The 113568-nt window shown below is 62.2% G+C and carries 105 protein-coding genes, 2 tRNA genes and 1 rRNA gene (1 of these 108 only partly in view); 58 read left to right on the top strand and 50 right to left on the bottom strand.

Annotation, left to right across the window (positions count from 1 at the left end; genetic code table 11):
* Positions 1 to 261 carry the final stretch of a dihydrolipoyl dehydrogenase gene (gene lpdA, locus E7T06_RS04040; protein WP_136364587.1) on the top strand. The gene continues 1131 nt to the left of window position 1, outside the view, so only the last 261 of its 1392 coding nucleotides appear in the window; its start codon lies off the left edge, out of view; it ends in the stop codon at positions 259 to 261.
* A gap of 104 nt (positions 262 to 365) precedes the next feature.
* A tRNA-Arg gene (locus E7T06_RS04035) sits at positions 366 to 442 on the top strand.
* A 126-nt stretch (positions 443 to 568) separates the two neighbouring features.
* Here E7T06_RS04035 and E7T06_RS04030 read toward each other — a convergent pair.
* Together E7T06_RS04030 and mgsA are read right to left on the bottom strand one after the other, a co-directional pair.
* Positions 569 to 1636: a PP2C family serine/threonine-protein phosphatase gene (locus E7T06_RS04030; protein ID WP_240740833.1), complete on the bottom strand. Its 1068-nt coding sequence runs from the start codon at positions 1634 to 1636 to the stop codon at positions 569 to 571.
* 92 nt (positions 1637 to 1728) lie between these two features.
* Positions 1729 to 2103 carry a methylglyoxal synthase gene (gene mgsA, locus E7T06_RS04025; RefSeq protein ID WP_136364585.1) on the bottom strand — a complete coding sequence of 125 codons (375 nt, stop codon included), beginning with the start codon at positions 2101 to 2103 and terminating at the stop codon, positions 1729 to 1731.
* A 240-nt stretch (positions 2104 to 2343) separates the two neighbouring features.
* On the opposite strand from mgsA, the gene E7T06_RS04020 reads away from it, so the two are divergent.
* Positions 2344 to 3828: an aldehyde dehydrogenase family protein gene (locus tag E7T06_RS04020; protein ID WP_136364559.1), complete on the top strand. Its 1485-nt coding sequence runs from the start codon at positions 2344 to 2346 to the stop codon at positions 3826 to 3828.
* A complete protein-coding gene (locus tag E7T06_RS04015) occupies positions 3821 to 4411 on the top strand; it encodes a molybdenum cofactor guanylyltransferase (RefSeq protein WP_240740832.1) in 591 nt (196 codons plus the stop codon). The genes E7T06_RS04020 and E7T06_RS04015 overlap by 8 nt, the downstream gene beginning before the upstream one ends.
* Positions 4412 to 4558: 147 nt before the next feature.
* On the opposite strand, the gene E7T06_RS04010 is transcribed toward E7T06_RS04015, so the two are convergent.
* The 3 genes from E7T06_RS04010 to E7T06_RS04000 form a co-directional block, all read right to left on the bottom strand.
* Positions 4559 to 5053: a DUF4385 domain-containing protein gene (locus E7T06_RS04010; RefSeq protein ID WP_168733361.1), complete on the bottom strand. Its 495-nt coding sequence runs from the start codon at positions 5051 to 5053 to the stop codon at positions 4559 to 4561.
* A 276-nt stretch (positions 5054 to 5329) separates the two neighbouring features.
* Positions 5330 to 5956, bottom strand: coding sequence for a Dps family protein (locus E7T06_RS04005; protein WP_136364557.1), 627 nt, complete (start codon positions 5954 to 5956; stop codon positions 5330 to 5332).
* A gap of 47 nt (positions 5957 to 6003) precedes the next feature.
* On the bottom strand, positions 6004 to 6912 hold the full coding sequence (locus E7T06_RS04000) for an MBL fold metallo-hydrolase (protein WP_136364556.1): 909 nt from the start codon (positions 6910 to 6912) through the stop codon (positions 6004 to 6006).
* A gap of 131 nt (positions 6913 to 7043) precedes the next feature.
* On the opposite strand from E7T06_RS04000, the gene E7T06_RS03995 reads away from it, so the two are divergent.
* Positions 7044 to 7622 carry an NAD(P)H-dependent oxidoreductase gene (locus E7T06_RS03995; RefSeq protein WP_136364555.1) on the top strand — a complete coding sequence of 193 codons (579 nt, stop codon included), beginning with the start codon at positions 7044 to 7046 and terminating at the stop codon, positions 7620 to 7622.
* 361 nt (positions 7623 to 7983) lie between these two features.
* A complete protein-coding gene (locus E7T06_RS03990; protein ID WP_240740831.1) occupies positions 7984 to 9183 on the top strand; it encodes an MFS transporter in 1200 nt (399 codons plus the stop codon).
* 8 nt (positions 9184 to 9191) lie between these two features.
* On the opposite strand, the gene E7T06_RS21115 is transcribed toward E7T06_RS03990, so the two are convergent.
* The 5 genes from E7T06_RS21115 to E7T06_RS03970 all read right to left on the bottom strand — a co-directional run bounded on the left by E7T06_RS21115 (position 9192) and on the right by E7T06_RS03970 (position 14347).
* Positions 9192 to 9344, bottom strand: a complete 153-nt coding sequence (locus E7T06_RS21115; RefSeq protein ID WP_168733360.1) for a hypothetical protein — start codon at positions 9342 to 9344, stop codon at positions 9192 to 9194.
* A gap of 9 nt (positions 9345 to 9353) precedes the next feature.
* Positions 9354 to 9815 (bottom strand): transposase, encoded by a 462-nt coding sequence (locus tag E7T06_RS03985; RefSeq protein ID WP_346763185.1) that lies wholly within the window; start codon positions 9813 to 9815, stop codon positions 9354 to 9356.
* A 44-nt stretch (positions 9816 to 9859) separates the two neighbouring features.
* Entirely contained in the window at positions 9860 to 10381 is a 522-nt protein-coding gene (locus tag E7T06_RS03980; RefSeq protein ID WP_136364553.1) for a helix-turn-helix domain-containing protein, read from the bottom strand.
* A gap of 170 nt (positions 10382 to 10551) precedes the next feature.
* A complete protein-coding gene (locus E7T06_RS03975; RefSeq protein WP_136364552.1) occupies positions 10552 to 12393 on the bottom strand; it encodes an ABC transporter ATP-binding protein in 1842 nt (613 codons plus the stop codon).
* A gap of 148 nt (positions 12394 to 12541) precedes the next feature.
* Positions 12542 to 14347 (bottom strand): ABC transporter ATP-binding protein, encoded by a 1806-nt coding sequence (locus tag E7T06_RS03970; protein ID WP_240740830.1) that lies wholly within the window; start codon positions 14345 to 14347, stop codon positions 12542 to 12544.
* A 111-nt stretch (positions 14348 to 14458) separates the two neighbouring features.
* On the opposite strand from E7T06_RS03970, the gene E7T06_RS03965 reads away from it, so the two are divergent.
* Both E7T06_RS03965 and E7T06_RS03960 read left to right on the top strand, forming a co-directional pair.
* On the top strand, positions 14459 to 14836 hold the full coding sequence (locus tag E7T06_RS03965) for a DUF3006 domain-containing protein (protein WP_240740829.1): 378 nt from the start codon (positions 14459 to 14461) through the stop codon (positions 14834 to 14836).
* A gap of 10 nt (positions 14837 to 14846) precedes the next feature.
* Positions 14847 to 15878 carry a ComEC/Rec2 family competence protein gene (locus tag E7T06_RS03960; protein ID WP_136364550.1) on the top strand — a complete coding sequence of 344 codons (1032 nt, stop codon included), beginning with the start codon at positions 14847 to 14849 and terminating at the stop codon, positions 15876 to 15878.
* 472 nt (positions 15879 to 16350) lie between these two features.
* Here E7T06_RS03960 and E7T06_RS21630 read toward each other — a convergent pair whose 3' ends face one another.
* The 3 genes from E7T06_RS21630 to E7T06_RS03950 are packed head-to-tail and all read right to left on the bottom strand — an operon-like array spanning position 16351 to position 18528.
* A complete protein-coding gene (locus tag E7T06_RS21630) occupies positions 16351 to 16968 on the bottom strand; it encodes an IS630 family transposase (RefSeq protein WP_240740837.1) in 618 nt (205 codons plus the stop codon).
* Positions 16856 to 17239, bottom strand: coding sequence for an IS630 transposase-related protein (locus E7T06_RS21625; protein WP_240740828.1), 384 nt, complete (start codon positions 17237 to 17239; stop codon positions 16856 to 16858). The genes E7T06_RS21630 and E7T06_RS21625 overlap by 113 nt, the downstream gene beginning before the upstream one ends.
* Positions 17240 to 17286: 47 nt before the next feature.
* A complete protein-coding gene (locus tag E7T06_RS03950) occupies positions 17287 to 18528 on the bottom strand; it encodes a cytochrome P450 (protein WP_136364549.1) in 1242 nt (413 codons plus the stop codon).
* Positions 18529 to 18569: 41 nt separating this feature from the next.
* On the opposite strand from E7T06_RS03950, the gene E7T06_RS03945 reads away from it, so the two are divergent.
* Positions 18570 to 19124: a UbiX family flavin prenyltransferase gene (locus E7T06_RS03945; RefSeq protein WP_136364548.1), complete on the top strand. Its 555-nt coding sequence runs from the start codon at positions 18570 to 18572 to the stop codon at positions 19122 to 19124.
* The gene (ispD, locus tag E7T06_RS03940; RefSeq protein WP_136364547.1) at positions 19112 to 19822 is read left to right on the top strand and encodes a 2-C-methyl-D-erythritol 4-phosphate cytidylyltransferase; all 711 of its coding nucleotides are present in this window, start codon (positions 19112 to 19114) and stop codon (positions 19820 to 19822) included. Before E7T06_RS03945 ends, ispD begins: the two co-directional genes overlap by 13 nt.
* Before the next feature lie 271 nt (positions 19823 to 20093).
* Here the strand turns inward: ispD and E7T06_RS03935 are convergent, their stop codons facing one another.
* From E7T06_RS03935 to cobA, 3 genes are all read right to left on the bottom strand, one after another.
* Positions 20094 to 21251, bottom strand: a complete 1158-nt coding sequence (locus E7T06_RS03935) for a tetratricopeptide repeat protein (RefSeq protein ID WP_136364546.1) — start codon at positions 21249 to 21251, stop codon at positions 20094 to 20096.
* 509 nt (positions 21252 to 21760) lie between these two features.
* A complete protein-coding gene (locus tag E7T06_RS03930) occupies positions 21761 to 22999 on the bottom strand; it encodes an HD domain-containing phosphohydrolase (RefSeq protein ID WP_136364545.1) in 1239 nt (412 codons plus the stop codon).
* Positions 23000 to 23209: 210 nt separating this feature from the next.
* The gene (gene cobA / locus E7T06_RS03925) at positions 23210 to 24733 is read right to left on the bottom strand and encodes a uroporphyrinogen-III C-methyltransferase (protein WP_136364544.1); all 1524 of its coding nucleotides are present in this window, start codon (positions 24731 to 24733) and stop codon (positions 23210 to 23212) included.
* A 398-nt stretch (positions 24734 to 25131) separates the two neighbouring features.
* On the opposite strand from cobA, the gene cobT reads away from it, so the two are divergent.
* The 3 genes from cobT to E7T06_RS03910 all read left to right on the top strand — a co-directional run bounded on the left by cobT (position 25132) and on the right by E7T06_RS03910 (position 27399).
* Positions 25132 to 26229: a nicotinate-nucleotide--dimethylbenzimidazole phosphoribosyltransferase gene (gene cobT / locus E7T06_RS03920; protein WP_136364543.1), complete on the top strand. Its 1098-nt coding sequence runs from the start codon at positions 25132 to 25134 to the stop codon at positions 26227 to 26229.
* 268 nt (positions 26230 to 26497) lie between these two features.
* On the top strand, positions 26498 to 26752 hold the full coding sequence (locus tag E7T06_RS03915; RefSeq protein ID WP_136364542.1) for a hypothetical protein: 255 nt from the start codon (positions 26498 to 26500) through the stop codon (positions 26750 to 26752).
* Positions 26749 to 27399: a phosphoribosylanthranilate isomerase gene (locus tag E7T06_RS03910; protein WP_136364541.1), complete on the top strand. Its 651-nt coding sequence runs from the start codon at positions 26749 to 26751 to the stop codon at positions 27397 to 27399. The genes E7T06_RS03915 and E7T06_RS03910 overlap by 4 nt, the downstream gene beginning before the upstream one ends.
* Positions 27400 to 27571: 172 nt before the next feature.
* On the opposite strand, the gene E7T06_RS03905 is transcribed toward E7T06_RS03910, so the two are convergent.
* Positions 27572 to 28459: a metalloenzyme domain protein gene (locus E7T06_RS03905; protein WP_136364540.1), complete on the bottom strand. Its 888-nt coding sequence runs from the start codon at positions 28457 to 28459 to the stop codon at positions 27572 to 27574.
* 148 nt (positions 28460 to 28607) lie between these two features.
* On the opposite strand from E7T06_RS03905, the gene E7T06_RS03900 reads away from it, so the two are divergent.
* From E7T06_RS03900 to E7T06_RS03890, 3 genes are all read left to right on the top strand, one after another.
* On the top strand, positions 28608 to 29522 hold the full coding sequence (locus E7T06_RS03900; RefSeq protein WP_136364539.1) for a carbon-nitrogen hydrolase family protein: 915 nt from the start codon (positions 28608 to 28610) through the stop codon (positions 29520 to 29522).
* On the top strand, positions 29519 to 30034 hold the full coding sequence (locus tag E7T06_RS03895) for a GNAT family N-acetyltransferase (protein ID WP_136364538.1): 516 nt from the start codon (positions 29519 to 29521) through the stop codon (positions 30032 to 30034). The genes E7T06_RS03900 and E7T06_RS03895 overlap by 4 nt, the downstream gene beginning before the upstream one ends.
* A gap of 447 nt (positions 30035 to 30481) precedes the next feature.
* On the top strand, positions 30482 to 31534 hold the full coding sequence (locus E7T06_RS03890) for a S66 peptidase family protein (RefSeq protein ID WP_168733359.1): 1053 nt from the start codon (positions 30482 to 30484) through the stop codon (positions 31532 to 31534).
* A 357-nt stretch (positions 31535 to 31891) separates the two neighbouring features.
* Here E7T06_RS03890 and E7T06_RS03885 read toward each other — a convergent pair whose 3' ends face one another.
* The 5 genes from E7T06_RS03885 to E7T06_RS03865 all read right to left on the bottom strand — a co-directional run bounded on the left by E7T06_RS03885 (position 31892) and on the right by E7T06_RS03865 (position 37055).
* Positions 31892 to 33268, bottom strand: coding sequence for a HAMP domain-containing sensor histidine kinase (locus E7T06_RS03885; protein ID WP_136364580.1), 1377 nt, complete (start codon positions 33266 to 33268; stop codon positions 31892 to 31894).
* A 74-nt stretch (positions 33269 to 33342) separates the two neighbouring features.
* Complete coding sequence (locus tag E7T06_RS03880) at positions 33343 to 34002, bottom strand: response regulator transcription factor (protein ID WP_019009767.1); 660 nt, start codon at positions 34000 to 34002, stop codon at positions 33343 to 33345.
* Between the two features lie 165 nt (positions 34003 to 34167).
* The gene (locus E7T06_RS03875) at positions 34168 to 34608 is read right to left on the bottom strand and encodes a hypothetical protein (protein ID WP_136364537.1); all 441 of its coding nucleotides are present in this window, start codon (positions 34606 to 34608) and stop codon (positions 34168 to 34170) included.
* 153 nt (positions 34609 to 34761) lie between these two features.
* Positions 34762 to 36453 (bottom strand): deaminase, encoded by a 1692-nt coding sequence (locus E7T06_RS03870; protein WP_240740827.1) that lies wholly within the window; start codon positions 36451 to 36453, stop codon positions 34762 to 34764.
* Positions 36450 to 37055 (bottom strand): GGDEF domain-containing protein, encoded by a 606-nt coding sequence (locus E7T06_RS03865; RefSeq protein ID WP_136364536.1) that lies wholly within the window; start codon positions 37053 to 37055, stop codon positions 36450 to 36452. The genes E7T06_RS03870 and E7T06_RS03865 overlap by 4 nt, the downstream gene beginning before the upstream one ends.
* Before the next feature lie 287 nt (positions 37056 to 37342).
* Between E7T06_RS03865 and groES the strand changes: the two genes are divergently transcribed.
* The 7 genes from groES (at position 37343) to E7T06_RS03830 (ending at position 44444) form a co-directional block, all read left to right on the top strand.
* Positions 37343 to 37630, top strand: a complete 288-nt coding sequence (gene groES, locus E7T06_RS03860; protein ID WP_064015734.1) for a co-chaperone GroES — start codon at positions 37343 to 37345, stop codon at positions 37628 to 37630.
* A gap of 91 nt (positions 37631 to 37721) precedes the next feature.
* Positions 37722 to 39359: a chaperonin GroEL gene (gene groL, locus E7T06_RS03855; protein WP_136364535.1), complete on the top strand. Its 1638-nt coding sequence runs from the start codon at positions 37722 to 37724 to the stop codon at positions 39357 to 39359.
* A gap of 119 nt (positions 39360 to 39478) precedes the next feature.
* On the top strand, positions 39479 to 40279 hold the full coding sequence (locus E7T06_RS03850; RefSeq protein WP_136364534.1) for a hypothetical protein: 801 nt from the start codon (positions 39479 to 39481) through the stop codon (positions 40277 to 40279).
* Between the two features lie 4 nt (positions 40280 to 40283).
* Positions 40284 to 40805 carry an AAA family ATPase gene (locus E7T06_RS03845; protein WP_205750800.1) on the top strand — a complete coding sequence of 174 codons (522 nt, stop codon included), beginning with the start codon at positions 40284 to 40286 and terminating at the stop codon, positions 40803 to 40805.
* 261 nt (positions 40806 to 41066) lie between these two features.
* Entirely contained in the window at positions 41067 to 42887 is a 1821-nt protein-coding gene (locus E7T06_RS03840; protein ID WP_136364533.1) for an SdrD B-like domain-containing protein, read from the top strand.
* 40 nt (positions 42888 to 42927) lie between these two features.
* Positions 42928 to 43461 carry an AAA family ATPase gene (locus E7T06_RS03835; protein WP_136364532.1) on the top strand — a complete coding sequence of 178 codons (534 nt, stop codon included), beginning with the start codon at positions 42928 to 42930 and terminating at the stop codon, positions 43459 to 43461.
* 23 nt (positions 43462 to 43484) lie between these two features.
* A complete protein-coding gene (locus E7T06_RS03830; RefSeq protein WP_136364531.1) occupies positions 43485 to 44444 on the top strand; it encodes a leucine-rich repeat domain-containing protein in 960 nt (319 codons plus the stop codon).
* Between the two features lie 2 nt (positions 44445 to 44446).
* Here the strand turns inward: E7T06_RS03830 and E7T06_RS03825 are convergent, their stop codons facing one another.
* The gene (locus tag E7T06_RS03825) at positions 44447 to 45718 is read right to left on the bottom strand and encodes a benzoate/H(+) symporter BenE family transporter (RefSeq protein WP_136364530.1); all 1272 of its coding nucleotides are present in this window, start codon (positions 45716 to 45718) and stop codon (positions 44447 to 44449) included.
* A 130-nt stretch (positions 45719 to 45848) separates the two neighbouring features.
* Between E7T06_RS03825 and E7T06_RS03820 the strand changes: the two genes are divergently transcribed.
* The 9 genes from E7T06_RS03820 (at position 45849) to E7T06_RS21110 (ending at position 55291) form a co-directional block, all read left to right on the top strand.
* On the top strand, positions 45849 to 47324 hold the full coding sequence (locus E7T06_RS03820; RefSeq protein WP_136364529.1) for a PLP-dependent aminotransferase family protein: 1476 nt from the start codon (positions 45849 to 45851) through the stop codon (positions 47322 to 47324).
* A 301-nt stretch (positions 47325 to 47625) separates the two neighbouring features.
* Positions 47626 to 48408, top strand: a complete 783-nt coding sequence (gene pgeF / locus E7T06_RS03815; RefSeq protein ID WP_136364528.1) for a peptidoglycan editing factor PgeF — start codon at positions 47626 to 47628, stop codon at positions 48406 to 48408.
* Positions 48405 to 48950, top strand: a complete 546-nt coding sequence (locus tag E7T06_RS03810) for a YqeG family HAD IIIA-type phosphatase (RefSeq protein ID WP_136364527.1) — start codon at positions 48405 to 48407, stop codon at positions 48948 to 48950. Before pgeF ends, E7T06_RS03810 begins: the two co-directional genes overlap by 4 nt.
* Before the next feature lie 171 nt (positions 48951 to 49121).
* Complete coding sequence (locus E7T06_RS03805; RefSeq protein ID WP_168733358.1) at positions 49122 to 51791, top strand: type II/IV secretion system protein; 2670 nt, start codon at positions 49122 to 49124, stop codon at positions 51789 to 51791.
* Between the two features lie 55 nt (positions 51792 to 51846).
* Positions 51847 to 53130 (top strand): type IV pilus twitching motility protein PilT, encoded by a 1284-nt coding sequence (locus E7T06_RS03800; protein ID WP_136364526.1) that lies wholly within the window; start codon positions 51847 to 51849, stop codon positions 53128 to 53130.
* 248 nt (positions 53131 to 53378) lie between these two features.
* Positions 53379 to 53822, top strand: coding sequence for an ATP-binding cassette domain-containing protein (locus E7T06_RS03795; protein ID WP_168733357.1), 444 nt, complete (start codon positions 53379 to 53381; stop codon positions 53820 to 53822).
* Positions 53776 to 54003 (top strand): hypothetical protein, encoded by a 228-nt coding sequence (locus E7T06_RS03790; RefSeq protein ID WP_136364524.1) that lies wholly within the window; start codon positions 53776 to 53778, stop codon positions 54001 to 54003. The genes E7T06_RS03795 and E7T06_RS03790 overlap by 47 nt, the downstream gene beginning before the upstream one ends.
* Positions 54000 to 55106 (top strand): hypothetical protein, encoded by a 1107-nt coding sequence (locus tag E7T06_RS03785; protein ID WP_136364523.1) that lies wholly within the window; start codon positions 54000 to 54002, stop codon positions 55104 to 55106. The genes E7T06_RS03790 and E7T06_RS03785 overlap by 4 nt, the downstream gene beginning before the upstream one ends.
* A gap of 38 nt (positions 55107 to 55144) precedes the next feature.
* A complete protein-coding gene (locus E7T06_RS21110) occupies positions 55145 to 55291 on the top strand; it encodes a hypothetical protein (protein ID WP_168733356.1) in 147 nt (48 codons plus the stop codon).
* A gap of 338 nt (positions 55292 to 55629) precedes the next feature.
* Here the strand turns inward: E7T06_RS21110 and lon are convergent, their stop codons facing one another.
* The 4 genes from lon to E7T06_RS03765 form a co-directional block, all read right to left on the bottom strand.
* The gene (gene lon, locus E7T06_RS03780; protein WP_136364522.1) at positions 55630 to 58062 is read right to left on the bottom strand and encodes an endopeptidase La; all 2433 of its coding nucleotides are present in this window, start codon (positions 58060 to 58062) and stop codon (positions 55630 to 55632) included.
* A 204-nt stretch (positions 58063 to 58266) separates the two neighbouring features.
* On the bottom strand, positions 58267 to 59511 hold the full coding sequence (gene clpX / locus E7T06_RS03775; RefSeq protein WP_136364521.1) for an ATP-dependent Clp protease ATP-binding subunit ClpX: 1245 nt from the start codon (positions 59509 to 59511) through the stop codon (positions 58267 to 58269).
* Positions 59508 to 60119, bottom strand: coding sequence for an ATP-dependent Clp protease proteolytic subunit (gene clpP / locus E7T06_RS03770; protein WP_136364520.1), 612 nt, complete (start codon positions 60117 to 60119; stop codon positions 59508 to 59510). The genes clpX and clpP overlap by 4 nt, the downstream gene beginning before the upstream one ends.
* A gap of 364 nt (positions 60120 to 60483) precedes the next feature.
* Positions 60484 to 62178, bottom strand: coding sequence for a ribonuclease J (locus tag E7T06_RS03765; RefSeq protein ID WP_136364519.1), 1695 nt, complete (start codon positions 62176 to 62178; stop codon positions 60484 to 60486).
* Positions 62179 to 62675: 497 nt separating this feature from the next.
* On the opposite strand from E7T06_RS03765, the gene E7T06_RS03760 reads away from it, so the two are divergent.
* The 3 genes from E7T06_RS03760 to E7T06_RS03750 are packed head-to-tail and all read left to right on the top strand — an operon-like array spanning position 62676 to position 66288.
* Positions 62676 to 63341: a response regulator transcription factor gene (locus E7T06_RS03760; RefSeq protein ID WP_136364518.1), complete on the top strand. Its 666-nt coding sequence runs from the start codon at positions 62676 to 62678 to the stop codon at positions 63339 to 63341.
* A 38-nt stretch (positions 63342 to 63379) separates the two neighbouring features.
* Positions 63380 to 65821 carry a PAS domain-containing sensor histidine kinase gene (locus E7T06_RS03755; RefSeq protein WP_136364517.1) on the top strand — a complete coding sequence of 814 codons (2442 nt, stop codon included), beginning with the start codon at positions 63380 to 63382 and terminating at the stop codon, positions 65819 to 65821.
* Positions 65822 to 65829: 8 nt separating this feature from the next.
* Positions 65830 to 66288, top strand: coding sequence for a response regulator (locus tag E7T06_RS03750; RefSeq protein ID WP_168733354.1), 459 nt, complete (start codon positions 65830 to 65832; stop codon positions 66286 to 66288).
* A gap of 98 nt (positions 66289 to 66386) precedes the next feature.
* Here E7T06_RS03750 and E7T06_RS03745 read toward each other — a convergent pair whose 3' ends face one another.
* Both E7T06_RS03745 and E7T06_RS03740 read right to left on the bottom strand, forming a co-directional pair.
* The gene (locus E7T06_RS03745) at positions 66387 to 66788 is read right to left on the bottom strand and encodes a hypothetical protein (protein WP_136364516.1); all 402 of its coding nucleotides are present in this window, start codon (positions 66786 to 66788) and stop codon (positions 66387 to 66389) included.
* 439 nt (positions 66789 to 67227) lie between these two features.
* Complete coding sequence (locus tag E7T06_RS03740) at positions 67228 to 67785, bottom strand: HD domain-containing protein (protein WP_136364515.1); 558 nt, start codon at positions 67783 to 67785, stop codon at positions 67228 to 67230.
* Positions 67786 to 68159: 374 nt separating this feature from the next.
* On the opposite strand from E7T06_RS03740, the gene E7T06_RS03735 reads away from it, so the two are divergent.
* Complete coding sequence (locus tag E7T06_RS03735; RefSeq protein WP_136364514.1) at positions 68160 to 69359, top strand: DUF418 domain-containing protein; 1200 nt, start codon at positions 68160 to 68162, stop codon at positions 69357 to 69359.
* 275 nt (positions 69360 to 69634) lie between these two features.
* The gene (locus E7T06_RS03730) at positions 69635 to 70369 is read left to right on the top strand and encodes a YebC/PmpR family DNA-binding transcriptional regulator (RefSeq protein WP_136364513.1); all 735 of its coding nucleotides are present in this window, start codon (positions 69635 to 69637) and stop codon (positions 70367 to 70369) included.
* 92 nt (positions 70370 to 70461) lie between these two features.
* Here E7T06_RS03730 and E7T06_RS03725 read toward each other — a convergent pair whose 3' ends face one another.
* A complete protein-coding gene (locus E7T06_RS03725) occupies positions 70462 to 71961 on the bottom strand; it encodes an amidohydrolase (RefSeq protein WP_136364512.1) in 1500 nt (499 codons plus the stop codon).
* 153 nt (positions 71962 to 72114) lie between these two features.
* Here E7T06_RS03725 and E7T06_RS03720 point away from each other — a divergent pair, with 153 nt between their 5' ends.
* Entirely contained in the window at positions 72115 to 73149 is a 1035-nt protein-coding gene (locus E7T06_RS03720) for a response regulator (protein ID WP_136364511.1), read from the top strand.
* Positions 73150 to 73279: 130 nt separating this feature from the next.
* A complete protein-coding gene (gene alaS / locus E7T06_RS03715; RefSeq protein WP_136364510.1) occupies positions 73280 to 75994 on the top strand; it encodes an alanine--tRNA ligase in 2715 nt (904 codons plus the stop codon).
* Positions 75995 to 76048: 54 nt separating this feature from the next.
* Here alaS and E7T06_RS03710 read toward each other — a convergent pair whose 3' ends face one another.
* The 3 genes from E7T06_RS03710 to E7T06_RS03700 are packed head-to-tail and all read right to left on the bottom strand — an operon-like array spanning position 76049 to position 77250.
* Entirely contained in the window at positions 76049 to 76588 is a 540-nt protein-coding gene (locus E7T06_RS03710) for a hypothetical protein (RefSeq protein WP_136364509.1), read from the bottom strand.
* Complete coding sequence (locus E7T06_RS03705; protein ID WP_136364508.1) at positions 76585 to 76953, bottom strand: MmcQ/YjbR family DNA-binding protein; 369 nt, start codon at positions 76951 to 76953, stop codon at positions 76585 to 76587. The genes E7T06_RS03710 and E7T06_RS03705 overlap by 4 nt, the downstream gene beginning before the upstream one ends.
* A 27-nt stretch (positions 76954 to 76980) precedes the next feature.
* Positions 76981 to 77250, bottom strand: a complete 270-nt coding sequence (locus E7T06_RS03700) for a hypothetical protein (protein ID WP_136364507.1) — start codon at positions 77248 to 77250, stop codon at positions 76981 to 76983.
* Between the two features lie 71 nt (positions 77251 to 77321).
* On the opposite strand from E7T06_RS03700, the gene E7T06_RS03695 reads away from it, so the two are divergent.
* Positions 77322 to 78287: a metallophosphoesterase gene (locus E7T06_RS03695; protein ID WP_136364506.1), complete on the top strand. Its 966-nt coding sequence runs from the start codon at positions 77322 to 77324 to the stop codon at positions 78285 to 78287.
* Between the two features lie 122 nt (positions 78288 to 78409).
* Here the strand turns inward: E7T06_RS03695 and E7T06_RS03690 are convergent, their stop codons facing one another.
* Positions 78410 to 79801 (bottom strand): dienelactone hydrolase, encoded by a 1392-nt coding sequence (locus E7T06_RS03690; RefSeq protein ID WP_136364505.1) that lies wholly within the window; start codon positions 79799 to 79801, stop codon positions 78410 to 78412.
* Between the two features lie 438 nt (positions 79802 to 80239).
* Positions 80240 to 81112 carry a sulfurtransferase gene (locus E7T06_RS03685; RefSeq protein ID WP_136364504.1) on the bottom strand — a complete coding sequence of 291 codons (873 nt, stop codon included), beginning with the start codon at positions 81110 to 81112 and terminating at the stop codon, positions 80240 to 80242.
* Positions 81113 to 81272: 160 nt separating this feature from the next.
* On the opposite strand from E7T06_RS03685, the gene E7T06_RS03680 reads away from it, so the two are divergent.
* Positions 81273 to 81731 (top strand): SufE family protein, encoded by a 459-nt coding sequence (locus E7T06_RS03680; protein WP_136364503.1) that lies wholly within the window; start codon positions 81273 to 81275, stop codon positions 81729 to 81731.
* A gap of 161 nt (positions 81732 to 81892) precedes the next feature.
* Here the strand turns inward: E7T06_RS03680 and E7T06_RS03675 are convergent, their stop codons facing one another.
* The 3 genes from E7T06_RS03675 to E7T06_RS03665 all read right to left on the bottom strand — a co-directional run bounded on the left by E7T06_RS03675 (position 81893) and on the right by E7T06_RS03665 (position 83847).
* The gene (locus tag E7T06_RS03675) at positions 81893 to 82249 is read right to left on the bottom strand and encodes a DUF2089 domain-containing protein (RefSeq protein WP_064013474.1); all 357 of its coding nucleotides are present in this window, start codon (positions 82247 to 82249) and stop codon (positions 81893 to 81895) included.
* Positions 82250 to 82318: 69 nt separating this feature from the next.
* Positions 82319 to 82957, bottom strand: a complete 639-nt coding sequence (locus tag E7T06_RS03670; protein ID WP_136364502.1) for a hypothetical protein — start codon at positions 82955 to 82957, stop codon at positions 82319 to 82321.
* On the bottom strand, positions 82954 to 83847 hold the full coding sequence (locus E7T06_RS03665) for a hypothetical protein (protein ID WP_136364501.1): 894 nt from the start codon (positions 83845 to 83847) through the stop codon (positions 82954 to 82956). The genes E7T06_RS03670 and E7T06_RS03665 overlap by 4 nt, the downstream gene beginning before the upstream one ends.
* 207 nt (positions 83848 to 84054) lie before the next feature.
* On the opposite strand from E7T06_RS03665, the gene E7T06_RS03660 reads away from it, so the two are divergent.
* The 4 genes from E7T06_RS03660 to E7T06_RS03645 all read left to right on the top strand — a co-directional run bounded on the left by E7T06_RS03660 (position 84055) and on the right by E7T06_RS03645 (position 87957).
* Positions 84055 to 85461 carry an RNB domain-containing ribonuclease gene (locus E7T06_RS03660; RefSeq protein ID WP_136364500.1) on the top strand — a complete coding sequence of 469 codons (1407 nt, stop codon included), beginning with the start codon at positions 84055 to 84057 and terminating at the stop codon, positions 85459 to 85461.
* Between the two features lie 174 nt (positions 85462 to 85635).
* Entirely contained in the window at positions 85636 to 85956 is a 321-nt protein-coding gene (locus E7T06_RS03655; RefSeq protein ID WP_240740826.1) for a hypothetical protein, read from the top strand.
* 368 nt (positions 85957 to 86324) lie between these two features.
* The gene (locus tag E7T06_RS03650) at positions 86325 to 87341 is read left to right on the top strand and encodes an agmatine deiminase family protein (protein ID WP_136364574.1); all 1017 of its coding nucleotides are present in this window, start codon (positions 86325 to 86327) and stop codon (positions 87339 to 87341) included.
* Positions 87331 to 87957, top strand: a complete 627-nt coding sequence (locus E7T06_RS03645) for a GNAT family N-acetyltransferase (RefSeq protein ID WP_136364499.1) — start codon at positions 87331 to 87333, stop codon at positions 87955 to 87957. Before E7T06_RS03650 ends, E7T06_RS03645 begins: the two co-directional genes overlap by 11 nt.
* On the opposite strand, the gene E7T06_RS03640 is transcribed toward E7T06_RS03645, so the two are convergent.
* Positions 87920 to 88564, bottom strand: a complete 645-nt coding sequence (locus E7T06_RS03640) for a DsbA family protein (protein WP_136364498.1) — start codon at positions 88562 to 88564, stop codon at positions 87920 to 87922. The genes E7T06_RS03645 and E7T06_RS03640 overlap by 38 nt on opposite strands.
* A 64-nt stretch (positions 88565 to 88628) precedes the next feature.
* On the opposite strand from E7T06_RS03640, the gene aguB reads away from it, so the two are divergent.
* The 4 genes from aguB (at position 88629) to E7T06_RS03620 (ending at position 93260) form a co-directional block, all read left to right on the top strand.
* Positions 88629 to 89522 (top strand): N-carbamoylputrescine amidase, encoded by an 894-nt coding sequence (gene aguB / locus E7T06_RS03635; RefSeq protein WP_136364497.1) that lies wholly within the window; start codon positions 88629 to 88631, stop codon positions 89520 to 89522.
* Between the two features lie 140 nt (positions 89523 to 89662).
* Positions 89663 to 90655 carry a UDP-glucose 4-epimerase GalE gene (gene galE / locus E7T06_RS03630; RefSeq protein ID WP_136364496.1) on the top strand — a complete coding sequence of 331 codons (993 nt, stop codon included), beginning with the start codon at positions 89663 to 89665 and terminating at the stop codon, positions 90653 to 90655.
* A gap of 251 nt (positions 90656 to 90906) precedes the next feature.
* Positions 90907 to 92256: a M20/M25/M40 family metallo-hydrolase gene (locus E7T06_RS03625; RefSeq protein WP_136364495.1), complete on the top strand. Its 1350-nt coding sequence runs from the start codon at positions 90907 to 90909 to the stop codon at positions 92254 to 92256.
* Between the two features lie 572 nt (positions 92257 to 92828).
* Positions 92829 to 93260, top strand: coding sequence for a hypothetical protein (locus tag E7T06_RS03620; RefSeq protein ID WP_136364494.1), 432 nt, complete (start codon positions 92829 to 92831; stop codon positions 93258 to 93260).
* 82 nt (positions 93261 to 93342) lie between these two features.
* Here E7T06_RS03620 and E7T06_RS03615 read toward each other — a convergent pair whose 3' ends face one another.
* Positions 93343 to 94749 (bottom strand): RtcB family protein, encoded by a 1407-nt coding sequence (locus E7T06_RS03615; RefSeq protein ID WP_136364493.1) that lies wholly within the window; start codon positions 94747 to 94749, stop codon positions 93343 to 93345.
* 290 nt (positions 94750 to 95039) lie between these two features.
* Here E7T06_RS03615 and E7T06_RS03610 point away from each other — a divergent pair, with 290 nt between their 5' ends.
* Positions 95040 to 95558, top strand: coding sequence for a hypothetical protein (locus tag E7T06_RS03610; protein ID WP_136364492.1), 519 nt, complete (start codon positions 95040 to 95042; stop codon positions 95556 to 95558).
* 23 nt (positions 95559 to 95581) lie between these two features.
* Entirely contained in the window at positions 95582 to 96385 is an 804-nt protein-coding gene (locus E7T06_RS03605) for a class I SAM-dependent methyltransferase (protein WP_136364491.1), read from the top strand.
* Between the two features lie 6 nt (positions 96386 to 96391).
* Here the strand turns inward: E7T06_RS03605 and E7T06_RS03600 are convergent, their stop codons facing one another.
* The 4 genes from E7T06_RS03600 to E7T06_RS03585 form a co-directional block, all read right to left on the bottom strand.
* Entirely contained in the window at positions 96392 to 97108 is a 717-nt protein-coding gene (locus tag E7T06_RS03600; RefSeq protein WP_136364490.1) for an SDR family oxidoreductase, read from the bottom strand.
* Between the two features lie 31 nt (positions 97109 to 97139).
* Positions 97140 to 98183, bottom strand: a complete 1044-nt coding sequence (locus E7T06_RS03595) for an alpha/beta fold hydrolase (RefSeq protein WP_136364489.1) — start codon at positions 98181 to 98183, stop codon at positions 97140 to 97142.
* A gap of 5 nt (positions 98184 to 98188) precedes the next feature.
* On the bottom strand, positions 98189 to 99172 hold the full coding sequence (locus E7T06_RS03590) for an alpha/beta fold hydrolase (protein WP_168733353.1): 984 nt from the start codon (positions 99170 to 99172) through the stop codon (positions 98189 to 98191).
* Positions 99173 to 99281: 109 nt separating this feature from the next.
* A complete protein-coding gene (locus E7T06_RS03585) occupies positions 99282 to 100673 on the bottom strand; it encodes a D-alanyl-D-alanine carboxypeptidase (protein WP_136364488.1) in 1392 nt (463 codons plus the stop codon).
* A 236-nt stretch (positions 100674 to 100909) separates the two neighbouring features.
* On the opposite strand from E7T06_RS03585, the gene E7T06_RS03580 reads away from it, so the two are divergent.
* Entirely contained in the window at positions 100910 to 101695 is a 786-nt protein-coding gene (locus tag E7T06_RS03580; protein WP_136364487.1) for an enoyl-ACP reductase, read from the top strand.
* A 220-nt stretch (positions 101696 to 101915) separates the two neighbouring features.
* On the top strand, positions 101916 to 102950 hold the full coding sequence (locus E7T06_RS03575) for a M42 family metallopeptidase (protein WP_136364486.1): 1035 nt from the start codon (positions 101916 to 101918) through the stop codon (positions 102948 to 102950).
* Between the two features lie 230 nt (positions 102951 to 103180).
* Here the strand turns inward: E7T06_RS03575 and E7T06_RS03570 are convergent, their stop codons facing one another.
* Together E7T06_RS03570 and glpK are read right to left on the bottom strand one after the other, a co-directional pair.
* Positions 103181 to 104764 (bottom strand): glycerol-3-phosphate dehydrogenase/oxidase, encoded by a 1584-nt coding sequence (locus E7T06_RS03570; RefSeq protein WP_136364485.1) that lies wholly within the window; start codon positions 104762 to 104764, stop codon positions 103181 to 103183.
* Between the two features lie 5 nt (positions 104765 to 104769).
* Positions 104770 to 106305, bottom strand: coding sequence for a glycerol kinase GlpK (glpK, locus tag E7T06_RS03565; RefSeq protein ID WP_136364484.1), 1536 nt, complete (start codon positions 106303 to 106305; stop codon positions 104770 to 104772).
* 196 nt (positions 106306 to 106501) lie between these two features.
* Between glpK and E7T06_RS03560 the strand changes: the two genes are divergently transcribed.
* A complete protein-coding gene (locus E7T06_RS03560) occupies positions 106502 to 106714 on the top strand; it encodes a hypothetical protein (protein WP_136364483.1) in 213 nt (70 codons plus the stop codon).
* Positions 106715 to 106820: 106 nt separating this feature from the next.
* Here the strand turns inward: E7T06_RS03560 and E7T06_RS03555 are convergent, their stop codons facing one another.
* Entirely contained in the window at positions 106821 to 107525 is a 705-nt protein-coding gene (locus E7T06_RS03555; protein ID WP_136364482.1) for a SprT family zinc-dependent metalloprotease, read from the bottom strand.
* Between the two features lie 135 nt (positions 107526 to 107660).
* Here E7T06_RS03555 and E7T06_RS03550 point away from each other — a divergent pair, with 135 nt between their 5' ends.
* Together E7T06_RS03550 and E7T06_RS03545 are read left to right on the top strand one after the other, a co-directional pair.
* Positions 107661 to 108440: an enoyl-CoA hydratase/isomerase family protein gene (locus E7T06_RS03550; RefSeq protein WP_136364481.1), complete on the top strand. Its 780-nt coding sequence runs from the start codon at positions 107661 to 107663 to the stop codon at positions 108438 to 108440.
* 222 nt (positions 108441 to 108662) lie between these two features.
* Positions 108663 to 109487: an SDR family oxidoreductase gene (locus E7T06_RS03545; RefSeq protein ID WP_136364480.1), complete on the top strand. Its 825-nt coding sequence runs from the start codon at positions 108663 to 108665 to the stop codon at positions 109485 to 109487.
* Between the two features lie 143 nt (positions 109488 to 109630).
* Here E7T06_RS03545 and E7T06_RS03540 read toward each other — a convergent pair whose 3' ends face one another.
* Positions 109631 to 110821, bottom strand: a complete 1191-nt coding sequence (locus tag E7T06_RS03540; RefSeq protein WP_136364479.1) for a LacI family DNA-binding transcriptional regulator — start codon at positions 110819 to 110821, stop codon at positions 109631 to 109633.
* A 94-nt stretch (positions 110822 to 110915) separates the two neighbouring features.
* Between E7T06_RS03540 and E7T06_RS03535 the strand changes: the two genes are divergently transcribed.
* Together E7T06_RS03535 and E7T06_RS03530 are read left to right on the top strand one after the other, a co-directional pair.
* On the top strand, positions 110916 to 112136 hold the full coding sequence (locus E7T06_RS03535; RefSeq protein WP_136364478.1) for an MFS transporter: 1221 nt from the start codon (positions 110916 to 110918) through the stop codon (positions 112134 to 112136).
* Positions 112137 to 112247: 111 nt separating this feature from the next.
* Positions 112248 to 113063 carry a polyphosphate kinase 2 family protein gene (locus E7T06_RS03530; RefSeq protein WP_136364477.1) on the top strand — a complete coding sequence of 272 codons (816 nt, stop codon included), beginning with the start codon at positions 112248 to 112250 and terminating at the stop codon, positions 113061 to 113063.
* Positions 113064 to 113239: 176 nt separating this feature from the next.
* On the opposite strand, the gene E7T06_RS03525 is transcribed toward E7T06_RS03530, so the two are convergent.
* Positions 113240 to 113315: transfer RNA gene (locus E7T06_RS03525), tRNA-Gly, on the bottom strand.
* Positions 113316 to 113342: 27 nt separating this feature from the next.
* Positions 113343 to 113459 (bottom strand): 5S ribosomal RNA (rrf, locus tag E7T06_RS03520).
* Between the last annotated feature and the right edge of the window lie 109 nt (positions 113460 to 113568).

Here is a 113568-nt window from a genome sequence, read left to right as displayed (position 1 = left end):
TCGGGCCGCGCCATGACGCTCCAGCAGACCGACGGCTTCGTGAAAATGGTGGTGGAAGCCGACACTGACTTGTTGCTGGGCGTGCATATCGTGGGGCCGCACGCCTCCGATTTGCTGGGCGAGGCAGGCTTGGCCCTAGAAATGGCCGCCACCGCCACCGACATCGCCCTGACCATTCACGCGCACCCCACCTTGGGCGAAAGCGTGCTGGAAGCGGCGGAAGCGGTACACAAGCAGGCCATTCACATCATGAACCGCTGAAAATAGTTTGTTCGGGGCAAAAGTGTCAGAGTGCATCTGGCGCTTTTGCCCATCTGCACCGGCTTGCTATACTCTGCGGCGCTGCACGGCTGTGCTGCACCCCTGCACTCGTAGCTCAGATGGATAGAGCGGCCCCCTCCTAAGGGGCAGGCCACTGGTTCGACTCCAGTCGAGTGCGCCACGTCCAGCACGCGAAAACCCCTGACCGAACGTCGGGGTTTTCGCGTGTTTGGTGCAATAGCGGTGTAATGGGGCAGCCGTGAGGGAGGCGTAGCAATAAGGGCACAGGGAGCTGCCGACGATTCCCCTAGTGATTCGGGTCTTGCATGGGCCGGGTTTTGGAAGACACCGCCGAGACGGAGGCCGTGAGGATAGGCCGGGCGGCGTCGCGGGCCAGTTGGCGGCCGTGCAGTACCCGGCGCGAAATCAGGATGCCCAGCAGCACCACCGCGCCCACCAAGCCCAGCAGCACGCGGTGTTCGGGCACCAGAATGACGCCCAGCAAAGTGAAATAGACCACCGTGAGCAGCAAGTACGTGAGCAGGCTGTTGCCGCGCCGCGCACTCAGCAGCACGTCGGCGTAAGTGGGGCCATCGGGCTGGCGGGGAGGCAGGGCGTAGCGCGGGGGGCGCAGGCTGCGGCCAATATCCACGATGACGGCGGTGATGTTGTCGGGGCCGCCTGCATCGTTGGCGGCATTGACGAGGGTGCGGGCCACTTGGTCAGGCGTATTTTGGCGGGCCAACAACTCCAGCAGATGCGTTTCTTCTACAACTCCACTCAGGCCGTCACTGCAAATCAGCAGTCGGTCGCCGGACTTGAGGGGAAAGCCGAACAATTCCAGCCGCACCCGTTCTTCTCCGCCTAGCGCGTTGCTGACCACGCTACGCCACTGATGATCGCGGGCCTCGGCTTCGGTCAGGTTGCCCAGCCGCACCTGCTCGGCCACCCAAGAATGATCGTCGGTCAGGCGGTGCAGTTCTCCGCCGCGCAGCATGTAGGCCCGCGAATCTCCGACATGCGCCACGATGGCCGCGCCCCGGTCTATCAGGACGGCCAGCAGCGTGGTGCCCATGCCTACGTATTCGCCTACAGCATGCCGCAGCACCGACAAATTGGCCGCCTGAACCGCTTCCGCGAGCCGTTCGGGCGGCACGCCGCGTCCATCCAAATACGCCTGACTGAGGGTATCCAGCGCCAGATTCGCGGCCAATTCGCCAGCAGCGTGGCCGCCCATTCCGTCGGCAACGGCATAGAGGCCACCTTGCGGTAAATCGAGCGCCAGCGCAGCGTCCTGATTGACACCGCCCTGACGTTGACGCCCCACGTCTGTGAGCAGCCCAGAGGACATGGAGGGCGTCGCTGGGGAGCGCATGAGGTCAATATAAGCCAACCGTTAGGGAAACGGGTGAAGTTGGAGACGTTTGGCCCCAGATGTGACTAACCTCTCACTTATCTTTCTCTTGCTTAAGAGTTCTGGCCCTGTTCGCGCAGCCACATCATCAGGGCTTCGGCGCTGGCGGGATTGGTCGCCAAAGGAATATCGTGAACGTCGCACAGGCGCACGAGGGCCGATACATCGGGTTCATGGGGCTGGGCCGTCAGGGGATCGCGGAAGAAAAACACCGCCAACACGCGCTCCTCGGCCAGCCGCGCCCCGATTTGTTGATCGCCGCCCAGTGGCCCCGACAGCACGCGCTCTACGGTCAGGCCCGTTTGCTTGGCCAGAATGCTGCCTGTGGTGCCCGTCGCCACCAGATGAAAGCGGGCCAGAATATCGCGGTAAGAGAGGGCGAACAGCGCCAGCTCCAGCTTCTTCTTGTCGTGCGCGATCAGGGCCACTTGCCGCCGCTGCCCCGCGCCCTGACTTCCTACACCCTGTCTATTTGAACCCTGTCCATCTGAACCGTGATTCTCGCCACCGTGAGCCGTCATGCGGGCCATTGTTTCACGCGGCGCTTTGGTGATGAATTCCCCCTCTGGATGTCTGCGCCACTTATACTGGGTTCAAGTTTTCCAGTTCAGAGTTCCCAGTTCAGAGCTGCACTATGACTCACGCCGATTTCCCCGGAGGTTTTGCCCATGACCACCGCCCCCCGACCCCAGTCCGAACCCGCTTCCCCACCTCTTTCCGGGGCCAACTCGCCTGAGCTGCACGCCCTGTTTGCGCTTCAGCAGGCGCATAGGCCTAGGGCGGCGGGGGCCAGCGTTGCCGAGCGTCAGGCGCTCTTGCGGCGGCTGCACGACGCCCTCAAAGCGGGCCGGGTGGCCTTGGCCGATGCGCTGGCCGCCGATTTGGGCAAAAGCCGCGCCGAATCCGAAATCACCGAAATTCATCCGGTGTTGGAAGAACTTCAGCACGCCATCCGCGCCCTCCCCCGCTGGGCTGCTCCCCGGCGCGTGGCGACGACTGCCATGCTGGGCACGGCCCACAGCGAAATCCGCCCACAGGCACGCGGCATCACCCTGATCCTGAGTCCCTGGAATTATCCGGTGAATCTGGCGTTGGCCCCGCTAGTCGCCAGCCTCGCAGCGGGCAACACGGTGATTCTGAAGCCCAGCGAAAAGGCTCCGGCCACGGCCCGCGCCCTGCAACGACTGCTTGAACAGACCTTTCAGCCGCAATTGGTGGCGGTGGTCCTGGGCGGCCCGGACGTGGCGCAGACCCTGACTACCCTGCCGTTCGATCACATCTTTTTTACGGGCAGCGGCGCGGTGGGGCGGCAAGTCTTGCGGGCCGCCGCCGAGAACCTGACGAGTGTGACGCTGGAACTGGGCGGCAAAAGTCCGGCGCTAATAGACGCCAGCGCCAACCTCGCCCTCAGCGCCGAGCGGATCGCGTGGGGCAAACTGCTGAACGCGGGGCAAACCTGCGTGGCCCCCGATTACGTGCTGATTCCCGAACATTTGCGGGACACCTTCGTGCAGCACCTTGACGCCATAATTGCCCGCCGGTACGGGAACCGGGCGTGGCTGCGGGTGGGGCCAGATTACGGGCGAATGATAGACAGCCGCAGCGTAGAGCGCCTGTCTCGCCTGACGGGGGACAGCGTGACACAGGGCGCACGCACCGTTCTAGGGGGCGAATTCGATGCCGGAGCCAAGTTCATCTCGCCCACCGTAGTTGTAGACGTGACGCCCGACATGCCGCTGATGGCTGAGGAATTGTTTGGCCCCGTGCTGCCCGTGCTGACCTACCGCACGCTGGAAGAAGCGTTGGCGCTGATCAATAGGCTCGATCCACCGCTGGCCCTCTACGCCTTCGCAGAAGATAAAGCCGCGCTGGAACGCATTAAAGACAGCACCCAAAGCGGGGGCATGGTGGTCAACGGCACCGTGATGCACCTGACCAATCCGCACTTGCCCTTTGGCGGCGTGGGAGCCAGCGGCATGGGCAATTATCACGGCGTACACGGCTTCCGCACCTTTACCCATCAGCGGGCCATTCTGAGCGAACCAAAACAGAGTGCCACTCGTTTCGTGTATCCGCCGTATGGCCGCCCCGTTCTGCGCCTCGTGGCGTGGATGCTGCGCCAACTGGAGAGGCAAACCGGGCCGCGTGAGTGACATTTTTGCCGAGTTGACCGGGGCGATTACGGCGGGTGGAAAGTCCAGCCGATTTGGAAGTGACAAGGCGCTGGCATTGTTGGAAGGCCGCCCCTTGTTGGATCACGTCGCGCACAGTTTGGAAAGCTGCGGCCTACGCGTGTTGGTGGCCCTCCCCGGCAAATACGCGCTGGAAGGCTGGCAAACTGTGCCCGACACCCGCCCCGGCGAAGGCCCGCTGGCTGGGCTGGAAGCGGCACTGGGAGCGGCAATTCGGCTGCGCGGCACGGGCTGGATCGCTTTTACGGGCGTAGACCTGCCCCGCCTGACCCCCGACTTTTGGCGCACCCTCGCCGCCGCCCGCACACCAGACGCGCTGAGTGTGCAACCGCTGGACAGCGAAGGACGCCCGCAACCGCTAGCCGCGCTATATCACACAGATTTACTGCCCCGTGTCACCGCCCTGCTGGACGCTAGAGAACGCCGACTGCGGGCCGCCGCTCCGGCTGAGGCGGTGTGTACCGTCGCAGGCATTGCGCTGGGAGTGTTACGGAATGTGAATACGCCTGCCGATCTTTCGACTCTGCAAGATGAACAGCAATAAAAAATCCGCCCTTCGGCGGCTGTGGTTTAACTTGATTGACAACAGTATAGCGCGGTATGCAGGCAGGGTCAAGCTATGCACTCGCCTCGTTTCAAGCCGTCCAAGCCGTTGGGCCAACCATGAGCAAGACGCCCGAAAGCGTTTTGGCTATCCATACGCCGCTTTGTGCGCCTTTTTCATCCGTGCATAGTCCGCGTTGGCTTCGGCTTCTTCCCATTTGGCCTTGAAAATGCGGGCGGATTCGGCCTTCACCGGGTCTTCGGGCGTGCGGGGCAACTCGGCTCGGCCATGCGCTCCACTTTGGCCCTTTTTGTCGTCTGGTACGGGGCCGTCGTACTTTTTGCCGCCCTTATGGTTGGCATACCGCCGCGAGCGCGTAAAGCCCATCTGCAAAAACTTGCGGGCCATGTCTGCGCCCACAAAATCGCCCGCTTTCAGGTAGTCCAGAAAGAGGGCATAAATGGTTTCGCTGCTCTCGCGGGCAGCGTCGGGCGTGGCAAAGCGCCAATGCGGAAGAATTTCGGATTTGTAGGGCTGCACCAGCAAGACGCCTTGCTCTCCCACGCCCACCCGGTACAACTCTGGCTGGGCGCGGAGATCAAGTTCGGCGTAATGCAGGCTGTAATCGAATTTGGGGGACATGAGTTGTGGAACTCCGCTAAATTCGAATCTGCGACTTATTGACTCGTACCTAGCTCAGAAACATCTTAGGGAGATCAATCTGGAAGGTGAACCCCCCCGTTGCTGACGCAACGCCCCCCCTTGAGGGGAGGACTCAACATCTTGTGCGCTCCCCTTAAGGGGGGCTGGCTGCGAAGCAGACTGGGGGGTTGCCCATAATCGTCAACTCCGAATATTTGTTGAGCCTGCCAATCTTTTGATGTTCTTAAACTGTATAGAGATCAGCAAACGGAGTCTTTAGTTCATCCGGTCATCGTCCAGCATGGCGTTCAGCATCCAGCGGATTTTGTCTACCGTCGCGGCGTAACCGTTGTACAGGTCGGCGGTAGCAGGATCGTTGGCGTCGTCTACGGCCTGAGAATCGTCGCGGTAGCCCCGGCCCACGCGGGTCAGGTCTTCTACCAGATCGGACACCTGGGCGCGGGCGTCGCGCACGGTATCGGTGGGCACCTTCACGACGCTAAAGCGGTCAACGTCGGCGGGCGCGGCAATCGGGCTGCCGCCGAGGGCCACCAAGCGTTCGGCCTGCTCGTCGATGCTGGGAAAGATTTCTTCGATAAATTCATCGTAAGCAAGGTGTAGGTCGCGGAAAAAGCGCCCCCGAATATCCCAGTGATACTTCTTAAATTTCAGATACAGGCTGATGGACGTGGCGAGGTTGCGCTGCAACGTTTCGGCCACCACGCCAAATTCCTCTTCGCTGAGATAGCTATGATCCACGAGGCGGTTGTGAACCGTGCGCAGGTGCGCGGCGTCGGCTTTGGCTCCACCCTGCGCTTCCACCCCTTCGGTGCTGAGATTCTGATCTGTGTCTTTGACCTTGCCTGCGGCTTTGTTGCCCTTCTTGCCAGCTTTCTGCGTCATGGCCTTAACCTACCTTCCCGCCCGTGCCGCGCCCATAGGCGGATTCTTTAGGCTTGGCCTATGCGGTAGATCAGGCGGTTATCTTCCACCACCATTTCAACCTTTCCCAGTTCCTGCAACTCGGTGAGGTGGGCGGCCACCACAGCGCGGTTCAGCACCACCGCCGAAGGGGTGGTCATAGTGACATTCAGCGCGGCGCACACGCGGGCCAGCAGTTCGTCGGTGGTGGCAACCCCGGCCTGTACCGCGTGTTGCACGGCGTCGGTGATGCGCCCGTAAGCGGCAAGGTTGGCGGCCACCAACCCGGCCAAATCGGAGGTGGGATCGCCGTGACCGGGCAACACCACGCGCACGCCTTCCAGTTTGCCTAGCCGCGCCGCCGCTTCCTTCTGCAATCCCGAATCGGCGCAAAACGTCAGTGGGTGCTTCAGCAGGGCTTCTGGCCCAAACAGGGCGTCGGCAGCGTACAGCACGTCTCCGACACGCACCGCGTACATCATGGAAGCGTGGCCTGCCACTTCCAGCAACTCCACATCTGCGCCGCCGATGCGCGTCAGGCCGGGTTCGGGGGCGAGGCGGGCGGGGCTGGGCTGGGCCAGCAAGAATTTGCTCTGCAATTCGGCGGGAGGCCGCGCCCCGAACAAAATAATCGGTTCCAAAATCGGGTGCGTAATCACGGCGTCTTCCAGCGGCGGCGCAAAGATTTTAAGTTCTGGATAACGTTTCAGCACAAAGCTGTTGCCGCCATGATGATCGGCGTGGCTGTGCGTGTTCAGAATGCCGGTGGGCTGCAACCCCGCGTCGGTCATGGCCCGCAGCAACTTTCGGGCGTGAGACTCGTCCAGCCCGGTGTCGATGACCAATGCGCCGCCGCGTCCATCTTCGACCAGCACGCTGTTGACGGCAGCGGGAAAGTAATGCACACCGGGGGCGAGGGGGATGAGAGCAGAAGCCATAGCCCGCAGATTACAGGCCAAGTGCAGCCAAAGATTACTGTTGCCTGACAGACCGCATGACCCGTTGATGTAGGGTGAATCTCAAGAAGGCCGAACGCTTCGGCTCTGTTCAGAGTCCCCAAAGGAGACCCATGACCCGTTTGCCCAAACTTGCCATTATCGTCGGCAGCACCCGCGCCACCCGCTTTGCCGACAAGCCCACCGCGTGGTTTTCGGGCATCGCCTCGCAGCGTACCGACGCCGAATTTGAAGTCGTCGATCTGCGCGATTTCCCCATGCCCTTCTTCGATGAAGTGGCCTCGAACGCCTACGCACCTTCTCAGAATGAAGTGGCGCAGCGTTGGCAAAAGAAATTGACCGAGTTTGACGGCTACATTTTTGTGACCGCCGAGTACAACCACGCACCTACAGCCGTGCTGAAAAACGCAATGGATTACGCCTACCCCGAATGGAGCAAAAAGCCTGCCGCCTTCGTGGGCTACGGCTCGGTGGGCGCGGCGCGGGCCATCGAACAGCTCCGGATGATTGCCGTGGAACTCCAGATGGCCCCCACCCGTACCAGCGTGAACATTCAGGGCGGAGACTTTTTTGCTGTGTTGCAGAACAAAAAAGAGCTGTCGGAGCTGACTTATTTGCTGCCGAGTGTGAAGACTCTGCTGGATGAAGTGATCTGGTGGGCCAACGCCCTGAACGCGGCGCGGGAGGCGTAAGCGGCAGCAACTGGGATGGGGCGGTCTAAGGGTCTAGGGTCTGAGAAAGGGCAACGGCTCTAGCGCTTGATACTTAACCTGCTGAGGCTTTTGCAGAACAACCCCCCCCGTTGCTGACGCAACGCCCCCCCCTTAAGGGGAGGACAAAGGCTTTTGCGCTCCCCTTGAGGGGGGCTGGCTGCGAAGCAGACTGGGGGGTTCGCCCAAATCGTCAGCTCTAGTGCCGTGCCAACATCAGTAGAGATTCATGACGCAGAGGCGGCTCCGTGCTTCCTCTGCGTTTGCTTTTGTAGCCACTGTTGTCCCTTCACCCGGAACGCCTGACCCGTCCACCTTGCCGTGCGGGTGTAGCCTCTCCCCCGTGACCTCTGCCCCCGCTCCCGCCTTCCGCCCCTCTCCCGCACAACTCGGACTCGTGGGCGTCACGTTTCTGATGTGGGGCGGGTTTTTTTTGGTCATTCCCCTCATTACGGTGCATTTTGTAGAGGGGCTGGGGTGGGCGGCGGCCAGCGTGGGCATCGTGCTGGGCGTGCGGCAACTGACGCAGCAAGGGCTGACCGTGTTTGGCGGCGCGTGGGCAGACCGCATCGGGCCAAAGCCGCTGATTCTGGCGGGCTGCCTGATTCGTACCCTCGGCTTTGGCTGGATGGGATTTGCCGAATCGTTTGGCGTGCTGCTGGCCGCGTCGGTGCTGGCGGGCATCGGGGGCGGCCTGTTCGATGCGCCCAAGAGCGCCGCTATTACCGCTGTGACGCGGCCAGAACATCGGGGCCGCATGTTCAGCCTGATCAGCATGGCCGGAAACTTGGGCATGGTGGTAGGGCCGCTGTTGGGCGCGTGGCTGTCGGGCGTGGGCTTCCGCACGGCGGCGCTGTGGGCGGGCAGCGTGTACTTGGTGGCCTTCGCAGTGCTGGCCCTGACCTTGCCCCGCATGACTCCACCCAAGCGGGCCGAGGGTGCAAGCAGCCTAGACGGCCTGAGAATTGCGCTGCAAGACCGAGTATTCCGGCGCTTTACGCTGGTGCTGTGCGGCTACTTTCTGCTGAGTACCCAACTGAATGTGGCCGTGACCCTGAAAGCGGTGGCGCTGGCTGGCCCCGCCGCCACTGGCCCGCTGTACGGCCTGAGCGCGGGCCTTGCCGTGCTGCTGCAATACCCGCTGCTGAGGTTGGTGGAGCGCCATATTCCCACCCGCCCCGCCCTCGTGACCGCCGTGATTCTGGTGGCCACCGCGCTGGGCCTGATGGGCTTTGCCGCCACTTTTCCACAACTGCTGGCCTGCGTGGTGCTGTACTCGCTGGGCACGATGTTGGTGTATCCCACCCAGCAAACCCTCACTGCCCGCCTTGCACCTGAAGGCCGAGTCGGAAGTTATTTCGGCTTCAGCGCCATCAGCCTCGGCGTGGGCGGCGCACTGGGCAACTTTTTGGGCGGTCTACTCGTGGATGCAGGCGCAAGGCTGAACCTGCCCACGCTGCCTTGGCTAACGCTGATGGCGGTGGGCTTGGTCACGGCGGCGGGGCTGCAGTGGGCGCTCAGGGGGATGGGGGAAGTTGAATAACGCCGCTCTTATTTACTCGCATCTTCGGCTTTCATCTCAGCCAAGGCTTCTTGCAGCATCGGCAAAAGCACCTCTCCTTGGTACTGTTCCAGACTCATTCCAGTGTAAATCCACGTGACCAATGACTTTGCTTCAAGAAAACTTAGATCTAAATACAGCAAGATAATTTTTTAGATAAACTTTGCACCAATGGCGCTGAGGGCGAGATGTAGTGCAGCCTCGAGTTCAGCCAGAGTGTTGTAGGAGCGGCGGGGCATCAACACCCCTTTGATCTGCTTCCAAATCCCCTCAATCAGGTTCAGGAACGGTGCATAGGGCGGAAGATACCGGAGATACAGGCCCTGGGCTTCCCAACCGATTTGTTTTTCCCGAATGGCTTTGCCCCGATGAACTGCAGCATTGTCGAGGACGATCACAGTGAGCCGGGACGGCTCACTGTGCTGAGCAAGGGTATCCAGATAGGCGATCACCTGTTCTTGATTGCACCTGCCCTGCAACGTACGCAGCTCCAATGCTGGCGTTGTGCCGTGCAGCGTGTACGTACCGATCAACTTGAGGCGACCGTGGGATCCCCAGCGGGTCGGCATGCGGAACTGTTGTCCAGAGCCACGCCTAAACCACGTTGACGCCACGGATCACATCAGCGAGAACCCCGACTGATCAAGATATTTGAGCGTTAATGTGCCGTCCAGCGCCCCTTGTTTAGCGTGTCGAGCGCGGCCCGATGCTGGGCTTCCACCTGAGGGTCAAGGGGTTTGCCGGGCGCGTACCGCGCCCGTTTCCAGCTGTACCCCAACGCCAGCAGGTGTTGGCGAACGGTCTGCGCGGTGATCTGGAGAGCGAATTCGTCATTCAGCACCTCGGCCAATTGGGCGGCGGTCCACAGCCGGTCTTCGCCAAGCTGACTCACGAGCACAGCCGCATGGGCAGGCAACATCTTGATCGGGCGGCCTGGCCGTGGGGCATCAATGATGCCCCGCATACCGTGCTGTTCACAGCGGGTCAGGTCAGTGTGAATGCGTTGCTCAGCTCGTGCGAAATGAACAGCCAAGCGTGGCGCAGACCACCCTTCTCGGTGCAATCGGAGCAGGCTGGCCCGCAGACGTACCTTGGAATGAACCCCGGCACTCAATTCCAGCTGTTGGAGTTGTGCCGCATCTTCTGCGCTGATTACGATCTGCCGACTTGGTCGTCCCATTTCTCAAAAATATAATCTTGCTGTACTTAAATGCCGCCGCAGCAAAACAATTGTCCTTACTGGCCCGACACGCTCAATGACGGCCCGCAAGACATCTTCAGTGGTGGTGTGTTGGTCAATTAAACTTGTGATCTCCCGATCCAGCTGAGTTTCCTCATCTAGCGACAACTTCACCCCTCTCCCCCATCCTCTGCCCACAGCGCCCGCATTTCTTCGCTGCGTTCCAACAACTCGGCCAGCGTGCCTTCGTCGGTAATGCGCCCGCCTTCCATCAGCAAGATTCGGTCAGCGCGGGTCAGGGCAGTGCGGCGGTGAGACACCACCAGACAAGTCGCGTCGGTTTCGGCAAACAGGCCGTCCCACAGCACGGCTTCGGTGCGGGCGTCCAGCGCACTGCTCACGTCGTCGAAGACCAATAGATCGGCGTCGCGGGCCAGCATCCGGGCCACTGCCGCTCGTTGCACCTGCCCGCCGCTGAGCTTGACGCCGCGTGCGCCTACGGGCGTATCCAGCCCGCTGCCCAACTGCGCCATATCGGGTTCCAGCACAGCCAAGCGCACGGCGCGGTCTAGGCGGTCTGGGGCGCTGCCGCTCAGCACGTTTTCGCGCAGGCTGTCGCTGAACAGGTTGGGGATCTGGGCGGTATAGGCGCTGCGGGGCGGTACGAGGAACGACGCGGGGTCTTCTACAGGTTGTCCGTTCCAAGACACCGTGCCGGAATCTGTGGGAATGAGGCCCAGCAGCGCACGCAACAGCGTTGTTTTGCCGCTGCCGATGCGCCCTGTGACTACCACGAATTCTCCCCGGCGCACGCTGAAGCTGGCGTCGTGCAGGCCCATGCCGCTGGGGTGCAAAGCGGTCAGGCCGTTTACGCGCAGTTCTTCTAAGGGCTGAGCCTCGGCAGTTCCGGCGGCGGGCATAAGGGTCAATTCCGGCGGGTCGGCGTGCAGGTACACCGGATGATGCTGCACGGTCTGGTCACGCGGGGCGTCTTGCAGCAGGCGGTTCATGCGGTCATAGCTGACCCCGGTGCGGCGGTGGCGGGCAATCGCGTCGCCAAAAAAGCCCATGCTTCCGGTCAGGCGCGGCAGCAGCCCGATAAACAGCACGAAGTCGGCCACATCCAGCGCCCCGCCGCGAATCTTGTTGGCTCCCAGCAGCAGCACCAGCCCCACGGCAATGTTCACCATATTGGTGTTCACGCCCCGGATCAGTTCGGTCAGCAGCACGTCGCGCAGGGCGGCAGAGCGGCGAACCTCACCCAATTTGACGAGATGAGACACCATCTGCCCCTCACGGGCGGCCAGTTTCACGGCGCTCACGGCCCCGAAGGTTTCCCCGATAAAGTCGGTCACACGGCCTGTGGCCTCGCGCATGCGGCGGCGGTAGCTGCGAATAATGGGCGAAAGCCGCTGCACGAACACCACCATCAGCAGCAGCGGGGCGCACACCAGCAGCGTAATCGTGGGGTCTATGCGGGCCATTAGGGTAATGGCGATGACCGAGAAGGCTACGAAGCCCCAGCCGTCCACCCAGACTTCGGTGTATCCGGCCACATCGTCTACATCGTCGCGGAAGCGGGTCACGGCCTCGGCAGGGGTATCGGGCAGGCGGCGGGCGCGGCGGGCCGTAAGCAGGTAGGCCAGCATATTGCGCCGCACGAGGGCGTCCAGCGTGTACCACAGTTCTATCCACGCCCGGAATGCCCCATAAAAGATCCCGAATCGGCTGACCCGCACGAGGGCGAACCACGCCACCGCCACCCACGCCGCCGCAACCAGCGGTTCTATGTTGCCTGCCGTAGACGTGCCTGCCAGCCGCAACTTATCGGCGGCTTCCAGTTGCCGGAACACCCCACTGACCGCCAACGTCAGCAGCGCGGGCGAGGCGTGAACCATGCCCCACATCAGCAAATTGAAGGCAAACAGGCCGGGTTTGTACACGAACAGGCGCTTGGAAAGGGCAAAGGTTTTGTCGGAAGTGGGGAGGGTGGGTTGGGGGGCGGTGGTCATGGGTGGCAACTCCATTGCGTCAGTGGTGAGTGGTCAGTCGTGAGTGAGAACAGATGAAGGCGAGAATTGAAAGTGACGAAGGAGGTGTGCAAGACAGAGCGCAGGGGCTTTTTCCACTGACCACTCACCACTACCCACTCACCGTTCCTCACGCCAACACCCCTTCCCCTTCCGCCCCGACTCCGGCCCGCAACAGCCCTGCGTAATGGCTGCGTGGATTGGCGGCCAGTACGTCGCGGGGGCCGTCTTCCAACACTTTGCCGTCGCCTAGCACCAAAATCCGGTCGGCGCGGGCTACGGTATCGAGTCGGTGGGCAATCACGATGGCGGTGCGGCCACTCAGCAGGCGGCTCATGGCGGCGGTCAGCAGGCCTTCGGTGGCCGGATCAAGGCGGCTGCTGGGTTCATCCAAAATAATCAGGGCGGGGTCTTGCAGCATCACGCGGGCAAAGGCCAGCAGTTGCGCCTCGCCTGCCGATAAGCTTCCGGCGGGCAGCGGCGTGCGGATGCCGTGTTCCAGCCGCGCCAACCACGCGCCGAGGCCGACTTCGTGCAGGGCGGCTTCCACGCGCTCGTCGGGCAGGGTGTCGTCGAAAAAAGTGAGGTTGTCGCGCACACTGGCCTGAAACAACTGCACGTCCTGCGTCACCACCGCCACGCGGGAGCGCAGGCTGCTCAGTTTCAGGGCGCGGGTATCGAGGCCGCCAAGCTGCACGCTGCCGCCAGTCGGATCGTACAGGCGCGAGACGAGGCGCGTGAGGGTCGTTTTGCCGCTGCCCGTGCGCCCCAACAAGCCCAAGGTTTGTCCGGCGGGCAGCGAGAAAGAAACGCCGTGCAGCACGCCGCGCACCGTAGCGTCGGCAGGATCGTAGCTGAAATCCACGTTTTGGAAGGCCAGCGGCAAGGCTCCTGCTGGAAGCTGCTGCACGCCTTCCGGCAAGCTGGAGCGCAGGGCCAAGAGTTCGCCCACGCGGAACAAACTGGCCCCCGCTTTTTGCAAGTCCTGAAGCTGCTGCGTCAGTTGATCTATCGGTTCTTCGATCATATTCATGTACTGGTACAGCAAAAAAGCCGTGCCCAGCGAAATTGCGCCCGCCGAGTACAGCCCCACCGCCGAAACCAAAATGGCTACGTATCCGGCGGCAAACAGCCCCATGCTGAGCTGCCACACCACGCTTCGCCGCTGCCAAGACAGGGTGCTGCGGCCAAAATATTCGCGCTGCACCTTCAAATACCTGTTCAGATGGTGCGGCCCTGCGCCGAGCGAGCGCACGTCGTCCAACCCCGCCAGCCGTTCTTCGATAAAGCCGAACAGTTTGGCGCTGCTTTCGCGTTCCAGCCGGGTCGGTTCTACGCCCGCCTTGCGAACCCGGTTCATGGCGATCAGCGTAATCACCACAAAACTGGTGATGCCCAGCCCAATCCACACGTTCTCGCGGTAGAACATGACGATTGCGCCGATGAGCAGCAGGGCGGCCCCGAACACGCGCACCGCGAACTGCGAGAAAAAGTTGCTGAGTGCCGTTACGTCGCCGTCGATGCGCTCGATCATTTCGCCGGGGGTGCGTTCCTTGTGCTCGTGCATATCCAGCGACAGCAGGTGCGCCATCAGGTCGGCCCGCAGGCGGTTGGTGGCCCGCCAGCCTACCCGCGCCCCCACATAGGTTGCGCTGGCGGTCAGCAGTTGCACGCCCACCGCCACGCCGATATACACGCCCGCCAGCCACGCCAACTGCGCCACCGGAGCCGCCGCGCCCAGTTTCGCGCCGTCTACGAATTGGCGCAGGAGTTGAGGCAAGATCAGGTTCAGACCCGTGGCCGTAAACAGCAGTACCGCCAGCAGCAAGACGCGCCACCACAGCGGCCCCAAGTAAGTTCGCAGCACCGCCAATGCTCCCGACTTAGGCGGCGGCGAGGAAGATCGGGTATCGGAAGGGGGCGCGGCGGCGGTCATACGGTCAGGGTAGGGCGTGGGCAGGGGCGGGCGCATACGCCGAGTGGCGCAGAGAGGGCGCTGTTGGGGGCAAACCGCCTTAATCGTTGCTCCACGCGGTACGCTGTGAGCGTGAAGGATGAGCCGCAAGCCCCGCAGGAACAGAATCCGGCCCCTACCCCCAGTGCAGCCGCCAATGTCGTCGTCAGCGCCACCGTCTGGACAGGCGAACGCTGGACGGTAGACGGCATAGAAGACACGCCGACTGGCCGCATGGCCCGCGTAGAACTGCCTTCGGGCCGCACCGTAGACATCTTGCTGTCATCACTGCCGGACGGCGTGCAGGAGGGCGATATTCTGGGGATTCAGGATGGGCCGGACGGTGCAGTGGCGCATATTTTGAGAGAAGAAACGCAGGCGCGGCACCTAGAAGCAGGGGCCGAACTAGAAACCCTGAACGCTCGCGGCGCGGCCCTAGCGGTAGATGTCGAGGGAGAAATTACCCTATGAGGATGACACTGTGAGTACCCCTAAAGAATCTGGGAAGAAGCCAGCAGCCAAAAAAACGCCCACCCCTAAGAAGACGGCTGCTAAAGCCTCTGCTGCCAAAACCGCCTCGGCGGGAAAAAAGACGCGCAGCACGGCGGGCAAGGGCCGGGGCCGCCCCAGTTCCTCTGACCTGCTAGGTCTGCTGGTATTGGGCCTCACCGCCAGCCTCGCGGCGTGTGCGGGCGGCGGCCTGTTCGGGGGCGGCACCACCGATACGGGCAAAACAGACACCGCCACCACGCCCACCGGACAGGTCACGATCCGCTTTTTGGACGTAGGGCAGGGCGACGCCGTCCTTATTCGCAGTCCCGAAGGCAAAACCATGCTGTACGACGGGGGCCGCAGCGCTGACCGTATGCGCGAACATATGGACACTTACGGCATTACCAAAGTAGACCTGATGGTAGCCAGTCACGGCGACGCCGACCATGTTGCGGGGCTGGTAGCCGCTGCCGAGGCCAAACCCACCTTGTTTATCAACAACGGGATCGCGCCCACCACCCAAACTTGGAAGCGCCTCGTAGACGGTTTGGAGGCCGCCGGAACCAAGTTTCAGAAGGCCAACAATCAGGTGATCAATTTGGGCAGCGTGAAAGTGCGCGTGATCGACCCGCCCGCCGGAATGGGCAAAGACCAGAACGAAAACAGCATCGGCATCCGCCTTGATTTCGGCAACTTTCACGCCCTGATGACGGGCGACAGCGAGAAGCCCGAAACGCAGGCTTGGCTGGAAGAAGACCGCCCGGAAATCAAGGGGCCGTTCCAGCTCTATAAGAGCGTTCATCACGGGGCGGCCAACGGCGACCATGCCGCGTGGCTGGCGTCGGTGCGGCCCGAAAACGTCGTAATCGGCGTGGGGCCGAACAATTACGGCCACCCCACCAAAACGGCGCTGGACTTGTACAAGCAAAACGGAATCCGTATCTACCGCACCGACCAGAACGGCACGGTGACCTTCGCGGGCAACAGTGATGGGACGTATACGTTGACGGCAGATCGGTGAAACGGGGCGTGAGGGACGGAGTTTAAGGGGGCTTGGTCTAAGGGTCTAGGGTCTGAGGGTCTAAGAGCAGGTCAAGGGCAATCGCTGGCGCTCACTCCCCTCACCCCGCTGATGCTCAGCGCCCCTCTCCCGCAAGGGGCGAGGGCAACAACAACGCCGACACCGCCACTTCAAAGCGTCCCCGCCCAACTGCGTGTGAGGCCGTCGTGCGTGCAACGCGCGGGCCAATTCCATCTTCAAGACGACTGGCAATTCAGCTTCAGATGAAGGAACAAACCAAGTCTGAACGCGACAAGATCAATCCTCCTCAGCGGAGCGACCACTCCCCTGCACCCTTTGGGGGCGGGGGCTGGGGGGTGGGGGAAGAAGGCGTAGGAGAAACCCCAAATCCCGCCTTAGAGCATTTGTCACAAGAGATCTTTCAGAAGGGCGCGGGTGAACCAGTGCCCCACCTGTTGTCCAGAAATTGCCTTCAGGGCGTCACAATGCCTTCAATCAAGCGATCCACACTCCGCCGTGCATCACCACGCAGGACGCCCTTGACCTGCGAGAACAACCACTCAATGGGATCGAAATCCGGACTGTAGGACGGCAAAAACAGCAGCGTGCACCCTCGATCTTCAATGAGCGTCCGAATGGACGCTCGATGGTGTGAGGAGAGGTTGTCCATGATGACCACCTGATCCCGCGTCAATGCAGGGCACAGTTCGTGTTGGACGTAGTATTCGAAGCTCACAGCGGTCACCGGCCCATCCAGAATCAGTGGGGCCAGTGGCCCCGCTGATCCCAGTGCACAGATCAGGGTGTCGTTTTTGCCGTGATTGCGAGGCACCACACTGACCGCCCGCTGGTTGCTGGGCGCGCGGGCATAGCCGCGCGTCATGGACGTGTTGAAGCCGCTCTCGTCCACGAAGATCAGGCGTTCAGGGTGATCAAGGTAGGGCTGGAGGTCGTTCAGGAATACCATGCGGCGTTCCTCACTGCGTTCTCTGGCGACCAGCGTTTTTTTTGTGGGTGATGTGATGGCGGCGGAAGACCCGATCCACTGTCTTGAAACTGACCTTGAGTCCAGTGGCTGCTTCAAGCAGATCCGCGTGCTCCTGTAACGTTGCGTCCCCATGGCTCTCCAAGTGCGCCAGCAGCTGCTCTTCGTGGGTGGGCGTCACCGTGCGGTGACGCCCCGTCGGTTTTGGGACGACGTGGAGGGTGTGGTCACGCTGGCGGGCTAGGTACCGCTGGACAGTCGTGACATGCACGGAGAAGTGCTGTGCCGCTTCTGCAGGCGAGGCTCCACCCTCAACCAGCGCAACGATGCGCGTCCGCAACTCCAACCCGTAGCCTCGCACTCCAGCAGTGTTCATACGTCTATTCTGACAAATGCTCTAAATAAACCGCAGAAGCCGAAGCCCTACAACACCACCCGCAACCGCTCCAGCCCTTGCAGCGCAAAGTTAGGCCGGTAGAAAAGCGTCTGCTGGGGCACCGTGTATTCAGGAAAACGCGTCATCAGGCGGGTCAGGAAGGTGGTGGATTCTAGCCGCGCCAGCGTTGCGCCTAGGCAGTAGTGCGGGCCGCCCGCGAAAGCCAGATGCGTGCGGGCATTGGCCCGGCTCAGGTCTAGCGCGTGTGGATCGGCGTATAGGCGGGGGTCTCGGTTTCCACTGGCGTAGCTGAGACTCAGGTGGGTTCCGGCGGGCAGGGGCACATCGCCCAGAGTCAGGGGCGCGGAGGTGAAACGGCCACTGCCCCGCACAGGCGACAGGAAGCGCAACAATTCCTCGGTGGCGTTGGCGGCGCGGCCCACAGGATCGGCGGCCAACCATGCCCGCTGCTCCGGATTCTCGGCTAACGCGTGAAAGGTTCCGGCGATCAGGTTGCTAGTGGTTTCGTGGCCTGCCACCAACAGCAGCACGGCGTTTGCCAGCAGTTCGGCGCTGCTCAGGCGGCCCCCGCCTTCCCCCTCGGTTTCGGCGGCGGCCAGCGCACTCAGCAGGCCCGGTTGCGGCTCGGCCCGCAGGTCGTCGGCCAGCGTCCGGAAATACTCGCGCATCTGCTGGGCGTCGGCTTCTATTTGTGCCCAACGTTCCGGGGAGATATTCACGCCGCCCAACAAGTCGGCCACACTTTCAGACCACGCCCGGAAGCGTTCGGCGTCGGTTCCGGTGAGGCCCAGCATCCTCACGATGACCGTGACGGGGAGCGGATAAGCGACGGCCTGCACGATATCCACACCCTCAGGATCAGTGTTGGCGGCAGCTTGGGTCAACAGATCATCGGTCAGGGCGGCGATAAACTCGCGGCTTTCTTCCAGCACACGCGGCGTAAAGGCCCGCTGGGCCAGCGAACGCAGGCGCGTATGGCTGCCGCCGTCATGGAAGAGCATCATGGGATTCATGACCGCGTAACTGGCGGTGTGGCTAAAGCCTTCGCCGACTTCAAATTTGCCCGTGCGAACGTCGGGATGCCGCAGCGCCGCCGTGATTTCGGCGTGTCCAGTCAGCACAGCCAGCCCGTGAGCAGGCGACACCAGCACCGGGTTCACGGCCCGCATTTTCTCTAAAAACAGAGGGTCTTGCAGGTGTGCGCCCTGCCAATACGCGCCGATCAGTTGCTCTGCACCGTTTTCTGCACTGTCAGGAGTTGCAGTCATGCCTACAGGCTACCCCCACGCCCGCCTGCTAGCCTGACTGCATGCGTTTGGTGGTGGGAGTCAGTGGTGGCAGCGGCATTCCGTATGCGGTGGGCGTGTTGCGTGCCCTGCATGAACTGGGCGTAGAAACGCATTTGGTGGTGTCCAGCGGGGCAAAACGGGTAATGAGTGCCGAGGGCGGGCCGCAACTGCCTGACTTGACCGCGCTGGCTACCCACGTCCATGAAGACCGCGATCTAGCCGCCAGCGTCGCCAGCGGCAGCTACCGTACCGATGGCATGCTGATCGTGCCGTGCAGCGCGGGCACTCTTGCCAAAGTCGCGCACGGTTTTGCCGACAATCTGGTGTCTCGGGCGGCCCACGTGACCCTCAAGGAGCGCCGCCCGCTGGTGCTGGTGGTGCGCGAAGACCCGTTGCCGCGCCCGATGCTGCAAAACCTGTTGGCCGTCCACGACGCTGGAGCCACCGTAATGACCGCCAGCCCCGGCTTCTATCACGCGCCGGAAAGTGTAGAAGAGTTGCTGCATTTTGTGACGGCCCGCGTGCTGGATCAGTTCCGGCTGGATGTGCCGGGATTCAAGCGGTGGAGGGAGTGACTGGGCAAGAAGTGGCCGAACAGAACTCCAAGCCGAAAATAGCTGCGCTGATTCCGGCGGCAGGGTCAGGGACACGGCTGGGGCGGGGGCCAAAGGCTTTTGTAGAAGTCGGCGGTCTGAGTTTGCTGGCCCGCAGCGTGGCTTGCTTACGCCCGTATGTAGATGAAGTGCTGGTGGCCTTGCCCGCCGGGTTATTTCTCCCAGACGGAGTGCAGGTGCGGGCTGTAGAAGGCGGCGACACCCGCCAAGCCAGCGTCTTGGCGCTGCTGCGTGCCACCGACGCTGACGTAGTGCTGATCCACGACGCCGCCCGCCCCTTTCTGCCCGCCCGCGTGATCCGCGAAGTGGCCGACGCCGCATGGGACGTGGGAGCCGCCACCGCTGCCCTGCCTGTGGCCGATACCTTGGTGCAAGCAAAGGAGAACACCGATTGGGGAACGCTGACGCCCCGCGAAGGTCTCTGGGCCGTGCAAACGCCGCAAGGCTTTCGCCGCGCCTCGCTGTTGGCCGCCCACGAATCGGCCAACAGCGAGGGCCACGCCGCCACCGACGACGCCGGACTCATTGCCCGTTTGGGGCAACGTGTAGCCCTGATTCCCGGCGACGCCCGCCTGTTTAAGGTGACGACACCGGGAGATCTGGCGCTGGCGGAAGCGGTAGCGGCGGTGTGGGACTTAACAGCAGTGAGTGGTGAGTAACCCCGTTTAGGGCTTGAAACGCCGTCTTAGTCGGTGTTCGCACTACATGACGTTGTTGAACAAGATGGGTAGAGTTCATGGGCAACGCGGTCTGGGTGGCAGAAAAGCAGAAAAATGGCGTTTGAGGCGAATTTTAGAGATTTTGCGTTCAGCACGAAAAAAATAAGCCCTAAACGGGGTGAGTAGTCAGTGGTGAGTGGGAAAAGACGGGAAAGAAACTAACCTACATCGGCCCTTTTGCCTTTCCCACTGACTAATTACCACTCACCACTCACTTCCCCTGTTGTGCCAGCCGCAAAAAATACGCGCTGCTCTTGTCGTTGGGATCAAGCTGCACCGCTTGTGCATAAGCTTCCGCCGCGCCGCCAAAGTTGCGGGCTTCGTAGCGGGTGCGGCCCAGCCATGCCCACGCTTTGGCATACTTGGGGCTGAGGGTAGCAGCTTCCAGAAATCCCGTCTCAGCCGCCGTTTTATCGCCTGCGGTGTAGCGGGTGTAGGCAGCGCGGAAGGCTTGCACGGCTTTCAGGCCCACTGTCGCGCCTTCCTGCGCCACCGACAGGTTGAAGCGGTCTGCGGCGCTGGCACTGGGGAGGGCTGCCGCGCCCGTGTAGGCCGTCAACGCCGCCGGTGCGTCCCCAAGTTCGAGGGCCAGTTTGCCCGCCTCGCGCCACGCCTCGGCAAAGTTGGGGGCGGCGGCGGCGGCCTGCTGGAATCCGGCCAACGCTTGGGCTTTGCGGCCCGCATCCAACTCACCGTAAGCACGGCTAAAAGCGCGTGTGGCAGCGGGGCCGTAGCGTCCAGCACTCTGCGCCAACGAGCGGAAGTAGGTCAGCGTTTTGTCGGCGGGTTGCAGCACCAGCGCCCGGTCATAGAAGGTCTGGGCTTGTGCATAATTACCCGCTTCCAATGCAGTGCGTGCCGACCACGTGGTGCACGGCACGCTGGCCGGGTCAAACTTGAGGCAACTGGCAAAAAAGGCCGCCGCCTGACTCGGCTGATTGCGCGTATAGGCCGAGTACCCAAGGTTGTACTGCACGTTGGCGGCGCTGGCCGTTTCTGCTGCCGACGCGCCAGTTGGCACGGCCCGGAAGTAGGCTTCCCAGCTCAATTCGGCCTGACGCCAAAAGCCTACCTCTGTATAAATTTGAGCACGCAGGCGCAAATAATCGGGGTTGCTGGGTGCGGCGGCCACCGCACGTTCGGCGGCAGCAGCAGCCCGTTTCCACAGGTCTTGATCAATGCTGGCGCTGCCCTTCGGATAGGTGGCCCTTGCTTTGGCCGCCAAATCGCCCGCTTCGGCTGCCGCCTGTGCCGCAGTTTGGGGCGTGCTGGTTGGCGTTGCGCTGGATTGAGTGGGCGGAGCGGTTTGGGCTTGTGCGCTGCCGAGCAGGAGGGCCGTCAGGATCAGGGTGGTTCGGATGGGGGTCATAGGGTCTCCTGTAGAAAGGTGCGGTGGTGAGATTGGCGGGACGGGAGCCGGTTAAGCACTCTTTCGGTCAGCACTGTTTTGGTCAGCATAGGCAGTGCAGATGAGGCCGCCCATGCTTCAGCTTTAGGCGGCGTTGTGGGTTTGGTGGGATTGTGGTCAGAAAGGGGTTGAGGTTTGGCTTATTGGCCTGCCCCCACATTCTCCCCCACCCCCCAGCCCCCGCCCCCAAAGGGTGCAGGGGAGTGGTCGCTCCGCTGAGGAGGATCGATCTTGTCGCGTTTTCAGTCGGCTTGTTCCTTCATCTGAAGCGGAATCGTCAGTTCATTCGGAGATGGAATTGGCCCGCGCGTTGCACGCACGACGGCCTCACACGGATGGGGCGGGGACGGTGTGGGTTTGCTTTTTGCTCCTCACCCTTGAGGGGGGAGGCTAGGAGGGGGTGAGTGAGCAACGCGATTGCCCTGCCTTAGACCCTCAGACCCTAGGCCCTTAGACCAGCCCCAGCCCGCTCAAGCGCCGTCCAGTAAACCCAAAAACTCACTCAGCACTTCCGGGTCAAAATGCGTGCCAGCCCCGTCTTCCAACATGGCTTTGGCCTGAATCAGAGAAAAAGCGGGGCGGTAGGGACGGTCATGGGTCAGGGCGTCGTACACGTCTACTACGGCAAAGATTCGGGCCAGCAGTGGAATCTGCGTGCCGTGCAAGCGGTCTGGGTAGCCGCCGCCGTCCCAGCGCTCGTGGTGAGAGCGCACAATTGCCAGCGCCCCGGCAGGCAGGGTGGGCAGACGGCGGGCCAGCGCTTCGCCCAACACGGTGTGGGTGCAGATCAGGGCGCGTTCTTCGGGCGACAGGGGGCCGGGTTTGAGGAGTACGCCGTCGGGCACGCTCAGTTTGCCTAAGTCGTGCAGATACGCACCTTGGCGCAGGGCGTCCTGATCGGCGGCGCTCAGGTTCAGGGCCGCGCCGAGGGCTTCAGCCAACGCCACCGTGCGCTCCGTGTGGCCCTGAGTCTCGAAGTCGCGGGCTTCCAGCGCCATGCCCAGCGCCATCATCGCGCCCTCGCGGGATTCGGCGGCGCGGCGTTCCTCGTGGGCACGCTCCAGCGCCAATGTTCCCGCGTTGGCAAAGGCGGCCAAGAGTGCGCGGTCTTGGGCGGTAAACCCCGGCGAGATGCGGCCCAGCGTCAGCACGCCCAGCACTTGGCGATCTTGGGTCAGCAGCGGCGCGAACATCACGTCCTGATCGGGGGCGTTGCCCACCCGCACGGCGTGAGAGGGCAAATCGTGCGCGGGGATGTGCAGCACGGCGCGGCCCAAGCACCCGGTTTTTGCGCCAGAAGCATCGGCGTCCGCCGCCATCTGCTCGGCCTGCAACTGCTCGGCCCGCATCTGTTCAGCCTGCTCGATGGCCTGCCAAGACAGCCCCTCACCGCGCCGCAGCACCCAGCCCAGCGCCTTTGCGCCCGGATCGGTAAATTGTTCTCTGGACACGGTAGAAATGGTCAGGGTATCGGCCTGAGGATCGAAGCGCAGAAAGTAGGCGTAGCGGGCGGCCATCAGTTCCACCACACCCAGCGTCAGCGCCTCTTCTACTTGCGGCGGCGTGCGGGCCACCAGCAACGCGGCGTTCAGGTCAAGGAGTGCAGTAAGGGCGGCGTGTTCGGCAGCATGGTCGGCGGCAGGAGATGGCGGCAGCTCATACGGCTCCTGCGGGGGAAAGGAGCGCCCAGAAGGAAAGTTGGAAGTCACCGGAGGCCGCCCTTGCCCCAACGGTACGGGTAGGACGCACTTGGCCCCAGATGCCTACCGGTGAACATAGGCAAAACAGACCGCTGCATAAACATGAGCTTGGCAGAAATGCTACAAACAGCATGCGAGAAATTTGGTGTACAGCACGGATTACCCCCCAATTCATGATGGAGCGTCCAGACATGGTGGCCGAACGATGAAGCCTGAAGATCAGCTTGCGGTCAGAGTGGCCTGTGCTGCGGCGTCTGCAAGGGCCTCCAATGTGGCTTCGTGTGCCACCGTGACGTGTACAAACCCGGCTGCGCGGGCGGCGTCGGCGGTTTGTGGCCCCATCGCCGCTACCTTAAAGCCCGTGCCCGCTAGTTCGGCCAAAAACCGCGCTGCACTGCCCGACGCCAGCGTGACCACATCAGCCCGCAGGAGGGCTTGCTGCGCTCTGGGCGTCAGCGGGGCGGGTTCGGTGCGGTACAGCTCGGCCCGCGTGTAGGTCAGGCCGCGTGCTTCTAGGGCGTGCTGCAAGTCGGCTTCGGCCAACTGCGAAGTAAGGTGCAGGGCGGTGTCTCCCGCTTTGGTGGGAAGCTCTGCGCCCAAATGCCGCGCTCCCGGCGTACTCGGCACGAAATCGGCCCGAATGCCCCGCGCCGCCAGCGCCCGCGCCGTGCTGGGGCCGACTGCCGCCACGCGCAAGTCTGCCAAGTGCCGTCCATCTAACCCCAACTGATCTAGCTGCTCAAACAACGCCGTAACCGCCTGATTGCTGGTCAGCAGCAGCCACGACACGCCCGACAAGTCGCGCAATTGGGCGTGCAGGCCCGCTTCGTCAGCGGTGTCGGCAAAGCGGATCAGGGGCACTTCCAGCACGCTCGCCCCGCGTGCCCGCAATACGCCGCTGAGGGCGCTGGCCCCTTCCCGCGTGCGAGTGACCACCACTTGGCGGCCTGCCAACGGGCGCTCTGAATGTTCAGTTTCGGCGGGCGGCGTGAACCACTTCAAGCTGTCGCGTAGGCGTACCACTTCACCCACGATGGTTACGGCGGGGGCTTCTAGGCCAGCGGCTTTCACTTCGGCGGCAATCGTCGCCAGCGTGCCCACCGCCACCCGCTGCCGCGACGTGGTGCCCCACTGCACGGTGGCGGCGGGCGTTCCGGGGGGCCTGCCTGCCGCGATCAGGTCGGCAGCTATCTGATCCAGATTCCGCACGCCCATCAGCAGCACCAGCGTATCTGCGCCCGACAACGTTTCGTAGTGCGCCCCGCCTTCCTGCGTATTGCCGGTCAGCACGGCAAAACTGCGGGCCACCTCGCGGTGGGTGACCGGAATGCCCGCGTAGGCCGGGGCCGCGATAGAACTGCTGATGCCCGGCACGATCTCAAAGGGCACGCCCGCCCGCGCACAGGCTTCGGCTTCCTCGCCGCCGCGCCCGAACACGAACACGTCACCGCCCTTCAGCCGCGCCACACGCTGCCCGCCGTTTGCTAAGGCTTGCTCCACGATCAGCGCATTGATCTGTTCCTGACTGATGTACTCCGAGAAACCCTTTTTGCCCACGTAGATGGTGTGGGCGTGCGGCGCGTAGTTCAGCAATTCCGGGTTGGCGAGGTAGTCGAACAGCACCACGTCGGCTTCTTGGAGAGCCTGCAGCCCCCGAATGGTCAGCAGCCCCGGATCGCCCGGCCCGGCCCCGATCAGGGACACGAAGGCGCGGGCAGAGGCAGCGGAAGCGGAAGCAGTCATATCGCTACAGGCTAAAGGAGCGGGGGCGGGACAAATGCGGGGTGAGGGCTGAGGGTACCCCAATGATGGGTATAGGCCGTCTTATTGATTCCTACCACGTTGAGCAACACCTCGGAAACGTTGAGATGGAAGGTAAACCCCCCCGTTGCTGGCGCAACGCCCCCTTGAGGGGAGGACAAGAGCATTTGCGCTCCCCTTGACTGGTACAGCCCGAAGGGAGGGGGGCTGGCTGCACAGCAGACCGGGGGGTTCGCCCGGAACCTCAATGCTGCACGCTTGCCCACTGCATCACACATCTGAAGGTATGACGACTCATCAGGCCACCCTCAATCAGGGCTTATCGAGACAAAAATCAAAGCTTCCTCCCCTCCCGCTCTGCCCTGCCCTAAGCTCTCGCTATGACCGTTCCTCTCCTCTCCCCCGAACTTGCCGCCTTGATTGCCGCTGTGCAGCCCGCCCATGCCGGAGCGATGGCCGCTGCCCGCACCCGGCAAACGCAACTGACCAAGCCATTAGGGGCGTTGGGCGATCTGGAAGACATCAGCGTGCGGCTGGCGGGCGTATTCGGCTCTGACCAGCCCCACCCACGCGGCGTAGCGGTGCTGGTGGCGGCGGCAGATCACGGCGTGGCGGCTGGCCCCCAATTGGTCAGCGCCTACCCGCCCGAAGTGACGCCCGCGATGGTCGCCAACTTTTTGGCCGACACCCCCACCGGACTGGGCGGAGCCGCCGTGAACGCCATAGCGCGGGCAGTGGGAGCGCGGGTGTATGTGATGGACGCGGGTGTGAATGCCGATTTGCCTCAGCATCCGGCGTTGGTGCGGGCAGCAGTCAGGCGCGGTACATCTGACCTGAGGACGGGGCCAGCCATGAGCCGGGATGAAGCGGTGGCCCTGATCTTAGCGGGTGCGGCACTGACCCGCCAAGCCGTGCAGGACGGCGCAGACCTGATCGTGCCCGGAGAAATGGGGATTGGCAACACCACACCCGCTGCTGCCCTGACGGCCCGGATGCTGGGGCTGGACGCCGCCGCCGTGACCGGACGAGGCACGGGCATAGACGACGCCACGCTAGAGCGCAAACTGGCCGCCGTGCGGGAAGCGTTGGCACGCGGCGGCAGTGATTCGACTGACCCGCTAGGCGTGCTGGCCGATCTCGGCGGCTTTGAAATTGCGGCGATGCTGGGCATGATGCTTCAGGCGGCGGCGCTGGGGAAGGCTGTCATGCTGGACGGATTCGTAGAGGGCAGTGCGGCGCTGATCGGTGTGGCGTTGGCCCCCGCCCTCGCCGACGCTTTGTTTGCAGCAGGCGAGTGTGCCGAAGTCGGTCACGCCGCGCAACTGGCCCACCTCAACCTGAAGCCCATGTTCCGGCTTGGACTGCGCTTGGGCGAGGGCACCGGGGGCGTACTGGCCGCGCCTATGCTCTTGGCAGCGGCGGCCACCCTGCGCGAGATGCAGACGTTTGCAGAGGCTGGGATTCCGGGTGGGGCTTGAGGGCGTCTAAGGGTCTAGGGTCGAAGGGTCTAAGGACAGGTCAAGGGCAATCGCTGGCGCTCACTCACCCCCTCTCCCCCCTCAAGGGAGAGGGAGCAACAACCCACGCTTCTGGCTTTTGCCTTTATCCCTCGCCCCTTGTGGGAGAGGGGCGCTGAGCATCAGCGGGGTGAGGGGAAGTGAGCGAAGCGATTACCCTTGACCTGCCTTAGACCCTTAGACGCCCTTCGCACCAACGCTTCCCCCCGCTATCCCCCAAAATGAACCTATGCCCGACCACGAACTGAACTTTGCCCGCGAAATACTAGGCTCGCGCAACTACCGCGATGTGCCCGACGACGAAGTGTTGGCGCAGGCCGAGCGGCTGTTGGGCGACTGGATGTCGGGCGAGGCCCGCATGGAACGGCCCAAACTGTACGACCATTACGCGCTGTTGTTGCTGGCCCTGATCCGCCGCACCCGCACCCTAGAAGACCGCGTGACACAGCTTGAAGCCCAACTCGAAGGAACCCAGCCCGAATGACTTCTCACATCCGGGTCAAAGTGTGCGGTACTACGTCCGTGACCGACGCCGTACAAGCCGCCGAAGCTGGAGCCGACGCCCTCGGTTTCATTTTCGCGCCGATCAGCAAACGGCTGGTGACGGTGGAGGTGGCACGGGCCGCCAGCCTGAGCGTCGGGCCTGTGGTGGCGCGGGTCGGCGTGTTTCTAAATCAGGGGCTGGACGAGGTACTCCGGACGGCTGAGCGGGCCAGAATGAGTGCTGTGCAGCTTCACGGCGATTTGTCAAGTCTTTACGTAAGCGAGGTGGCCCGCTATCATCCCGTTCTGCGTGTGTTGCGCCCCGCCAATTTGGTGGCAGGCGCAGACACGCTAGAGGCCGCGCAAGAGGTCTTAAGCTTGCCCGGCGTGACCTTGATGCTGGACGCCCCAGAACCGGGGGGCGGTGTGCCGCTGGACTGGGAAGCCCTGCGCCCCCTATTTCCGGCGGGGGCCTGGCTGGCGGGTGGGTTGGGGCCGCAGAACGTGGCCGCTGCAATCCGGGCGCTGAACCCGGCAGGAGTAGACGCCGTAAGCCGCTTAGAAAGTTCTGCGGGCGTGAAAGATCATGATTTGGTGCGGTCTTTCGTCTTGGCCGCACGTTCCGGCTCCTCTGCTGACAGAGCATAGTTATCCACAGGCACGCGTTTCACTGTGGATAACTTTCGGACTTTTCAAAGCCCTTCCGGAAGCTGGGTTTTAGGCTGTTCCAGACAGTCAAAACCCCCTCTTTACCGGGAGTGTTTCACTGGTGTATCCACAGGTTGTCCACAAGGGCTGTGGATAAAATTGTGGATAACTTTCAGAGTTCAGTGGGGGCGATCTCAGATTTTGCCGTCTGTGGCGGCAAGCCAAACCAGTCGGCAAGAGCGCGGCCAGCCTCGACGACATTGGCGGCATCTGGGAGGCTTAGCCCCAATGCCGCAAAGGGCACGCGGGCCAGCGTATGGGCCTTCACGGTCAGGTTTTCGGCGTTGCCATGATCGGACGTGAGCAGCACCCGTGCCCCAGCTTGCAAGGCTCCGGCCAGCAGCGCGTCTACCCGCGCAAGGTAAGCCCGCGCTGCTGCCGCTACCGCTGGGCGCGTGGGCAGGCTTCCCAAGTGGCCCAACGGATCGCTGAACCACAGGTCTGCCGCGAGCAAATCATGCGTTCGGGCGCTGGCCGCCAAGCTCTCGCCTAAGCGCGAAATTTCGTCAAGCGGGCGCACAGGTAGCCAAGGTTCGGCGTAACTGAGGCCCAGCGTGGCAGGCACAGGCGGCACACCGGGCGGGTTCAGGGGGCTTCCGGCAGCCAGAAAAGAGAACGGAAAACAGCCCATGCGGGGCCGCCGCGCCTGCGCTTCAAAGTAAGGCGGTGGGTAATGGTTGGCAAGCGCTACCCGCGCCCCAGCCTGTGCCAGCCGCACTGGAAGGGCCGATTCCCGCAGGAGCCGCTGCAACGTCGGCCCCGGATGCGGCCCGAAATGCTCGCCCATCACACGCACGGCGTCCTGCCCGGTCAGCCAGCACGCCTGCCCGGTGCCCGACTGCGGTAGCCCCGGCACGCCTAATGTGGTATCGAGCGCCTGCCCCGCATCGATCAGGGGCCGCAGCGTAGGCAACGGCTGATCCCAAATGGAGTCCGGCCCCACCGCGTCGAGGGGATGGCCCACGCCGTCGAGGGCGAGCCAGAGGAGGGCGGAGGGCATAGGGGGAGTGTAGAGGGTGGATCGTGGAACGTGGTAACAGCGCAGGTGGGCAGAAAGCTCACGGGTTTTGTCTCCGAACTTTGAAGACAGACCTAAAGATTCATTTCACATCTCCACGATCCACCCACCGCTCCTCTACACTTTCCCCATGACCACCGTCCGAATCGCCGCCGCCGCCTACCCCATCGACTTCTTGCCCGATTGGGCGGCGTATCAGGCCAAGATTTCGGCTTGGGTGGCTGACGCTGTGGGGCAAGGGGCAAGCGTGCTGGTGTTTCCGGAGTACGCGGCGCTGGAATTGGTGGCCCTGCTGCCGCCAGAACTTCACCACGATGTGACCGCCATCCGGCCCGCGCTGCAAGCCTTTCTGCCGGACTTCTTAACGTTGCACTCTTGGTTGGCACAGCAGTACGGCGTGGGGATCGTGGCGGGCAGCCTGCCTGTGGCGCACGGGCAAGGCTTCGTGAACCGGGCCTACCTATTCGGGCCCAACAGCGGGCCAGACGGACAAAGCAGCTATCAGGACAAATTGATGATGACCCGCTTCGAGGACGAGGAGTGGCACATTTCGCCGGGGTCAGGGCTGCGCGTGTTCGAGTTGGGCGGCGTGCGCTACGGCATCATCATCTGCTACGACTCCGAGTTTCCGCAGATGTCGCGCCAACTGGCCGAAGCCGGAGCCGAAGTGCTGTTGGTGCCTTCGTTTACCGGGGCGCGGCGCGGCTATACGCGGGTGCGGGTGGGCAGCATGGCGCGGGCGCTGGAAAATCAGGTGTACGCCGTCCACGCGCCCCTGATTGCCGACGCCAACTGGACATATGCCGTAGAGGAAGCGGTGGGCATGGCCGGGATTTATACCCCTTCCGACGACGGCCTCCCCGAAGACGGCGTGTTGGCGCAGGGCGGCTGGAACGAACCTGGCTGGCTGGTGGCCGACCTTGACCTGAGCCTGACCCGGCATGTGCGGGCAGACGGCCACGTGCTGAACTGGCGAGACCGCGTGGCCGCCGCAGACCGCGCAACCCCTGCCGAGGTTGTGAATCTGGATGGGGTCAGGGCATGACCGCGCCGCTGACCGTTCGCGCCCTCACCGCTGCCGACGCCCCCGCTTACCGCGCCGTGCGCTTGGCGAGTCTGGAGAATGATCCCGCCGCCTTCATCACCACCGCCGCCGAATTTGCTGCCCGATCCTTGCCTGATGTGACTGCCCAACTCGCGCCCACAGAACTGGCCGTGACCTTCGGCGCATTTGCAGAGGCCGACTTGGTGGGCCTGCTGACGGTAGCCTGCGAATCCAGACCCACCTTGGCTCACCGGGCCAACGTCTTCGGCGTGTCGGTGCTGCCCGCCGCACGGGGCCGGGGCGCAGGCGCAGCGTTGTTGGACGCTGGCTTGGCCCAGATTCGCATTTGGTCAGGCGTGACAGTGGTGCTGCTAGGCGTGACCGAAACTCAGCACGCCGCCCGCAGATTGTACGAGCGGCACGGGTTTACGGTGTGGGGGACGCAACCGGAAGCTGTACAGGGCGCGGGCGGAGTGGTACTGGCCGAGCATCACATGTTGCTGCGGGTTTAGGCAGTGGCTTGGCGGGCGGCTTGGTCTAAGGGTCGAGGGTCTGAGGGTCTAAGGAAAGGGCAATCGCTGGCGCTCACCTCCCCCCCTCCCGCTGCTTTGCAGCGCCCTCCCCCGCAAGGGGAGAGGGCAACAACAACCCCAACACTGCCACACCACACCGTCCCCGGCCACATCCGTGTGAGGCCGTCGTCCACGCAGTGGGCGGGCCAATTCCAGTTCAAAGACCACTGGCAATTCCGCTTCAGATGAACGATTGAGCCAAGTTGGAATGCGACAAGATCAATCCTCCCGAGCGGAGCGACCACTCCCCTGCACCCTTTGGGGGTGGGGGAATCCAACGTGGGAAAAGCCCTAAAACCCCGTGCAACACAAGCAAAAGCCAAGGCAACACCCCACCTCCGCCATTTCGCCCATGCCCCTCCCCCACCCCGCCCGCTACTCTGCCCCATGTCCAGCCTGACTACGCCCACCACACCGCCCGTCTTCATCCGCCCACCCCGCCTTGTGCCTGGTTCGCAGGTAGCGGCCCTCAGCCTCTCCAGCGGCTTTGTGACCGAGGTACTGGGCCGCTACCGCGCTGGTGTGCGGCAAGTGGCCGACAGTTTGGGCTGGGAGATCGTGCCCGCACCCAACGCCTTACGCGGCCCGGAATATCTGGACGCCCACCCCGAAGCCCGCGCCGACGACTTGCACTGGGCACTCCAGAACCCGGAGATTCACGGCATGGTCAGCATCATTGGCGGCGACGACAGCATCCGCCTGCTGCCTCACCTGAAACCTGACCTGATCCGTGCGTACCCCAAAGCATTTTTGGGCTACAGCGATTCCACCTTTACGCTGATGCAGTTCGCGCGGGCGGGCGTCATGGCCTATCACGGCCCCGCGCTGCTCACCGATTTGGCCGAAAACGGCGGTATTCATCCCTTTACGCTGGAGGGCTTGCGGCGGGCGCTGGTGCTGGATGACCCCTTTGACCTGATGCCCGCCCCCGAATGGACGCAGGCGGGAGAAGACTGGGAAGATGAAGCCACGCAGCACGTTCGCCGCCCCTTTGCACCCGGCGACGGCTGGGAGTGGTTGCAGGGCCAAGTACCCGCCGAAGGACACTTGCTAGGCGGCTGCATAGAAATTTTGGACATGCTGAACGGTACTCCCGGCTGGCCTAGCCCCGACCTATGGCACGGCGCGGTGCTGGCGCTAGAAACCAGCAACGATGTACCGCCGCCCGCGCAAGTCGGCTATTGGCTCCGCAATTTTGCCGCGCAGGGCATCTTGGCCGGAGCCGCTGGCCTGATCCTCGCCCGCCCCCGCGATTACACCCCCGACATGACCGCCAGCCTGTACCGCTGGGTACGCCGCGTACTGGCCGAAGCAGGCCGCGCCGACATGCCTGTGGTCGCCAACGTAGATTTTGGACATACCAGCCCTCAACTGACGCTGCCGATAGGCGCAAGAGTCCGCCTTGATCCCGAGGCGGGGCGAGTAACAGTGACGCCGTGAAACTGGGTTGGGGAGCGGTCTAAGGGAAGGGCAATCGCTGGCGCTCACTCACCCCCTCCCAGCCTCCCCCCCTCAAGGGTAAGGAGCTAAACCCACAACACCGCCCCCTTACATCGTCCCCGCCCAACCCCGTGTGAGGCCGTCATCCGCGTAGTGGGTGGGCCAATTCCAACGTTAAGACGACTGGCAATTCCGCTTCAGATGAACGATTCAACCGACTTAAAACGCGACAAGATCAATCCTGCCTAGTGCAACGTTAGCTCCCCTGCACCCTTTGGGGGCGGGGGCTGGGGGGTTGGGGAAACAGGCGTGGGACAAAACCAAGATCCTGCCTTACCAAACCGCAAAAGCCGAAGCTTACCCCTCCCCCACCTCATCCTCGTCATCCCCAAGCGCCGCCCCCGGAATCGTCAGCACAAACTCTGCGCCGCTGCCCTGCTGGGTGCTGGCCGTCAGGGTTCCCCCGTGCATCACGGCAATTTGGCGGCTCACACTGAGGCCGAGGCCGCTGCTGCCGCTGCCGCTCACGAATGGCTCGAAAATCCGGTCTCCGAGTTCGGCGGGCAAGCCGGGGCCAGTGTCGCACACGCGGAAGGTGATGACTTCCAGCGTTTCGGTGAGAGTAATGACCACGCGCCCATCGGGGCCAGCGGCGCGGCGGCCATTGGCGAGCAGGTTGCGAATGGCCTGTGTGAGGCGGTCTGGGTCGCACAGCAGGTTGCCCGTCCAGTCTCCATCAAAGACGGTGCCGGGAACGAGACGGTCTAGGCGGCCCTGCAAGGTGCGCGAAGGGATGAAGTGCCACGCCAGTTTCAGTTCCAGTTGCCCGCGTGCGAGTTGCATCAAATCCTGCGTGGTGAAGGTCAGTTCGTCGGCCACCAGCGCGGCGCGTTGCACTTCGGGGTCTGTGGTGCGCTCGCTGGCCCGCGCAAGGCTGGCCCGCAACACCGTCAGGGGCGCGCCCAATTCATGCACGATCTGGCCCAGCAGTTGCTTTTCGCGGGCCTGCCCTGCATCAATTCTGACCAAGAGGCGGTTGATGGCCGTCAGCAGGCGATGAACCTCATCTTCGCGGGCAGGCAGTGGCAGCGTGGCAAGCGAATGGGTCGGGTCGATCTGGTCGGCCAAGGCAGCGGCGCGGCCCAGTCCGGTCAGGGCACGGCGGCCCACCCACAGCCCGATGAGCAGCATCAGCACCGGCGTAACCAACAGCGCCAACGCCAACGCCCGACTTGCACTAGCGCGGGCATCGACAAGCGCGTCAGTCGGCAGACCTACCCACAGCGTACCGAAATCGCCCACTTTGCGCGTTACGGCGCGAACAGGAGTCTCTTGAATATTGACTTGCCGCTGGCCCTCAAAGGGAAACGGGGACTTTTCGTAGTCGCGCAGGCTGGGACTCGCCACGATGACTTGTCCGTCTTGCCCAATCAGCATGGTGTAGCCGCCCGCTGGCCCCGACGCCTTGCCCAGCGTTTGACGGCCCCCCACATAAGCTTCGGCCAACGTATCGGCTCGCTCGTTCAGGCGGGCGTCGAATTGGGCGTCCATCTGGCGCAGCAGCAGCGTAATGACGCCCAGCCCGATCACGCTAATGAGGGCCAACGCCACCAGCGTATACACCAGCGCCAGCCGAAAGCGCAGGCTGTGCCGCCACGCCACCCGCGCCGTGTGCAGGCCCGCACCGGGGGTAATCGGCACGCCGCGCCCAGCCACCTGCACCACGCCCGACATCGTGGGTGTGCGGGTCAGGTCAGAAGAAGCTGAAGAAACCGGGCGCGGCGTCATGGCGGTTTAGAAGAAGCGACTCAGACTTGCAGCACGTAGCCGACGTTGCGAATCGTGCGAATCCGCAGGTCGCTGGCCGACTGTTCCAACTTCTTGCGAAGCTGCGAAATCCGCACTTCCACCGAGTTGGAATTGGGCGTTTCCCAGCCGTATAGATGCGACTCTATGTCGGCGCGGCTGAACACACGCTCCGGCGTCCGCATCATCAGTTCCAGAATCCGGGCCTCATGCTCGGTCAGGTTGATATTCTTGTCGTTCACGGTGAGCAACAGGCTAGAGGTGCTGAGGCTGGTATTGCCCAAATTCACGCCCGTTCCGGCAGCGGTGCGGCGCAGCAAGGCCGTAATACGGGCGTCCAGTTCCGGCATCGCAAAGGGTTTGGTCAGGTAATCGTCGGCCCCGGCATTCAGACCCGCCACCCGCTCCTGCACGCCGCTGCGGGCCGACAGGACCAGCACGGGCGTACTGGAATATTGCCGGAGCGCCTGCACCAAATCTAAGCCGTCGCCATCGGGCAAGTTCAGGTCGAGCAAAATAAGTTGGGCGCTGTGCGTGCCCAGCCAAGCCTGCGCGTCCTTCAGGGTCGCCGCGTGATGCACCTGATAATCGGCAGACAGGTATTCCTTGAGCAGCGGCCCCAAGTGGGGATCATCTTCGACAACCAGAATCTGCGCGAGCATGGGTCAGTCTCCTTGAGGAACAGATGAGAGTTCTGGGCTAATCGTGGGGGCTGATCTGACGTAGCTCAACCTCAATTGCAAGTCGCTTTCAAGAGTAGGTCAGCCCTAAGATATCGGCTTTAAGCCACTGGAGGCCCCACCAACGAATACAGGCCTGACACACACTTATTTGTTGTCTGTACCCGCCGCCTTAAGCCCCGGCAAGCTCAGGGTTTGGCCGCTGGGCTGCCCCGCCACACTCAGTTTGAAGGCCGACAAGAAGCGGGCCAACGTAAGCGTCGTGTTGGGCGCAGCCGAGGTCACGCTTTGGGTGCTGAGACGTTGCTCAGGCGCTTGCAGGGTGAGTTGTCCGGCCTTCAGCGTGCCGTCGTAGCGGCTTTGCAAGCCCGGAAAACTGCCTTTGTCTTTTTCCTCATCGGTCTGAGAAAACAGCACCACTACTGGGCCGCTGTAATTGGGCACCATCTGCACACTGAACTTGCTGCCGCTGCTTTCGCCGTAACCCAATTTGGTTTGCAGTTCTCTGTCCCACACAATTAGTTTTAGCCCCTGTGCCGGAGTGGCGAGGGCCAGCAACAAAAAGAGGGAGAGGGTACGGCGTTTCATTAGGGTCAGTGTATCCAATGGGGGGCAACAGGCTTGATAATGGATGAAAAATAGCGGAAATATCACAAACTACAGGGTCATTTGTTTCAAGGACGCCAGAAATCCCTTGGTGGCTATCTTATCTGCCCAAGCTGACGCGCCCTTGACCAGAACTTAAAGAAGTTGCTCTGCTTGGCCCTCATCAGGGCTGCCCTGCTCTATTCGTACCGCCAGAATCACGCGCTTTTGGGCGCTCACTGCCACTTCTGTGCAACTCAGGCGGGGATGTGACCAGAGGCGTTCGCGCTCCGGGTCGCCCCCATATAGGACGGGGGGTAGCAGCGCAGGCGGGCTGAAGTTGTCCAGCACCAACATTCCGCCGGGTTTTAGGGCGTCTAACAGACTCTCCAACTGTTCTGTTTCGCGCTTGGCCGGGGCGCAATCACTGAAGATCAGGTCGAAGGGGCCGTATGCGAGGGCGTCTTGCCAGTCGCCGTGCAGGGCGGTTACACAGGCATCCCCCTTCAAGACTTCACGGGCGACGCTTGTCCACTCTGGGTCAGAGTCGATGGTCAGCAAGTGTGCCCCAACACTCATCCCAGACAGCAGCCACGCCGCGCCCACCCCTGTGCCGCTGCCCAGTTCTGCAAAGCGTGCGCCTGGGCGGGTGGCGGCCAATGTTCGCAGCACACGCCCAGTGTCTAGGCTGCAAGAGCGGTCAAAGTTCAGGCGCTCGGCCTCGGCCAAAGCGTGCGCCACACGGGGCGGCAGCGTCAGCGCAGGCGGGGTTTGATTTCGGGCCGCCAGCACCTCCCGCACCTGTTTGTCGTCGGCCCAAGGCAGCGCACGCGGGTTGATCCATGCCCGCGCCCGCCGCTCAGGGCTGGAGTGCAGTTCGGGGTGATCGGGGTGAAGGCGGGCCGGAAAACACAAAGTTCCTTCCGTCAATAAGACAGGATCGCCCGCCAATTCCACCACCGCGCCGCATTCTTCCCACGCCTCCCACACGGCTGCCGCGCCCGCGTCCTCGCCGGGGTGAATGCCGCCTCCGGGGAGAGTCCAGCCGCCCGATTCCCGTTCGGTCATGAGGATATGGCCTCTGTGTTGACCAGACTCCTGTTCGATCCACACGCAGGCGCGGCCAGTTCGGTCATCTGTGAGTGGGGAGTAGTGAGTGGTAAGTGGTTCGGTTGCCACTCCTGTCCAGCCCTCTAGCAAGACTGAGAGAACTTCGTCCACTTCGGCTGCACGGGCACGCAGGGCCGCCACTGCGCCGGATGCATGGAGAGCGCGGGCGGCATTCAAGTCTTCTGGGTAGAGTTCAAAGGTTTTGATGAATGGGGAAAAGGGATTGTGTTCGGCTTCCAGCAAACCCACCAACACTAGCCTCAGCGCCGCCGCCTGCACCACTTCCGGTGCCCTTCCCACCGAAATACCTTTTTTGGCGACATACGGATCATCGGTGAGCAGGCGTGTGCAGCCCGCCCAAGGGTCAGGGGCGGCGTACTGCACAGCGCGGATGCTGCTCATGGCAATCGCTCCAGCGCACTGCGGGCAGGGTTCAACGGTGGTCAGGAGTGTCCAGCTATACGCCTCCGGACGCGGTTTCTCGGCCAAGTTGAGCAGGGCATTGATTTCGGCGTGAGCCAAATCGTGCCCGCCGATCTGCCCGCCTTCTGCCCCTCGTGCCTCGCCCAAACGGTTGCGCCCGCGTGCGATCACGTTGCCCGCGCCGTCCACAATAACTGCGCCGATGGGATAGGAGCTGGAGCAGTAGGCGGCCCAAGCTTCGGCCAACGCCGCGTACCAAGCGGTAGGAATTGAGCTGAAGCGTGAGGTCTGGTCTGGCTTACGCTCCGCACTCACAGCGCCCCCCGGTTCCGCTCGATCAGATCATCCAACGCCTCCCGCAGCAGGCTGGCTTCGGTGCGGCCCAACGCACTGCTGAGCTTTGCCAGCCGTTCCAGTTGACTCTTGGGGTAGTAGTTGCTCTTCAGTACCATTTTGGATTCCACAAAAATGCAGGCGCGGCTGCGGCCTTCGCGTTTGGCACGCAGCAGGGCTTCATCGGCGGCGCGGTACAGGTCAGCATAAGCGCTGGCGTGTGCAGGCCGGGAAGCGATGCCCACGCTGATGCCGAGGGTGCGCGGCCAGTGGGGATCACGGTGAATCTGAAAATGGCGGATGACTTCATCGAACAGAATCAGCGCAGTTTCAGCAGCAGTTTCGGGCAGAATCGCCGCGTACTCGTCGCCGCCTATGCGCCCGATAATGCTCCCGCTGGGCAGCGAACCGCTGAGCAGACGCTCTATGCCGCGCAACACCCGGTCTCCTTCGGTGTGGCCCAGCGTATCGTTCAGTGTCTTAAAATGATCTAAATCGAGGACAGCCAAAGTCAGTGGAGCTGCACCCAACCGATCAAAAGCGTCTTCAAACGGATTGCGGGACAGGATATCGGGTCGGGCCATAGAGGTTCCTCCGGAGCGGGCAACAGGACAGGGCGATCAACCGAGCATCAGGTCAATCAGGACGTATGTTGTTACTACATATATATGTTACACGTAACAGACCAAATGGCAATACGTCGTTTGAGCGTGCTAGACGCACTTGAGCGCACCACACTCAGATTCTCAGCTTCCCCTATTTGACATTTCTGTAAGAGAAGGGCTAGCATTCCGTCTGGAACGGCAAAAACACGCCGGGTTGTCTGGCGGGTGTTGTCATTTATCCCAATTCACTTTACGGAGGACTACCCATGCTTAAACCTTTGGGCGATCGTGTGCTGGTTGAAATTGTCGAAGATACGGAAACGAAGACTGCGGGCGGCCTGTACGTGCCCGACAGCGCCAAAGAGAAGAGCCAGCGCGGACGTGTCGTTGCTGTCGGTAACGGCAAAGTGCTGGAAAACGGCACCCGCATGGCCGTCGAAGTGAACGTGGGCGATGTCGTGTACTTTGCCAAGTACGGCGGCACCGAAGTGACGCTGGAAGGCAAGAACTACAGCCTGCTGGCTGAACGCGACATCCTCGCCATCGTTGAGTAAAGCCAAGTTGGCCCGCTTCAACGGGCAGGCCGCCTTTGACCTTCCCACTCACTACTAACCACTTACCACTCACTTTTTTAGGAGATCCATCATGGCTAAACAGCTTGTATTTGATGAAACTGCCCGCCGCGCCCTCGAACGAGGCGTGAACGCTGTCGCGAACGCCGTTAAAGTGACCCTTGGCCCCCGTGGCCGCAACGTCGTTATCGAAAAGAAATTTGGTAGCCCCACCATTACCAAAGACGGCGTAACTGTTGCCAAAGAAATCGAGTTGGAAGACAAGCTCGAGAACATCGGCGCACAACTGCTGAAAGAAGTCGCCAGCAAAACCAACGACATTACGGGCGACGGCACCACCACCGCCACCGTGTTGGGTCAGGCTGTTGTTAAGGAAGGCCTGCGTAACGTAGCCGCCGGAGCCAACCCCCTCGCCCTCAAGCGCGGCATCGAGAAAGCTGTGCTGGCCGCCATCGAAGAGATCAAGAAGCTGGCCGTGCCTGTGGAAGACTCCGACGCCATCAAGAAAGTCGCGGGCATCAGCGCCAACGACGATCAAGTGGGCGAAGAAATCGCTGCGGCGATGGACAAAGTCGGTAAAGAAGGCGTCATCACCATCGAAGAGAGCAAGGGCTTTGACACCGAAGTGGACGTGGTGGAAGGCATGCAGTTCGACAAGGGCTTTATCAACCCTTACTTCGTGACCAACGCCGAGAAGATGGAAGCCGTGCTGGAAGACGCTTACATCCTGATCAACGAGAAGAAGATCAGCAACCTCAAAGACCTGCTGCCCGTGCTGGAAAAAGTGGCGCAGACGGGCCGTCCCCTGCTGATCATCGCGGAAGACGTGGAAGGCGAAGCCCTCGCTACCCTCGTGGTGAACAAGCTGCGCGGCACGCTGAACATCGCCGCCGTGAAAGCCCCCGGTTTCGGTGACCGCCGCAAGGAAATGCTGCGTGACATCGCTGCCGTCACGGGCGGCCAAGTGGTCAGCGAAGACCTCGGCCACAAGCTGGAAAACACCGGGCTGGACATGCTGGGCCGCGCTACCCGCATCCGCATCACCAAAGACGAAACCACGATTGTGGACGGCAAGGGTGAGCAGACCGAGATCGACGCCCGCGTGAACGCCATCAAGGCCGAACTCGACACCACCGACAGCGACTACGCCAAAGAGAAGCTTCAGGAGCGCCTCGCCAAACTCGCAGGTGGCGTTGCTGTCATCCGCGTAGGCGCAGCCACCGAAACCGAACTGAAGGAAAAGAAGCACCGCTACGAAGACGCCCTCAGCACCGCCCGTAGCGCTGTTGAAGAAGGCATCGTATCGGGCGGCGGCACCACGCTGCTCCGCATTATTCCTGCCGTTCGCAAGGCTGCCGAAGCCCTCAGCGGTGACGAAGCCACGGGCGCACGCATCCTGATTCGTGCCCTTGAAGAACCCGCCCGCCAGATCGCCATGAACGCCGGATTCGAAGGCAGCGTTGTCGTCAACGCCGTCATCAACTCCGACAAGCCCCGCTACGGCTTCAACGCCGCAACCGGTGAGTACGTGGACGACATGATCGCCGCTGGCATCGTCGACCCCGCCAAAGTGACCCGCACCGCGCTGCAAAACGCTGCCAGCATCGGCGCACTCATCCTCACCACCGAAGCCATCGTTTCCGACAAGCCCGACAAGCCTCAGCCTCAGGGCCAGGGCGGCTCCCCCGACATGGGCGGAATGGACTTCTAAGCTAACTAGACTGACAGCAGTGGATTTAAAAAGAGAGCCGGGGCGTTTGCCTCGGCTTTTTTTGGTGGGCCTGTTTTGTTGGGCCTCTACTGAACACTTTCCCCTATGCTGCGCTCAAGTTGAGTGTTCCAGCCGAGTTCGATTTGCCGCCCCAGCCTCTCTCCTCTTTGCCGCCGACCTTGCGCTGGTCAGCGGCTTGGGCGTTTCCAGTGTCTTCCCCACAAGCGCGGGCGGGAGTCCTGCGTGGGGCGCTGGCCTTGCTCGCGCTGCTGCCGGGATGGGTGCTGAATCTGGGCTACCGCTGGGATGTAGCGACCCGGCTGTATTTGGGCACTGCGCCAACCTTTCCGCCCCTGCGCTGGTCATGGCGCGTTGTGCGGCAAGGCTTGGTGGTGTGGGGCGTGATCGCGCTTAGCCTCAGTCCCGGCGCAGTGTTGGCCCTCTTGGGCGGCGGCGCGTGGTGGGCAGGGGCGCAGGCTTTGGCCCAAGGGGTGTGGCTGCTGGCGGGACTGTTACTGCTGGCCGCCTTTTTGTTGGTGCCCGCAGGCATGACCCGGCTGGGCTGCGAGGGAGACCGAACCGTGTTCACCGCGCCTTGGCGGTTGTGGCGACCCGTGCGGCTGCGTCTGGGCGCGTATTTGTATGCGTGGTGCGTCGCGGGGAGCGCCGTCGCCGTGTCGTTGGCTGTTCCGGCATTACTGGGCGCGGCGGGCTGGCTGGCCCTTTGGACGTGGGTACAGACTGCCCCCGCTCTGCGGCCCCCGCCTGCACTTCACAGCATCACGGTATTGGAGGGCTTGGCCTTCTTACTGAATACTGCCCTGTTTCTTCTGTTGAGTGTCTGGGCTTGGCAAGTGGCTGGTTACGCTTTTACGGTGGCGCTGTATGGGGGCCACACTCAGGGCAAACCCGTAGATTGAAGCCATGTCCCCTCTGCTGATCGTCTTTTCTGGCCTGCCCGGTTCCGGCAAATCTACGCTGGCGCTGGGGTTGGCGGCTCACCTGAACGCCGTCTACCTGCGCCTAGACACCATAGAAGCGGCGCTACTGAATGCGGGCCTGCCCTCGGTGGGCGTAGAAGGCTACGCGGTGGCCTACGCCCTCGCCGCCGATGCGTTGCGGCTGAGGCAAACGGTAGTGGCCGACTGCGTGAATCCCCTGACTGTGACGCGGGAAGCATGGCAGGCGGTGGCGCGGGACAATTCCAGCCGAAGCCTAGACGTAGAAGTGATCTGTTCGGACGCGCAGGAGCATCGGCGGCGGGTAGAAACACGGCGGGCCGATGAGGGCAACTGGGCCGGACGCTGGAAGCCGCCAACTTGGGAAGCGGTGGCGCGGCATGACTACGCGGCGTGGACTTCGGCCCGGACAGTCATTGACACCGCCAAGGGGCGTAAGGCTGAACATATGGCAAAGATCAAGGCACTCACTGCAGCCCACTCCTGACTCCAGCACCATCGCTTTGCACTGTCTACCACACCAATAATTGACTACTAAGTTTACTTCTGTATAACGTAGCTCTACAGTCAAATAAGTAACTGAACTGGGGTTCGCTATTAATGCAAGAGAATAAACACAACGGATGATCTACAGTGAAATATGTCACCGATTTATCAACTGGGGGAAGTCAGACGCGCTTGGGCCTTTTAGCTCATTTGCATCTGTTTCCTATTAGGTGGCAAGGGTCTTGCCGCATCTACTTTAGGCGTGTGTACGGCGCTCGGCGGCACCCTGACCACCAACCTTTTTGAAAATGATGGCAGTTTCGGCACGCTGACTGGCACGCCCGCCAACCCCACTTGGGCTGGCCCGCTTGCAAGTGGTCTGACTACCCTGAAATACATAAACAAAACCATTCGAACCTCACCCTATGCAGGCAGTCCCGAAGACGGCGAATACACCATCAGCAACAGCACTGCATTCCGCACAGACAATGCGTGGTGGAATTTTACCGACCACAGCGGCTCTACGAGCGGCGCGTCCAGCAACAATCTGAACGGGCTGATGATGGTCATCAATGCCAGCTTTACCGCCGACGTTTTTTACCAGCAGACGCTGAACGTCACGCCGAACACCAACTACGAATTCGGGATATGGATCATGAATATGCTGCGGGGTTCGGGCATCACCCCCGACATTCGAATTGAGGTCGAGCGCGTTGTGGGCGGCGTGACCTTGCCCAACCAAGTGGTGGCCCAAACAGGCGACATTCCGCCGTCCAATCCTCCTAGGTGGAAGCCTTATGGCGCACTGATCAACAGCGGCCCCGCGACCCAAATGACAGTCAAGTTCAGGAATAACAATCCGGGCGGCGGCGGCAATGACCTTGCCATCGACGACCTCGGTTTTACGCAGTGTACGGGCCTGAACATCGGCTTCCTCAGTGGCACGGTGTATTTGGATGTGAACCGCAACGACGCTCTGACCCCCATCACCGACACTACCCTGTCTGGGGTCACGGTGCAACTGATCAACAAGGACGGAGTCGTGACGGCCAGTGCAGTCACCGACTCCACCGGAGGCTACAGCTTTATCAATGTTCCGGCGGCCACTTACACGGTGCGCGTACAGCCCAACGATCCCAAGATCAGCCCTACCTACGTGGCCACCAGTCCAGCGGGGGCGCAGTACACCGGGGTCGTCATCGCCAACGGTGCCTTTATCACCGACAAAAATTTTGGATATCAGCAAGGCGTGGATGTTCAAGCTCTCAAAACCCAGCGGATAGGCACCAGCGATCCGTTCACCAGTAGCGCCCTGACTGCCGTTCCGCGCAGCCGCTTTGTACAGTATGAATTGACCCTCCGGAATGCCGGAAGCATTGCCATTCTTGCGCCCAGCAGCCTGACAGACGTGCTGAACAGTAGCTTTTCATCGCCCAGCATTGTTACAGCGGCCTCGGCAGCGGGCGGCGCGACGGGCTGCGCGGCTTCGTTCGGCACGGGCAGTAGCTCCAATACCCTCACCATGACGGCGGCAACCTTGCCTGTCGGTGCGTCCTGCGTGGTCACGATTCAGGTGCAGGCCAACATTGCCGGAACATTCCTCAACACGGCCACCGCGTTCCCGCCCACTAGCATTCCCGACTACAACCCCAGCAACGACGCCGCTCTGGTCAGCGCAACAGTTCTAAATCCGCCCGCAGTGACCCTGACCAAAAAGACCAGAAATCTAGGGTTGCCCACTGCACTGAACCTCGCGGCCACCTACGGGACGACACTGACGGGAGCACCCGGCGACGTGGTTGAATACTGTATCGGCTACTCGAACGCAACGGGCGTGTTGGACGCTCCGAATTTTACGATTACCGACCCGTTGCCCGCCAATGCGGTGGCTTGGCCCACTGGGTACGGCGGCAATGGCCTGCAATGGGACTCCAACGTAGGTGGAACCAACACCACCCGCCTGCTGACCAGCGCGAGTGCCGATGATGCAGGCGACCTGAGCACCGCAAGCGCCGTGCTGCGGGTGGGCATCCTGCGCTCTGGCGACAGCGGCAGCCTATGCTTCCGCACCACCATTCAGTAGGGAGGCAGCCTGTCTCACCTTGCCCCGGTACGCTGAGGCCGTGATTCCCACCCTGCTCGTCATTTCTGGCCTACCTGCTTCCGGCAAAACGCAGCTTGGCACGCAATTGGCCGCCCACCTGCGCTGGCCCAATGTGACCAAAGACGATTACAAAAGCATTTTGCATGAGGGCTTGCCCGACTTACCTAACGCCCAATCCGGCCCCCTTAGCTTCCGCCTGATGTACCACGTGGCGGGTATAACGCTGGCGGCGGGCGTGAATACGGTGTTGGAAACGCACTTTCATCGGGGCCTCGGTGAAAAGAACATTCAGACAGTGACACAAGCTCATGGGGCGCAGCTCTTACAGATTTTCTGCCACGCACCGCTAGATGAACTGGCGCGGCGACATGCGGCGCGGGTGGCGTCCGGCCTGCGCCCACACATCGACCATGCGTCGTTGGATCATTACAACGTGCCTGACTATTGGTGTCATACACCGCTGAACTTGGCCGCGCCATTGTTGCGGGTGGATACAACCCAGCCTGTAGATGTGGCGGAGGTGGCGGCTTGGGTCAGGTCAGCTCCCGTTTGACACAAGCTTGATTAGAGTGGGCCATGTCCTCAACACCTGTGGCGAGCTTTGGTACACCCCGCCACCAGCACATGCCTTCGGAGCGTGGGCAAGAGTTACTGGCCGCCTTGAACGAATCCGCTGGGTTCACGACTGATCACGTCAATCTCGATGGATGTAGCCTGACTTCTTTACCGCCCAGTTTGAGAAGATGCAATAAGGCTCACGTCTTCAGCATCTACAACAACCAATTGACAGAAATCCCCGATTGGCTTTGGGAGTGGACAAAACTGACGACGCTTAATTTGTCTGCCAACCAGTTGACGGGGCTTTCAGCAGACTTGGGACGCTTGACGGCACTGAGAATGCTGGACTTGGGGCACAATCAACTGGCCGAATTACCTGATGTGTTTTCCAGCCTCAGTCATCTCAGATTCCTGTATCTCAGCAACAATCGCCTCACAACGCTGCCAGATTCCACGCGCGACCTGTCTGCCTTGACTTATTTGAATATCACCGACAATGTTTTTGCGTCACTTCCGAACTGGCTCTGCGAACTTAAAAACTTGCAGGAATTCCGCGCCTACAACAACGCTTTGAGCAGTCTGCCCGACGAATTGGGCCAATTAACGAACCTGCGTGAGTTGCACGTCATGAAAAATGCGCTGACCACACTTCCGGCCAGCTTAGGCGGCTGTCTTCGACTGGAACAGCTCATGCTTCAAAACAATCAGATAGATGCTTTGCCTGACAGCATCGGCGAATTGGCCGCCCTGACAGAGTTGGATTTACGGTTCAACCACCTCAGCCATTTACCGGACTCTATTGGCCAGCTTCAGCAGTTGCGCTCACTGGACTTGCGGGCCAATGCGCTGACCGCCGTTCCAGACAGTTTGGCCTTCTTGCCGAATCTCACAAAGCTGGACTTGCGTTGGAATAACATGACCGCGCTGCCCGCTGTTTTTCGGCAGCTAGAGGAGCGCGGGTGCTTGATCTATGCCTGAACTTACTTGGCTGCGGTTGGAGTCGCGCTGACTGAGTTCACTGTTTCAGCCTTAGCCCGCGCCATCCGTGCTTCTACCGCGTGCAGCGCCAGCCCCGCCACAATGCCCCAAAACGCCGCGCCGATGCCCAGCAAAGACACGCCGCTGAGGGTGACGACCAGCACGGCGGGGGCGGCCAATGTACCGGGAGCTTCGCGCAGTCCGGTGTGCAGCGACGTGCCGATAGCCGCCAGCAGGGCCAAGCCTGCCAGTGCCGAAATCGCCTCGGTAGGCAGCAGGGCCAACAAGCTGAGGAAAGTCCCGGCACACAGCCCCAGCACGATATAAAACACGCCCGCCCACACCGCCGCCGTGTAGCGCCGCGCCGGGTCAGGGTGCGCTTCGGGGCCGCTGACGATGTTGGCGAGCAGTGCGGCCAGCGTGAGGTTATGGCAGCCCACCAGCGCCGCGCCCACCGACGCCATACCGCAAGCCCGGATAATCGGCGCGGGGGCGGGGGCAAATCCGGCGACTTTGAGGGTAGCGAACCCCGGCACGAATTGCCCGGTGAAGGCCAACAAGGTCAGCGGCAGCGCCAGATTCAGCGTGGCTTGCCAAGAAAACTGGGGGGCCACCACTTGCGGCACGGTCAGGGCCAAATGCACCGGCGCGGAATGCAGTAGCCCTAACGCCGCACTGGCCGCCACACCCACCACCAGCACGCCCGCCACCGCCCAGCGCGGCGAATAGTGGCGCAGCGCGAAATAAGTGAGGATCATCAAGCCCACCAGCACAGGTTCTTTGCCGAAGGCCTGCACCGCCCGGAAGCCGAATGGCAGCAGAATCGCGGCGTTCAGCACGGCGGCGAGGTGCGTGGGAATGCGCTCAATCAGGCGGGTGAGCGGGCGGAACGTACCCAGCAAAATGACCAACACGGCAGAGATCAGGAACGCGCCGACTGCCTGCGGAAAAGGCACACCGGGCAAAGCCGTCGCCAGAAACGCGATGCCGGGGGTAGACCAAGTGGATAAAATCGGCATGCGAGTTCGCAGACTCAGGTAAATGCTGACCAGACCGCACAGCACCGTTGATCCCCACACCCAAGACATGACCGTGCCGGGGCCGAGATGGGCGCTGTCTGCAACGGCGTACACCAACACAGTCGGCCCAGCGAAGCCGATCAGGATAGCAATCAGACCAGTCAGGGCGGCTTGCGGGCTGGAATCTTGCCAGAATTGGCGCAAGCTCAGCGGGTGCAGATGGGCGGGACGGGATGAAATCGGGGTGGTATGCATAGGCGGGCCTCCAAGTGACCCCAGTGTGGCAGCCAAGTGGACTGCGAAACAGAGCAACATCAGCCTCAATTGGACTGGAATGAGCAGGCCAGTTAGACAAGTTGGGTAATTGGACTGCTAAACTCCCTCTATGCCGCCTGCCGTTCGCTCTGCCTCTGATCGACCTCAATGGGCGACCCTACTGGCCCACTGGCGCACTGGGCCGGGGCCTTTGCACACGCGACTCACGGCTGCGCTACGGGCCTGTATTCACGCGGGCCACCTCGGCCCCGGCGACGCCTTGCCCGCCGAACGCACGCTGGCCGAACTCTTGTTGGTCAGCAGAAGCACGGTGGTTACGGCTATAGAAACGCTGGAAGAAGAGGGCTGGGTCACGCGGCGGCAGGGCAGCGGAACCCATGTGGCCGCCACCGCGCCGCGCCGCGCCGAAGTGCTGACGCTGAGAAGTCCGGTGCCGCAGTCTCAACTCCCAAAGTCCCAGCCTCCCACCGGCTCTGTCCAGAGCATGCCCGCCGAGCTAGACCTGACCATTGCCGTACCCAGCCTCACCGATGCTCTGCGCCAGCAATTGCACGCCGCCAGCGCCGACGCCTTCCGCGATTCCCTGTATTACCCGCTGGGCATGCCCGAACTCCGCGCCCACTTGGCAGCCCAATACACGCAAAATGGACTGCCTACCACGCCCGAACAAGTCATCATCACCAGCGGGGCGCAGCAGGCCATTTCGGTCATTGCCAGTGTGTTTTTGCGCCGGGGCGACGTGGCTTTGCTGGAAACGCCCACGTATTTTGGGGCCATAGACGTGTTCAGGGCGACGGGAGCCACACTTTTAGGAGTTCCGGTGACGCCCGATGGCGTGCAGGCCGACGCTTTTGCCGACGCCCTCCGCACGGGTGCGCCCCGGCTGGCCTTCCTCACGCCCACTTTTCAGAACCCGACTGGCACGGTATTGCCTGCCCACGCCCGCGAACGGTTGGCCGCGCAGATCATGGATGCGGGCCTGCCCACCATCGAAGACGACACGCTGATTGATCTGAGCTTCAGTACAGACCGCTTGCCGCCGCGCCTGTCGGCTTACGCGCCTGAAGGCCAGATCATCAATGTGGGATCGTTGAGCAAGCTGTACTGGGCGGGCTTGCGGGTAGGCTGGCTGCGTGCGCCCCAGCCCCTGCTGGCGCAACTGGCGCAGGCCAAAACGCTGGCCGACTTCGGGTCGTCTTCGCCGTCTCAGGCCATTGCCCTGAACCTGCTGGCCGATTTGCCGGGGCTGCGCCAGGCTCGCAGCAGCAGCGTGACTCCCGCCCGTGACCTGCTGGTGCGCCTCTTGCGCGAACACTTGCCCGATTGGAGCTTCACGGTTCCCGCAGGCGGCCAATTCCTGTGGGTAGAACTGCCCACGCCGCATGTCACCGCCTTTACGCTGTTTGCCCACAGCTACGGCGTGCGCCTGTTTCCGGGCGCGTCTATGGGCGTGGAACCCCTGCCCGACAGCTTTTTGCGGATTCCCTTTACCCTGCCCACCGAACATCTGCCGGAAGCGGTGCGGCGGCTGGCGCAGGCGTGGCAGGCGTATAGGGCGCGGGGAGGCGCGGCGCGGTTGGCTTAGAAGCGGGAAGTGGTGAGTGGGCGTTGGCAAAACAACCCCCCCGTTGCTTTCGCAATGCCCCCCCTTAAAGGTGAGGACAAAAGCTTGTGCGCTCCCCTCTAAGGGGGTCTGGCTGCGGAGCAGACTGGGGGGTTCACCCGAAATCGTCAACTCCGGACACTTGCCCGATTTGGTAACCATTCGATGATCCCCAGCTATGCAGCAGCCGTGAGTTCCGTCTTCTTCTACGATCCATACTCCTCTCTCTGTGCCCTTCACCCCCATTGGGGGTAAACCCGTCAGAATTCCGTGAGAGGTGGTCATGAATACTAGGGATCTGATGTTGCTGCGTTCTCCGGTGCTGGGCGTTCCACACGCGTTTACCACGCGGCGCGGGGGCGTATCGCTGGGCGTGTTCGGGGCACCCGGTAGCGCGGGCCTGAATCTGGATGACCGCGAGGACAACCCGGCAGATGTGGCCGAGAACCGCCGCCGCGTAGCCGAGGCGCTAGGATTTGAAGCCGCGCAAGTGGCCCGCCTGAACCAGATTCACGGGGTAGACGTGCTGGAAGCCCGCAGTGCAGGCGTGCAGACTGCCGATGCGTTGGTGTCCTGCACGCCGGGGCTTCTGCTGGCGATTGGCACGGCAGATTGCTATCCCCTCTTGCTGGCCGATGAAGACGCCGGAATAGTCGGCGCGGCGCACGCGGGCTGGAAGGGAACTTTGGGCGGAATCGGGGCGCGAACCGTAGAGGCCATGACCCGACTGGGCGCGACTCTGGGCAACATTCGCGCTGCGGTTGGCCCCGGCATCTGCGGCGCACGGTACGCGGTCAGCAGTGATGTGGCCGAGCAATTTCGGGCAGCGGGCATGGCAGACGCGGTGATTGCGGTAGACGGCGGCGAACACCTTGATTTGGCCGGGGCCAACCACGCCGGACTGCTGGCAGCGGGCCTTCTCCCCGAACACATTTGGGTCAGCGGGCGGTGCAGCACCGAAGACGATTTCTATTCTTACCGCCGCGATTCGGGCCGCACTGGGCGCACGTGGGCCGTGATCGGTCTGCCGCATCGCGCAGGGGCCAACACAGGACAGAACGCATGAGCAACTCATCTGCCCGCCCCCCGTTCCTACGCCGCAGCTTGCTTAAACCCCGCGACGTGTTGCCGCACATCCACGACATCACCCCCGAATTTTTGGCCGAACGCGGTCTACACGGCCTGCTGCTGGACTTAGACAACACCATGATTCCCTACGGCAGCTACGAAGAACGCGCCGACGTGATGCTCTGGGCGGCCAATTTGCGGCGCAGCGGCATTCGGCTGTACATGCTCAGCAACGCCACCGGAAAACGCGCCCGCTTTTGGATGGACAAGCTGGGGTTCGAGGGCGCGGAGGGCGTCGGCATGGCCGGAAAACCTCACCCCCGCGCCTACCGGGTGGCGCTGGCACAAATGCAGCTCCCCGCGCATCAGGTGGGCATGGTGGGCGACCAACTGTTTACCGATGTGCTGGGCGGCAACCTGAACGGGATGCACACCATTTTGGTTCACCCGTTGGCCGGAAACTCTTTGCCACATACCCGCATGGCCCGCACCCTAGAACGGGCCGTACTCAAACGCTACGGCCACGACTGGAAGGCTTGACCATGCCACCTCTAGCAGGGCCACCTTCAGCACTGCCGCCGCCTACCCTCTCGCCACCCCTCTTCCGCCCCATCGCGCTCTTTTTGACCGCTCATTTCACCCCTCACAACACAATTGATTCGGGCCTGAGCAGGTGCCCTGACTGTGCTTCCCCTCACTGGAGGATTAACCGTGGCTCTTTCTATTGGTGACCGGCGCTTAGGCGCAATTTTGCTCGAACAGGGGTATGTCAACGACACCGACCTGCAACGCGCCCTCGTGCGGCACGCCGAAATCGGGGGCCGACTGGCCGATATCCTGATCGACACCGGGCTGGTGGGCGAAAAGCGCATTGCGCGGGCCATCGAAGAAGCCTTGGGCATTCCGCTGGTGAATCTGCTGGTGGTCACGCCGGAAGAAGCCGCCCTGAAGTCGGTGCGGGCGCAAACGGCGCTGGCTTCTCAGGCGTTCCCGTTTGCCATAGACGGCGGCACCCTGCGCGTGGCCCTCGTGGATCCTTTGTCGAGCATGGCGCTGGAAGCCCTTGAGGACGACAGCGGCCTGATGATCGAGCCGTATCAGGCCCTGCGCGACCAGATCATGTGGGCGATGGCGACCCATTACCCCGAACTGGGAATCACGCCCGCCGCACCTGCCGAGGTGAGCGACACGGGCGGCGGCATGTTGGGCCAACGCCTGATGGGACGCGGCCTGATCAATGACGCGCAGTTGCAAGTGGCGCTGGACGTGCAGCAGCAAACGGGCGAGGCATTGGGCGGCACCCTGATTGCCCAGCAGATCATTACCGAAGACCAACTGTACGAGTCGTTGGCCGAGCAGACCGGCACGGTGTATCTGCGCAATCCCCGCGACTTCCAGCCCACCGAAGACGTGCTGGGCAGCATGTTGCGGGCCGACGCGCTACGCCTGAACGCCGTGCCAGTCGATGAATCTCAGCAGGGCGTAACGGTAGTTACCAGCGATCCGCGCAAGCGTGAAGACATCGAGGCGCTGGTGGGCCGCACGGTTCAACTGATTCTGGCCAAGCCCAAAGACGTAGAAACACTGATCGAGCGCTTTTATCCGCAGCGCGGGCGCTTGGGCGAACAGATGGTGCAGCAGGGCAGCCTGTCGCGGGCGCAACTGCGGGAAGCGCTGCATGTGCAGGCGCGTGAGGGCAAGGTCAAGCCGCTGGGCGAAGTGATTATGGAGTTGGGCTTTGCCGGGGCCGACGAAATTGACAACGCCCTGCAAAAGCAGAACGCGGGCGGGGGAAGGCTGGAAGACACGCTGGTGCAGTCGGGCAAACTGTCGCCGGAAATGCTGGCCCGCTCGCTGGCCGCGCAGTTGGGCTACGAATTCCTCGATCCGGTTCAGAATCCGCCCGACAACAAAGTGGCGCTGATGATTCCCGAAGGCACGGCCCGCCGCTACGGCGTGGTTCCGGTGCGCCTGCAAAGTGAATCGTTGGTGGTCGCCATGAAAGACCCCCGCAACGTGTTCGCCCTTGACGATCTGAAGCTGATCACCGGGCGCGACATCATTCCGGCGGTCATGGCCGAAAAAGACATCATTCGTCTGATCGAGCGGTATTTCGGCAACAAGGACATGGCCAACCTGAATCAGGAATTGGCGAACTTGTCCAGCAAGCGCGACAGCAAGAAACAAGAAGAGATGGATCTGTCGGTGGGGCTGGACGACAACGCCGTGGTGCGCGTGGTAGACAACCTGATCCGCGAGGCCGCCTTGCAGGAAGCCAGCGATATTCACATCGAACCCACCGAAACCGGGCTACGGATTCGCTACCGCGTAGACGGCGTGCTGCGCGAACAAAACGAACTCCCCAAGGGCAGCTCCCAAAGCATCTTGGCCCGCATCAAGATCATGGGCAATCTCGATATTTCCGAGCGACGCGTGCCGCAAGACGGACGGGTGCGCTTCAAGAAAGGCAGCATCGACATCGATTTGCGCCTTTCTACGCTACCCACCGTATACGGCGAAAAAGCCGTGATGCGCCTCTTGCAAAAGGCCGCCAACATTCCCGAAGTGGAAAATCTGGGGTTTTCGGATTACAACTTCCCGCGCTTTCTAGACCTGATCGAAAAACCTTACGGCATCTTTTTGGTTACTGGCCCCACCGGTTCGGGCAAATCGTTTACCAGCTTTTCTACCCTGAAACGCATCGCCCGCCCCGAAAAGAACACCACCACCATTGAAGACCCGGTGGAATACGAAATTCCGGGCATCGTGCAGTCTCAGGTGAACCCGGTGGCGGGCATGACCTTTGCGCGGGCGCTGCGGGCCTTCCTGCGGCAAGACCCCGACATTATTTTCGTGGGGGAAATCCGGGACAGCGAAACCGCCAAAATTGCCGTAGAAGCCGCGCTGACCGGGCATATGGTACTGGCGACGCTGCACACCAACGACGCGCCCGGAGCCGTGACGCGCCTTGACGAAATGGGCGTGGAAGGCTTCAACATCGGGGCGTCGCTCATTGGGGTGCTGGGGCAACGGCTGGTGCGTAAGGTCTGCCCCGACTGCAAAGCGCCCACCAACGCCGACCCGGAAGTGCTGCGCCGCCTCGGTATTGCCGAACGCGACGTGCGCGGCGGGGCGCTGGTGCGCGGTGCAGGTTGCCCACGCTGCGGCGGCACGGGGTACAAGGGCCGAACCGGGTTGCACGAATTGATGGTGCTGGACGACGCCCTCAGAACCGCTATCGGCAGCGGCAAACCCGCCGTAGAACTGCGCGAAGTGGCGATGAACGAAAGCGGCATGCGAACCATGCGCCAAGACGGCATCGAGAAGGCCCTGAAAGGCATTACGACGCTGGAAGAAGTGCTGGCCGTCACGAGCAACTGAAGCTTTTCTCCTCCCTTACGCCGCACCTTTCTTCCTCTCCCCGCGAGGTTTCCCCATGACTCAGGCTCCTGTAGACATCACCGATATTCTCCGCCTCGCCACCGAAAAAGGCGCGTCCGACGTGATTTTGACGGTAGGACTGCCGCCGCAACTGAAAATGCACGGCGTCTATGACAGTCACGGCATGCCCGAACTGGCCCCCACCGATACCCGCAAGCTGATGTATTCGATGATGAACGAGCGCCAGCAGCGCACTTTTGAAGAAAGGCGCGAGCTGGATTTCAGCTTTGCCCTAGGCGACAAAGCCCGCTTCCGCGTCAACGCTTTTATGCAGCGCGGCAACGTGGGCGGCGTGCTGCGCCTCATTCCCACCCAGATCAAGAGCGCACAGGACATGGGGTTGCCGCAAAACATCGTGGATATCGCCACTGCGCCGCGTGGGTTGGTACTCATCACCGGGCCAACCGGATCGGGCAAAAGCACCACGCTGGCCGCCATGATCGACTACATCAACACGACCCGCAAACTGCATATCGTGACGATTGAAGACCCGATTGAGTTTATGCACTCGCACAAGCAGAGCATCATCAATCAGCGCGAAGTCGGCTCGGACACCATGAGCTTTAACGATGCCCTGCGCGCCGCACTGCGCCAAGCCCCCGACGTGATTCTGGTGGGCGAAATGCGCGATTACGAAACCATCAAGGCCGCCGTAACCGCCGCGGAAACTGGACACTTGGTGATGGGCACGCTGCACACCAACAGCGCCCCAGAATCCATTGACCGAATTGTGGACGTATTCCCCGAAGAGCAGCAGGCACAGATTCGGGTACAGCTCGCCAACAACCTCGTGGCCGTGATGACCCAGCAACTCCTGCCGCGTGCAGACGGCGCGGGCCGCGTGCTGGCCTACGAACTCCTGATCGCCAACCCCGCCGTGCGCTCGCTGATCCGCGAAGGCAAGACCTTTCAAATCGTATCGACGATGCAAACCGGAGCGCGGGAAGGCATGGTCACGATGGACGCCTACCTTGCCAACCTGTACCGCCGCCGCATCATTTCCTACGACATCGGCCTAGAGCGCTCCATTGATCCCAAAGAGTTTGCCCGCCTTGCCAACGACACCACCACCAGTTTGGGCGCAGCGGCGAATCTGGGGCCAACGGCCAGCGGCGGCCCAGCAGGTGCAGCGGCAGCGGGCGGCGGTTACAAGCCTGCGGGCGGCGCAGCTCAGGGCGGCTACGGCGCGGGCCGGGAAGACGCAGGGCGCGGCACGGATACGCGCACCACGACTACCACAGCGCCAAATACCGGGCGCACACCGTTTGGCCGGGGCTGAGGCTAAAAAATTAGCGACGATAAACCGAGTCTCATACCCCCTAAAAATCTGTTAATGTGCTTTTGGTCAGGAAATATTTCAAGACCAAAGGCACATTAGCTTGTCAATAAACACGTACAAAGACTATAAATTTAGCAATAGAAGCGGAAACATTCAATGTGATTTTTAGATTTATGACAAGTATAATCAAATTATTTCTTGATAAGCGAATTCAGGAACAGAATAACAATCAGCTTGCCACGCTAGAAATGAGCGATTGCGCCATTGTCGTGCAGCAAATTCAGCTTCTGCGTGGGCTAAACCTCAAACTTAGCGGTTCCCAGATTGTTCATTTGCAGGGTGCAAACGGGGCAGGCAAAACGACATTTCTCCGCGCTTTGGTGGGTGAATTGCCGATTTCGGGTGCGATGACTGTCGGCGGCGGCGTGCCCGGTTCGGTTCAGGCCCGCCAAGCCTGCATATACATGCCCACCGATGTGCATTTGCCCGAAGACTTGCAGGTGCATGAATACCTGCGCTTTATGGCCGCCGCGTGGCACATGCCCGCCGAACCGTTGCTGGAATTGGCCGCCCAATTGGGCCTCACGCCTTGGCTCCATGCTTGGCCTAGCGTGCTGTCTCGCGGCACCCGGCAAAAGGTTGGCGTTGGCCGCAGCGTTTGGCCTCGCCCTCCCAATCACGCTGCTGGATGAGCCGTTTGGCACGCTAGACCGAACTTCGCGGGCCGTGTTGTTGGGAGCCATCAAGAACCGCCGCGATGCTGGTGGCTTAGTGCTGAGTACGGCACACGGCGACGAATTGGCAGAACTACAGCCCACCGTGCTGGAATTGGGCGAGGGCGGGACACTGACGCTGCACCCAGCGCAAGCATGACAAAAAGTCCGCTCTATTCTCTGCGCCAACTGACTTTTTCGCGTGGAGCCGCCCGACTTTGGCAAGACTGGAAGGCGGCGGGCTTGCCTTTGCTACTGCTGTATTGGCTGGGCATCGGCGCGGTTGCTTTGTCTGGGGTGCGGGAAGCTTATTTTTCTGCAACGTTCACCCTGCCCAGTTGGAGCTTGGGAGTTGGTGTCAGTGGGCTGTGGCTCGCCGCCGCTTTAACACGCCGCCAACCTGTGTGGCTGCACACCACCGATGACGTGCTGTTGCAAACGCCATTGCCGCAAGCTCAAGCCTTACAGTGGCCGTTGCTCCGAAGTTTGCTTGGGCCGCTGGCATCGGGGACAGGCTTGGGAGTGTTGATTGTCCTGCTCTTTCCGCAGTTGATTTGGCAAGCCGCAACACTTCCAGTAGGGTTCGCTGCCACTGCGGTGATTCGGGTACTCAGCGTCAATGCACGACTAGCAAACAATGCACAAGCCCGCACCTTTGCGTTCTGGCTGGCAATCCTGCCGTTGCTGGGCACGGTCTGGACACCGTTGGTTTTACCGTTGGCCGCCGTAGGACTGTGGGCCGCTTACCGCGCTTGGCTGAGGCTTTGGCAAGTGGCAATTCATCCCCGCCCACGCCTGCACATGCAATTCGAGGGCTTGTGCCGGGGCGCAAAAAAACTGGGGTTGCCCGCACCCACACAGCATCCAGACTTGCCCCCGGCCCATTCCCGCTTCCGCCCCATGCTGCGTGGTTCCGGCGTGTTTGCCGCTTCCGCTTGGCGTTCTACGCTGCATGTGCTGACCCATGCCCGCTTGCTGCTGCCCGCCCTCCTGCTCGGCCCCGCGCTGTTGCCCCTGCTCTCCCCTATTCCGTTTCCGGGCGGGCCAGTCCTCAGCGGCTTACTCCTCATGCTGATGCTGCCGCTCCTTGGGCCGAACCCACCCGCAGGCTTGCCAATGACTGCCGCTGCCCAACGATGGGCGCGAATCCTTCCTGCCGCTGTGCCACTCAGCGTTCTGGCTTTGGTCAGTGGTGGGGCAACTGCCCTGTTTGTTCAGACATCGCCGCTGCTTGTGCTGGTGGCGGTATTGCTCCGTGGGTAATCCTCACCGTCTCTGAATGGCCGGAGACTAGCGGCTTCATGCTGCCCGATCAGGTGGCACAAGCCCGACTGGGTGCGGCCATGTTGCCCGGTATCGTCACTTATCTGTGCGTTTCTTTCGGGCTGGCGTGGCTGACCTTGCCCGTGCTGCTGCTGGCCGCGCTCATTACTTTTCGGAGAGGGTAGAACCTCAGTTTCCTGAATGCTGAGTCTCTGCCAGTTCCATATCTAGCGCCGCTTTACGCATCCGACTTTTGCCCCTCAATAATTGCCTTATCCACATGCTACACGCAAAAGCGACGAGGCAATAAACGCTCCCATATTCGCCAAAAACGGCATCGAAAAGGATGTAGGTCAAACCAACGAGTACAAAACTTATTCCGTAAGCAGCGACTTTTAGAACCATCTTTTAGAATACTATCAGTCAATTAGATTCTAGTCTCTCCATCAGATACCAAAAACAGAAAGTGCCCCACCCGTCTTCCGGGCGGGGCACTTCTTTCTTCTTTTTCTAACGCTTAGGCTTATGCGCCGGGTTGGGTCACGCTTTGGCTCTTGGTGGGGGGAATGGTGGGTTGCACAGCGGGCGCGGGCAGTAGCAGCAGTTCCAGCACTTGGCCCACGCGCTCTACGGTATGAATCCGCAGGTCGGCGCGGATGCTGTCGGGCACGTCCTGAAGGTTCGGCTCGTTGTCCTTGGGCACGATCACTTCACGGATTCCGCTCTGGTGGGCGGCCAGCAGCTTCTCTTTCAGGCCGCCGATGGGCAGCACCCGCCCGCGCAGACTGATTTCTCCGGTCATGGCGACATCTAGGCGCACGGGGCGGCCCGTAATGGCGCTGATGACGGCGGTGGAAATCGTGATTCCGGCGCTGGGGCCGTCTTTGGGCGTGCCGCCATCAGGGAAGTGAACGTGGAGATCCATGTTCTTGTGGAAATCGGGGTCTGCGCCGTACTCGGTAGCGTGGGCACGCAGGTAGGCCACCGCCGCGCTCACGCTTTCCTTCATCACGTCACCGAGGCTGCCGGTCATGGTGATTTTGCCGCTGCCGGGGGTAGCGAGGGCTTCGACAACCAACATCGCGCCGCCCACGCTTGTCCACGCGAGACCCTGTGCCACGCCCACTTGCGGCTCTTTTTCCATCTTGTCGGGGCGGTGCAGCGGGACGCCCAGGTAATCGGGAATGTCGGCAGCGTCGATCACGCGCAGGCCTTCCCACGGCTGCTCCAGCAGGGTGCGGGCGGCTTTGCGGGCCAGCTTGCTGATCTGACGATCCAGATTCCGCACGCCGCTCTCGGCGGTGTATTCCTCCACGATCCGGTTCAGGGCCGCGTCGGTAATTTGCAGTCTGTCGGTCAGGCCGTGCGACTTGATCTGACGGGGCACGCGGTAGCGCTTGGCGATCTGCACTTTCTCGGGCTGGGTGTAGCCGGGAATCTGAATGACTTCCATGCGGTCAAGCAGCGGGCGCGGGATGGTTTGCAGGCTGTTGGCAGTCGTAATGAACATCACCTGCGACAAGTCATACGGCACTTCGAGGTAGTGATCTTGGAAGGTGTGGTTCTGCTCAGGATCAAGGACTTCCAGCATCGCGCTACTGGGATCGCCGCGCCAATCGCTGCTCATCTTGTCGATTTCGTCGAGCAAAATGACCGGGTTCGCCACGCCTGCCGTCTTCATGCCCTGAATGATGCGTCCGGGCATACTGCCGATGTAGGTGCGGCGGTGGCCGCGAATCTCGGCTTCGTCGCGCACGCCGCCCAGCGCCATCCGCACAAATTTACGGTTCAGGCTGCGGGCCACGCTTTTGCCGAGGCTGGTTTTGCCCACGCCGGGAGGCCCCACGAGGCACAGAATGGGCGCACGCAGTTCGGCGTCGTCAATTCGTTCTTCGGCGGTGCGCTCCTGCTGCTGCTCGGCGGTTTCACCGGGCTTGTGCGTCAGTTGGCGCACGGCGAGGAACTCCAGAATGCGGTCTTTCACGTCGCCCAAAGCGTAATGATCGGCGTCCAGAATGTCGCGGGTGCGGCCAATGTCCAGAATTTCTTCGTCGCGCTTGCTCCACGGCACATCGATCAGCCAGTCGATGTAGTTGCGGACAACCGTGCTTTCGGGGCTGCCACCGGGCGTGCGCTCTAGCCTCAGCAACTCCTTCAGCGCCTTATCTTTCACCGATTCGGGCATGCCTGCGGCTTCAATTTTCTCGCGCAGGGCCTCCACTTCGGCAGGGCTGTCTTCGCCGCCGCCGAGTTCCTTGCCGATGGCCTTCATCTGCTCGCGCAGGTAGTATTCGCGCTGGTTGGCGTCCATCTGCTCTTTCACGCGGCCCGCGATCTTCTTGTCCATATTGAAGCGTTCGGTGTCGCGGCCCAGAAACTTCAGGACAGCTTCGAGGCGGGGCCGAACGGCGGTTGCGCCCAGCACTTCCTGCTTTTCTTCGGGCGTCCAGGTGGCGTGGTGGGCCACCTGATCGGCCAAGGCTCCGGCGTCGGTCAGGGCTTTCAGGCCTTCGAGTTGGTAGTTGTCGAGGCGCAGGTTCTTGTTCTGGCGCTGGTATTCCTCGAACGCCGACTTGACTTCCGCCATGATGACCTGCACTTCACGGCTGTCATCGGCGGCCACCACTTGAGTTTCGGCTCGCACGCGCATGTAGGCGGAAGGCACTTCTCCGGTTACGAGGGCGCGTTCCTGCGCTTCCACGAGGACTTGGTAGGTGTTGTCGGGCATCCGCACAACCTGCTTGACCACGGCCAGCACGCCCATGTCGTACAACTCGGCGCGGGTAGGGTCGTCGGTGCGGGCTTCGCGTTGGGTCAGCAACAGCACGCGGCGGTCAGAAGCCTGCGCCTCGTCTACGGCACGCTTGCTTTTGGGGCGGCCCACATCCACATTCATGGTGACGCCGGGCAGGATCACGATATTTCTCAGTGCGACAACGGGAAGTTCCCAGATCATACTTACTCCTTGAAAACTGGCCTCATTGGAAACCAATCCGGAGAGTGCACCGGAGGTTGAGAGGGGAAGAGTCTAATACGGGGAGTCTGACCGGAACCATACTCGGCGGAACTACGCCAGTGCCGGAGAACTACAGAACGCCCCGCCCACGATGTCCCGAAGAATACGGGCATGGGCGAGGCGGCGCTGTAATCTCTATTGCGTTTAGGCAGACTTCTTGAGTCCCTTAGACTCAAGCAAGGTCATGGGGTCGTCAATGTGGACTGCATCGAAACGCAGTTCTTCGAGGCCGTCGGTGGGTAACTCGAACAGCAGATCGGTCATGGCTTTTTCCAGTACAGCACGCAGACCACGCGCTCCGGTCTTGCGCTCTTTGGCACGGTGGGCCACTTCGCGCAGGGCGGCTTCGGTAAAGCTCAGGTCAACGTCCTGAAAGCCGAACAAGGCCTGATATTGCTGCACGATCGCGCCCTGAGGCTCGGTCAAGATGCGAACCAAAGCTTCTTCGTCGAGGTCTTGAAGCTGCACCACGAGTGGCAGGCGGCCCACAAACTCGGGGATCAGGCCGAACTTCACCAAATCTTCGGGGAGGAAGCGCAGTTCCTGAGTTTCTTCGCCCTTATGCTCTGCACCAAAGCCCACAGCGCGAACGTTGGTGCGGCTGCGGGCAATGTCGGCCATGCTCTCGAAAGCTCCGCCCACGATAAACAGAATGTTTTTGGTGTTGACCTGAACAAGTTCCTGCTGCGGGTGCTTGCGTCCACCCTGCGGCGGCACCTGTGCAATCGTGCCTTCGATAATTTTGAGGAGGGCCTGCTGCACGCCCTCGCCCGACACATCGCGGGTGATGCTGGTGCCTTCGGATTTACGGGCGATCTTGTCGATTTCGTCGATATAGATGATGCCGCGCTCGGCAGAAGCCACGTCGTACTCGGCAGCTTGGAGGAGGCGCACGATCACGTTTTCCACGTCGTCGCCCACGTATCCGGCTTCCGTGAGGGTGGTGGCGTCGGCAATAGCAAACGGCACTTCCAGCATTTCAGCAAGGCTTTGGGCCAGCAGCGTTTTGCCGGTTCCGGTGGGGCCGATCAGCAAAATGTTGCTTTTTTGCAGGTTCACATCGGGGTGGGCCAGGCGCTGGTAATGGCTGACTACGGCCACTGCAAGGGCTTTTTTGGCCTCGTCTTGCCCAATCACGAAGTCGTCAAGGTAGGCCTTGATTTCGCGCGGCGTGGGCAATTCATCGAGGCTGAACTCGGAACCGCCCTTCTTGTTCTGCTTGACCAACTCGTGCGCCCGCTCGGTGCATTCGTTGCAAATAAAGGCGGCGCGGCCCGGAGCCTCGATCAGTTGGGCAATCTGTGGGTGCTGACGCCCACAAAATGAGCAGCGATCCCCGCTGGTGGGGCCGGTGGTGTTGCCTGTGCCGATGCCTGTCCGTCCGGTCATTGCGCCTCCCCAATCTGCCGCGTCTGGTCGATCACGGTGTCGATCAGGCCGTATTTGAGGGCTTCTTCGGGCGACATGAAGTAATCGCGCTCCATGTCCCGCATCAGTTTTTCATGGGGTAAATCGGTGTGGCGGTGGTAAATACTGACCAATTTGTCGCGCAGGTGCAGCACTTCTTTGGCCTGTACTTCCAAATCCGGTGTATTGCCCCGGAAACCCGCCGACCCCTGATGAATCATGATGCGGCTGTTGGGCAGGGCCATCCGCTTGCCTTTGTCGCCGCCCATCAGCAGGACGCTGCCCATGCTCATGGCGATGCCCACGCAAATGGTGCTCACGGGAGCCTTGATGTACCGCATGGTGTCGTAAATCGCCAAACCCGCGTACACCTCACCGCCGGGGCAGTTGATGTACATCTGAATCTCTTGCTCGGGGTTCTGCGAATCGAGCAGGAGCAGTTGCGCCACGATGGAATTCGCCATCTGGGACTCGATAGGGGTGCCCACGAAAATAATCCGGTCTTTGAGCAAACGGGAGTAAATGTCGTAACTCCGCTCGCCCCGCCCGGTCTGTTCAATCACATACGGAATCACGCTCATGGGGCGCATTATCGCACGGGTTCGGGCAAGGAACGTAGGCAAAATGGGGGTTAAGACCGGGGATGTCAGATGGGGGTCTGCTGGGGGGCGGGGTCTGAGGGTCTAAAAAGCGGGGTAATCGCGTTGCTCACTCACCCCCTCCCAACCTCCCCCCTCAAGGGTGAGGAGCTAACAGCCCACGGTTCTTGCCCTTGTCCGTTGCCCTCGCCCCCTGCGGGAGAGGGGCGCTGCACCGCAGCGGGGTGAGGGGGTTACCGGGAGAGCGCCCCCCCACCACCAAAGCCAAAAGGCCCAAGCAAAGGCATTCCCGCCCTTCCTTAGACCCTTAGACCCTCGACTTTTAGACTGTTCCGCGCCTAGACGCCTAACACACTCAATCCACAATCATCGGAATTAGCACCGGGTTTCGCCCCGTCACCTTCCGCACAAAGCGCCGTACTGCGCCGTACATATCGTCCCGCACGTCTTCGAGGCGCTTCTTCTCACGCATGCCTTCTTCGATGGCCTCTAAAGCCACGCGGCGAATCTGGTTGTCGAGTTCTCGGTTGGCCCGCACAAAACCGCGCGATACGATTTCCACGTGTGGTACGGGATGCAGCACCGCCGTCATGATCAGGATGCCTTCCTGACTCATGTTCACGCGGTCTAGAAGCACATCGTCCCCGATGTCGCCCACGCCGAGGCCGTCTACGTACACGGCTCCGGCGGGCACGGTTCCGCTCACCTTGAATTCGTCTGGGCCGAGGCGCACCACATCACCGTTTTTGGCAATCAGGGTGCGCTTGGGCGGGCGCGGCAAGGTCTGGGCAAGGCGGGCGTGGTTGATCTGGTGGCGGGGTTCGCCGTGCCAAGGCAGGAAGTATTTGGGGCGGGCGAGGTTCAGCACCTGCGCCAACTCTTCCTGACTGCCGTGACCCGACGCGTGAACTTTGTGGTTGGGCGGGTAGTACACGTCTACGCCGATTTCATACAGCCTGTTGATGACGAGGTTCACGGCTTCTTCGTTACCGGGAATCGGGTTGCTGCTGAGAATCACGCTGTCGCCGCGCCGCAGCGCAATCTTGGCGTGCGTACCGAACGCGAGGCGTGACAGCACGCTCATAGGCTGGCCCTGCGAACCCGTGCACACGAACAGCACTTGCTGGTCTTGCAGGCCGCCCACTTCTTCACTGGTCAGGAAGGGATCGGGGGCCGTCATGTAGCCGAGCGTGCTGGCGACTTGCGCGTACTTCAGCATGGAGCGGCCTTCCATGACCACGCGGCGGCTCTGGCGGTGAGCCATGTTCAGAATGTTCTGAATGCGGTGAACCTGCGAGGCGAAGGTGGTCAGGAACACGCGGCCCTTGCATCCGGCGATCACTTCTTCGAGGGCGCGGGACACGTCGGCTTCACTGGACGTGCGGCCCTGACGCTCGGCGTTGGTGGAATCGCTGATGAGGAGCAACACGCCGTCTTTGCCCGCCTGCTCTATTCGGGGCAGATCGCTGAGCAGGCCGTCGCTGGGGTGCTCATCGAGCTTGAAGTCTCCGGTGTGCAGCACGCGGCCCACCGGCGTGGTCAGGATGTACCCGGCGTTGTCGGGGATGGAGTGGGTCATGCGGATAAATTCGACGTGAAAGTGCGTGCCGATCTGCACTTTGTCATTCATGCCGACCTCGCGCAGGTCGGTTTCCGAATCTTTGATCCCGAACTCGCTCAGTTTTTCGCGCAGCAGGCCCATCGTCAGGCCGCCGCCGTACACGGGCACGCGGGGCAAACGGGGCAGAATATAAGGCAGGCCGCCGATGTGGTCTTCGTGGCCGTGCGTCAAAATCCAGCCCTTGATCATGTGGGCGTTTTGCTGGAGGTAATCGATGCGCGGAATGATCAGGTCGATGCCCATCTGGTGCGAATCGGGGAAAGCAAGGCCGCCGTCCACGACCATAATTTCGTCGCCGTAGCGGTAGGCAAAAATGTTCTTGCCGATTTCGCCCATGCCGCCCAACGGAATGACTTCGAGGTAAGGCGTTTCAGGGGTGGGCGAAGGCGCGGCGGTGCCGGTGGAGAGGTCAAGATCGTTGGTGGTCATGTGGACTCCGGTGGCCTAAAATGATGGTTTGGGCCATGTTGTGAATGGTGCGGCGGCGCGTAAGGCGCGGCCCTAAAGTTGCGGCGGTGTTCGTAGAGCGGTGTTGATACAGCGGTGACGATCCAGCAGTGTTGAACCAGCAAGGTTGATGCAGAAAAGGGAATGCACAAGACTGACAAATTGTGTCGCTCGGTCACAACAACAGACCAGAACGCGGTTCCCTCAACCTAGCACATGGCCGCCGGGAGCATCCGGTTGTTTTTTAGGATTGTATAAAGTTGTCCCATCATGTTAATAAAGTCCAGAGTGTTAGACCGAAAATGAGTTTTTTAAGCTACTCGTATGAATTATTAAATAGATTAGGAAACAAGCGTTATGCCTGCTTCAGACTGCGTAAACCTCACTTATCCCACTCTTTCGGTGTGATAAAACCCTCATTTTTCCGCTCTGAGCGTACCTCGCATGAATATAAGTTCATGAAGTCGTATCATGGGGGCGTGAGCGTACAACGGATTCTGGTGGTCGAGGACGACCTCGACATTGCAAATGTCCTGCGAATGGACTTAACCGACGCAGGCTACGGCGTCGATCACGCAGATTCGGCCATGAACGGCCTGATCCGTGCCCGCGAGGATCACCCCGACCTGATCTTGCTGGATTTGGGTCTGCCCGACTTCGACGGCGGCGACGTGGTGCAGCGGCTCCGCAAAAACAGCGCCGTGCCGATCATCGTGCTCACGGCCCGCGACACCGTAGACGAAAAGGTGCGTTTGCTGGGGCTGGGGGCCGACGACTACCTGATCAAGCCGTTTCACCCCGACGAACTGCTGGCCCGCGTAAAAGTGCAACTGCGCCAGCGCACCAGCGAAAGCCTGAGCATGGGCGACCTGACCCTCGATCCCCAAAAGCGCCTCGTGACCTACAAGGCCGAGGAACTGCGGCTGTCGCCCAAAGAGTTCGACATTCTGGCGCTGCTGATCCGTCAGCCGGGCCGCGTGTACTCGCGCCACGAAATCGGTCAGGAAATCTGGCAAGGCCGCCTCCCCGAAGGCAGCAACGTGGTAGACGTACATATGGCGAACCTGCGGGCCAAATTGCGTGACCTCGACGGCTACGGCCTGCTGAGAACCGTGCGCGGCGTCGGGTACGCCCTGCGCGGCTAAACTTCAGCAGCTAAACTTCTCCGGATGGGAGCGGCCAGATGACAGCAGACCGGCTACAGGGTGAAGGCGAGGCAGCGGCAAAGGCTGATGCTGTGCAGGCCGACGCCGCGAACGTTGCCCCGGCTTGGTCTGACGTGCCCAATGGGGCGTTGTTGGCCGCTCTGCCCGATCCGGTAGTGCTGCTGCATTCAGGCGGCACGCTCCACAATGCGGCGGCTGAGGCGCTGTTTGGCCCGCCCAACGCGCACTCGGACTGGACGGCTGTGGTTGATGAACCTGCCGCCTTAGCCGCCGCTTTGCCCCGCGCACAGGCGGGCGAAACGTTTGCTGTGCCGCTGACCATCAAGGGGGCGGCGTTTACGGGAACGCTCTCGCCTGCTGGCCTCGTTCCGGGGCACGATTCTGAACCCGGCGGCGTGCTGCTGCACTTGCGGGCCACCCCACCTAGCACTGGGTTATCCGGCGCTGGGTTATCCGGCACTGGGGCCGACCCGCTCGAAGAGGCGTTGGAGTTGCTGAACCACCTGAATCTGGGCCTGACCGTACAAGATCGGCAGGCCCGGATTTTACGTGCCAACACGGCGGCGCAAACGATTCTGGGCCTTACGCTGGATCAATTGACGGGCCGCGACTCGCTCGACCCGCGCTGGAAGGCGGTGCATCCCGACGGCTCTGCGTTTCCGGGGCAAGATCACCCCAGCAGCGTCGCGCTCCGAACCGGGAAGCCCGTGCGCGACGTGCCGATGGGCGTGTTTACGCCTGCCACCGCGCAGCGAGAATCGGAGGAATGGCGCTGGCTGAGCATTACGGCGCTGCCAAAAGAGCCGAGTGCTTGGTTGCCGGAAGGAGGCGTGCTGACTGTGTTCAGCGACGCCACCGCCGCCCAGCGCACGCGGGGGCAGCTTCACGGAACCGAGGCCCGCTTCCGGTCACTCGTGGAGGCCACCTCGCAAATCGTGTGGGTGTCGGCCCCGGACGGCATGTTGCACCCGCCCCAGCCCGACTGGACGGACTTTACCGGGCAAACCGACGCGGAACTGGCCGGAACAGGCTGGATGAACGCCCTGCACCCCGATGACATTGCTCCTTCAGGAGAAGTGTGGGGCGACGCGCTGATGCGGCAAGTGCTGTATGAAAACGAGTACCGGGTGCGGCGCAAGGACGGCGTGTACGTGCCTATGCAGGCCCGCGCCATCCCCGTGAAAAATGAGGACGGCACACTGCGCGAATGGGTGGGCACCAGTTCGGACATCAGCGCGGTGCGGGCCGCCGAAGCGAGACTCCGCGACCTGAACGCCACCCTTGAGGCCCGCGTGCAGGAGCGCACCGACGAACTGGCCCAAATTACGCGCTTTGCGACGTTGCTGTTGGGCGCGGCGGGCGAGGGCATTTTGGGACTGGACGCGGGCGGGCGCAACACTTTTGCCAACCCAGCGGCGGCCCGGATGTTGGGCTACAACATAGAACGCCTGATCGGGGCCGACCAGCACGCCCTGATTCATCACCATCACGCCGATGGCACGCCGCATGACCCCGCGCAGTGCCCGATTCAGCAAACTATTCAGGACGGCCAGACCCGCCGGGTAGAGGCCGATGTGTTTTGGCACGCGCAGGGCCACGCAGTTCCAGTGGCCTATATCGTCACCCCTACCCAAGACGAAGCCGGAACCGTGACCGGAGCCGTGCTGATGTTTCAGGACATCACCGAGCGCCAGTTGGCCCGCGCCGCCCTAGAAGACGTGGTGGCCGACCTAGAGCGCAGCAACCGCGAGTTGGCCCAGTTTGCCTATGTCGCCAGCCACGACCTACAAGAGCCGTTGAGAACGGTGGGCAGTTATGCCGACCTGCTGGCCCGCCGCTATCAGGGCCAACTCGACCCGCGTGCCGACCAGTATTTGGGGTTTATGCAGGAAGCGGTGGGCCGAATGCAAAGCCTCATCCGTGACCTGCTCAGCTTTGCCCAGATCGGGCGCAACGACGCCCCGCCGCGTGCCGTGTCGCTGGACGCCGTGCTGCAAGAAGCGGCCCAAAACGTGCAAGCGGCCTTGCGGGACACAGGCGGCCACCTGACGTGGGATACGCCGGGCACGGTGCTGGGGCATTCTTCTTTGCTGGTTCAGTTGCTCACCAACCTGATCGGCAACGGCCTGAAATTTCACCGCGAGGGCGTGCCGCCGCAGGTCAGCGTGACCGCGCGGCCAGAGGGAGGCGTCATGCGAATTCAGGTGACAGACAACGGAATAGGCATTGGGCCTGAATATCAGGAACGGATTTTCGCTATTTTTCAGCGGTTGCATCGCCGCGAGGCTTACCCCGGTACCGGAATGGGCCTCGCCATTTCCCGCAAGATCGCTGAACATCACGGCGGCACACTGGGAGTCACCTTACCCCCACCTGACCATTTCGGCAGTATCCTGACGCTCACCCTTCCCATTCCAACTTCGCCCTCGCCTTCGCCTTCCCCGGCATTGCCCCTGTGAGCCAGCCTGTGAATATATCCAATCCGCTCAATACACACGTCACCATCGAGATTTTGCTTGTCGAGGACAGCGAACCCGACATTTTGCTGACCCAAGAAGCATTTGCCGATGCCCGTGTGCCTAACCGGTTACACGTAGCCCGCGACGGCGTAGACGCCCTGAATTTCCTGCGCCGGGAAGGAATTCATGCTAACGCCCCGCGCCCAGACGTGATTTTGCTGGACATCAATATGCCGCGCAAAAACGGCCTAGAAGTCCTGACCGAAATCAAGTCCGACCCCCTGCTGGGCAGCATTCCAGTGGTGATGCTCACGACCTCGCAGGCCGAAGACGACGTGCGAACTTCTTATGCCCGCCACGCCAGCGGCTACGTCATCAAACCTGTGGGCTTCGACAACTTCTTGACGGCCATCCGCGCCTTCGAGGATTTTTGGATGACCTTCGTGCGTTTCCCGCCCCGTGCCTAAATACTCTGCGCTTGCACAGCTTCACAGCCCCACTTCCAAGCATAAAAATCCCCCAGCCGAGCAAGCTGGGGGAACGCTTTTGGGGCGTTGGTGAGGGTTTAGCGGCGGTCGGTGGTGGTCACGGTGGCGGGGCGGTTACGGCCCATCAGACCGAAGAGGCCCAGCAAGCCTGCCAGTCCCCAAGGAATCTCGCGGGTGTCGGCCCTGCCGTTGTTGTTGGCATCCACCACACCGTCACCGTTGGGGTCGATAGCTTCGTCGGCTCCGGTGAGGTTGTTGGCGGCACTATCCACGGCTTCGCCCGTTGCAGCAGCGGCGTCGTCTACAGCTTCGCCAGTTGCGGCGGCGGCGTTATCCACAGCTTCGCCTGCTTGCTCGGCGGTTCCGTCGGTGCTTTCAGTGCTGGTGTCCTGCACCAGCACGTAGCTGGAAGAAGGAGCGGTGGCGAGGGCGGCGGGGGCGGCAAACAACAGGGCGAGCGTCAACAGGGTCTTATTCATGGGGTTCTCCTAGGGCAGCCGTACCAAGGGCAAGGCAGTGGGAATGTTCTCCGCCGTGTGGCGAGAGGAATGACCAGAGTGTGCCCTGTCTTGCAAAAAAAACCCTGAGATGAGGCTCAAGAACGCCTTTAAGTAGCGTTTGGTCAACCTGAATGTAGCGTCATCCACCAATCAGAGTCTTTTGAGGGGAAGTGCGTTGATTTGCTTCAATGCCCGCTAGGACGATGGGATGATACTTAAATGAACATCCGGTTACAATCTTTGACCATCCGGTATAAAGAAGCTGACCCCAAGGCCAAAGCTAAGGGTCAGATAAATGTTCAATTTTGGCCAGTTTGTGGAAACGGGAACTCAGGCATGTTTTGAAAGCCCGGATGCTTCTGTTACAACATCCCTATCAGGACAATGTTTTCTAAGTTTCTCCGCTGGCAGAACGCAGTTATTCGTCGGTAGTGGCCTCCGCTTGCGCCGCTACCTGCATCGCACTCAGCACGTTTTGCATATGCTGGTCAAGGTCTACGCCCAGTTCCTCTGCACCCTGCACCACTTCCTCACGGTTCACGCCGCCTGCAAACGCCTTGTTCTTGAAGCGCTTTTTGAGGCTGGACAGTTCCACGCCGCGCACATCGCGGTCAGGGCGTACCAGTGCGGCGGCCTGCACCAAGCCCGACAGTTCGTCTACGGCAAACAGCGTGCGCGACAGCAGCGACGTGCGGGGCGTATCCGTGTAGGCGGCGTGACCCATAATGGCGTCCAGTACGGCTTCCGGCGTATCGGTGTTGGTTCGTAGGAATTCCACACCCCAGTAGGGATGGGTTTCGGGGCGAAGTTCGTAGTCGAAGTCGTGCAGCAGGCCCGTGACGGCGTACAGGTCTTCGTCTTCGTTCCAGTGCCGCGCATACCAGCGCATGGCGGCTTCCACATTCAGCATGTGCCGCCGCAACGACTCGGAGGGCGTGTGTTCCAGCATCAAGGCGTGGGCTTGCTCGCGGTTCATGTGGGCAGTTTAGCGGGCGGGGCAAGCCACAGAGGGGAAAGAATCCGCCTGCATAGCTTGACTGGCCCTGCATACCGCGTTATACTTCTTTCAATCAAGTTGACCCAGCTAGGGTAACTCAGACACCGCCCCCAGAAGGCGGATTTTTTATTGCTCCCCTGTTCAGCCGCTTATTGACTTTTGCTTGGCTTGGCAAGAGCTTTTGCGCTCCCCTCAAGGGGGGCCGTCTGCACAGCCAACTGAGAGGTTCGCTCGCAACCGTCAAGTTTGGACGATGCTCAGCCGGACGGGAATCAATAAAAACATTCTGCGGAGCTGACATTTTTCATCATCTCAACTTCTCTGGAGATAGCCAAATGCTCTAGCCTGCGTCCATGACCGCGCTGCCGCCCCAGCCTGATACACATTTGGACGCACCGCCAGAGATTCCGCCAGATTCACTGCCGCTGAACACTGAAGCGCCCCCGGAACGCGGCCCCGTGCGCCAGCGTTCGCCGCTGCCCGACGTGCTGCGCGGGCTGGCGCTTCTGGGCATCCTGATCGTGAATGTGCAGGATTTCGCCGGGTTCCGGGTGTGGACTCAGGGCGGCCTAGACCGCGCCGTGCAAATCGTGACCGACATTTTTGCCAATGGCCGCTCTATCAGCCTGTTTGCCATGCTGTTCGGCTGGGGCGCGGCGGGGCTGCTGGCGCGGCAGGGCGTGGGCACGTTTTTGCGGCGGCACGCGGTCTTGCTGGCGCTGGGCACGCTGCATTTTATTTTTATCTGGCACGGCGACATCATTGCCAATTACGCGCTGCTGGCCGCTGCCCTGCTGCTGACGGCGAGGCTGACTGCGCCGACGCTGGTTCTGGTGGCAGGGGGAATGGGGGGATGGTGGCTGGCAGACGGGGTGGTGGCAGGGGTGCAGGCCAGCCTGTCCAGCACACGCTTTGGGCGATATGCGGGGCTGCAACAGTTCACCCCCGACATGCCCTACCCGGAGGTGCTGAACGAGCGGGCGGGCGATTTCAGTGTCAACCTGATTGGCGGGAGCATCTTCAACGGACCCTGGCTGCTGGCCCTGTTTTGCCTGGGGGCCGCCGCCTACCGCATAGGCCTGCTGCTGCGCCCACACGAGCATCTGCCGCTGCTGCGCCGCCTGAGTGTGTGGGGCTGGGGGCTGGGCCTGCCGCTGGGCGTGCTGCTGGCATGGCTGAATACGCGGGGCGATTACGCTTCGGGGCTGCTGGCAACTCCGGTACGAATGGGCGGCGGGCTGGCGCTGGCGCTGGGATATGTAGGCGTGCTGGGCACGTTGGCAGCGCAGAACAAACTGGGCGGGTGGCTGGCCTTCGCCGCCAGTGGGCGCGTTGCCATGAGCAACTACATCGCCCAAAGCCTGATTATGACCACCGTGTTCTACCCCTACGCCGGAGCGCAGTACGGGCAGTGGGGGGCGGCGTCGGCGGTGGCGTTGGCGCTGCTGGTGGGGCTGGCTCAATTGCCGACGAGTGCGTGGGTGCTGCGGCGCTGGGGCATGGGGCCGCTGGAACGGCTAGTACGGGCGCTGGTATATGGGTGGCAGAAGTAAAGTTGGAAGGTAGAGTTGGCAGGTGAACCCCCCCCCGTTGCTTTGCAACGCCCCCCCTTAGAGGTGGGGACAAAAGCCGTTGCGCTCCCCTCTAAGGGGGGCTGGCTGCGGAGCAGACTGGGGGGTCTACACGCAGCGTTGGCCGCCGAACCAAACAGGAGCATTTCTTCCGTGTTGATTCTTCTGTGCCGCTTGAGAGTGTGCTGCTTTAGAATGGCCGCCGCTCTGGGCATTCCAACTTAAGGAACGCGCCAGACTCAAGGAGACACACACACATGGCCGGTCACAGTAAATGGTCGCAAATCAAGCGCAAAAAGGGGGCCAACGACAAACGGCGTTCGGCCATGATCAGCAAGCATCTGCGGGCCATTACGGCGGCGGTGCGTTCGGGCGGCAGCGGCGATCCGGCGGGCAACCTCAGCCTGAAGAACTGCATCGCGGCGGCCAAAACCGATACGGTTCCGGTAGACAACATCGATAGCGCCATCAAGCGGGCGTTGGGCGCGGGCGAGGGTGCGGCGGAGTACAAAGAAGTGAATTACGAGGGCTATGGCCCCGGCGGAACGGCCATTTTCATTGAGGCCCTGACCGACAACGTGAACCGCACGGTGGCCGAAGTCCGCAGCGTCTTTTCCAAGAAGGGCGGCAGCATGGGCAACAGCGGCAGCGTGGCGTGGCAATTCGAGAAAAAAGGCGTGCTGCTGGTGGCCGACGCTTCTGAAGCCGCTCAGGAAGCTGCCATAGAACACGGCGCGGAAGACTTTGTGGAGAGTGAGGACGGCCTAGAAATTACCGCCGCCCCTGCCGACTTGTACGCCGTGCAAGACGGCCTGACCGCCGCCGGATTCGCCGTAGAAAGCGCCCAGATGAGCATGATTCCCAGCAATACGGTAGCCGTAGAGGGCGACGACATCCGCAAGCTGCTGGTGCTGATGGAAGCCCTAGAAGACTTGGATGACGTGCAGAACGTGTATTCGAATGCGGATATGCCGGAGGATGAAGAGGAGTAAGTGGGTAGTGGTCACTGGGAAGGTCAAAAGCTGAATTGATCTTCGGTGCAGTGCTTTTCCCAATCACTACTCACCACTACCCACTCACGGTTTTACAGCACCAGCGCCCGCGCATTGCCGCCCGGCCTGTCCCACAACGTAAACGCCGCCCGTGCGCCGGGACGAATGATGCCTTCATCGTCCCAGCCTGCGGCCAGCGCAGGGCCACGTGTGTGGGCGTGCAGCACGTCCAGTTCGGTCAGGGCCTCGTGCGGGGCCACCCGTCCGCCCTCATCGTCTACCCGGCTGATGGCGGCGGCAAAATTGGCGCGGTAGTCGGGCGGGGTCACGGGGGCGTCACTGCCAAAGGCCAACACCGCTCCGGCATCGCGCAGGGCGCGGAAGGCGTAGGTTTCGCGCTCCAGATGCGGCAACAACTGGCGAATCATCGCGCCGTCGCCTTGAAGGTGCATGGGCTGGACGCTGGCGGTGAGGCCAGAAAACCGGGCAATATCGGCGGGCCGCAAGTGTTGGGCGTGTTCGATTCTCAGGCGGATGCCGCGTGCCTCCGCCGCACCGCGCAGGCTGTCGTAGGCGTCCAGCACCTCGGTATTGGCCCGGTCTCCGATGGCGTGCGTCACGGGCGTGAGGCCCAGTGCAATGGCCTGTGCGCCCAGTTCACGGATCAGGTCGGGCGAGTCCAGCGGAATGCCGGTGCCGCTGCCATCGGCAAATCCGGGCGCGTGCAGCCAAGCGGTGCGGCTGCCCAGCGCCCCATCGGCAAAAAACTTGACGCCGCCCCACTGAAACAGGCCGCCGGGATTCAACCCTAGTCCCAATTCGTGGGCCAGATGCAGGCGTTCGTGCGGCAAGGTGGCCCAGACCCGCAGCGGCAATTCTGCGCGTGAAGCGAGCGTTTGCAGGGCGCGGGGCGCTTCGGGGGATTCGAAGGCCATCGTGTGGGCGCTGACATACCCGCGTGCCACGAGGTCAGCGGCCCCAGCACGGGCGGCGGCCAGATACTGCGCCTCGCTGGGGGCCGGAATGACGCCCGCGACGAGATCGGTGGCGTTTTCCAGTAGCGTTCCGAGGGGCCGCACGATCTTTCCGCCTTCTGGATCGGGCGTGGATTCTGTGACCCCGGCCAAGCGGAGCGCCAGCGAATTGGCCCATGCCGAATGCAGATCGCGCGAATATAGCAAGACCGGATGATGCGGGCTAACCTCGTCCAGCACGGCAGCGGTGGGGAAATCATTCAGACCCAATTCACTCATCAGAAAGCCGCCGCCGCGAATCCATGTGCCGTGCGGTGTATTCATGGCCCGCTGCGCCACCCGCGCCAACACCTCCGAGACGCTGCGTGCGCCGTGTAGCCCCACTTCCGAGAGGGAAAAGCCGTAGCCGACAAGGTGAATGTGCGCGTCGGCCAGCCCCGGCGTGAGCAGCAAGTCGCGGTGATCGTGTTGCTCGGCTTGGGGCGCGATTCGCCGCATTTCTTCGGCAGAACCCACCGCCAGCACGCGCCCACCGCCCACCAGCACGGCTCCGGCGTCGGGCTGGGCAGGATCGAGCGTGAGGGTTCGGGCCAACAGGAGATGCAGCGGGGAAGTCATGGCCCCAGCCTAGAACAAGAATGCGGAGACTGTCCGGCGTTTCGCCTCAAGCCGCGCCCCTTGCCCAAAAGTGTTTGAGACAAAACTGTTAAAAATACTGCATTCACGGTCACTTGATGGTGCAGCCCAGCAACAGCCTGCTAGACTACCGCCATGCCGCGCATCCTTGTCGTGGATGACGACGCCGCCATCCTAAAATTGATCAGTGTCATTTTGTCGCGTGCTGGGCATGAGGTCCGCACCAGCAACCATCCTGTCGAAGCCCTTGATTTGCTAAAAGTGTTCACGCCTGATCTGGTGATCAGCGACGTGGTCATGCCGTACATGACGGGTCTGGAGTTTTTAGAAAAAGTGCGTGACAACGAGCAGTTGGGCGCGTTGCCCTTCGTGCTGCTGTCCAGCCATGCAGAGCGCGGAGACGTGCGCCGGGGCATGAACTTAGGGGCCGACGACTACCTGCCCAAGCCCTTTACGCCGCTTGATCTGACCACCGCCGTAGACGCCCGGTTGCGCCGCGCCGGACTGACGATTCAGGGCGAAAGCGGCATGTTAGCTAAGGGCTTAGGCACGGCCCAAGTGGTTTGGAAGGGCGCGGCGGTGGCGTGGGTGTCGCGCAAGGCGCTGGAACTGTTCTTCTATCTGCTGGAACACAAAGAAGTGACGAGTTGGGAAGCCGCCGAGGCCCTCTGGCCCGAAAAAGACGAAGCCCGCGCCAGCAGCCTGTTTCATACCACCTTGCACCGCCTCCGCCGCAGCCTCAGCAACGAAGCAGTGGTCAGCACCAATCGCCGCTATGCGCTGGCCGTCGATCTGACGCCCGAATACGACGTGCAGCGCTACGAACTGCTGGCGGGGCAGGCTGAAAACGGCAGCCTCGGCCTAGAGGAACTGCGCGAACTGGCGGCCATCTACGGTCACTTTTTGCCCGGAGCCGATAGCCCGTGGGTAGACGATGTGCGCTCGCGGCTGGAGCAAAAGCAGCTGAGCATTCTGGGCCTCGCCGCCCGCGCCGCCACCGAAGCCGGACGCGCCAAAGACGCCGCCATGCTGCACCAACGCGCACTGGCCATTGACCCGATGAGCGAACTGGACTGGCAGGGTTTGGCCCGCGCTCTGGATACCATTGGCGATCCCCGCGCCCGCCTCGCCGCACAGAGGGAAGCGTGGTGGGCTGTGGACTTGGACTGAGCAAGCTGGTCAGACAAGTAAAGAACGAGGGGGCGCTGAACAGGTGTCTCCTCGTTTTCTTTGCCCGCCAACTCCTCTCCGCGCCATTCGGCAGATTCACCCCTTCCCCGCCGCTGATAGACTGCACCCTATGACGGTTCCGCCCACCACTGCCCCGACGACTGCTCCAACCACGGCACAGATTCGTGAAAAGTATCTGTCTTTTTTCGAGAGCAAAGGCCACCTGCGCCTGCCCAGCCACAGCCTGATCGCGCCTGATCCCACCACGCTGTTTACGGTGGCGGGCATGCAGCCCTTTAAGCCGCAGTTTATGGGTGCGGCGGCCAAATTCCCCGGCTACGGCGACAATCCCCGCGTGACCACCGCCCAAAAATGCCTGCGCGTGGGCGACATAGAAAACGTGGGGCGCACACTGCGGCATTGTTCCCTCTTGGAAATGCTGGGGAACTTTTCATTTGGCGACTACTTCAAGCGGGACGCGCTGATGTGGGCGTGGGAGTTTCTGACCGAACCCGAATGGATGGGGCTGGACAAATCCAAGCTGTACGCCACCATTTACGAGGACGACGAGGAAGCGTTCGAGATTTGGACGAAGGAAATTGGGCTGCCCGAAGACCACCTGCTGCGCTTTGGGGCCGACGAGAATTTCTGGCCCGCCGATGCACCCGCCAAGGGGCCAAACGGCCCGTGTGGGCCATGCAGCGAGATTTTTTATGACCGGGGGCCAGCCTACGGCGACGATACGTGGGCTGAATACGCCGACACCCGCGAAAGCGCCCGCTTCTTGGAAATCTGGAACAACGTGTTCCCGCAGTTCGAGCGGCAGGAACCGCAGGCCGACGGAACCCCGACGCTGCTGGACTTGCCCGCCAAAAACATAGATACGGGCATGGGCCTAGAGCGCATCGCCACCGTCGTGCAGGACGTATTCGACTTCTATTCCAACGATGTGTTTGCGCCGATTATTGCCCGGATCGTGGAACTGAGCGGTAAGCCGTACTTGGGGCCAGAAAGCATCTCGCACCGCGTGGTGGCCGAGCATGTGCGCTCTGTCAGCATGACCTTGGCCGACGGCGTGAGCCTCAGCAACACCGGGCGCGGCTATGTGATTCGTAAGATTTTGCGCCGTGCCAGCCGTCATGCCTACCTGTTGGGCCTGCGCGAACCCGTGCTGCACACGCTGGTTCCGTTGGTGGTGGCGAGCATGGGCGGCGGCTACCCCGAACTGGTGACGGAAGAAGCCCGCGTGACCGCTGCTATTCGGGCCGAGGAAGAACGGTTCCTGAAGACGTTGGAAGGCGGCATTCAGCGACTGGGCGGATTGCTGGAAGGCATGCAGCAGGGGGGCATTCTGGGCGGCGAAGAAGCCTTCACGCTCTACGATACCTACGGCTTTCCCGTAGACCTGACCAAAGAAATTGCCGAAGAATACGGCGTGAGCGTGGATGAAGCTGGATACGCCGAGAGCCTAGAGCGGGCGCAAATGCTGGCGCGGGCAGGCAGCAAATACGGCAAATCGGAGCTGTTTGGCGGGCAAGATACGGTGGGCGATCTGAGCGCTACCGCGTTTGTGGGCTATGACCAACTGGAAGCCGAGGGGCAAGTGCTGGCCCTGATGACCTCCGAGGGCCGCGTGGACGCGCTGGAAGCAGGCACGGCGGGTACGGTGGTGCTGACGCAGACGCCGTTTTACGCCGAGGGCGGCGGCGAAGTGGGCGACACCGGACGGCTGGAATGGACGGGCGAGGACGGCCTCGCCGGGGCGGGCGTGGTGCGCGATACCCGCAAGACCCCCGGCGGTGTGTTCCTGCATGAAGTGGAAGTGCACGCCGGAACCCTGACTCCCGACGTGACGGTGCGCGGCGTGGTAGACGGAGCGCGGCAGGCCACCGAGCGCCACCATACCGCCACCCACCTGCTGCATGCGGCCCTGCGTGCGGTGTTGGGAGACGGCGTGCGCCAAGCTGGATCTCTGGTAGCCCCGGATCGTCTGCGCTTCGATTTCTCGCACAGCGCGGCCCTGAGTACAGCAGAAATAGCGGAAGTGGAACGCCTAGTGAGCCGCTGGATCAGCGCCGACTTTGCCGTGAAGTGGCAGGAAATGCTGATTGCCGAGGCCAAAGCAGCGGGCGCGACGGCCCTCTTCGGCGAGAAGTACGGCGACACCGTGCGCGTGGTGAGCGTGGAGGGCGACGTGACCCTGAACGGCCACACGGTGAGCAGCAAGGAACTCTGCGGCGGCGCACACGTGACCCGCACGGGTGAAATCGGCGCATTCGTGCTCCTCAGCGACGAAAACGTAGCGGCAGGCGTGCGCCGGATTGAGGCTCTGGCAGGTGAGGCCGCCACCGCTTGGCTGCGCGAGCGCCTGAACAGTGACGCCCGCCTTGCCGCCAGCCTGAATACCAGCCTAGACGGACTGGAAGTGCGCGTGGCAGGCTTGCAGGCCCAACTGAAGGCCGCCGAGAAAGAAACGGTGCAGGTACGCCGCCAACTGACCGAAGCGCAGATGGGCGGAGGCAGCGGCGGCGCGGCTCCTCTGCGCGAGTTGGGCGGCTTCCGGGTAGCGGCCCTCAAACTGACCGGGATTGCAGGCAACGAACTGCGCGGAGCCGCCGACAAGCTCCTCGACACCAGCGGCGCAGACCTCGTGGTGATCGCCTCGGACGCCGGATTGGTGGTGAAGGCTACCAAAGAGGCTGTAGCGAAGGGCGCACACGCGGGCCAACTGGTGGGCAAACTGGCCGCCGCAGCGGGGGGCAAAGGCGGGGGCCGCCCCGATATGGCACAGGCCGGAATTCAGAACCCGGACGCCGCGTTGGAGGCGCTGGACACGGCGTTCTAAACAAACAACAACGGTGAGCGGGAGCCCGGGCGATTGCCTTCGGCTCCCGGCTCCTTATGGCCGGAAGCAATCCAAAATCAGGCTTGTGAATCCCGGCTTGCCTGTGACCGCTCGCCACGCCGCGTTTCGATCATCCAGATGGCTACAGCGGCCTATCGGTGCATCGGCTGGGTTCCAGTCGGCGCGGTGAAACTGGCCCGCCGCATCCCACCATTCCAGCGGGCGCACGCGGAATCCAGCGGCGGCGAAGATGGGCGCGAAGGTGTCCAGCGTGTACACGATTTGATGATCGGCGGCGGGGCCGGGGCCATTGACCGCCACCATCGCTTGATAAGCCGGATCGGGATGCAGAGCGTCTGGCACAGCCACGCGCAGGAACCCGCCGGGGTTTAAATAGGCGAAGACCAACCGCGCCGCCGCTCTCCCCTGTTGCACCGTCAAGTGCTCCCACACGTGTTCGCAGAGGAAAGCCTTGGCTCTCGCATCACCAAAAAAGCGGGCAAACGTAGCGGGTTCCAGCAAATCCAATTCCGCCTGTTGAGTGGAACTCCAGCCGTCCCAGTGTTTCTCGCCAGCACCGATGTTGACCTTCATAGGCCCAATTCTGCCCGCTGCGCCCGCGTGAAGCTTGCCAAGACCAAGGCGTGACTTCCGGCCAAGAGTTCCTGCACCAAGTCGTCGGGCAGACTGCCGTCCAACGTGACCGTGACCCAGTGGCGCTTATTCAGGTGATAGCCCGGCACAATCGCGGCGTGCGCGGCCCGCAACGTGTCGCCGTCTTCGGGCCGAACCTTCAGCGAGAGCGTCAGCGGATCAGCGTTGATGCCGGTCAGCGCGTACATTTTGGCAGCGTCGGGCAACCCAACCTTCCAAACGAGGGTGTCTAGGCCGAATGGAAACGTTTCTTGGGAATGAGGCAGGGCCGCGCACGCCGCACGCAGATCGGACATAGAACGCATGGGCGCAGTGTGGCACGCCCACAAGCTTCAGCTTTCGGTAATAGTATCCAGACCTTCCGCCGTGCCGAGGGCTTCATTGGCTTCGGTCATGCTGGCGTCACCGCCAAGCATCGTGCTGACCTCGCCCGCGCTGAGGCCTTCGGTGCTGGGGGTGAGCATGGGCGGAATAGGGCGCTGGGCAACGTCGGCGGGGGCGTCGCCTTGCTCAGCAGAGATGTGTTCGGTCTGGTCTGGCCCGCGTACCGACAGCACAGGATTCACGGGCAAGGCGTCGTTGCGGTCATCGTTTTGGGTCATGCCCTAGTCTGCGCGGGCCATGTCAGGGCCGTCTGACGGTTGGCTCAAGGAATCATGATCAAGTGGTGGTTATGCGCCGTCTGCTCGTGCCTCTGCTCTTGCCTTTCCTGCTGTCTAGCACGCCTTTGCCGCCCGCCGCCTCTGACCTCCTGCGCGTCGCCGTCCTCAGCGACATCAACGGTTCGTATGGCAGCCTGAGCTATCCGTCTGCGCTGAAATCCAGCCTCAGCCGCATCATCAACACTTGGAAACCCGATGTAGTGCTGTCGGCGGGCGACCTGATCGCGGGCCAGAAAGCCAGCCTGACCGACGCCAACGTGCGTGGCATGTGGGCCAGCTTTGATCGAGAGGTGCGCGGGCCACTGGCAAAGGCTGGCATTCCTTTCGTGTTTACGCTGGGCAACCACGACGCCAGCCTTGCGCGGGACAGGCGGGAAGCGGCGGCGTACTGGACGCGGTTTGCACCCGCCGGAACAGTGGTAGACGCGGCGCAGTATCCCTTCCGCTACAGCCTGACGCGCACCGACAAGGCCGGACGTACCCTGTTTATTGCCGTACTGGACGCCAGCGGGCCAAAAGTAGACGCCACGCAGCGGGCATGGCTGGCCGCGCAACTCGTCACACCGCAAGCACGGGCGGCAGGCGTTCGCTTGGTAGTGGGGCATCTGCCGCTGGCAGGCGTCAGCGAGGGCAAAAACAAACCCGGCGAAGTGATTACGGAAGCCGCCCCACTGCGCGAGGTGATGGAGCGGGGGCGCGTGCTGGCTTACATCAGCGGGCACCACGCAGCGTACTATCCGGCCAAATTGGGCAACCTGAACGTGCTGAGCAGCGGGGGCATCGGCGGGCGCGACTACGTGGGCTTTCCCGGTACGGCCCGCAGCGTGGTCAGCGTTCTAGACATTGATGTGCAGGCCGGAACCGCCCGCCTGCACGCCGTGGATGCCGACACGGGCGCGGCGGTTGATCCCAACGTATTACCCGCCCGAATCGGTGGATTGGGCGGGCCGTTGGTGCGGGTGGAGGAGTTTCGGTGAGGGGGAGACGGTTCCGGGTGAACCCCCCCGTTGCTTTGCAACGCCCCCCCTTAGAGGGGAGGACAACAGCATGTGCGCTCCCTTCAAGGGGGGCTGGCTGCAAAGCAACGGGGGGGCTGCCCCTACTTCGGCATCATCTTGTAAAACTCCATGCCCCGCGCCGTGCGGTTTTGGAATCCGGGCCAATAGGTGTCGTCGGCCTTGGGTGTGCCGTCTGCGTTGCGGCTGAATTTGCCGTCATTTGACAGGGCGGTAGGTACGTTCAGGTACGCGGCGGCAGAGGCCGAACCTTTCAGTTTGGTATCTAGGAAGGCCGTCACGAAATGCTGGTTGATGTTGTTCAGGCGGCCCATGTCCCACGCGGGTTCGGCGTAGTGCATGTAGTCGTCGAAGCTGCCCAGCGTGGCGGCGGGCGGCGGATTGGGGGCCGAATTGTGGCTGGCGTTTTGGTAGACCACCATGTATCGCTCGGCATTCACGGCGTTCTCGAACAGGGATTTCACGCCGCCCCCATAAAACGCCACGTCATCCTTGTCGCCCACGATAAATATCGTCGGGACTTTGAGGGCCGCCAAGCCTGCTTCATCCCAGAAGCCGTATGGGCCGCCAAAATTGACGCCGATGGCCTTCACAGCGGCATCTGCACCCCACGGAGCGAAGGCCACCACAGCTTTCACGCGGGGATCGGTGGCGTAGGCTCCGGTTTGGCGTGCGGCCAACGCGCCTCCCGGCACCAGCGGCAGCATCTGCGGGCCAAATCCTGCGCCCGCCGCGTTCAGTGCGCCGTAGCCGCCCATGCTGTAGCCCACCAACCCGGTCTGATCGGCGTTCACCATCCCGCTCAGCACGCTGCCACTGCCCGCCGCCCCCAACCGCGCCATTTCGTTCAGCACGAACATATCGTCTAGCGGGCGGTTCAGCAGCGTGCTGGCAAAAGCCGCCTTGTCGCCGTGCGTGCTGTCGGTGTGGTCTATGGCGGCCACGATATAGCCTTTGCTCGCCAAGTTTTCGGTGAGGTAGGTCATCAGGCTGCGGCTGCCGGGATAGCCGTGAGACACGATGACCAGCGGAAATGGCCCGCCCTGAAGGTTGGCCGGAGCGTTGCGGGTGGCGCGTCCGGGCGTCGTAAACGGCGTATTGGGCCGCTTGGGATCGTTGGGGCCGCTGCCCAGCACGTCGCCGTAGGTGGTTGCGCCCGCACTGCTGGCCCCCGTCGTGGGATACCAGACTTCCACCGTCAGCGGGCGGTCATAGCGCGGAATGGCTCCCTCTTTGGGCGCGTTCACGATGTCCAGTTGGCCCGGATTCACCAGTTTCAGTGTCTGCACGCCCACCGCGTAGTTGCCGCGTGCGCTGAGGGCGGGTGCATCGGGGCGCAGGTCGCCGGGAACCGACAGGGCGGGCAACACCATTGGGGACGTTTGCGCCATGCCCCCCGACATCAGCGTGCAAGAGGTCAAGGTGCCAGTCGAAGCCAGCGCCGCGAGTGTGATGGACAGGCCAAGTCGTTTCATGGGGAAACCTCCGGGAGAGGGGCGGGCCGTGAACGGGCCGGGGCGGCAACGCCTAAGCCAGCGCGGGCTGAGAGGAACGTCTACGGGGAGACACTGAATTGTCTGTTGCGAGGTTCAGCGTAACGTCAAAGGTGAGATTGGGGAGATAGTTAAAGGTCAGGTTTAGGTCTTTGGGTGGAAGGGCAATCGCGTGGCTCACTCACCCCCTCTGCTGGCGCAGCTCTGCGAGTCCCAACCTCCCCCCTCAAGGGTGAGGGAGCAACACCCAAGATTCCAGTCTCGGATGTTGCCCTCTCCACTCGTGGGAGAGGGGCGCTGCGTCAGCAGCGGGGTGAGGGGGCGATTCAGCGGCATATCCGCCCCGACAAACCACAAAAAAGCCGGAGCAGCTTCCCACCGCTCCGGCCTTCACTTAATTTTTTGTCCCTACTGAGTGGCTTACGCCTCGCTGTAGGTCTTCTCGATGGGCAAGCCCACGCCGTTGCCCCATTCTGTCCACGAGCCGTCGTAGTTGCGGACGTTAGGGTAGCCCAGCAGTTCGCGCAGCACGAACCAGCTGTGGCTGGAGCGTTCGGCGATGCGGCAATACGCGATCACGTCTTTGTCGGGCGTCACGCCTTCGCCGCCGTAGAGGGCGGTCAGTTCGTCGGCGCTCTTGAAGGTGCCGTCTTCGTTGGTGGCCCGCGCCCAAGGAATACTGCGTGCGCCGGGGATGTGGCCGCCGCGCAGCACGCCTTCTTGGGGGTAGGCGGGCATATGCGTGACCTTGCCCGAAAACTCGTCGGGGCTGCGAACGTCTACGAGTGCGCCCGTTCCGGCCTTCACGCTCTCCAGATGTGCCCGCACTTCGTCGCGGTAGGCCCGCAGGCTTTCGTCACGGGTCAGGGCCGGATACGTGGTGGGCGTCGTTGAAGTGGCGTCGGTGGTCTGCTCGCGGCCTTCGGCCACCCACTTCTGGCGTCCGCCGTTCATCAGCTTCAGGTTTTTCACGCCGCTGTAGCTCAGGAACCAGTAAGCGTAAGAGGCCCACCAGTTGCTCTTATCGCCGTACAGCACGATCTGGTCGCCTTCCTTGATCCCGAGGCGGCCCAGCAGCGCCGACACTTCATCGGCGGTAATAAAGTCGCGCTCCACGGGATGCCAGAAGTCGCCCTGCCAGTCCACCTTCACCGCGCCGGGAATGTGGCCCGTGTCATACAGCAAGATGTCCTCGTTCACTTCAACGAGGCGCACGCCGGGGGTGTTGAGGTTGGCGGCCACCCAATCGGTGTCGACGAGAACGTCTTTTGCATAGTTCGTTTGCTGGGTCATGGGGATTCCTCCTGAGGAATGGGGGCGCAACAACTGGGCGCGGGGCGGTCAACTCACACTGTCGGGCCACATTGTACCCAATCGGTGTACTAATTGACAAAGTAGGTCAACTGGACAAGCCTTACCATATCCCGCCCGGTGCCGGGGGTACAGTGGCCCCATGACCGCCGACTCTACCCCCCCCACTGCGCCCCTCCCCGAGAAGCTGCAAGTCATCGTGGATTTGTTCCGGCGTGCGCCCAAGCCGCTGCGCCTGCAAGCCCTGCTGGAATACAGCCGCAAATTGCCGCCCCTGCCGCAGCAATACATCGATCACCCCGAGTTTTTGCAGCCTGTACCCGAGTGCGCCAGCCCGTTCTTTTTGGTGACCAAAGAGGTAGACGGCGGCGTGCAGATGTTCTTCAAGGTGCCCGAAGAAGCCCCCACCGTGCGCGGCTACGCAGGCATTCTGAGCGAGGCACTGAACGGCGAAAGCCCCGAAACCATCCTGAGTGTGCCGGATCAGTTTTATATGGATATGGGCCTGACCGAACTGATTACGCCCATGCGGCTGCGTGGCATGGGCGCAATTCTGATGCGGCTGAAGCGGGATGTGCAGGCGCATGTTGAAGGGGCGTAAGTAGGCGACGATTCCGGGTAGACCCCCAGTCTGCTCTCCTGCGGAGCTGTACCAGTTCGCAGCCAGCCCCCCTTAAGGGGAGCGCAAAAGCTGTTAAGTCCTCCCCTTAAGGGGGGGCGTTGCGCCAGCAATGGGGGGGTTCACCTTCCAACTCCAACCCACTACCGCCGCAACTTCCGCGCCGCCTCATCCGGCGTAATTTCCCCGCGCTCCAGCCGTTCCAGCACTTCCGATTGTGGATCGGCGGGTTCGGGTTCGTAGCCGATGGCCCGCAAGAGCGTATCGAAGCGTGCGCGGACGGTGGGGTAAGACACGCCCAGCACGCGCTCCACTTCCTTCAGATTCCCACGTACCCGCACGTACAGGCGCAGAAATTCCAGATTGTCGGGCGTGAGGGTCGCAAATTCGTTGAGGGTAAAATCGCCGCGCACCGTGACGCCGCTGCTGGGAAACCGCAGTTCAGTCACAGTGGGCGCTTCCGTTTCATCGGGGAAAGGGATGGGCAGGGGGCGGGGCATGGGATTCACTGTAGGCGATGGAGTGGGAAACGGAGACAGGGCCATTCCACGTTTCCCGCACCGTTCCCCCTACGAGAGCGTCAGCTTTACGCTGTTGCCGTCGCTGTCTTCGGCGTTGATCAGGTTACCGGGAGGCGGCGACGCTTCTATCAGGAGTTGCAGGGCCTCTAGGCTCAGGCCAGCGCGTTCTAGGGCGCGAATGCCGTGCGCTGGAATCAGCTTGTGTAGGTGCGGCGCAAGGCTCACGGGCAGGTTGGCGTCGTATTCGTCGCCGTCGCTGGACTCTACCTGCACGCGCAGAATTCGGGCGGTGGCTCCGGCACGGGGAGGCGCACCCGCCGAATTTCCGCGCCCCATCACACTGCTTAGACGCTCATTGACTCGATCCATAATCCCCTCCAGATTCACGTCTACATTCATGCCCCGTCCGAAAGCCTGAGAACCGGGAAACTGCTCATCCCAACTGGGGGGAGCGGGTGGGCGCGGCGGGGCTGGGGGCGTATCGCGCACGCCGCGCAACAGCATCAGATGTTCGGCCACTTGCCCAGTCTCCATTTCCTCGCGGGCCAGCAGCGAGCCGATCAGTTCGCGGTCTGCGTCGGTGAGGGCCAGCCGCGCACTCAGGGCAGCCAGCAGCGGCGCAGCGTCGTTCAGGTCAAGTTTTCCGGCCCGCACCAAATCCAAAATGCGCTTTACCTTCTCTTTCATAACGCTACCCCCGATCCGCTCAGCACCTTGACTTGACCCGCCGTGACTCGGCAAGACAGTTGCGCTTCGCCGCTACCCAGTCGCCCGCCATGCCGGGTGTTCAGGAAGCCGCCGGATTGACTGGTAGCAAAGTCGGACTTGAAGGCCCCGACTGTCACTTCGGCCTGCAAGGTCACGTTGCTGCCTTCTTTCAGGTACAAAGTCGCGTTTCCGGCGTTCACTTCTAGGCGGTGGTTGCCGCCCGTCAGCAGGCCCGCCCAGCGCAGGTTGCCGCCATTGATGCTGGCATTCAGGCTGCGTGCGCCCTCCAGCGTCAGGTTGCCGCCGTTCACGTTCAGGTGCGTGGGGCCGCCCAGTTCGGTGGCCGTCAAATTGCCGCCGTTCACTTCGGCGTTCAGGCTGGCGGCGCGGCCCATTTTCAGGTGGCCGCCATTCACTTCGGCCTGCATTTCTCCGGCCAGATCGGGCAGGGTCAGGCTGCCGCCCTCCACCTGTGCATGCACGTTGCGGGGCGCAAAAGGCAGGGCCAAAATCGCTTTCAGGCTAAAGGTATGGTGGCCGGAATGGGTCAGGCGGCGCACGCTCCAGCCGGTGGCGGTGGCCCGCAAAGCTACTTCGCCGTCGCGGTTGGCGCTCAGTTGAGGGGCCGACAGGTGCGCGTCGTGCAGCACGGTCAGGACGAATCCACTGACGTGCAGATCAAGATCGGGCGGCGTGTCCCTGAACTGGTCGGCGCTCTGGGTGGGCATCAGGGCCATCGCCTCTGTCCCAGCTTCGTTGGGCGAATCTCCTTCCAGCAAGCCTGCCGCCTCATCGGGGGTGAGTTTGCCTTCGGCCACCAGACGCTGGACTTGCGAACGGAAATCTTCGGGTTGATGTTGTTCATTCATGTTCGTCTCCTGTGCATATATAGAAACACCAAACTCACAGATTGTCAAGCGCAGTTTTAGAGTTAATGAAGTTTGGATAGATAATCCGTATGTCAGACAGCCTCTAACTAGGACGGCGATTGGCCTCCTCAGGGGGACTAGCAAGCCCAAGTTTCTATTCGCTCAACTGCTCCTCTCTCCCCTGCCCCGCCCCTTATCCTTTGACCCATGACTCTGCCCTCCCTCACTGCCGATCAGCTCACCCCAGCCCAACGCACCGAAATAGAACTGCTGGCGCGGGGCAAGGCCGAAAAAAGCCGCACCCTGCGCGAATCAGGTCAGGCTGAAACGCCCGAATCGGCCCATGCCCTGCTGCTGCGGTTGGGGACTTGGACAGACGCCCGAACGCCGTATGCAGACCGTCTGGGCGCAGCCTTAACCGCCGTAACACTGCCTGTGCCCGACTTTGCCGATGAAGCCCGCCTAGACCTGACTCACCTCGAAGCCTTTGCCATTGACGACGAGGGCAACCGTGACCCCGACGACGCGGTGGGCATTGAAGCCTTGCCAGATGACCTCACGCGGCTGTGGGTGCATGTGGCCGACGTTTCGGCGTTGGTGACCGCAGACAGCCCGCTGGACTTGGAGGCCCGCGCACGCGGCGCGACGCTGTATTTGCCTGACCAGACCATCGGGATGCTGCCCGACGAGTTGGTGGAACGCACCGGCCTCGGCCTGCACGACACCATGCCCGCGCTGTCCATCAGCCTCGATCTGGATTCGGACGGCAACGCCGATGCCGTAGACGTGTGCCTGAGCCGTGTGCGCGTGACCCGGCTGACCTACTCGCAAGCGCAAGACCGGCTGGATGCGGGCGCAGAACCGTTTGTGACGCTGGCCCGCCTTGCCCGTGCCAGCCGCTTCTTGCGCGAATCGGAAGGGGCCATGAGCATAGACCTGCCCGAAGTGCGCGTGAAGGCCGACGCACACGGCGCGGAAGTGTCGCCGCTGCCCAAGCCGGAAATGCGGTTCGTGGTGCAGGAATCGATGACGCTGGCAGGCTGGGGGGCCGCCATTTTCGGTGACGATCACAGCATCGCCCTGCCGTTTGCCACGCAGGACGCGCCCACCCGCGACGTGCACGGCGACACCCTGCCCGCACAATGGGCACGCCGCCGCACGCTGGCCCGCACGCGCTTTCAGCCTTCGCCGGGGCCGCATCACGGCATGGGGCTGGAGTTGTACGTGCAGGCCACCAGCCCTATGCGCCGTTACCTCGATCTGGTGGTGCATCAGCAGTTGCGCTCGCACTTGACCGGTACCGAACCGCTGGGGGGCAAGGCCGTTGCTGCCCGCGTGGCCGAGGCCCAGATGAACGCCGACGCCACCCGGCAGGCCGAACGCCTGAGCCGCAAGCACCATACTCTGCGCTACGTGGCCGCTCAGCCAGACCGCGTGTGGGACGCCGTAATTGTAGATCGGCGCGGCCCGCAAGCTACGCTGCTGATTCCCGATCTGGCCTACGACTTGCCCCTGAGTACCCCCGCCCCGGCAGGAACGGCGTTGCGTGTGCGCCTGACCGATGTGGATTTGCCCAAGCTGACGGTGCGGGCCAAAGTCGTCACGGGAGAATAGGGCCAACACAAGGAATGTGAAAAACTTGGCGAAATCTTAGCGTACACCCGTCACGCCGAATTGCCAACAAAAGTCTTTACCCGCTCTAAACAACGCTTGGAAACACAGCCGTATAGCGCCAAATCCGGTTCACCTTTCATTCATCTACTGCGCTAGACGCTTAAAATCGGGGCCATGAACGGCGCGACCTCTAACGTGAACTTGCAAAGCGCACCCTCTGCCCACGCTGCCGGGAGCCTTCCCACCGACATCGTGGCCCTGCGGATCAGCCATTGCCGGGCCGAACACGCCGAGGGCGGGGCGCAGTATCACCTCGCCGTGCGCCATTACCGGGACTGCTTGGAGGCCGCCGAACGCCGCGAAGACGCCCGCGCCACGCAGTTTTTTGCGCTGAAGCTGGCCGCCTGCTACGACCAGATGGGCTTTACCGAGAAAGCCGATGAATTCCGGGCACTGGCGAGTACCGATCTGGGCGATACGCCGTTGCTGGGCTGAAGAAGTTGAACGGAAGCGGGCGAGGCGGGGATGCTTCGCCCGTTTTGCCGTTGTCCTCCCCTTAAGGGGGGGGCGTTGCGTCAGCAACGGGGGTTCACCTTCCAAATCAGATTTATGCCGCGTGTAAACCCCCCGGTCTGCTGCGCAGCCAGCCCCCCTCAAGGGGAGCGCCAAAGCTGTTGTCCTCCCCTCAAGGGGGGGCATTGCGGAGCAACGGGGGGGTTCACCTTCCACCTCAGAAAAACCACCCCATCACCTTCCCCACTCGCCGGAATGAGACAATGCCCCACGTGACCCGCTCTGACCTGCCCGCCCCCGAACAACACCTGCTGCCGCAAGACGCCCCCGCTGCCGCGCACGGGTTCGCCATGCCCGCAGAGTGGGCCGCGCACGCCGCGACGTGGATGGGCTGGCCCGCTGACAATGAGTTGTGGTTTGGGCATCTGGACGCGGTGCGGGCCGAGTTTGCCGAACTGGTGAGAACCATCGCCCGCTTTGAACCCGTGCATCTGCTGGTGCGCGATACCGAAAGCGAGCAGGACGCCCGCGAACGGCTGGAAGGGGCCAATGTCAGCCTGCATCATGTGCCGCTGGACGACGTGTGGATGCGCGACAACGGCCCTATTTTTGTCACGCGGGGCACGGGCGCAGACGCCGACCTGAGCCTGATCAACTGGCGGTTTAACGCTTGGGGCGGCAAATTTGATTCCGGGCATGATGACCGAGTGCCGGAATACGTGGCGCACACCCTGAACCTGACGCACTGGGACAGGCCCGAAGTACTGGAAGGCGGCGGGCTGGAAGTGAACGGCGCGGGCGTGGGCCTCACCACCCGTTCGTGCTTCCTGACCGACACGCGCAATCCGGGCCTGACCGAAGAAGGGTACGCCGAACTCTTACGCGACACGTTGGGCATTCAGAAATTGCTGTGGCTGGACGGCGGCCTAGAAAACGACCACACCGACGGCCACATCGACACCATCACGCGCTTTGTGGATGAGCAGACCATCGTGACCAGCGTGGAGCCGAACCCGGCAGACCCGAACCACACAACCATGGCGGGCAACTTGGCGCAGCTCCGGGGCATGACCGACCTGAGCGGCCAGCCGTTCCGGGTGGTGGAATTGCCGCTGCCCGCCGAGCGTCTGGAGGGTGCGGAAGGCCGTTTGCCGCCCACCTACGCCAATTTTTATATCGGCAACGGCTTCGTGGTGGTGCCGCAATACGGCGACCCTAACGATTTGCCCGCCCTAGAAGTGCTGCGCCCCCTCTTTCCGGGCCGCGAAGTGATCGGCCTCAGCAGCCGCGCCATCATCGAAGGCGGCGGAAGCTTTCACTGCATCACGCAGCAGCAACCGCTTGGGCAGGCGTGGAATGGGGAATGAAGCTTTCCCCGTACCAGACGCGCTAGCCCCAGACACCGATTTAGGGGGCGGCTACAGCCTGCGCCCCGTGACCAACGCCGAGGCTTGGGCCGTAGCCGACAGACTGGAAGGCGAAGCGTACCAAAGCGTGTCGTTCGATTGGCAAGCCGACGCGCCGTTTGCTACGCCAGACGGCAAGCGCCATGCGTGGCTGATCTTGCACGGCGGCGAGGTGGCAGGCTGGCAAATCTCGCGGCAATGGGACGCCCGCACCGCCTACATGATCAATACGGCGCTCTTGCCGCAGCACCGGGGTAAAGGGGTGTATTCGCGCCTGCTGCCCATCGTGCTGGACGTCCTGAAGGCCGAGGGATACACGCTGGTTCGCAGCCACCACCACGCCACCAACAACGCGGTACTGATCCCCAAACTGCGGGCCGGATTCCGTCTTCAGGGCATGGAGATAGACCATCACGGGATGCTGGCGGTGCTGATCTACAGCTTCGATCCCGTGTACCGCGACTACATGGACGTGCGCTGCGGCCTAAAGCGGGCAGAGGGAGAAGTGGCGCGGCGGCTGGGAATGAATGCTGCGGAGCTTACGCCTTCTGCGCTGGACGGTTCTTCGCCCGCTTAACTGTGGCAATGCCCGCGCCAGAGCGCAAGACTTCTCCGTAGAGGTTCCACCAAGCAAGCGCCGTTTCAGGGTCACGGGTCAGGTTTTCGAAGCGGTAATAGGCGGCGCTACCGTCTGGGAGCACGAAGGTGGGCGTGCCGAACACGCCAATGTCGGCGGCCTCGGCCAATTCTGCACGCAGGCTGGCACGGAGGCCCTCATTATCGGTGCGGGCGGCGGCGAAGGCGTCCAGATTCAGTCCGGCAGTCTGGGCGGCTCCGGCAATGGCGGCTTCATCCAGCGGCTTTTTGTGTTCGTGGACGGCGCGGTAGAGCGCCAGCGTGAAAGCCCAGTGCAACTCCTCGCCCTGCTGCGCGGCGGCGTGGGCGGCCAAAAATGCGGCCAAGCTATTTTGCTGGTACGGGCTGCCTTCCCCCAACGCCTGATCGGTGAGCCACCAGACCACACCCTCTTTGCCAGCGTTTTCGGCGTGGTTGCCCTGCACCAAGGAAAAGTGTCGTAGTCGGAAAACGTGCCCTTGCGCCCGCAGCACGGCGGCCAATTCTATCCCGCGCCAAGCATAGGGGCACAGGAAGTCAAAGAAGACATCGGTTGCGGGTGCAGTCATGCCGGAACGCTAGCACAAGACCTAAATCACCACTGTCGCCCACCGTGTCGGGTAGCCTGAACGCATGATCCGCACCCCCGACACCCTCGATCTAGCCGTGATTCAAATGCACGTGACCGACCAATTGGAAGACAACGTGGCCCGCGCCGAGGCCCATGTGCGTGACGCCGCCAAAGCAGGCGCACGGGTGATCTTGCTGCCCGAACTGTTCGAGAACCTGTACTTCTGTCAGGTGGAGCGCGAAGAATATTTTGAATTGGCGCACCCGCTGGAAGGCCACCCGTTTATCGGGCGCTTTCAGAACTTGGCGCAGGAACTCGGCGTGGTGCTGCCCATTTCTTACTTCGAGCGGGCGGGGCAGGCGCACTACAACAGCCTCGTGTGCATAGATTCCGGCGGCACGCTGCTGGGCAACTACCGCAAAACCCATATTCCGGACGGCCCCGGCTACGAAGAAAAGTATTACTTCAACCCCGGCGATACCGGCTTCAAGGTGTGGCAAACGCAGTTTGGGCGCATCGGCGTGGGCATCTGCTGGGATCAGTGGTATCCCGAAACCGCCCGCGCCCTGATGCTGGCCGGGGCCGACTTCCTGCTATATCCCACCGCCATTGGCAGCGAACCCGAAGGCGTGGAAAGCCCCAACAACCACGGCATGTGGCAGCGGGCCATGCAGGGCCACGCCGTGAGCAACTCGGCGTATGTGGGAGCCGCCAACCGAATCGGCACCGAAGTCGTGGGCGACCTCACCCAAACCTATTACGGACACTCCTTTTTGGCCGACTACACGGGCGAAATCGTGGCCGAATTGGGGGACACCGAGGAAGGCGCACTGACCCACACCCTGAACCTGAAAGAAGCCCGCAGATTTCGCGCTGGCATGGGCTTTTTCAGAGACCGCCGCCCGGAGTTGTACGGCTCGCTGATGACGCTGGACGGAGTGACGCGCCGGGACTGATGCGGCAGGGCCAAAGCGTAGGCAGAGGCAGCCCTGCGCAGCTTTTGCACTTCTTAGACTATTAGACTCTGGCCCCTTAAACCTTTCCGTAGCTTAGATTCTCAACTCGCCATCCCAAAATCCTTTGCTAACCTACCCCCATGAAACTTCTGGTGGTGGGCGGAGCGGGCTACATCGGGTCGCATACAGTGCGGCAACTGCGGGCAGCAGGACATAGCGTCGTCGTGCTGGACAACCTTTCCAGCGGACACCCGGAAGCCTTGCCGCCCGAAGTGACGTTGGTGAAGGCTGACTTGCTGGACGCCGAGGCCGTGAAAGCCGCGCTGAATGCCCACCAACCTGACGCCGTGATTCATTTTGCCGCCCTGATCGAAGTGGGCGAGAGTATGCGGGCACCGGGCCGCTACTACCGAAACAACGTGTTGGGCAGCCTGAACCTGCTGCAAGCCATCGTAGAAACGCGCAAGATTCCGCTGGTGTTTTCCTCTACCGCCGCCGTGTACGGCACCACCGACGCCGTGCCGATTCCCGAGACGGCCACCAAGCAGCCCGAAAGCGTGTACGGCGAAACCAAGTGGATGACTGAGCAGATGATTCATGCATTTGGCACGGCGCACGGCCTGCCGTATACCATCCTGCGCTACTTCAACGTGTGTGGCGCGGCTCCGGGCGGCACCATTGGCGAAGCGCACGCCAACAAGACCCACCTGATCGAACTGGCCTGCCTCACCGCTTTGGGCCAGCGCGAGAAGATGATGATTTTTGGCGACGATTACCCCACGCCCGACGGCACCTGTGTCCGCGATTACGTGCACGTGCAGGATTTGGCCGATGCACATGTGCTGGCCGTAGAAGCCCTGCACGGCGGCGGGCAAGTGGCGACCACCTACAACGTGGGATTGGGTCACGGCTTCAGCGTGCGCGAAGTGCTGGACGCTGTAGACGCGGTGGTGGGCACGCCCCTGACCCGCGAACTGGCCCCCCGCCGCGCCGGAGACCCCCCGCGTTTGGTGGCCGACGCCAAGCTGATCGTGAACGAACTGGGATTTAGCCCCAAGTTTACCGACCTCAAAGAAATCGTGGCGAGCGCGTGGGAATGGCACCGCACGCATCCGCACGGGTTCGAGAAGTAAATTCGGCGTTTGGCGGGTGCTGAAGGGCGTCTAAGGGTCTAAGGGACTAGGAAAAGCCCAGTGCCCCTCAAGGCCGTTCCTCCTCGCCCCTTGTGGGACTGGAACAGCTCGAAGAGAGAGGGGCGCTGCGCCAGCAACGGGGTGAGGAGGAATGAGCAAAGCGATTGCCCTTCTTAGACCCTTCGACCCTAGACCCTTAGACCAAGCCCCACACAACCCCAAATCCCCCGCCATCGCTTACCCTGAAGCCCATGACTTCCCCCCAACCCAGCGACCTGTCGGCCCACATCGCACGTGGCTTGTCGGATTTGGCCGACTTCGTGGCTATAGAAAGTGTGAGCGCACAGGGCCGGATGCTGCCCGAAGCGGCGGCCTACGTGACGCGCTTGCTGGAAGCGGAAGGCTTTACGGTGCGCGAATATCCGGGCACCGTCGCGCCTGTGCTGGTAGCCGAAGCGGGTAGCGGCCCCACCACCCTGCTCATTTACAACCATTACGACGTGCAGCCCGAAGACCCCACCGAACTCTGGGACAGCCCCCCGTTTGCCCTCACCGAGCGGGAGGGGCGGCTGTATGCACGCGGCGTCAGCGACGATAAGGGCGAGTTTATTTCGCGGCTGGCGGCGGTACGGGCGGTGCGTGAGCGGCACGGCGGGCGGTTGCCGCTGCGGGTGCGCTGGCTGCTGGAGGGTGAGGAAGAAGTGGGCAGCCCCAGCCTAGACGCCTTTGTGGAGGCCCACGCCGACGAGCTGCGGGCCGACGGCTGCTGGTGGGAATTCGGCTCTATTACGCCCGAAGGCCGTCCGGTAGCCTCATTAGGACTGAAGGGCGTGATGTGCGTGGAACTGCGTTGCCGCGTGGCCGACTCCGACCTGCACAGCAGTTTGGGCGCAGTGATCGACAATCCGCTGTACCGTCTCGCCCGCGCTGTGTCAACGCTCCGCGACGATACGGGCCGCGTCACCATTTCCGGCTTTCATGACGCCGTGCGCGACCCCAGCCCCGCTGATCTGGCCGCCATCGCCACCATTCCCGGCGACGGTCAGGCCGTGCGCGATACCTACGGCGTCACCCGGCCCCTCGCCACTGGCCCCGATTATTTCCGGCGCACCAACTTGCTGCCCGTCGTCAATGTGAACGGCTGGAGCGGCGGGTATCAGGGCGAAGGCAGCAAAACCGTGTTGCCCGCGCACGGCAGCGTCAAGCTGGATTTCCGGTTGGTGCCTGACCAAGACCCGGAGCAGATTTTGGCGCTCTTGCGTGCCCACCTCGCCACTCAGGGCCTTGACGATGTGGAAGTCGTGGAACTGGAATCTCACCAGAAGCCTGCCCGTGCCGACGCGGGGCATCCGTTTGTGGTGGCCTGCCTAGAGGCGGCACGGGAAGCGCACGGTCTAGAGCCAATCATTCATCCCAGCAGCGCGGCCAGCGGCCCCATGTCGCCGTTTAACGAGTTTTTGGGTGTGCCCTGCGTGGCTATGGGCATCGGCAATTTGGCCGGACGAATTCACGCGCCGAACGAGAATATTTTGCGGGTGCATTTTGAGAAGGGTGTGGCGTTTGGGGTGGCGTTGTTGGAGCGGCTGGGGCGGGGGCTTTAGCGGATTGGATTTGGGGTTGTTGGGCTTGTCCCACGTTTTGCCCCACCCCCCAGCCCCCTACCCCACCGGGTAGGGGGAGCGGCGCTGCGCTAGGCAGGATTGATCTTGTCGCGTTCAGACTCGGCTTGCCCGTTCATTTGAAGCGGAATTGCTAGTCGTCTTGACACTGGAATTGGCCCGCGCGTTGCACGCACGACGGCCTCACACGGATGGGGGCGGCGTTTTGGGGTTGCTGGATAGGAAAAACGAAGGCAGGGCTTGTGCTTAGGCGTTGGCCTCACCCGGCGACAACACCAGCTTGCTAGAGTTGACCATGCGTTCATACCGTCTGAGTTCAACTTTTTTTCGGCTGGCTCTAGCATAAATCTTTACGACGATCAGGCCCGTTTGGTCTTCCACTATGCACGGGAAAAAACCCATTCTTTGGGACACAATTAACCTGGGCCGGAGCATCTGCTGTTGAGATTGCTGCGAACAAAGGGCGGCGCACGGAAAGTCATGTCATATTGCTAACCGCTCAAGCAACTCTCATGGTGCCGCTCGCATCCATGCTCAATCAACGAGGCTCCCCCATGAAACCACTCTCGATTCTTCTCGCCCTCACCGCCTTGACCTCTTGTCACCGTCTGGCCCCTGCGCCATTCAGTGGTGTGGGCACAGAAGTTATGCTGGCGCAAAACGTACTCGCGGCCTGTGGAGACGTGACGTGGACTATGCGTGTCATAGGCGCTAAAACTAAGGCTGATCTCGGCGAGAGCTTGAGCTACCGCATCTTGCTCAACGACGTGATTCTGGAAAGCGAACATGCCTTTGCCCCGGTGAGACTGACGACTACCGGGCGCTACTTTCAATTCGTTTTGCCCACCCCTGCGGCTGACACCCTAATGTCGAGTGAATTCAAATGCACGGGCACAGGAGAGGTGGTCAAGACAGCTCTAGAGGCCTCCCCGTTAGGTGGACTTCAGCTCAGCGTGACCTATGCTGGTGGCCTGCGCGTCCAGTAGAGTCGAAATACACCAGAGAGGAGAGTCGACGCCTAAGCACAGGCGTCGACTCTCTTTATCCTACTCAGCACTATCTCTGTCCTCAAACATCCTCGTTGCCCGTGTCCATCCGCACCACTTTGGGCATGAACTGACCCAGCACGTCTACCAGATCGGTCTGGCGGGCAATCACGTCTTCGATTCGCTTGTAGGCTTGCGGCGCTTCGTCTATGCCGCCGCCGATCAGGGTGATGCTGTGACGATCTAAGTAGGCCTGCACGTCTTTTTTGGCAAGCGCGTTGATGGCAGCTTTGCGCCCAAGCTGACGGCCTGCGCCGTGACTGGCACTCGCCAACGCTGCCGGGTTGCCGCGCCCACGCACCAAGAAACCGGGGTCGGCCATGCTGCCGGGAATCAGGCCCAGTTGTCCGGCGGCAGCGGGGGTCGCGCCTTTGCGGTGCACGATCAGTTCCTTGCCGTCTACCTGCTGCTTCCAAGCAAGGTTGTGGCTGTTGCTGACGCGCAGCAGCGGGGTTTCTCCCAGCGCACGGGCCAGCCGGGTATGAATCAGGTCGTGGTTGGCGAGGGCGTAGCGGCCAGCCAAGTTCATGGCGAGCCAGTAGGCCTGACCTTCGTCGGTATCCAGCGGGAGCCACGCCAGTTTTTGGGCGCTCTTGTCCAACGTGGGGTGAAGGTCTTGGGCCAGCCGCGTAAAGTGGTTGGCCACCTGCGCCCCGAATCCCCGCGAGCCGCTGTGGGTCAGCAGGGCCAGATAGTCGCCCGCCTCTAAGTTCAGTTCCGGATCAGGCGCCGTGAGCGTGAATGTCCCGAATTCGGCAAAGTGGTTGCCGCTGCCGCTCGTGCCGATCTGGTTAATGGCCTTCTCGTGCAGGTGGCCCAGCAGGGGCAGGGCGTCCCACGTGTCTTCGTGCAGCACGGCGTGGTCTTCACGGTCACGCTTCTCGAAACCTACGCCCGCGCCAAAGCGGGTATGCCGCATCAGCAGGGCTTTGGCTTCTTCGGTTTTCAGTGCGCCACTGGGCAAGGGCAGCACGCTGAGCATCATGGAGCAGCCGATATCCACGCCCACGCCATACGGAATTACGGCGTTTTCGGTGGCCAGTACACCACCAATGGGCAGGCCGTAGCCTACGTGTGCGTCGGGCATCAGCGCCCCGGCACGCGTGATGGGCAGGCGCATCGCCATGTCCATTTGGGTGTGTGCGCCGGGGTCGATCAGGTCTGCGCCCCACACCGGGTAGGGCAGGGGGGCAGGCCGCAGGTCGCTGGAGGCCCGCGCTTCCTGCACGCCGCGCACCGCGATCAGTTCGGCGGCTAGGTTGTCGTAGACTCCGCCCAAGAAGGCGTCTGGGTTGGCCTGCACGCCGCGCAACTCGCCTAAAATCTCATCGCGGCTCAGGCCCGCGCCTTCGCGTAAGCTCGCGGCGGCCAGTGCCAAGCCAATCGCTTTGCGTTCAAATCCAAGTTTGGTAATTTGCTTCCCGTTCATCGTCAGTCCTTGTGCGGGAAGCCGCTGTGCTGCTCGCTTGCCCGCGTGTTAGGGGGTGGGGGCGCGGCGTGTGCTTCCGCTGTCGCCCGTTGGTGTCCTTCGCCAATCGTCCGAATCTGTTTTGTCTTGCATTCTGCGCCCTCCCTCTGTGTGTGGCTCTGTGTTCGGCCCTAGTCTGCCGCCTCTGCCCGCTCCGGCACATCGGCAAAGTGGCGCATAGGGCCTGAGTAGGTTTTCTGGAATGAGTGCCGCTTCACGCTCCCATCAGTTTCACGCTTTAATCTAGGCATATGAGAAAATCTGCCCTTCTGCTCTTGTGCATTCCTTTGGCTCTGGCCGCCTGCGGGCCGCGTGGCATCCAAGCGCCCGACACCTACGATGTCAGCGGCAGCTTGGGCGGCAGTTGGGGAAATGATCCCCGCTTGCGCCTTGCTTTGGTCGGCGCAGGCTTTCCCGAAGTCGTGACCAACAACAGCAATTTGGCCCAAAATGTAGTCAGCACGGGCATCAATTCTTGGAATTTTGGCGTGGATTTGCCCAACGTGCCGGGCGTGGCAGGCGTCTATCAGGTGGTGGCCTACAACGACGCCAACAACAACGCTTCCCTAGACGGTACCGAAGTGGACAGCGTGGCCCGCAACCAGCAGTGGCTCATTTATAGCCAAGTCGGGGGCAACGTTCCGGCCACCCGCTTCACACCCGAAATGAACGTGACGCAGGGCTGGAACCTGTACGACAGGCGCGAGGCGATCAGCACCACCAACCCCCGCCCCGGCCAGAAAGTCACGGGCTACGATCTGAGCCGCTAAGCCTTATCGGCTAAACTTCCGGCATGTCTTCAGACCCGCTGAACGCCTATTACGAGCAGGATCGGGAGCATGAGCGGCTGTTGCAGGGCAGCAACCAATTGGAATTTGTCCGCACCCTCGAACTGATGGTGCGGTTTTTGCCGCCTGCCCCCGCCCGCATTCTGGACATCGGCGGCGGCACCGGGCCGTATTCGCGCTGGCTGCTGGAGCGCGGCTACTCGGTGCACTTGCTGGACGCCATGCCCAAGCACATAGAGCGGGTTCAACAAGACTCCACACTGGCGCGTTTGGAATCGGCGGTGGTGGGCGACGCCCGCGCCTTGCCCTACGCGGCGGCTTCGGCAGACGCGGCGCTGTTGTTTGGGCCGCTCTATCACCTCACCGGGCGAGCAGACCGAGTGACGGCCTTAAGGGAAGCGCGGCGCTGTGTGAAGGCGGGCGGAGTCGTGTTGGCCGCCGTCATTACCCGCACAGCCAGTGCCCTAGACGGCCTGCTGGCGGGCATGGACGCCGATCCGCGCTTTGCGGCCATGCGGAAGCACACCCTCGATACGGGCCTGCATTTGCCGCCTGACCCGGCGCTGGGGTGGTTCACAGAGGCCTATTTTCATAGTCCGGCAGAGGTGCTGGCCGAGGTTGAGGACGCTGGATTGACGAATGCAGCCCTGTACGCGGTGGAAGGATTGGGCAACATCGTGCCGGAGTTTGACTTGCTGTGGGCTGACCCAGAACGCCGGGAGCGGCTGCTGGACTTGGTGCGGCGTACAGAAACAGACCCGCACCTATGGGGTGTCAGCGCCCATATATTGGCTGTCGGGCAGGTCTAATCGCGCTTAGACGTCCTGCGTCGTCGGGCGGATCAGCAATTCGTTGATCGCCACATGCGCGGGCTGCTGGAGCGCGTACAAAATAGCGCGGGCCACATCGTCGTCTTGCAAGAATTCGGCGTTTGGTGGCTTCTTGCCTTCCGCCCAAAACGGAGTTTCGACTCGGCCCGGTTCAATGGTGGTCACGCGCACGCCCTGTGCGCTCACTTCGCGCCGGATGCTTTCGCCCATGCCCGAAATCGCCCATTTGGTGGCACTGTAGGGGCCGGGGGTGGCGACTCTTCCGGCCACAGACCCCACCAACAACAGGTGGCCCCGGCTGCCGATCAGGTGCGGCAACGTGGCACGGGCGGTGAGGGCAGCCCCCAACACGTTGGTCAGGATCATGTCGCGCCACTCGTCGGGCGTGGGGTCGCCAGTGGCGTAGCGGGGCGCACCTGCCGTGAATCCTGCGTTGGCAAGGGCCGCGTCTAGCTGCCCAAAACGTTCCAGCGTGGCGTCCACCGCCCGCTCTAAGTCAGGCCACTGGGTCACGTCGGCGCGGAGGGCGATGGCCTGTTCCTCGCCCAATTCTGCGGCCAACGCCTGCAATTTGTCCTCGCTGCGGGCCAAGAGCGCCACGCGCCAGCCTGCCTGCACTGCCTGCCGCGCTGTGGCCGCGCCGATGCCCGTACTCGCGCCCGTAATAAGAAGAACTTTGCCTGCCGGAGTTGCTGCTGTCATAGACCGAGACTACTCCTGTAAGCATGAAAGTTCACAGATTGGCCTTAAAAAATGCCACGCTGCGCCGGAGGGCCACTTGCAAATTCTGGCTCAAATTGTGGTTGTCGCCCTCGTAGCGGTAAGCTTCCACACCCTGCCCAGCGGCCCGCAAGTCGTCGGCCAAGGCTTTCTGAAAGGCGTAGGGCACATCGGCGTCGCCCGTGCCGTGATGAAGCTGAATGGGCCTGCCGTTTAGGTCGCGCAGCAGGGCATTGGGGCTGAGTGCCCGCAGATAACGGCGGTTCAGGCGGTCTAGCGTGGGTTTGGGGCCAGTGGCAGGCGGGTTCCAATCGGTCGCCAACACGTCATAGCCCGCGACTACGCCCGCCCACAGCGACGCGGCTTTAAGGCTTTTATCAACCAGCATGGCCCGCAAACTCAGTTGGCCCCCCATTGAGTGGCCCCACAGCCCCAGCCGCGCCGGATTCACGCGCTTGTCGGCCTTCAGGCTGGCGGCGGCGTTCAGCACGTCTACCGTATAGCCGGGGTCGTTGTAGCCGCCGAGTGCCTCGCCCTCACTGCTGCCGTGTCCCCGGTAATCGCTCTTCAGGGTCACGAATCCGGCTCTGGCAAAGGCGTCTTGGTAGGCCACATAGCGTTCGGTGGTGCGGTACTCGTCGGGCGGAATGTAGCCGTGATTGAACACGATGGCAGGCCAGCCCCCCGGCGGCGGCGCACCGTTGGGCACGGTCAGCAGGGCATTGATTCGTAGCCCATCCGACTGGTAGCTGACGACTTGCCGCGAATAGTTGGCCCCGGCCCGCAAAGTTTCACGCACCGTCAGGGCGCTGCCGGGATATTGCCGCGCCCGGAGCGCCTGCACACTGATGGGCTGCCGCGACACCAGTGCCGTCAGGGCCGTGTCGGTCAGGGTGCCGTTTGGGGCAGGTGCGGTGGGGTCAGATGGAGTGGAAGTCGTCGGCTGACTCGCTGAATTTCCCGGTAGCGCGAACGGCAGATTCTCCGGCTGGGTCACGGCTACCCAGCCCGCACCCGCCACCAGCAGTAGTAACCCCAGTTGCACCAGACGCCGCATCGCGCTTACAGATTCGCCTTGAAGAAAGCCACGCTTCTGTTCAGGGCGGTGATCAGATTTCGGCTCAGGTCGTGGTTGTCGCCGGGATACACGTAGCTTTGCACGGGCTTGCCGATGGCCTTCAGTTGGGCGGTCAGGCGAGTATGGAAGGCCACTGGCACATCGTTGTCAGCCGTGCCGATGTGGAGCTGAATCGGGCCGCCGAGGTCACTGAGGTAGGAATTGGCCGCCAGCGTATTCCAGAACTTGGGATTGGCTTGCGGCGTGCCGTATTTGGCAACTGCTTTTTGCCTCAGCGCCAGCACCGACTTGGGAATAGATGCTGGAACCGGGCTGCGCCACTCGTTGATAATTTGGTTGTAGTCGCCCACCACGCCCGCCCAAATCACACCTGCTTTCACTTGCCGGTCTATCACCATGGCCCGCAACGTCAGGAAGCCGCCCATCGAGTGGCCCCACATCCCGATTCGGGCCGGGTTTACACGCTTATCGGCCTTGAGGCTTGCTAGGGCGTTCATCACGTCGGTGGTGTAATCGGGGGCGAAATAGCCGCCGAGCGCCTCGCCCTGACTGCTGCCATGCCCCCGGTAATCGCTTTTGAGGGTGATAAACCCGGCCCGTGCAAAGGCGTCTTGATAGGCCACGTAGCGCTCCGTCGTGCGGTACACATTGGGCGGAATGTACCCATGATTGAACACGATGGTAGGCCAGCCACCCTTAGGCGGCGCACCGTTGGGCACGGTCAGGAGGGCATTGATCCGTAGCCCGTCCGACTGGTAGCTCACGACTTGCCGCGAGTAGTTTGCACCCGCACGCAGGTTTTGCTGCACAGTCAGCGCACTGCCCTGAAACGCTTTGGCACGCGCCGCCGGAATACTCATTTGGGCCGCGTCCAGCTTGGCGAGGGCCGCTGCCGACTGCGCCCCCGCTGGAGAACACAGGAGGAGAGCTGAAATTGCCACGCCGAACCCGCGCTGCTTGAACGTCATGGCTCTACCCTAGTGGCAGAGCGCGGCAAAAACGGGGCGCAAGGCCACCAAGACGGCCTAAGTCAGCCTTGAGGTTGTCCTCAAAGGAATCTCAGGAGATGGGTGCAGCTCAGTGCGCCGCCGCGATGGCCCGCACCATCCGGTCTTGCACGCCGCGCAGGGTCAGAATCGGCGTGGTTTCGGGGCCGTTCATCATGATGGCAAAGGCCAGTGTTTTGCCACTTTTGGCCGTGACATAACCCGCCAACGCACTTACTCCGGGCAGCGTTCCAGTTTTGGCCCGCACGTCCAACCCAGAATTCTGCAATCTCAGGGCCATCGTGCCGCCGCGTCCGGTATGGGCGGGATTGTTGTCGCCGGTGCCTGCTCGGGGCAGAGCTTCGGCAAAGACGTTGCGGCGGGCGCGGTACACGGCGGCGGGCAGAGTGGCAGATGCTTTGGCTGCGGCATACGGCAAGTCGTACAGCACGCTCAGTAACTGAACTTGAGTGCGGGCGGTGAGGCGATTGTCTCGGCTCAGGCCGCTGCCATCGGCCAGCTCCACGCCAGTCAGGTCTATGCCCATGCGCCGCAGCGCAGCCCGCTCACGCAACAACGCCCCCGCCAACGTGCCGCGCCCTGATGGTGTGGCGGCCAGTGTGCCCAGCAGTTCTTCGGCCTTGAGGTTGTCGCTGGGTCGCAAAACCGCAGCCAACAACGGCGCGGGCGAGCCACTTCGCACACTGGCAATCCCGTGTTCTGGGCGGCGCTTGACCGGAATCAGCGGGTCGGGCGGCAGGGGTTTACCTTGTTCGTCCACGCGGGCAGGGGCCAGATACGGCGTGAACTTGGGGGCCACGCCCACCCCGTCCGCATCCACCGCGATGCCCGCCCGCCGCAGTTCGGCTATCAGCGCCGCGCCCGCTCTGGCCCGCGCTTCCTGCGCCGATAGAGGTGGGTTGGTGTCCCACTCGCTCAGGCGCACCGCAGTCATGGGCACGCCCACGATCAGGTCAGTCCAGCCGCCCGCCTGCATCGGGGATTCATCGAGCTGCACAGCCTTTACGCGGCGCAGGCCACGCGCGAAGGCTTGTTTTGCCAGTGCCCGCAGGCTGTTGGGGCCGCCCGCCACACTCAGGGTCGGGTCGGCACCGCCACGCAGGGTCAAGGCCGAGACATTCTTTTGCCCCACTTCTGCGGCTGGCACGGTCAGTTCGGTACTCCACCACCCGCCCGCGCCGCCCCGGTCGACTAGCACCGAGGCCGCCGTTACCAGTTTTTGAGTGCTCGCCGGAATCAGAGACAAGTCGGGCTGTTGGGCTTCCAGCACCGCCCCGCCGCCCACTTCGCGTACCAGTATCGAGACTTGCACGCCGTCTGGCACGTCCCGCAACGCGTCGCGCACGCCTGCGCTGAGGCCGGGATCGCGCACCAGATGCACAGCAATGGGCGTGGTGGGCGAGAGGGCCGCCAAGTTGCCAGAAATCAGGATAAGGGTACAAATGGTCAGCAGGCGGCGCACCCGCAGAGGATAGCGTGTGAGGCTTAGGCGGGGTTGTCGTTCTGAGGGTGATTCGTAAAGTCGGCGTTCGCCGCTGTCGTACAGCTTCTGCTTTAACTGCCGCAGTCCTTAGACCCTTAGACCTGCACACGGCATGTCCAACGCCATCCAAATTCAGTCTATCCAATCAAATCCATCCAATTAAACTCTGTACCCATTTCAGCAGCCTGCCCCCGCACACTGCTACAGTCGCTCCCATGAGTATCAGCGTCGATCTGTCCAGCAAAACCGCCCTCGTGATGGGCGTCGCCAACGCCCGCAGCCTCGGCTGGGCCATTGCCGAGCAACTGCTGGCCGCCGGGTGCCGCGTGGGGTTTTCTTATCAGGGCGAGCGCCTGAAGGGAGAACTGGACAAGCTGCTGGCGGGCAAGGAAGGCGTGTGGACGCAGCAGGCCGACGCCACCAGCGAAGAAGACCTGACGGCCCTGTTTGCCCGCGTGAAGGCGGAATTTGGCACGTTGGACATGCTGGTGCATTCCATCGGCTTTGCGCCCCGCAGCGCGATGGAGGGCCGCTTCGTAGACACCACGCCCGAAGACTGGAACACGGCCCTCAGCGTCAGCGCCTACACCCTCGTTTCTGCGGCCCGCCACGCCGAACCGCTGCTGAATGCGGGCGGCAGCATCGTCAGCCTGACCTACCACGCATCTCAGCAGGTGGTGCCCAAATACAACGTGATGGGCGTCGCCAAAGCCGCGCTGGAGGCCGCTACCCGCTACCTCGCCTCGGAGATGGGCGCGGCGGGCGTGCGCGTGAACACCATCAGCGCAGGCCCGATGAGAACCATCGCCGCCCGCTCTATTCCGGGCTTTGGGGCCATGTACGAAAAGGCCGCCGCCGCCGCGCCACTGGGCCGCAACGCCACCCCCGAAGAAGTGGGCAAACTGGCCCTGTTCCTTCTGTCAGATTTGGGGAGCGGCATGACTGGGCAAACGGTGTACGTAGACGCTGGGGCCAGCATCATGACGATGAAAGTGGACTGAGAGGGCGTCGGGGTTGGCGTGTGAACCCCCCATTGCTGACGCAATGCCCTCCCTTAAAGATGGGGACAAAAGCTGTTGCGCTCCCCTTAAGGGGGGCTGGCTGCGAAGCAGACTGGGGGGTTTACACGCCACGTTGGAAGATAAACCCCCCCGTTGCTCACGCAACGCCCCCCCTTAGAGGGGAGGACAGTGCAGGGTTTAGGGGCATCATAGAAGCACCATGACAGCTCTAGACCTGCCCTATACCCTCGACATCTTGCTGCGCCTGCTGGACACCCCCAGCCCTACCGGATTTACGGGCGCGGCGGTGGCCCTGATCGAAGCGGAATTGTCGGCGCTGGGCGTGCCTTTTGTTCGCACACGCAAAGGGGCGCTGACGTGGGAAGTGGCCGGAACGGGGGCGGGTCACGTCACCTTCAGTGGGCATGTAGACACGCTGGGCGCGATGGTTCGGGGCGTCAAGAACTCTGGTCGCTTGCTGCTCAGTGCGCTGGGCGGGTACGACTGGGCCACCGTAGAGGGCGAAGACGTGCGGGTACACACCCAATCGGGGCGGGTGGTCACGGGCACGGTGGTCAACATTCGCCAGAGTTTGCATGTACACGGCGCGGGCCTGCGCGAGCTTAAGCGGGAGCAGAGTGTGATGGAAGTGCGGCTGGACGAGGCCGTGTTTTCGTCTGCCGACACGTTCGCTCTGGGTATGAGCGTAGGCGATTTCGTCAGTTTCGATGCGCGGCCCCGCCTGACGCCCGCCGGATATATCAAGGCGCGGCATCTGGACAACAAGGCAGCAGTAGCGGTTTTTTTGGGCGTCACGCGCACGCTGCTGCACACGCCGCCCGCCCGCACAGTGGCCTTTCATGTCACCACCTACGAGGAAGTGGGACACGGGGCTGCCACTGGCATTCCGCCACACACCGACGAACTGATTGCGGTAGACATGGCCGCCATAGGCGACGGGCAAACCAGCAGTGAACACCATGTGACGCTGTGTGTGGCCGATTCGGGCGGCCCGTATGACCACGAGTTGAGCAACAGAATTAGGGCAGCGGCGGCGCGGGCGGGGATCGCGCTACGTGTGGATATGTACCCCTACTACGCCAGCGACGGCACAGCAGCTTGGCGGGCAGGTGGAGACTATCCGGTGGCCCTGATCGGCCCCGGCGTAGACGCCAGCCACGCCTACGAGCGCACCCACACGGACGCGCTGGAGGCGACGGGGGCGCTGATGTTGGCGTATGTGGGTGGGGGTTGAAGGGCGTCTAAGGGTCTAGGGTCTAAAGGTCTAAGGAGGGTAATCGCGTTGCTCATTCACCCCCTCCCAGCCTCCCCCCTCAAGGGTGAGGGGCAAAAACCCATGCTTTTTACCTTTGCTGTCAGCCCTCGCCCCTTGTGGGAGAGGGGCGCTGCAAAGCAGCGGGGTGAGGGGAGTGAGCAACGCGATTGCCCTCCTTAGACCCTTAGACTAACCACCCAAAACGCCCCTCACTGCAGCACATACCCCGCCGCCACAGCCCGGTATTCCTGCACGGCGGCAGCGGCCCAAGCCTCATCTTTGCCCAATTCCTCGGCCAAAATTGCGGCGGTGCGGGGCGCGGCGTCCATGCTGGCGCGGGCATTCAGCAGCAGGGCGCGGGTGCGGCGAGACAGCAAATCTTCCACGGTGCGTGCGCCTTCCATGCGGATGCCCCAGCGCAGTTCGGCCTCGCTATAGGGCAAGTCGGGGTGAAGCTGAGTTCCGGCGTCTGGCATGGCTTGAATGCGTTCGGCGTCGGTGCCGTAAACCTTCCAGTGATCGGCCCCCTCATCGGTACTGATAGCATCGCTCCAGCCATGCAGTTTCAGCTTGGGCGTCAGCGTCAGGCGTTCGGGTAGGCCCGCCAATCCCTCGGCGCGGGTCACAGTGTCTTCTCCCATGCGGCGGTAAGTCGTCCATTTGCCGCCCGTGAGGGTAATCAGGCCGCCTTCCGAAATCCGGATGATGTGATCGCGGCTGATGGCCTTGGTATCGGCCCCACCTTCTGGCTTGACGAGTGGACGCAGGCCCGCGTATACGCTGCGAACATCGGCGCGGGTGGGCGCGGGCGAGAGGTAGCGGGCCGCTGTGTTCAGAATGAATTCCACTTCTTCGGCCAACGCCCTTGGCTCGAAACTGGCGCTGGGCACGGCGGTATCGGTGGTGCCGATGACCACATGATCGTGCCAAGGCACAGCGAACAGCACCCGTCCGTCATCGGTGCGCGGAATCATGATGGCGCTGTCTCCGGGCAGGAATTTGCGGTCTACGACGACATGCACGCCCTGACTCGGCGAGAGCATGTCGGGTGCGTCGGGTGCGTCCATGCGCCGGATTTCGTCCACCCAGACGCCTGTGGCATTCACCACTGCTTTGGCCCGCACCTCATGCTCCTGCCCCGTCTCAGAGTCGCGGAAGCGTGCCCCCACTACCTTGTCCCCCTCTTTGATCAGACCAGTTACGGGGGCATGGTTGAGGGCTACCCCGCCATGATTTTCTAGGGTTCGCAGCAGCGTAATCGCCAGCCGCGCATCATCGAACTGGCCGTCAAAGTACAAGATGCCGCCCATCAGACCTTCGGGTTGCAGGGTGGGCGTGCGTTTCAGGGCCGCTTCACGGGTGAGGTTTTTGCTGGTGCCGAGATTCAATTTGCCCGCCAGCACGTCGTACAACTTCAGGCCGATGCCGTAAAATGGGCCAGCCCACCAGTCGTAGGCCGGAACCACGAAACCCAGATCACGCACCAGATGGGGGGCATTTTGGCGCAGCAGACCACGTTCACGCAGCGCCTCGCGCACCAGCGATACGTTGCCCTGTGCCAGATAGCGCACGCCGCCGTGAACGAGTTTGGTGCTGCGGCTGCTGGTGCCTTTGGCGTAATCGTGGGCTTCCAGCAGCAGCACACTGTGGCCGCGAGTGGCCGCTTCTACGGCTGTGCCCAGCCCCGACGCGCCGCCGCCGATGACCAGAATGTCCCACTGGGCGGGGGTGGTTGCAGCTTGCAGAACGGCGATTCGGGGATCGGCAGAGACAGGGCGAACAGGCGAAGACATGTCTCTCATTCTGCGCCCTCCGCCGTCAGAGAAACGTCCTCTTGTGCCCAGTCCCGCGCCCGTGACACGGCCCGGCCCCAGCGTTCCATGCGCTGCCCGCGTTCATCGGCGCTGGTGCGCGGCTCGAACGTTCGGTCTTCTTGCCACTGCGCCGCGATTTCGCCCGCGTCCTGCCAGTAGCCCACCGCCAAGCCTGCCAGATAAGCTGCGCCCAGCGCCGTCGTTTCGGTGATTTTGGGACGGACGACAGGCACACCCACGATGTCGGCCTGAAGCTGCATCATCAAGTCGTTTCGGCTGCCGCCGCCGTCTACGCGCAGTTCGGTCAGGGCCGGACTGCCAGCACCACTGATGTCCTGCTCCATCGCCGCCAGCACTTCCGCCACCTGCATCGTGATTCCCTCTAAGGCGGCGCGGGCAATGTGGGCCGCTGTGGTTCCCCGCGTCAGGCCCAGCATTGTGCCGCGTGCGTGCGGATCCCAGTAAGGTGCGCCCAGTCCTGCGAAGGCCGGAACCAACGTCACCCCGCCGCTGCTTTCTACGCTGGCCGCCAATGCCTCCACGTCGCCACTTTCCCGAATGATGCCGAGGCCGTCGCGGAGCCACTGCACGGTTGCCCCCGCCGTAAACACGCTGCCTTCTAGGGCGTAGGTGAGCTGCTGGCCCAAGCGCCAAGCCACAGTCGTCAGCAGGCGGTGCTGGCTGGTCACGGCTTCCTGCGCGGTGTTCATCAGCAGGAAGCAGCCCGTGCCATACGTATTTTTGGCCATGCCACGTTTTAGGCACGCTTGCCCGAAGGTGGCGGCCTGCTGATCTCCGGCAATGCCCGCAATCGGTACTCGCGCCCCCAGCAACCCTTCAGCGGTTTCGCCGTACACCTCGGAACTGGCCCGCACCTGCGGCAGCACGGCGCGGGGAATGTTCAGCAGGGCCAGGAGTTCATCGTCCCAGTCGCCAGTATGAATGTTGAAGAGCAGTGTGCGGCTGGCATTGCTGGCGTCGGTGATGTGCAGTTCGCCGTCCGTCAGGTTGTAGGCAAGCCAAGAATCCATCGTGCCAAACGCCAATTCCCCGCGTTCGGCCTGCTGGCGTGCCCCCGGCACATGGTCGAGCAGCCACGCGACTTTGGTGCCGGAAAAATAGGCGTCCAGCACCAGCCCAGTTTTCGCCTGAAACGTGGCCTCATGGCCCGCCGCCCGCAGAGCGTCGCACAGGGGCGCGGTGCGGCGGTCTTGCCACACGATGGCCCGGTGAATGGGCCGCCCCGACGCCCGCTCCCAGATCACCACCGTTTCCCGCTGGTTGGTAATGCCGATGGCCGCCACGTCTGCCGCCCGCAATCCCGCCCGTGTCAAGGCTTCCTGCGCCACGCCCACCTGCGTGCCCCAAATCTCCTGCGCGTCGTGTTCCACCCACCCCGGCTGCGGGAAAAACTGCGTGAATTCCTTTTGCGCGGCGGCCACCACAGCCCCGGCCCGGTCAAACACGATGGCGCGGCTAGACGTGGTGCCCTGATCCAGAGCCAAGATAAATTTAGACATAAGCGTAGTCCTCCGGCAGATGGTGAATAGTTTGGTTGTTTTGATGGACAGTGCCCGCAGCCTAGCAGCAAGGCTCACATTTGGGCGGCCACTGTTCAGCAATCTGACGGCAAATCAAGGCCTCTTCACGCCCCTCTTGCCCGAACAGCACGGGCGCGGTGCACACTTCAGGCCATTCAAGAAGGAGGCAACACCTATGACTGGCCCCTACGACAGCCCACCTGCCCCTGCCACCGAACCCACCGACATTCCTTTGCCCCGCCGTGACCGCCTGCCCGGTGGCGACGACCTCGGCCCGATGACCGACCCGCCCGTGAATCCAGACACGCCCGGTTTCCCGGAGCCGCAGCCAACAGACAATCCGGATACTCCGGCGTGGCCAAATCCGATGCCGATGCCCGCGATGTAGAGAGGGACGGTGAGTGGTAAGTAGTTAGTGGCGAGTGGGAAGGTCAAGAGCAAGATTGATCTTCAGCGCCGTGCTTTTCCCACTGACTACTCACCACTTACGGTTCCTAGAACTTCATCAGCCCATGCCCCTGCACCCGGAGCCATTCGCGGTGCAGTTTGTGTTGGGGCATCAGGCGGGCCACATGCGCCCAGTAACGCGGCGAATGGTTCAGTTCCAGCAGGTGGGCGGCTTCGTGCAGAGCCACATAGCAGGCCACGTCCAGCGGAGCACGGGCCAAGGCCCAGTGCAGGCGAATTTGGCCGTCAGCGGTGCAACTGCCCCAACGGGTGCGCGTGTCGCTGACTTGCACGGACTTTAGGCGAGAGCGGGCGGCCAGTCCATCGGCGTAGATTTCAACCAGTTCGCGGTAACGCGGCAGGGCAGCGGCTTTGTACCACTCGGTCAGGGCCGTTTCTGGTGTGTCGGAGGGAATCCAAAGCGCCCGCCCGACGCGCTCGGCCTGTGTGCCGGGGCTATTCAGGCGAAGGATCAGCGGCTCGCCCAGAAAACTCAGACTCGCGCCGTCTGACAGAGCAGAAACGGCAGGAATGCGGGCGGCATAAGTGGCGAGATGTCCGGCGGCCCAGTCACGTTTGGCATTCAGAAATTCCAGCAGCGTTTTGTCGGGCACTTGCGTGGGCGCGTGCAAAATAACCTCTCCGGGGCGAACTTGCAGACCCAGCGTGCGCCGCCTCGCACTGCGCTGCACCCGCACCGGCACGCCGCCCACGCTCCAGCCCTCCAAATTGCCCAACCCTGCCGCCGCCATAGCTATAGCAAACCCTAAGCCGGGGCAAAGCGGGTGAGTGCTGAACCAGTCCGGCCTACCGCAGTTCACGGCCCATAGCCCATAGCTCACTGGAATTTTGAACCCAGTTCACCAAATCGGGTTACACTTCAGGGCATGAGCAATTCAGCGCCCGACACCGGGCAACAGGGCGGCACAGGGGCCGTTAAGCTGTCCCAATCGGCGGGCGTGGCGACGCTGACCTTTACCCATCCCAAAGCCGCGTTTGGCCCTGCCACTTGGCTAGAAACCGCGCAGGCGTTGGGGCAGTTGGGAGAGGCCCGCGTGCTGATCTTGCGTGGCGAACGGCATTTCAGTGTAGGGCTGGATGTGAAGGCCACTGCGCCCAGCATTGCCGCCGCCCTGAACCAGCCGAATAAGCACGCCGCGTTTAAGGCTGTGGTGGACGAAATGCACGCCGCCATAGAAGGCCTCGCCGCGCTGCCCATTCCGGTCATTGCGGCCATAGACGGCTGGTGCATCGGCGCAGGGCTGGAATTGGCCGCCGCCTGCGATATTCGCATTGCCACTGCGTCGGCCCGATTCAGCCTGCCCGAAGTGCGGTTGGGCATTACCGCCGATTTGGGCGGCCTGCAACGCCTGCCGGGAATCATTGGCCGGGGCCGAGCCGCCCACCTTGCCCTCAATGCCGAACCCATAGACGCCACCACCGCCGAACGCTGGGGCCTCGTGACCGAACTCCATGCCGATGCCGACGCGCTGTATGCCCGCGCCGAGGCTTTGGCCGCGCACTTGGCCGCCCTCCCGCCCAAAGCGCTGGAAGGCACCAAGCGCACGCTGAATGACGGCCTGCCTCACGCCCAAAGTTTGGCGGCGGCAGTGGACTGGAACGCCGAACATATGACAGCGGAGGGGTTGGCGGGGGCGGTGAAGTGAGGGGCTGAGGGTCAAGGGGCTGAGGGTCTAAGAAAGGCAATCGCTGACGCTCATTCACCCCCTCTGCTAGCGCAGCTCTGCGAGTCCCAACCTCCCCCCTCAAGGGTGAGGGAGCTAAAAGCCCAAGCCCCACACCTATCTCTAACCTTTAGACCCTTCGAATCTAGCCGTTAGACACAGCACCCAGAATCTCACCCACGTTCAACCCAAAAGGAGCGCCACATGACCCAAACTGCCGATCCCGCCACCACTTTTCGCCCTGACCTGCTGCGCGGCAAACACGCCCTGATTACGGGCGGCGGCAGCGGCATCAACCTCGGTATTGCCCAAAGTTTCGCGGCTCACGGCTGCGCGGTCACCATTTTGGGCCGCAATCTGGAAAAGGCGCAGAAGGCAGCGGCGGGCATCGTGGAAGTGGGCGGGCAAGCCCTTGGCGTCAGTGCCGATGTGCGTGATTTTGCCGCCCTGCAAGCGGCAGTGGCCCTCGCTGTGGCGGCTCACGGCGATTTCGACATCGTGCTGGCGGGCGCGGCGGGCAACTTCCCGGCCCCGGTGGACGGCATCAGCCCTAACGGATTTAAGACGGTGGTGGACATCGATTTGCTGGGCACGTATAACACCATCAAGGCTGCCGCGCCGCACATCAAGGCTCCGGGCGGCAACGTGCTGAGCATCAGTGCTTACGGTGTGCCTGTGCCGATGCAGGCGCATGTGGTAGCCGCCAAAGCAGGCGTGGACGCCCTGACCCGCACACTGGCGGTGGAATGGGGCCTGCGCGGAATTCGTGTGAACGCCATCATTCCCGGCCCGATTGACGGCACAGAAGGCATGGCCCGCCTTGCCCCCGACGAAAAAACCCGCAGCCAATTCACGCGCACTGTACCGCTGGGACGTTTCGGCTTGCCCCAAGACATCGCCAACGCCGCGCTCTTTTTGGTATCGGACGCGGCCAGCTACGTCACAGGCGTGATTTTGCCCGTAGACGGCGGCCAGAATATGCTGGGCGGTGCGCCGCAATATCAGATGTTTTTGCAGATGACGCAGTGAGGCAGGGCGTCTAAGGGTTCAAAAGCTTGTTTATAAAGCTCCGTTGAGGTTTCTCACTGCTTAGAAAAGACCGGATGACTGGGCTTTTGACTCCCTCACCCTTGAGGGTGAGGGAGCGCAGCGATTGCCGTTCTAAACGCGACTTATTCAGACGAGCCACCCTTAGACCCAGTACTCCCCCGCACCACCAATGTCGTGGGCAGCAACACGTTGGGCGGCGTCTGGCCCGCAAGTAACGCCAGCAACGCACGTCCGGCCTGCTCTCCTTTTTGGGCGGTGGGCTGGCCTACGGTGGTCAGGTTCAGGGCGGCACTGCTGGGAATGTCGTCGAATCCGATCAGACTCAGGTCTTCGGGCACGCTGAGGCCCAAAGCTGCCGCCGCTGCCAACGCGCCCTGTGCGAGAACGTCGCTCATGCACAGTAAGGCGGTGATGTCAGGGGACGCGGTCAGCAGGGCGTGCGCGGCGTTTTGTCCTCCCTCGGGCGTATTGTCGGCCACCTCGTAGGTAGGCAAAGATGAAGAAGAACTCCCCCGTACAGCGGCGCGGTAGCCCTGCAAGCGGGCCAAAATATGGGTATTGGTGGCCCGGCGTTCCCGCTCCGGCGTCACCAACCCGGCACGCCCATCGGCCCGTAGCGGCAAGCCCAGCACCCCTATAGACGTGTGCCCCAGCGCCAGCAAGTGTTCGGCGGCCAGTCTCGCGCCGTCGGTGTCGTTGATGCCGATGATGGGATAGTCGGTTTCCGGCACGGGCGCTGCGCCCGCCTGACCAGACTGCAATGGATGATCTACCAACACGGTCGGCAGATTGCGCGTGAGGGCGGCGTCCAGCAGTGGGCTGCCGTGCGCGGTGGCGTAGCTGATAAACCCGTCTACGCTGGCACTCCGGGCGGCGTCACCAGCGGGCGCGGCTTCACTTCGGCCCGATAGGAGCAGCAGACTGAGACCCACATCTTGCAGGGCGTGCGCCACTCCGCCCAAAAACAGGCTGGCGGCAGGATCGGCAAACGCGTAGGCCAGCGGCGCGTCGTAGAGCACGCCGATGACTTGGGTACGCCCCCGGCGCAAACTGCGAGCCAAGGGATCAGGCCCGGTGTAGCCCAACGCCGCCGCCTGCTCGAACACCCGTTCTCGCAGATCGGGCGAGAGTTGGTCAGGGCGGTTGTAAGCGTTGCTGACCGTCGCCACCGACACCCCCAATGCCAGCGCCACATCGCGCAGGGTAGTTCGGCGGGCGGGCGGCGTCCTTTTTCCCTCTGCGGCACCCGTCGGCTGCTGTGCCCCCGACTCGGAAGATGGGACGGCGGGCACTGGGGTCTTGGCGGACGGCATAAGGAATGCTACCGTATACCAGAGTACTCTGAATCGTTTCAGATTGACGCACCCCCCTTCTCCCCCATTGCCGCTGCTCTGTAGAGGTTCCGCTATGACTGACGCCGCCCACCTTGCCTCTTACCTGCCCAAACATTCTGAGATGGCCCGGCAAGCGTTGGGGTTGGTATTTCTGACCAACGGCGCAGTGTTCGGTACTTGGGCGGTGAATATTCCCAGCGTCCGAGATGCTCTGCAACTCAATGAAACACAGGTGGGGTTGGCCCTGCTCGCCATCGGATTAGGCAGTCTGTCTACCATGCCCGTCACCGGAAGCTGGACTTCCCGCTACGGCAGTCACCGCGTCACCATGATTTCGATGTTCGCATTTATCTTCGCACTTGCGTTGCCATTTTTAGCTCCGAATCTGATGGTGCTGGCTTTGGCTTTGGCCATCATGGGAGCTGCAAACGGCGCAATGGATGTCGCCATGAACGCGCAGGGCGTCACGGTAGAGCGGGCGTTAGCGCGTCCGGTCATGAGCCGGTTTCATGCCTATTTCAGCCTCGGCAGCGTGACAGGAGCCTTAGTGGGCACAGTGTTGGTGGGCCGTGTGCCCATGCTGACGCACGCCCTCATTGTGGTGGCGGCGGCTGGCTTGGCTGCATTCTGGGCAGGTCGACGGCTTCTCCCCGATCAAGTTATAGCCAGTCCGGTCAGCCCGTCCGAGCAAGGCTCAACCCCTGAAAAAAGTGACACCCACAGCGGCCCCCGCTTCAGTTCCGCCGTTGTGCTGCTGGGCACGCTCTGTTTTTTGGGCATGCTCTCGGAAGGCGCAAACTACGACTGGGCGGCGCTGTATTTCCGCGACACTTTGGGTCTCGCAGGCGGCAGTGCCAGTTGGGGCTATACGGCCTTCGTGATTGCCATGACGCTGGGGCGCTGGTTCGGAGACCGTGTCCGCACCCGTTTGGGCGATGAACGCACGGTGCGCGGCGGGGCGCTCCTCACGGCAGGTGGTTTAGCCCTCGCCCTATTGGTTCGTGATCCTTGGCTGGCTACGCTGGGCTTTGCGCTGTCTGGCTTGGGCCTCAGCAACGTCGTTCCTGTGATGTACGGCACGGCTGGGCACGCGCTCGCTGGGCACGGCATCGCGCAGGTCGCCACCATCGGATATGCCGGGTTTTTGCTGGGGCCACCCGCTATCGGGTTTGTCGCGCAACACATCGGCTTGCCTGCCGCCCTAGGTATAGCGCTCGCTGGAGCAGTCGTTATCGCGGTCTTCGGGGGGCGGGCATTTGCCCTCGTGCAGAAAAAACCACTCCCATCCAAGTAAGGTTGCCCAGCCAAAGGTCGCTCGTACAGAATAAGAGCTGAAGGCAGTCGCGCCGTGAGTCGTAAACGACGCCCAAGGTGAGCTGTCCGGCAAAATGCTAGGCTCCCCGGCATGAATCCAGACCGCTACCGCGTCAAAGCAGGCCAAAACGTTTCGCTTCAGGACTGGGCCACCGATGATGATGGTGGCTACACAAAGGAAGAGGGGAAAGCCCTGCTGGCAGAATATGAAACAGAGTTGGCCCAGTGGCAAGAGCGCTTGTACGCTGAGAGCAAACAAGCCCTCTTGGTAGTCTTACAGGCCCGTGACGCAGGCGGAAAAGACGGCACAGTCAAACAAGTGTTCGGTTCGTTTAATCCCAACGGCGTCCAAATTTCAAATTTCAAAGTGCCCAGTGAAGAAGAACAGGGGCACGACTTTTTGTGGCGTATTCATGCCAAAGCTCCACGCCGAGGCACTATTGGCGTCTTCAACCGCAGCCACTACGAAGATGTACTGGTGACCCGTGTCCATGATCTGATTGATACCAAGACCGCGAAACAACGGTTAGATCAAATCCGTCACTTTGAAGCCATGCTGACCGAGAACGGCACGCAAATCATCAAGTTCTATCTGCATATCAGCCCCGAGGAACAGCAGGAACGCTTGCAAGCCAGATTAGACGACGAGACCAAGCACTGGAAATTTAATGAGGGCGATTTGGCTGAACGGGTGAAGTGGCCCGAATACACCAAAGCGTATGAAGATGCGCTGACGACCAGTACCAAAGACGCTCCTTGGTACGTGATCCCCGCAGACCGGAAATGGTTCCGCGACCTGCTCATTTCACAGGTATTGCTCGCCAAACTTAAAGAGATGAAGCCTCAATATCCGGCCACTACATTTGACCCCAAGCAGGTGAAGATTCCGAACATAGAAGTGAAGTAGGTGCAGCTTTCCAACTATTGTTGACCACTCATCTCATCTGTAAGTAATAGAGATGTACAAGAGAGGCAACATCAGAAAATCTAAATCTCCACAAATTAGTAGTGAGACAATAAGAAATAGCCCCGTCTATAAAAGACGGGGCTATAAACTGAAAAAAACTTCTTGCGAAGTTGTGTTGGAGCGGGAGACGCGATTCGAACGCGCGACATCTACCTTGGCAAGGTAGTGCTCTACCAGCTGAGCTACTCCCGCGGCCGTGTGTCAAACCGATAAAAAAAACCCCCGCGCTGACCGACTTTTCCGGGATGCTGCCATCCGAGTATCATTGGCGCGGCTGCGTTTCACGACCCAGTTCGGCATGGAGTGGGGTGGGTCCACAGCGCTGTGGGCACGGGGGTGTCTTGGTTTGGGGGACTGCTAAATAGACAGTGCAAGACGGTGAGAAGAGCGGGGGGGCAATCAGGGGATAATGGCGGGGGAGGATCAAGACCTCGTCTGATGAGCA

The sequence above is a fragment of the Deinococcus sp. Arct2-2 genome, assembly GCF_004801315.1.
Taxonomy (GTDB): Bacteria; Deinococcota; Deinococci; order Deinococcales; family Deinococcaceae; genus Deinococcus.
This window is presented reverse-complemented; position numbering and strand designations above follow the sequence as displayed.

Coding starts and splice junctions, on each gene's coding strand:
- E7T06_RS04030 (WP_240740833.1), bottom strand. CDS start 1,636: ATGCGCTCCCCAGCGACGCCCTCCATGTCCTCTGGGCTGCTCACAGAC.
- E7T06_RS04020 (WP_136364559.1), top strand. CDS start 2,344: ATGACCACCGCCCCCCGACCCCAGTCCGAACCCGCTTCCCCACCTCTT.
- E7T06_RS04010 (WP_168733361.1), bottom strand. CDS start 5,053: ATGTCCCCCAAATTCGATTACAGCCTGCATTACGCCGAACTTGATCTC.
- E7T06_RS04005 (WP_136364557.1), bottom strand. CDS start 5,956: ATGACGCAGAAAGCTGGCAAGAAGGGCAACAAAGCCGCAGGCAAGGTC.
- E7T06_RS04000 (WP_136364556.1), bottom strand. CDS start 6,912: ATGGCTTCTGCTCTCATCCCCCTCGCCCCCGGTGTGCATTACTTTCCC.
- E7T06_RS03995 (WP_136364555.1), top strand. CDS start 7,044: ATGACCCGTTTGCCCAAACTTGCCATTATCGTCGGCAGCACCCGCGCC.
- E7T06_RS03980 (WP_136364553.1), bottom strand. CDS start 10,381: ATGGGACGACCAAGTCGGCAGATCGTAATCAGCGCAGAAGATGCGGCA.
- E7T06_RS03975 (WP_136364552.1), bottom strand. CDS start 12,393: ATGACCACCGCCCCCCAACCCACCCTCCCCACTTCCGACAAAACCTTT.
- E7T06_RS03970 (WP_240740830.1), bottom strand. CDS start 14,347: ATGACCGCCGCCGCGCCCCCTTCCGATACCCGATCTTCCTCGCCGCCG.
- E7T06_RS21625 (WP_240740828.1), bottom strand. CDS start 17,239: ATGAACACTGCTGGAGTGCGAGGCTACGGGTTGGAGTTGCGGACGCGC.
- E7T06_RS03950 (WP_136364549.1), bottom strand. CDS start 18,528: ATGACTGCAACTCCTGACAGTGCAGAAAACGGTGCAGAGCAACTGATC.
- E7T06_RS03945 (WP_136364548.1), top strand. CDS start 18,570: ATGCGTTTGGTGGTGGGAGTCAGTGGTGGCAGCGGCATTCCGTATGCG.
- E7T06_RS03935 (WP_136364546.1), bottom strand. CDS start 21,251: ATGACCCCCATCCGAACCACCCTGATCCTGACGGCCCTCCTGCTCGGC.
- cobA (WP_136364544.1), bottom strand. CDS start 24,733: ATGACTGCTTCCGCTTCCGCTGCCTCTGCCCGCGCCTTCGTGTCCCTG.
- cobT (WP_136364543.1), top strand. CDS start 25,132: ATGACCGTTCCTCTCCTCTCCCCCGAACTTGCCGCCTTGATTGCCGCT.
- E7T06_RS03915 (WP_136364542.1), top strand. CDS start 26,498: ATGCCCGACCACGAACTGAACTTTGCCCGCGAAATACTAGGCTCGCGC.
- E7T06_RS03910 (WP_136364541.1), top strand. CDS start 26,749: ATGACTTCTCACATCCGGGTCAAAGTGTGCGGTACTACGTCCGTGACC.
- E7T06_RS03905 (WP_136364540.1), bottom strand. CDS start 28,459: ATGCCCTCCGCCCTCCTCTGGCTCGCCCTCGACGGCGTGGGCCATCCC.
- E7T06_RS03900 (WP_136364539.1), top strand. CDS start 28,608: ATGACCACCGTCCGAATCGCCGCCGCCGCCTACCCCATCGACTTCTTG.
- E7T06_RS03895 (WP_136364538.1), top strand. CDS start 29,519: ATGACCGCGCCGCTGACCGTTCGCGCCCTCACCGCTGCCGACGCCCCC.
- E7T06_RS03890 (WP_168733359.1), top strand. CDS start 30,482: ATGTCCAGCCTGACTACGCCCACCACACCGCCCGTCTTCATCCGCCCA.
- E7T06_RS03885 (WP_136364580.1), bottom strand. CDS start 33,268: ATGTCGGGCGTGGTGCAGGTGGCTGGGCGCGGCGTGCCGATTACCCCC.
- E7T06_RS03880 (WP_019009767.1), bottom strand. CDS start 34,002: ATGCTCGCGCAGATTCTGGTTGTCGAAGATGATCCCCACTTGGGGCCG.
- E7T06_RS03875 (WP_136364537.1), bottom strand. CDS start 34,608: ATGAAACGCCGTACCCTCTCCCTCTTTTTGTTGCTGGCCCTCGCCACT.
- E7T06_RS03865 (WP_136364536.1), bottom strand. CDS start 37,055: ATGGCCCGACCCGATATCCTGTCCCGCAATCCGTTTGAAGACGCTTTT.
- groES (WP_064015734.1), top strand. CDS start 37,343: ATGCTTAAACCTTTGGGCGATCGTGTGCTGGTTGAAATTGTCGAAGAT.
- groL (WP_136364535.1), top strand. CDS start 37,722: ATGGCTAAACAGCTTGTATTTGATGAAACTGCCCGCCGCGCCCTCGAA.
- E7T06_RS03845 (WP_205750800.1), top strand. CDS start 40,284: ATGTCCCCTCTGCTGATCGTCTTTTCTGGCCTGCCCGGTTCCGGCAAA.
- E7T06_RS03830 (WP_136364531.1), top strand. CDS start 43,485: ATGTCCTCAACACCTGTGGCGAGCTTTGGTACACCCCGCCACCAGCAC.
- E7T06_RS03825 (WP_136364530.1), bottom strand. CDS start 45,718: ATGCATACCACCCCGATTTCATCCCGTCCCGCCCATCTGCACCCGCTG.
- E7T06_RS03820 (WP_136364529.1), top strand. CDS start 45,849: ATGCCGCCTGCCGTTCGCTCTGCCTCTGATCGACCTCAATGGGCGACC.
- pgeF (WP_136364528.1), top strand. CDS start 47,626: ATGAATACTAGGGATCTGATGTTGCTGCGTTCTCCGGTGCTGGGCGTT.
- E7T06_RS03810 (WP_136364527.1), top strand. CDS start 48,405: ATGAGCAACTCATCTGCCCGCCCCCCGTTCCTACGCCGCAGCTTGCTT.
- E7T06_RS03800 (WP_136364526.1), top strand. CDS start 51,847: ATGACTCAGGCTCCTGTAGACATCACCGATATTCTCCGCCTCGCCACC.
- E7T06_RS03795 (WP_168733357.1), top strand. CDS start 53,379: ATGAGCGATTGCGCCATTGTCGTGCAGCAAATTCAGCTTCTGCGTGGG.
- E7T06_RS03785 (WP_136364523.1), top strand. CDS start 54,000: ATGACAAAAAGTCCGCTCTATTCTCTGCGCCAACTGACTTTTTCGCGT.
- E7T06_RS21110 (WP_168733356.1), top strand. CDS start 55,145: ATGCTGCCCGATCAGGTGGCACAAGCCCGACTGGGTGCGGCCATGTTG.
- lon (WP_136364522.1), bottom strand. CDS start 58,062: ATGATCTGGGAACTTCCCGTTGTCGCACTGAGAAATATCGTGATCCTG.
- clpX (WP_136364521.1), bottom strand. CDS start 59,511: ATGACCGGACGGACAGGCATCGGCACAGGCAACACCACCGGCCCCACC.
- clpP (WP_136364520.1), bottom strand. CDS start 60,119: ATGCGCCCCATGAGCGTGATTCCGTATGTGATTGAACAGACCGGGCGG.
- E7T06_RS03765 (WP_136364519.1), bottom strand. CDS start 62,178: ATGACCACCAACGATCTTGACCTCTCCACCGGCACCGCCGCGCCTTCG.
- E7T06_RS03755 (WP_136364517.1), top strand. CDS start 63,380: ATGACAGCAGACCGGCTACAGGGTGAAGGCGAGGCAGCGGCAAAGGCT.
- E7T06_RS03745 (WP_136364516.1), bottom strand. CDS start 66,788: ATGAATAAGACCCTGTTGACGCTCGCCCTGTTGTTTGCCGCCCCCGCC.
- E7T06_RS03740 (WP_136364515.1), bottom strand. CDS start 67,785: ATGAACCGCGAGCAAGCCCACGCCTTGATGCTGGAACACACGCCCTCC.
- E7T06_RS03735 (WP_136364514.1), top strand. CDS start 68,160: ATGACCGCGCTGCCGCCCCAGCCTGATACACATTTGGACGCACCGCCA.
- E7T06_RS03730 (WP_136364513.1), top strand. CDS start 69,635: ATGGCCGGTCACAGTAAATGGTCGCAAATCAAGCGCAAAAAGGGGGCC.
- E7T06_RS03725 (WP_136364512.1), bottom strand. CDS start 71,961: ATGACTTCCCCGCTGCATCTCCTGTTGGCCCGAACCCTCACGCTCGAT.
- E7T06_RS03720 (WP_136364511.1), top strand. CDS start 72,115: ATGCCGCGCATCCTTGTCGTGGATGACGACGCCGCCATCCTAAAATTG.
- alaS (WP_136364510.1), top strand. CDS start 73,280: ATGACGGTTCCGCCCACCACTGCCCCGACGACTGCTCCAACCACGGCA.
- E7T06_RS03710 (WP_136364509.1), bottom strand. CDS start 76,588: ATGAAGGTCAACATCGGTGCTGGCGAGAAACACTGGGACGGCTGGAGT.
- E7T06_RS03705 (WP_136364508.1), bottom strand. CDS start 76,953: ATGCGTTCTATGTCCGATCTGCGTGCGGCGTGCGCGGCCCTGCCTCAT.
- E7T06_RS03700 (WP_136364507.1), bottom strand. CDS start 77,250: ATGACCCAAAACGATGACCGCAACGACGCCTTGCCCGTGAATCCTGTG.
- E7T06_RS03695 (WP_136364506.1), top strand. CDS start 77,322: ATGCGCCGTCTGCTCGTGCCTCTGCTCTTGCCTTTCCTGCTGTCTAGC.
- E7T06_RS03690 (WP_136364505.1), bottom strand. CDS start 79,801: ATGAAACGACTTGGCCTGTCCATCACACTCGCGGCGCTGGCTTCGACT.
- E7T06_RS03685 (WP_136364504.1), bottom strand. CDS start 81,112: ATGACCCAGCAAACGAACTATGCAAAAGACGTTCTCGTCGACACCGAT.
- E7T06_RS03680 (WP_136364503.1), top strand. CDS start 81,273: ATGACCGCCGACTCTACCCCCCCCACTGCGCCCCTCCCCGAGAAGCTG.
- E7T06_RS03675 (WP_064013474.1), bottom strand. CDS start 82,249: ATGCCCCGCCCCCTGCCCATCCCTTTCCCCGATGAAACGGAAGCGCCC.
- E7T06_RS03670 (WP_136364502.1), bottom strand. CDS start 82,957: ATGAAAGAGAAGGTAAAGCGCATTTTGGATTTGGTGCGGGCCGGAAAA.
- E7T06_RS03665 (WP_136364501.1), bottom strand. CDS start 83,847: ATGAATGAACAACATCAACCCGAAGATTTCCGTTCGCAAGTCCAGCGT.
- E7T06_RS03660 (WP_136364500.1), top strand. CDS start 84,055: ATGACTCTGCCCTCCCTCACTGCCGATCAGCTCACCCCAGCCCAACGC.
- E7T06_RS03655 (WP_240740826.1), top strand. CDS start 85,636: ATGAACGGCGCGACCTCTAACGTGAACTTGCAAAGCGCACCCTCTGCC.
- E7T06_RS03650 (WP_136364574.1), top strand. CDS start 86,325: ATGCCCGCAGAGTGGGCCGCGCACGCCGCGACGTGGATGGGCTGGCCC.
- E7T06_RS03645 (WP_136364499.1), top strand. CDS start 87,331: ATGGGGAATGAAGCTTTCCCCGTACCAGACGCGCTAGCCCCAGACACC.
- E7T06_RS03640 (WP_136364498.1), bottom strand. CDS start 88,564: ATGACTGCACCCGCAACCGATGTCTTCTTTGACTTCCTGTGCCCCTAT.
- aguB (WP_136364497.1), top strand. CDS start 88,629: ATGATCCGCACCCCCGACACCCTCGATCTAGCCGTGATTCAAATGCAC.
- galE (WP_136364496.1), top strand. CDS start 89,663: ATGAAACTTCTGGTGGTGGGCGGAGCGGGCTACATCGGGTCGCATACA.
- E7T06_RS03625 (WP_136364495.1), top strand. CDS start 90,907: ATGACTTCCCCCCAACCCAGCGACCTGTCGGCCCACATCGCACGTGGC.
- E7T06_RS03620 (WP_136364494.1), top strand. CDS start 92,829: ATGAAACCACTCTCGATTCTTCTCGCCCTCACCGCCTTGACCTCTTGT.
- E7T06_RS03615 (WP_136364493.1), bottom strand. CDS start 94,749: ATGAACGGGAAGCAAATTACCAAACTTGGATTTGAACGCAAAGCGATT.
- E7T06_RS03610 (WP_136364492.1), top strand. CDS start 95,040: ATGAGAAAATCTGCCCTTCTGCTCTTGTGCATTCCTTTGGCTCTGGCC.
- E7T06_RS03605 (WP_136364491.1), top strand. CDS start 95,582: ATGTCTTCAGACCCGCTGAACGCCTATTACGAGCAGGATCGGGAGCAT.
- E7T06_RS03600 (WP_136364490.1), bottom strand. CDS start 97,108: ATGACAGCAGCAACTCCGGCAGGCAAAGTTCTTCTTATTACGGGCGCG.
- E7T06_RS03595 (WP_136364489.1), bottom strand. CDS start 98,183: ATGCGGCGTCTGGTGCAACTGGGGTTACTACTGCTGGTGGCGGGTGCG.
- E7T06_RS03590 (WP_168733353.1), bottom strand. CDS start 99,172: ATGACGTTCAAGCAGCGCGGGTTCGGCGTGGCAATTTCAGCTCTCCTC.
- E7T06_RS03580 (WP_136364487.1), top strand. CDS start 100,910: ATGAGTATCAGCGTCGATCTGTCCAGCAAAACCGCCCTCGTGATGGGC.
- E7T06_RS03575 (WP_136364486.1), top strand. CDS start 101,916: ATGACAGCTCTAGACCTGCCCTATACCCTCGACATCTTGCTGCGCCTG.
- E7T06_RS03570 (WP_136364485.1), bottom strand. CDS start 104,764: ATGTCTTCGCCTGTTCGCCCTGTCTCTGCCGATCCCCGAATCGCCGTT.
- glpK (WP_136364484.1), bottom strand. CDS start 106,305: ATGTCTAAATTTATCTTGGCTCTGGATCAGGGCACCACGTCTAGCCGC.
- E7T06_RS03560 (WP_136364483.1), top strand. CDS start 106,502: ATGACTGGCCCCTACGACAGCCCACCTGCCCCTGCCACCGAACCCACC.
- E7T06_RS03555 (WP_136364482.1), bottom strand. CDS start 107,525: ATGGCGGCGGCAGGGTTGGGCAATTTGGAGGGCTGGAGCGTGGGCGGC.
- E7T06_RS03550 (WP_136364481.1), top strand. CDS start 107,661: ATGAGCAATTCAGCGCCCGACACCGGGCAACAGGGCGGCACAGGGGCC.
- E7T06_RS03545 (WP_136364480.1), top strand. CDS start 108,663: ATGACCCAAACTGCCGATCCCGCCACCACTTTTCGCCCTGACCTGCTG.
- E7T06_RS03540 (WP_136364479.1), bottom strand. CDS start 110,821: ATGCCGTCCGCCAAGACCCCAGTGCCCGCCGTCCCATCTTCCGAGTCG.
- E7T06_RS03535 (WP_136364478.1), top strand. CDS start 110,916: ATGACTGACGCCGCCCACCTTGCCTCTTACCTGCCCAAACATTCTGAG.
- E7T06_RS03530 (WP_136364477.1), top strand. CDS start 112,248: ATGAATCCAGACCGCTACCGCGTCAAAGCAGGCCAAAACGTTTCGCTT.